This window comes from Methanobacterium spitsbergense (assembly GCF_019931065.1).
GTDB classification, from domain to species: Archaea; Methanobacteriota; Methanobacteria; order Methanobacteriales; family Methanobacteriaceae; genus Methanobacterium_B; species Methanobacterium_B spitsbergense.
Genome location: NZ_JAIOUQ010000009.1, coordinates 133,188 through 248,530, shown reverse-complemented (window position 1 = coordinate 248,530; position 115,343 = coordinate 133,188). Strand labels below are relative to the sequence as shown.

General features: G+C 32.1%; 120 protein-coding genes, 2 tRNA genes, 1 other RNA gene and 1 pseudogene (2 of these 124 cut by a window edge). 49 read left to right on the top strand and 75 right to left on the bottom strand.

The features are described 5' to 3' along the window. The 7 genes and pseudogenes from K8N75_RS09185 to K8N75_RS09155 form a co-directional block, all read right to left on the bottom strand. On the bottom strand, positions 1 to 680 hold the 5' portion of the coding sequence (locus K8N75_RS09185) for a PAS domain S-box protein (RefSeq protein WP_223791762.1). Its footprint begins 1,513 nt before the window's first position; 680 of the gene's 2,193 nt are visible here — the first part of the coding sequence; its start codon is at positions 678 to 680; the stop codon falls past the left edge of the window. A gap of 140 nt (positions 681 to 820) precedes the next feature. Then, positions 821 to 1,372: a serine O-acetyltransferase gene (locus K8N75_RS09180; RefSeq protein ID WP_223791761.1), complete on the bottom strand. Its 552-nt coding sequence runs from the start codon at positions 1,370 to 1,372 to the stop codon at positions 821 to 823. Positions 1,373 to 1,942: 570 nt separating this feature from the next. Continuing rightward, on the bottom strand, positions 1,943 to 2,689 hold the full coding sequence (locus K8N75_RS14225; RefSeq protein WP_223791760.1) for a hypothetical protein: 747 nt from the start codon (positions 2,687 to 2,689) through the stop codon (positions 1,943 to 1,945). After that, positions 2,676 to 3,050, bottom strand: a pseudogene (locus K8N75_RS09170) (PAS domain-containing protein); the annotation flags it as partial. The gene K8N75_RS14225 and the pseudogene K8N75_RS09170, both read right to left, overlap by 14 nt. Before the next feature lie 88 nt (positions 3,051 to 3,138). Continuing rightward, on the bottom strand, positions 3,139 to 4,680 hold the full coding sequence (locus K8N75_RS09165) for a PAS domain S-box protein (protein ID WP_223791759.1): 1,542 nt from the start codon (positions 4,678 to 4,680) through the stop codon (positions 3,139 to 3,141). Further along, complete coding sequence (gene ercA / locus K8N75_RS09160) at positions 4,670 to 5,815, bottom strand: alcohol dehydrogenase-like regulatory protein ErcA (RefSeq protein ID WP_223791758.1); 1,146 nt, start codon at positions 5,813 to 5,815, stop codon at positions 4,670 to 4,672. The genes K8N75_RS09165 and ercA overlap by 11 nt, the downstream gene beginning before the upstream one ends. Before the next feature lie 979 nt (positions 5,816 to 6,794). Continuing rightward, entirely contained in the window at positions 6,795 to 7,004 is a 210-nt protein-coding gene (locus tag K8N75_RS09155; protein ID WP_223791757.1) for a hypothetical protein, read from the bottom strand. Positions 7,005 to 7,157: 153 nt separating this feature from the next. On the opposite strand from K8N75_RS09155, the gene K8N75_RS09150 reads away from it, so the two are divergent. The 4 genes from K8N75_RS09150 to K8N75_RS09135 all read left to right on the top strand — a co-directional run bounded on the left by K8N75_RS09150 (position 7,158) and on the right by K8N75_RS09135 (position 12,706). Beyond that, positions 7,158 to 8,546, top strand: coding sequence for a sensor histidine kinase (locus tag K8N75_RS09150; protein WP_223791756.1), 1,389 nt, complete (start codon positions 7,158 to 7,160; stop codon positions 8,544 to 8,546). Between the two features lie 561 nt (positions 8,547 to 9,107). After that, positions 9,108 to 10,652: an MFS transporter gene (locus K8N75_RS09145; protein ID WP_223791755.1), complete on the top strand. Its 1,545-nt coding sequence runs from the start codon at positions 9,108 to 9,110 to the stop codon at positions 10,650 to 10,652. Between the two features lie 187 nt (positions 10,653 to 10,839). Then, positions 10,840 to 12,213 carry a cation diffusion facilitator family transporter gene (locus K8N75_RS09140; RefSeq protein WP_223791754.1) on the top strand — a complete coding sequence of 458 codons (1,374 nt, stop codon included), beginning with the start codon at positions 10,840 to 10,842 and terminating at the stop codon, positions 12,211 to 12,213. A gap of 421 nt (positions 12,214 to 12,634) precedes the next feature. Next, positions 12,635 to 12,706 (top strand) — tRNA-Gln (locus K8N75_RS09135). A 504-nt stretch (positions 12,707 to 13,210) separates the two neighbouring features. Here K8N75_RS09135 and K8N75_RS09130 read toward each other — a convergent pair. From K8N75_RS09130 to K8N75_RS09105, 6 genes are all read right to left on the bottom strand, one after another. Continuing rightward, positions 13,211 to 13,687, bottom strand: coding sequence for a tetratricopeptide repeat protein (locus K8N75_RS09130; protein WP_223791753.1), 477 nt, complete (start codon positions 13,685 to 13,687; stop codon positions 13,211 to 13,213). A 182-nt stretch (positions 13,688 to 13,869) separates the two neighbouring features. Further along, entirely contained in the window at positions 13,870 to 14,730 is an 861-nt protein-coding gene (locus K8N75_RS14220) for a methanogen output domain 1-containing protein (RefSeq protein ID WP_223791752.1), read from the bottom strand. 259 nt (positions 14,731 to 14,989) lie between these two features. Then, positions 14,990 to 15,805: a DUF6282 family protein gene (locus K8N75_RS09120; protein WP_223791751.1), complete on the bottom strand. Its 816-nt coding sequence runs from the start codon at positions 15,803 to 15,805 to the stop codon at positions 14,990 to 14,992. Continuing rightward, positions 15,774 to 16,319 (bottom strand): FumA C-terminus/TtdB family hydratase beta subunit, encoded by a 546-nt coding sequence (locus K8N75_RS09115; RefSeq protein WP_223791750.1) that lies wholly within the window; start codon positions 16,317 to 16,319, stop codon positions 15,774 to 15,776. The genes K8N75_RS09120 and K8N75_RS09115 overlap by 32 nt, the downstream gene beginning before the upstream one ends. Before the next feature lie 248 nt (positions 16,320 to 16,567). Beyond that, a complete protein-coding gene (locus K8N75_RS09110) occupies positions 16,568 to 16,960 on the bottom strand; it encodes a hypothetical protein (protein ID WP_223791749.1) in 393 nt (130 codons plus the stop codon). Between the two features lie 101 nt (positions 16,961 to 17,061). Then, positions 17,062 to 17,292: a hypothetical protein gene (locus K8N75_RS09105; protein WP_223791748.1), complete on the bottom strand. Its 231-nt coding sequence runs from the start codon at positions 17,290 to 17,292 to the stop codon at positions 17,062 to 17,064. A 365-nt stretch (positions 17,293 to 17,657) separates the two neighbouring features. Here K8N75_RS09105 and K8N75_RS09100 point away from each other — a divergent pair, with 365 nt between their 5' ends. Next, on the top strand, positions 17,658 to 19,481 hold the full coding sequence (locus K8N75_RS09100; RefSeq protein WP_223791747.1) for a DUF2070 family protein: 1,824 nt from the start codon (positions 17,658 to 17,660) through the stop codon (positions 19,479 to 19,481). An 83-nt stretch (positions 19,482 to 19,564) separates the two neighbouring features. On the opposite strand, the gene K8N75_RS09095 is transcribed toward K8N75_RS09100, so the two are convergent. Next, on the bottom strand, positions 19,565 to 19,867 hold the full coding sequence (locus tag K8N75_RS09095; protein ID WP_223791746.1) for a DUF5379 domain-containing protein: 303 nt from the start codon (positions 19,865 to 19,867) through the stop codon (positions 19,565 to 19,567). A gap of 66 nt (positions 19,868 to 19,933) precedes the next feature. Here K8N75_RS09095 and rqcH point away from each other — a divergent pair, with 66 nt between their 5' ends. Then, complete coding sequence (gene rqcH, locus K8N75_RS09090; protein WP_223791745.1) at positions 19,934 to 21,916, top strand: ribosome rescue protein RqcH; 1,983 nt, start codon at positions 19,934 to 19,936, stop codon at positions 21,914 to 21,916. A gap of 46 nt (positions 21,917 to 21,962) precedes the next feature. Here rqcH and K8N75_RS09085 read toward each other — a convergent pair whose 3' ends face one another. From K8N75_RS09085 to K8N75_RS09060, 6 genes are all read right to left on the bottom strand, one after another. Further along, complete coding sequence (locus tag K8N75_RS09085) at positions 21,963 to 22,268, bottom strand: Zn-ribbon domain-containing protein (protein WP_048191086.1); 306 nt, start codon at positions 22,266 to 22,268, stop codon at positions 21,963 to 21,965. Further along, positions 22,252 to 22,635: a DUF2073 domain-containing protein gene (locus tag K8N75_RS09080; RefSeq protein ID WP_223791744.1), complete on the bottom strand. Its 384-nt coding sequence runs from the start codon at positions 22,633 to 22,635 to the stop codon at positions 22,252 to 22,254. The genes K8N75_RS09085 and K8N75_RS09080 overlap by 17 nt, the downstream gene beginning before the upstream one ends. A 14-nt stretch (positions 22,636 to 22,649) precedes the next feature. Then, a complete protein-coding gene (locus tag K8N75_RS09075) occupies positions 22,650 to 23,285 on the bottom strand; it encodes an Era-like GTP-binding protein (RefSeq protein ID WP_223791743.1) in 636 nt (211 codons plus the stop codon). A 606-nt stretch (positions 23,286 to 23,891) separates the two neighbouring features. Then, positions 23,892 to 24,590 (bottom strand): metal-dependent hydrolase, encoded by a 699-nt coding sequence (locus tag K8N75_RS09070; RefSeq protein ID WP_223791742.1) that lies wholly within the window; start codon positions 24,588 to 24,590, stop codon positions 23,892 to 23,894. Beyond that, a complete protein-coding gene (locus K8N75_RS09065; protein ID WP_223791741.1) occupies positions 24,587 to 25,864 on the bottom strand; it encodes a hypothetical protein in 1,278 nt (425 codons plus the stop codon). Before K8N75_RS09065 ends, K8N75_RS09070 begins: the two co-directional genes overlap by 4 nt. 329 nt (positions 25,865 to 26,193) lie before the next feature. After that, complete coding sequence (locus K8N75_RS09060) at positions 26,194 to 27,333, bottom strand: glycosyltransferase (protein WP_223791740.1); 1,140 nt, start codon at positions 27,331 to 27,333, stop codon at positions 26,194 to 26,196. Between the two features lie 209 nt (positions 27,334 to 27,542). Between K8N75_RS09060 and K8N75_RS09055 the strand changes: the two genes are divergently transcribed. After that, complete coding sequence (locus tag K8N75_RS09055; protein WP_223791739.1) at positions 27,543 to 27,719, top strand: Flp family type IVb pilin; 177 nt, start codon at positions 27,543 to 27,545, stop codon at positions 27,717 to 27,719. A 195-nt stretch (positions 27,720 to 27,914) separates the two neighbouring features. Here the strand turns inward: K8N75_RS09055 and K8N75_RS09050 are convergent, their stop codons facing one another. Then, on the bottom strand, positions 27,915 to 28,478 hold the full coding sequence (locus K8N75_RS09050) for a hypothetical protein (protein WP_223791738.1): 564 nt from the start codon (positions 28,476 to 28,478) through the stop codon (positions 27,915 to 27,917). A gap of 284 nt (positions 28,479 to 28,762) precedes the next feature. On the opposite strand from K8N75_RS09050, the gene K8N75_RS09045 reads away from it, so the two are divergent. The 4 genes from K8N75_RS09045 (at position 28,763) to K8N75_RS09030 (ending at position 30,398) form a co-directional block, all read left to right on the top strand. Further along, positions 28,763 to 28,936, top strand: coding sequence for a class III signal peptide-containing protein (locus tag K8N75_RS09045; RefSeq protein ID WP_223791859.1), 174 nt, complete (start codon positions 28,763 to 28,765; stop codon positions 28,934 to 28,936). A 125-nt stretch (positions 28,937 to 29,061) separates the two neighbouring features. Continuing rightward, positions 29,062 to 29,235: a class III signal peptide-containing protein gene (locus tag K8N75_RS09040; RefSeq protein WP_223791737.1), complete on the top strand. Its 174-nt coding sequence runs from the start codon at positions 29,062 to 29,064 to the stop codon at positions 29,233 to 29,235. Positions 29,236 to 29,262: 27 nt separating this feature from the next. Then, positions 29,263 to 29,430, top strand: coding sequence for a class III signal peptide-containing protein (locus K8N75_RS09035; RefSeq protein ID WP_223791736.1), 168 nt, complete (start codon positions 29,263 to 29,265; stop codon positions 29,428 to 29,430). Between the two features lie 317 nt (positions 29,431 to 29,747). Continuing rightward, positions 29,748 to 30,398: an acyltransferase gene (locus K8N75_RS09030; RefSeq protein ID WP_223791735.1), complete on the top strand. Its 651-nt coding sequence runs from the start codon at positions 29,748 to 29,750 to the stop codon at positions 30,396 to 30,398. Positions 30,399 to 30,421: 23 nt separating this feature from the next. Here K8N75_RS09030 and wecB read toward each other — a convergent pair whose 3' ends face one another. After that, positions 30,422 to 31,501 carry a non-hydrolyzing UDP-N-acetylglucosamine 2-epimerase gene (gene wecB / locus K8N75_RS09025; RefSeq protein ID WP_223791734.1) on the bottom strand — a complete coding sequence of 360 codons (1,080 nt, stop codon included), beginning with the start codon at positions 31,499 to 31,501 and terminating at the stop codon, positions 30,422 to 30,424. A 56-nt stretch (positions 31,502 to 31,557) separates the two neighbouring features. On the opposite strand from wecB, the gene K8N75_RS09020 reads away from it, so the two are divergent. From K8N75_RS09020 to K8N75_RS09005, 4 genes are all read left to right on the top strand, one after another. Next, the gene (locus tag K8N75_RS09020) at positions 31,558 to 32,493 is read left to right on the top strand and encodes a glycosyltransferase family 2 protein (protein WP_223791733.1); all 936 of its coding nucleotides are present in this window, start codon (positions 31,558 to 31,560) and stop codon (positions 32,491 to 32,493) included. 43 nt (positions 32,494 to 32,536) lie between these two features. After that, positions 32,537 to 33,967, top strand: coding sequence for a flippase (locus K8N75_RS09015; protein WP_223791732.1), 1,431 nt, complete (start codon positions 32,537 to 32,539; stop codon positions 33,965 to 33,967). Between the two features lie 46 nt (positions 33,968 to 34,013). Further along, the gene (locus K8N75_RS09010) at positions 34,014 to 34,937 is read left to right on the top strand and encodes a glycosyltransferase family 2 protein (protein ID WP_223791731.1); all 924 of its coding nucleotides are present in this window, start codon (positions 34,014 to 34,016) and stop codon (positions 34,935 to 34,937) included. Between the two features lie 143 nt (positions 34,938 to 35,080). After that, the gene (locus K8N75_RS09005) at positions 35,081 to 36,112 is read left to right on the top strand and encodes a glycosyltransferase family 2 protein (RefSeq protein WP_223791730.1); all 1,032 of its coding nucleotides are present in this window, start codon (positions 35,081 to 35,083) and stop codon (positions 36,110 to 36,112) included. Here K8N75_RS09005 and K8N75_RS09000 read toward each other — a convergent pair. From K8N75_RS09000 to K8N75_RS08980, 5 genes are all read right to left on the bottom strand, one after another. Next, entirely contained in the window at positions 36,099 to 37,289 is a 1,191-nt protein-coding gene (locus K8N75_RS09000; protein WP_223791729.1) for a glycosyltransferase, read from the bottom strand. The two genes, K8N75_RS09005 and K8N75_RS09000, sit on opposite strands and share 14 nt — an antisense overlap. A 78-nt stretch (positions 37,290 to 37,367) precedes the next feature. Further along, the gene (locus K8N75_RS08995; RefSeq protein WP_223791728.1) at positions 37,368 to 39,095 is read right to left on the bottom strand and encodes a glycosyltransferase family 39 protein; all 1,728 of its coding nucleotides are present in this window, start codon (positions 39,093 to 39,095) and stop codon (positions 37,368 to 37,370) included. A 114-nt stretch (positions 39,096 to 39,209) separates the two neighbouring features. Next, positions 39,210 to 40,655 carry a glycosyltransferase family 39 protein gene (locus K8N75_RS08990; protein ID WP_420830716.1) on the bottom strand — a complete coding sequence of 482 codons (1,446 nt, stop codon included), beginning with the start codon at positions 40,653 to 40,655 and terminating at the stop codon, positions 39,210 to 39,212. Between the two features lie 370 nt (positions 40,656 to 41,025). After that, complete coding sequence (gene yjjX, locus K8N75_RS08985) at positions 41,026 to 41,562, bottom strand: inosine/xanthosine triphosphatase (protein ID WP_223791727.1); 537 nt, start codon at positions 41,560 to 41,562, stop codon at positions 41,026 to 41,028. A gap of 32 nt (positions 41,563 to 41,594) precedes the next feature. Further along, positions 41,595 to 42,065, bottom strand: coding sequence for a phosphopantetheine adenylyltransferase (locus tag K8N75_RS08980; protein ID WP_223791726.1), 471 nt, complete (start codon positions 42,063 to 42,065; stop codon positions 41,595 to 41,597). Between the two features lie 56 nt (positions 42,066 to 42,121). On the opposite strand from K8N75_RS08980, the gene K8N75_RS08975 reads away from it, so the two are divergent. Further along, on the top strand, positions 42,122 to 43,684 hold the full coding sequence (locus K8N75_RS08975) for a radical SAM protein (RefSeq protein ID WP_223791725.1): 1,563 nt from the start codon (positions 42,122 to 42,124) through the stop codon (positions 43,682 to 43,684). On the opposite strand, the gene K8N75_RS08970 is transcribed toward K8N75_RS08975, so the two are convergent. Beyond that, positions 43,677 to 45,068, bottom strand: coding sequence for an amino acid permease (locus K8N75_RS08970; RefSeq protein ID WP_223791724.1), 1,392 nt, complete (start codon positions 45,066 to 45,068; stop codon positions 43,677 to 43,679). The genes K8N75_RS08975 and K8N75_RS08970 overlap by 8 nt on opposite strands. Before the next feature lie 56 nt (positions 45,069 to 45,124). Between K8N75_RS08970 and K8N75_RS08965 the strand changes: the two genes are divergently transcribed. From K8N75_RS08965 to K8N75_RS08955, 3 genes are all read left to right on the top strand, one after another. After that, positions 45,125 to 46,255, top strand: coding sequence for a pyridoxal phosphate-dependent aminotransferase (locus K8N75_RS08965; protein ID WP_223791857.1), 1,131 nt, complete (start codon positions 45,125 to 45,127; stop codon positions 46,253 to 46,255). A 6-nt stretch (positions 46,256 to 46,261) separates the two neighbouring features. Then, the gene (locus K8N75_RS08960; protein WP_223791723.1) at positions 46,262 to 47,092 is read left to right on the top strand and encodes a 4Fe-4S binding protein; all 831 of its coding nucleotides are present in this window, start codon (positions 46,262 to 46,264) and stop codon (positions 47,090 to 47,092) included. A gap of 77 nt (positions 47,093 to 47,169) precedes the next feature. Then, positions 47,170 to 48,345: an aminotransferase-like domain-containing protein gene (locus K8N75_RS08955; protein ID WP_223791722.1), complete on the top strand. Its 1,176-nt coding sequence runs from the start codon at positions 47,170 to 47,172 to the stop codon at positions 48,343 to 48,345. A gap of 26 nt (positions 48,346 to 48,371) precedes the next feature. Here the strand turns inward: K8N75_RS08955 and K8N75_RS08950 are convergent, their stop codons facing one another. The 4 genes from K8N75_RS08950 to ffs all read right to left on the bottom strand — a co-directional run bounded on the left by K8N75_RS08950 (position 48,372) and on the right by ffs (position 49,860). Beyond that, entirely contained in the window at positions 48,372 to 48,974 is a 603-nt protein-coding gene (locus K8N75_RS08950; RefSeq protein WP_223791721.1) for a DNA-3-methyladenine glycosylase family protein, read from the bottom strand. A gap of 66 nt (positions 48,975 to 49,040) precedes the next feature. Then, positions 49,041 to 49,295 (bottom strand): hypothetical protein, encoded by a 255-nt coding sequence (locus tag K8N75_RS08945; protein ID WP_223791720.1) that lies wholly within the window; start codon positions 49,293 to 49,295, stop codon positions 49,041 to 49,043. 24 nt (positions 49,296 to 49,319) lie between these two features. Further along, positions 49,320 to 49,404, bottom strand: a tRNA-Ser gene (locus K8N75_RS08940). Positions 49,405 to 49,545: 141 nt separating this feature from the next. Beyond that, positions 49,546 to 49,860: signal recognition particle sRNA (gene ffs / locus K8N75_RS08935), an RNA gene on the bottom strand. A gap of 125 nt (positions 49,861 to 49,985) precedes the next feature. On the opposite strand from ffs, the gene K8N75_RS08930 reads away from it, so the two are divergent. Beyond that, a complete protein-coding gene (locus tag K8N75_RS08930; RefSeq protein ID WP_223791719.1) occupies positions 49,986 to 50,969 on the top strand; it encodes an inorganic phosphate transporter in 984 nt (327 codons plus the stop codon). 118 nt (positions 50,970 to 51,087) lie between these two features. Here K8N75_RS08930 and K8N75_RS08925 read toward each other — a convergent pair whose 3' ends face one another. Continuing rightward, positions 51,088 to 51,909 carry a glycosyltransferase family 2 protein gene (locus K8N75_RS08925; RefSeq protein ID WP_223791718.1) on the bottom strand — a complete coding sequence of 274 codons (822 nt, stop codon included), beginning with the start codon at positions 51,907 to 51,909 and terminating at the stop codon, positions 51,088 to 51,090. Between the two features lie 572 nt (positions 51,910 to 52,481). Between K8N75_RS08925 and K8N75_RS08920 the strand changes: the two genes are divergently transcribed. After that, on the top strand, positions 52,482 to 53,699 hold the full coding sequence (locus tag K8N75_RS08920) for an FprA family A-type flavoprotein (protein WP_223791717.1): 1,218 nt from the start codon (positions 52,482 to 52,484) through the stop codon (positions 53,697 to 53,699). A 32-nt stretch (positions 53,700 to 53,731) separates the two neighbouring features. Then, positions 53,732 to 54,145 (top strand): hypothetical protein, encoded by a 414-nt coding sequence (locus K8N75_RS08915; RefSeq protein ID WP_223791716.1) that lies wholly within the window; start codon positions 53,732 to 53,734, stop codon positions 54,143 to 54,145. An 81-nt stretch (positions 54,146 to 54,226) separates the two neighbouring features. Here K8N75_RS08915 and K8N75_RS08910 read toward each other — a convergent pair whose 3' ends face one another. From K8N75_RS08910 to hdrC, 7 genes are all read right to left on the bottom strand, one after another. After that, positions 54,227 to 54,625: a CBS domain-containing protein gene (locus tag K8N75_RS08910; protein ID WP_223791715.1), complete on the bottom strand. Its 399-nt coding sequence runs from the start codon at positions 54,623 to 54,625 to the stop codon at positions 54,227 to 54,229. Then, positions 54,603 to 55,514 carry a 2-phosphoglycerate kinase gene (locus K8N75_RS08905; protein WP_223791856.1) on the bottom strand — a complete coding sequence of 304 codons (912 nt, stop codon included), beginning with the start codon at positions 55,512 to 55,514 and terminating at the stop codon, positions 54,603 to 54,605. Before K8N75_RS08905 ends, K8N75_RS08910 begins: the two co-directional genes overlap by 23 nt. 192 nt (positions 55,515 to 55,706) lie before the next feature. After that, on the bottom strand, positions 55,707 to 56,378 hold the full coding sequence (locus K8N75_RS08900; protein ID WP_223791714.1) for a metallophosphoesterase family protein: 672 nt from the start codon (positions 56,376 to 56,378) through the stop codon (positions 55,707 to 55,709). A 120-nt stretch (positions 56,379 to 56,498) separates the two neighbouring features. Then, the gene (locus tag K8N75_RS08895; RefSeq protein ID WP_223791713.1) at positions 56,499 to 57,041 is read right to left on the bottom strand and encodes a DUF2096 domain-containing protein; all 543 of its coding nucleotides are present in this window, start codon (positions 57,039 to 57,041) and stop codon (positions 56,499 to 56,501) included. Further along, on the bottom strand, positions 57,038 to 57,304 hold the full coding sequence (locus K8N75_RS08890; protein ID WP_223791712.1) for a DUF749 domain-containing protein: 267 nt from the start codon (positions 57,302 to 57,304) through the stop codon (positions 57,038 to 57,040). The genes K8N75_RS08895 and K8N75_RS08890 overlap by 4 nt, the downstream gene beginning before the upstream one ends. Positions 57,305 to 57,473: 169 nt before the next feature. Then, positions 57,474 to 58,370, bottom strand: coding sequence for a CoB--CoM heterodisulfide reductase subunit B (gene hdrB / locus K8N75_RS08885; RefSeq protein WP_223791711.1), 897 nt, complete (start codon positions 58,368 to 58,370; stop codon positions 57,474 to 57,476). A 12-nt stretch (positions 58,371 to 58,382) separates the two neighbouring features. Continuing rightward, positions 58,383 to 59,255, bottom strand: a complete 873-nt coding sequence (hdrC, locus tag K8N75_RS08880) for a CoB--CoM heterodisulfide reductase subunit C (RefSeq protein ID WP_223791710.1) — start codon at positions 59,253 to 59,255, stop codon at positions 58,383 to 58,385. 263 nt (positions 59,256 to 59,518) lie between these two features. Between hdrC and K8N75_RS08875 the strand changes: the two genes are divergently transcribed. After that, positions 59,519 to 60,235, top strand: a complete 717-nt coding sequence (locus K8N75_RS08875; RefSeq protein ID WP_223791709.1) for an archaeosine tRNA-ribosyltransferase — start codon at positions 59,519 to 59,521, stop codon at positions 60,233 to 60,235. 99 nt (positions 60,236 to 60,334) lie between these two features. Here K8N75_RS08875 and K8N75_RS08870 read toward each other — a convergent pair whose 3' ends face one another. The 3 genes from K8N75_RS08870 to K8N75_RS08860 are packed head-to-tail and all read right to left on the bottom strand — an operon-like array spanning position 60,335 to position 63,159. Further along, complete coding sequence (locus K8N75_RS08870) at positions 60,335 to 60,913, bottom strand: class I SAM-dependent methyltransferase (RefSeq protein WP_223791708.1); 579 nt, start codon at positions 60,911 to 60,913, stop codon at positions 60,335 to 60,337. 31 nt (positions 60,914 to 60,944) lie between these two features. Further along, entirely contained in the window at positions 60,945 to 62,216 is a 1,272-nt protein-coding gene (locus K8N75_RS08865) for an ABC transporter permease (protein ID WP_223791707.1), read from the bottom strand. 1 nt (position 62,217) lies between these two features. Next, positions 62,218 to 63,159 (bottom strand): ABC transporter ATP-binding protein, encoded by a 942-nt coding sequence (locus tag K8N75_RS08860; RefSeq protein ID WP_223791855.1) that lies wholly within the window; start codon positions 63,157 to 63,159, stop codon positions 62,218 to 62,220. 232 nt (positions 63,160 to 63,391) lie between these two features. Here K8N75_RS08860 and K8N75_RS08855 point away from each other — a divergent pair, with 232 nt between their 5' ends. Beyond that, the gene (locus tag K8N75_RS08855) at positions 63,392 to 63,661 is read left to right on the top strand and encodes a hypothetical protein (RefSeq protein WP_223791706.1); all 270 of its coding nucleotides are present in this window, start codon (positions 63,392 to 63,394) and stop codon (positions 63,659 to 63,661) included. 35 nt (positions 63,662 to 63,696) lie between these two features. Here the strand turns inward: K8N75_RS08855 and K8N75_RS08850 are convergent, their stop codons facing one another. Both K8N75_RS08850 and dph5 read right to left on the bottom strand, forming a co-directional pair. Beyond that, entirely contained in the window at positions 63,697 to 64,620 is a 924-nt protein-coding gene (locus K8N75_RS08850) for a DNA adenine methylase (RefSeq protein ID WP_223791705.1), read from the bottom strand. 39 nt (positions 64,621 to 64,659) lie between these two features. Continuing rightward, positions 64,660 to 65,451, bottom strand: a complete 792-nt coding sequence (gene dph5 / locus K8N75_RS08845; RefSeq protein ID WP_223791704.1) for a diphthine synthase — start codon at positions 65,449 to 65,451, stop codon at positions 64,660 to 64,662. Between the two features lie 113 nt (positions 65,452 to 65,564). On the opposite strand from dph5, the gene K8N75_RS08840 reads away from it, so the two are divergent. Beyond that, entirely contained in the window at positions 65,565 to 66,587 is a 1,023-nt protein-coding gene (locus K8N75_RS08840) for a class I SAM-dependent methyltransferase (RefSeq protein WP_223791703.1), read from the top strand. A gap of 12 nt (positions 66,588 to 66,599) precedes the next feature. Here K8N75_RS08840 and mtnA read toward each other — a convergent pair whose 3' ends face one another. The 10 genes from mtnA to K8N75_RS08790 form a co-directional block, all read right to left on the bottom strand. Further along, positions 66,600 to 67,529 carry an S-methyl-5-thioribose-1-phosphate isomerase gene (gene mtnA, locus K8N75_RS08835; protein ID WP_048191132.1) on the bottom strand — a complete coding sequence of 310 codons (930 nt, stop codon included), beginning with the start codon at positions 67,527 to 67,529 and terminating at the stop codon, positions 66,600 to 66,602. Between the two features lie 86 nt (positions 67,530 to 67,615). Beyond that, positions 67,616 to 68,467, bottom strand: coding sequence for a radical SAM protein (locus K8N75_RS08830; protein WP_223791702.1), 852 nt, complete (start codon positions 68,465 to 68,467; stop codon positions 67,616 to 67,618). Then, entirely contained in the window at positions 68,460 to 69,017 is a 558-nt protein-coding gene (locus K8N75_RS08825; RefSeq protein ID WP_223791701.1) for a methanogenesis marker 17 protein, read from the bottom strand. The genes K8N75_RS08830 and K8N75_RS08825 overlap by 8 nt, the downstream gene beginning before the upstream one ends. Then, complete coding sequence (locus K8N75_RS08820) at positions 69,014 to 70,246, bottom strand: methanogenesis marker 15 protein (RefSeq protein WP_223791700.1); 1,233 nt, start codon at positions 70,244 to 70,246, stop codon at positions 69,014 to 69,016. Before K8N75_RS08820 ends, K8N75_RS08825 begins: the two co-directional genes overlap by 4 nt. Continuing rightward, positions 70,239 to 70,694 carry a methanogenesis marker 5 protein gene (locus K8N75_RS08815; protein ID WP_223791699.1) on the bottom strand — a complete coding sequence of 152 codons (456 nt, stop codon included), beginning with the start codon at positions 70,692 to 70,694 and terminating at the stop codon, positions 70,239 to 70,241. The genes K8N75_RS08820 and K8N75_RS08815 overlap by 8 nt, the downstream gene beginning before the upstream one ends. Beyond that, entirely contained in the window at positions 70,691 to 71,074 is a 384-nt protein-coding gene (locus tag K8N75_RS08810) for a DUF2111 domain-containing protein (RefSeq protein ID WP_223791698.1), read from the bottom strand. The genes K8N75_RS08815 and K8N75_RS08810 overlap by 4 nt, the downstream gene beginning before the upstream one ends. Then, positions 71,071 to 71,496, bottom strand: coding sequence for a methanogenesis marker 6 protein (locus tag K8N75_RS08805; RefSeq protein ID WP_223791697.1), 426 nt, complete (start codon positions 71,494 to 71,496; stop codon positions 71,071 to 71,073). The genes K8N75_RS08810 and K8N75_RS08805 overlap by 4 nt, the downstream gene beginning before the upstream one ends. Continuing rightward, positions 71,474 to 73,012, bottom strand: a complete 1,539-nt coding sequence (mmp3, locus tag K8N75_RS08800; protein WP_223791696.1) for a methyl-coenzyme M reductase-associated protein Mmp3 — start codon at positions 73,010 to 73,012, stop codon at positions 71,474 to 71,476. The genes K8N75_RS08805 and mmp3 overlap by 23 nt, the downstream gene beginning before the upstream one ends. Positions 73,013 to 73,037: 25 nt before the next feature. Continuing rightward, on the bottom strand, positions 73,038 to 74,024 hold the full coding sequence (locus tag K8N75_RS08795; protein WP_223791695.1) for a methanogenesis marker 2 protein: 987 nt from the start codon (positions 74,022 to 74,024) through the stop codon (positions 73,038 to 73,040). A 28-nt stretch (positions 74,025 to 74,052) separates the two neighbouring features. Next, positions 74,053 to 75,177, bottom strand: a complete 1,125-nt coding sequence (locus tag K8N75_RS08790) for a DUF2117 family protein (protein WP_420830723.1) — start codon at positions 75,175 to 75,177, stop codon at positions 74,053 to 74,055. A 359-nt stretch (positions 75,178 to 75,536) separates the two neighbouring features. Here K8N75_RS08790 and K8N75_RS08785 point away from each other — a divergent pair, with 359 nt between their 5' ends. Then, positions 75,537 to 76,880: an RNA-binding domain-containing protein gene (locus K8N75_RS08785; RefSeq protein WP_338038039.1), complete on the top strand. Its 1,344-nt coding sequence runs from the start codon at positions 75,537 to 75,539 to the stop codon at positions 76,878 to 76,880. Between the two features lie 179 nt (positions 76,881 to 77,059). Here K8N75_RS08785 and K8N75_RS08780 read toward each other — a convergent pair whose 3' ends face one another. Together K8N75_RS08780 and K8N75_RS08775 are read right to left on the bottom strand one after the other, a co-directional pair. Further along, the gene (locus K8N75_RS08780) at positions 77,060 to 77,431 is read right to left on the bottom strand and encodes a hypothetical protein (RefSeq protein WP_223791693.1); all 372 of its coding nucleotides are present in this window, start codon (positions 77,429 to 77,431) and stop codon (positions 77,060 to 77,062) included. Between the two features lie 825 nt (positions 77,432 to 78,256). After that, positions 78,257 to 78,760 carry a PIN domain-containing protein gene (locus K8N75_RS08775; RefSeq protein WP_223791692.1) on the bottom strand — a complete coding sequence of 168 codons (504 nt, stop codon included), beginning with the start codon at positions 78,758 to 78,760 and terminating at the stop codon, positions 78,257 to 78,259. 483 nt (positions 78,761 to 79,243) lie between these two features. Here K8N75_RS08775 and K8N75_RS08770 point away from each other — a divergent pair, with 483 nt between their 5' ends. Further along, positions 79,244 to 79,774 (top strand): MogA/MoaB family molybdenum cofactor biosynthesis protein, encoded by a 531-nt coding sequence (locus K8N75_RS08770; protein ID WP_223791691.1) that lies wholly within the window; start codon positions 79,244 to 79,246, stop codon positions 79,772 to 79,774. Positions 79,775 to 79,820: 46 nt separating this feature from the next. On the opposite strand, the gene pyrE is transcribed toward K8N75_RS08770, so the two are convergent. The 5 genes from pyrE to K8N75_RS08745 form a co-directional block, all read right to left on the bottom strand. Beyond that, positions 79,821 to 80,348 (bottom strand): orotate phosphoribosyltransferase, encoded by a 528-nt coding sequence (pyrE, locus tag K8N75_RS08765; RefSeq protein WP_223791690.1) that lies wholly within the window; start codon positions 80,346 to 80,348, stop codon positions 79,821 to 79,823. 66 nt (positions 80,349 to 80,414) lie between these two features. Then, on the bottom strand, positions 80,415 to 80,579 hold the full coding sequence (locus tag K8N75_RS08760; RefSeq protein ID WP_048191144.1) for a hypothetical protein: 165 nt from the start codon (positions 80,577 to 80,579) through the stop codon (positions 80,415 to 80,417). A gap of 94 nt (positions 80,580 to 80,673) precedes the next feature. Next, the gene (locus K8N75_RS08755) at positions 80,674 to 80,928 is read right to left on the bottom strand and encodes a PRC-barrel domain-containing protein (RefSeq protein ID WP_048191145.1); all 255 of its coding nucleotides are present in this window, start codon (positions 80,926 to 80,928) and stop codon (positions 80,674 to 80,676) included. 244 nt (positions 80,929 to 81,172) lie between these two features. Further along, positions 81,173 to 82,759 carry a sodium:solute symporter family protein gene (locus tag K8N75_RS08750; protein WP_223791689.1) on the bottom strand — a complete coding sequence of 529 codons (1,587 nt, stop codon included), beginning with the start codon at positions 82,757 to 82,759 and terminating at the stop codon, positions 81,173 to 81,175. A gap of 13 nt (positions 82,760 to 82,772) precedes the next feature. Next, entirely contained in the window at positions 82,773 to 82,979 is a 207-nt protein-coding gene (locus tag K8N75_RS08745) for a symporter small accessory protein (protein WP_223791688.1), read from the bottom strand. A 330-nt stretch (positions 82,980 to 83,309) separates the two neighbouring features. Here K8N75_RS08745 and K8N75_RS08740 point away from each other — a divergent pair, with 330 nt between their 5' ends. Then, the gene (locus K8N75_RS08740; RefSeq protein WP_223791687.1) at positions 83,310 to 84,251 is read left to right on the top strand and encodes a bifunctional enoyl-CoA hydratase/phosphate acetyltransferase; all 942 of its coding nucleotides are present in this window, start codon (positions 83,310 to 83,312) and stop codon (positions 84,249 to 84,251) included. Positions 84,252 to 84,321: 70 nt separating this feature from the next. On the opposite strand, the gene K8N75_RS08735 is transcribed toward K8N75_RS08740, so the two are convergent. After that, complete coding sequence (locus K8N75_RS08735; RefSeq protein ID WP_223791686.1) at positions 84,322 to 84,801, bottom strand: DUF308 domain-containing protein; 480 nt, start codon at positions 84,799 to 84,801, stop codon at positions 84,322 to 84,324. A 198-nt stretch (positions 84,802 to 84,999) separates the two neighbouring features. Between K8N75_RS08735 and K8N75_RS08730 the strand changes: the two genes are divergently transcribed. Continuing rightward, a complete protein-coding gene (locus K8N75_RS08730; protein ID WP_420830715.1) occupies positions 85,000 to 85,356 on the top strand; it encodes a hypothetical protein in 357 nt (118 codons plus the stop codon). A gap of 73 nt (positions 85,357 to 85,429) precedes the next feature. Further along, on the top strand, positions 85,430 to 85,837 hold the full coding sequence (locus tag K8N75_RS08725) for a DUF3788 family protein (protein WP_223791684.1): 408 nt from the start codon (positions 85,430 to 85,432) through the stop codon (positions 85,835 to 85,837). Positions 85,838 to 86,011: 174 nt separating this feature from the next. On the opposite strand, the gene K8N75_RS08720 is transcribed toward K8N75_RS08725, so the two are convergent. Beyond that, the gene (locus K8N75_RS08720) at positions 86,012 to 86,842 is read right to left on the bottom strand and encodes an MBL fold metallo-hydrolase (RefSeq protein WP_223791683.1); all 831 of its coding nucleotides are present in this window, start codon (positions 86,840 to 86,842) and stop codon (positions 86,012 to 86,014) included. 39 nt (positions 86,843 to 86,881) lie between these two features. Further along, a complete protein-coding gene (locus K8N75_RS08715) occupies positions 86,882 to 88,474 on the bottom strand; it encodes a sodium:solute symporter family protein (RefSeq protein ID WP_255590922.1) in 1,593 nt (530 codons plus the stop codon). 382 nt (positions 88,475 to 88,856) lie between these two features. On the opposite strand from K8N75_RS08715, the gene K8N75_RS08710 reads away from it, so the two are divergent. Then, complete coding sequence (locus K8N75_RS08710; RefSeq protein WP_223791681.1) at positions 88,857 to 90,155, top strand: phenylacetate--CoA ligase family protein; 1,299 nt, start codon at positions 88,857 to 88,859, stop codon at positions 90,153 to 90,155. A 51-nt stretch (positions 90,156 to 90,206) separates the two neighbouring features. Further along, positions 90,207 to 90,638 carry an ACT domain-containing protein gene (locus tag K8N75_RS08705; protein WP_048191156.1) on the top strand — a complete coding sequence of 144 codons (432 nt, stop codon included), beginning with the start codon at positions 90,207 to 90,209 and terminating at the stop codon, positions 90,636 to 90,638. Positions 90,639 to 90,978: 340 nt separating this feature from the next. Here the strand turns inward: K8N75_RS08705 and K8N75_RS08700 are convergent, their stop codons facing one another. Continuing rightward, entirely contained in the window at positions 90,979 to 91,572 is a 594-nt protein-coding gene (locus K8N75_RS08700; RefSeq protein WP_223791680.1) for an indolepyruvate oxidoreductase subunit beta, read from the bottom strand. Positions 91,573 to 91,620: 48 nt separating this feature from the next. Then, positions 91,621 to 93,471 (bottom strand): indolepyruvate ferredoxin oxidoreductase subunit alpha, encoded by a 1,851-nt coding sequence (gene iorA, locus K8N75_RS08695; RefSeq protein WP_223791679.1) that lies wholly within the window; start codon positions 93,469 to 93,471, stop codon positions 91,621 to 91,623. A gap of 261 nt (positions 93,472 to 93,732) precedes the next feature. On the opposite strand from iorA, the gene K8N75_RS08690 reads away from it, so the two are divergent. The 7 genes from K8N75_RS08690 (at position 93,733) to K8N75_RS08660 (ending at position 101,464) form a co-directional block, all read left to right on the top strand. Next, entirely contained in the window at positions 93,733 to 94,305 is a 573-nt protein-coding gene (locus tag K8N75_RS08690; protein WP_223791678.1) for a M48 family metallopeptidase, read from the top strand. A gap of 196 nt (positions 94,306 to 94,501) precedes the next feature. Beyond that, complete coding sequence (tfrB, locus tag K8N75_RS08685; protein ID WP_223791677.1) at positions 94,502 to 96,058, top strand: fumarate reductase (CoM/CoB) subunit TfrB; 1,557 nt, start codon at positions 94,502 to 94,504, stop codon at positions 96,056 to 96,058. Between the two features lie 45 nt (positions 96,059 to 96,103). Further along, positions 96,104 to 96,823, top strand: a complete 720-nt coding sequence (locus K8N75_RS08680) for an RNA methyltransferase (RefSeq protein WP_223791676.1) — start codon at positions 96,104 to 96,106, stop codon at positions 96,821 to 96,823. Further along, positions 96,823 to 97,971, top strand: coding sequence for a DUF1512 family protein (locus K8N75_RS08675; RefSeq protein ID WP_223791675.1), 1,149 nt, complete (start codon positions 96,823 to 96,825; stop codon positions 97,969 to 97,971). The genes K8N75_RS08680 and K8N75_RS08675 overlap by 1 nt, the downstream gene beginning before the upstream one ends. After that, positions 97,972 to 98,580 (top strand): dCTP deaminase, encoded by a 609-nt coding sequence (dcd, locus tag K8N75_RS08670; protein ID WP_048191163.1) that lies wholly within the window; start codon positions 97,972 to 97,974, stop codon positions 98,578 to 98,580. Positions 98,581 to 98,631: 51 nt separating this feature from the next. After that, on the top strand, positions 98,632 to 100,353 hold the full coding sequence (gene glyS / locus K8N75_RS08665) for a glycine--tRNA ligase (protein ID WP_223791674.1): 1,722 nt from the start codon (positions 98,632 to 98,634) through the stop codon (positions 100,351 to 100,353). 355 nt (positions 100,354 to 100,708) lie between these two features. Next, the gene (locus K8N75_RS08660; protein ID WP_223791673.1) at positions 100,709 to 101,464 is read left to right on the top strand and encodes a TatD family hydrolase; all 756 of its coding nucleotides are present in this window, start codon (positions 100,709 to 100,711) and stop codon (positions 101,462 to 101,464) included. A gap of 27 nt (positions 101,465 to 101,491) precedes the next feature. Here K8N75_RS08660 and K8N75_RS08655 read toward each other — a convergent pair whose 3' ends face one another. The 6 genes from K8N75_RS08655 to K8N75_RS08630 form a co-directional block, all read right to left on the bottom strand. Beyond that, positions 101,492 to 102,364 (bottom strand): carbohydrate kinase family protein, encoded by an 873-nt coding sequence (locus tag K8N75_RS08655; protein ID WP_223791672.1) that lies wholly within the window; start codon positions 102,362 to 102,364, stop codon positions 101,492 to 101,494. An 86-nt stretch (positions 102,365 to 102,450) separates the two neighbouring features. Then, positions 102,451 to 103,272, bottom strand: coding sequence for a cell division ATPase MinD (minD, locus tag K8N75_RS08650; protein WP_223791671.1), 822 nt, complete (start codon positions 103,270 to 103,272; stop codon positions 102,451 to 102,453). Positions 103,273 to 103,283: 11 nt separating this feature from the next. After that, positions 103,284 to 104,063, bottom strand: a complete 780-nt coding sequence (minD, locus tag K8N75_RS08645) for a cell division ATPase MinD (protein WP_223791670.1) — start codon at positions 104,061 to 104,063, stop codon at positions 103,284 to 103,286. Positions 104,064 to 104,074: 11 nt separating this feature from the next. After that, positions 104,075 to 105,409 carry a DUF2226 domain-containing protein gene (locus K8N75_RS08640; RefSeq protein WP_223791669.1) on the bottom strand — a complete coding sequence of 445 codons (1,335 nt, stop codon included), beginning with the start codon at positions 105,407 to 105,409 and terminating at the stop codon, positions 104,075 to 104,077. 110 nt (positions 105,410 to 105,519) lie between these two features. Then, entirely contained in the window at positions 105,520 to 105,876 is a 357-nt protein-coding gene (locus K8N75_RS08635; RefSeq protein WP_223791668.1) for a cell division protein SepF, read from the bottom strand. 2 nt (positions 105,877 to 105,878) lie between these two features. Then, positions 105,879 to 106,931: an N-acetyltransferase DgcN family protein gene (locus K8N75_RS08630; protein ID WP_223791667.1), complete on the bottom strand. Its 1,053-nt coding sequence runs from the start codon at positions 106,929 to 106,931 to the stop codon at positions 105,879 to 105,881. A gap of 163 nt (positions 106,932 to 107,094) precedes the next feature. Between K8N75_RS08630 and K8N75_RS08625 the strand changes: the two genes are divergently transcribed. The 4 genes from K8N75_RS08625 to K8N75_RS08610 all read left to right on the top strand — a co-directional run bounded on the left by K8N75_RS08625 (position 107,095) and on the right by K8N75_RS08610 (position 109,708). Then, positions 107,095 to 107,442: a roadblock/LC7 domain-containing protein gene (locus K8N75_RS08625; protein ID WP_048191171.1), complete on the top strand. Its 348-nt coding sequence runs from the start codon at positions 107,095 to 107,097 to the stop codon at positions 107,440 to 107,442. 49 nt (positions 107,443 to 107,491) lie between these two features. Continuing rightward, a complete protein-coding gene (locus tag K8N75_RS08620) occupies positions 107,492 to 108,448 on the top strand; it encodes a 3H domain-containing protein (protein ID WP_223791666.1) in 957 nt (318 codons plus the stop codon). 93 nt (positions 108,449 to 108,541) lie between these two features. Beyond that, on the top strand, positions 108,542 to 109,108 hold the full coding sequence (locus tag K8N75_RS08615; protein WP_223791665.1) for a ZPR1 zinc finger domain-containing protein: 567 nt from the start codon (positions 108,542 to 108,544) through the stop codon (positions 109,106 to 109,108). A gap of 87 nt (positions 109,109 to 109,195) precedes the next feature. Beyond that, positions 109,196 to 109,708 carry a nitroreductase family protein gene (locus K8N75_RS08610; protein WP_223791664.1) on the top strand — a complete coding sequence of 171 codons (513 nt, stop codon included), beginning with the start codon at positions 109,196 to 109,198 and terminating at the stop codon, positions 109,706 to 109,708. Positions 109,709 to 109,780: 72 nt separating this feature from the next. Here K8N75_RS08610 and K8N75_RS08605 read toward each other — a convergent pair whose 3' ends face one another. Further along, complete coding sequence (locus K8N75_RS08605; protein ID WP_420830722.1) at positions 109,781 to 110,326, bottom strand: hypothetical protein; 546 nt, start codon at positions 110,324 to 110,326, stop codon at positions 109,781 to 109,783. Between the two features lie 226 nt (positions 110,327 to 110,552). After that, complete coding sequence (gene nadC, locus K8N75_RS08600) at positions 110,553 to 111,383, bottom strand: carboxylating nicotinate-nucleotide diphosphorylase (RefSeq protein WP_223791662.1); 831 nt, start codon at positions 111,381 to 111,383, stop codon at positions 110,553 to 110,555. 240 nt (positions 111,384 to 111,623) lie between these two features. Between nadC and rnz the strand changes: the two genes are divergently transcribed. The 6 genes from rnz to K8N75_RS08570 all read left to right on the top strand — a co-directional run. Further along, positions 111,624 to 112,532 carry a ribonuclease Z gene (rnz, locus tag K8N75_RS08595; RefSeq protein WP_223791661.1) on the top strand — a complete coding sequence of 303 codons (909 nt, stop codon included), beginning with the start codon at positions 111,624 to 111,626 and terminating at the stop codon, positions 112,530 to 112,532. Further along, entirely contained in the window at positions 112,522 to 113,277 is a 756-nt protein-coding gene (locus K8N75_RS08590; RefSeq protein WP_223791660.1) for a mechanosensitive ion channel family protein, read from the top strand. Before rnz ends, K8N75_RS08590 begins: the two co-directional genes overlap by 11 nt. Continuing rightward, complete coding sequence (locus K8N75_RS08585; protein WP_223791659.1) at positions 113,270 to 113,866, top strand: class E sortase; 597 nt, start codon at positions 113,270 to 113,272, stop codon at positions 113,864 to 113,866. Before K8N75_RS08590 ends, K8N75_RS08585 begins: the two co-directional genes overlap by 8 nt. Positions 113,867 to 114,110: 244 nt before the next feature. Then, on the top strand, positions 114,111 to 114,362 hold the full coding sequence (locus K8N75_RS08580) for a 4Fe-4S dicluster domain-containing protein (RefSeq protein ID WP_048191180.1): 252 nt from the start codon (positions 114,111 to 114,113) through the stop codon (positions 114,360 to 114,362). 12 nt (positions 114,363 to 114,374) lie between these two features. Continuing rightward, positions 114,375 to 114,950, top strand: a complete 576-nt coding sequence (locus K8N75_RS08575; protein ID WP_223791658.1) for a hydrocarbon binding protein (contains V4R domain) — start codon at positions 114,375 to 114,377, stop codon at positions 114,948 to 114,950. After that, positions 114,950 to 115,343 carry the 5' portion of an NADH-quinone oxidoreductase subunit B family protein gene (locus K8N75_RS08570; protein ID WP_223791657.1) on the top strand. 518 nt of this gene lie beyond the right edge of the window, so 394 of the gene's 912 nt are visible here — the first part of the coding sequence; the start codon lies at positions 114,950 to 114,952; its stop codon lies off the right edge, out of view. The genes K8N75_RS08575 and K8N75_RS08570 overlap by 1 nt, the downstream gene beginning before the upstream one ends.

Genomic DNA, 115,343 nt, shown 5'->3' with positions numbered 1-115,343 from the left:
AGTTCAGCAGTCATTATACTTCCATCTTTTTTATAGTATCTATTATTGTAGGAATGCCAATTTTTATCCGTTAATACTTCATCAACAAATTCACGATGATTATACTGATCAACATAGACTTTTTTCATTATGTTGGTCTTGTTTACTTCTTTGATTAATTCTTCAGGAGAATCATATCCCCACATATTTGAAAGTGCCTTGTTAACTCTACATAATTTTCCATCGGGTGTTGAATGGAAAATTCCAACAGGTGCATTTTCAAACAAATTTCTGAAATGTTCCTGTTCCTCTTTCAATTTTGTTTCCATTTCATGTTTGTAAATTACAATTTCAATTGAATTTTTTAAATCATTAGAATTAAATGGTTTTATTAAATATGCATATGGTTCTGTTAATTTAGCCCTTTCAACAGTTTCTGTTTCAGAATAAGCAGTTAAATATATTATTGGTATTTTATATTGATTCTTAATTACCTCAGCAGTTTCAATACCATCCATTCCACCACTTAATATTATATCCATTAAAATAACATCCGGTCTAAATTCTGTTAATTTTTGTAGAGCTTCCTCTCCTGATGAAGCTGTTTCAGGAACACTGTATCCCATGGATTCAAGAATTCTCTTGATGTCCATTGCTTCTATAACATCATCTTCAACTACTAAAATTATGACTTTAGACATACGATCCTTAATTGGACTATATAATATATAGTTTTTACAGCAAATTGCTGAAATTTTATTAAGAAAGTTTGAGAATTGAATATATTTTTGAAGATAAATAACCTTGCATATTCATACCCTATTCAAATCAAGACTAAAAATTAAGTTTTTTTGGTTTTTTCAGTTATTTTTGCAGGGTTACCAATTACAATGGAATTAGAGGGTATATCTTTTAACACCATAGTTTTAGCACCAATAGTGACATTATTTCCAATGGTTATTCCACCTAATATTGTTGATCCCGCTCCAATGTATACATTATTTCCTATTTTTGGATATTCTTTGTGAAACGGAAGTTTTGCACCTATTGTAACTCCCTGATATACTGTACAATTTTTTCCCAATTTAATATTTCCAATTACAACGCATTGTGGATGGGGAAAATATAATCCCGTTCCAATTTCTGCCCTTGGTGAAATTTCAATGGATGTAAGTAATCTGTAAAAAAAGTATGCAATATATATTCTTAATTTTGAGTTTGGACATTGGGAATGGCATATTCTATGTAATATAATGGCTCTAAATCCTGTATCTATAAAAAATAACGATATAAATAAACCATAATTTCGTAAATGATTTTTTTTATATTTATTAGCCCTCTTGTAAGCTAATTGTCGACGAAAATCTTCTTTTATTAAATTTCGAGAGCCCATAACATTCACTTTTAAAAATAATTTAAGATTTATTCAATAGAATACCATTGACTTTAGGGAATATAAATTATAGGTTTTTTCTTGATATTTTCTTGTATTTAATCTCTAATATTGATATGCCAAAATTAATCTATCAGATTTATAATTTATATTTATCATGTATTTTACTTCGCTAAACAACTCTATAACGAAGTTCAGATTATTCATGGTATTAGAACTAATATTTATTAAAATTTCTCGATTGCAATCAATTAAAAATTAAGAAAGTGAGATTTTAGAGGAATATATTCGTAAGAAAGGATTGTGGAACGGAGTTGTTGTCATAGATAGATTAAATTTACATCAATTTGATGATGATTCTACATATTAGTCAATATCTTTTAATTTAATGATAGCTATCTTTAAAATAGTGAATGTCCCATAGTCTAATACATTAACAGCCGGATTATGTATACATCAATGATATCTTTAATGCCATCTTATACTGTTTAAATTTTACTTATATCCTGAATTAAGATTTGTTAATGTTTTGAAAATAAGAAATTTAATAGTTAGGTTCTAATTATCCATTTAGTATTCCATAAACCAGTAGGTTTTTGAAATATAATTGTTGATAGCACCACCACCATAAGCACCACCATAATCTGTTACAGTGTTATCTCTGAAAGTACAACCCTTTATATCCAAAGTACCAAAATTGATGATAGCGCCACCAGTTCCTGCAGTGTTATCAGTAAAAATACTATTATTAATAGTCAAATCTCCCTTTTCACTACCTATAGCACCACCCATATCAGCTGTGTTACCTGTGAACGTACTGCCCGTTACAATCATACTGCCCCAATTGTAGTATGCTCCACCAAAACTTGCAGTGTTATCTGTGAAAATACAACTTTTAATAGTTAAGACCGCATCTTTATTGAAAAAATTTTCTACAAAAATAGCACCACCAAAGTATTTTGCAGTATTATCACTGAAAGTACTGTCTGTTATGGTTACAGCACCATCATAATTGTAGATAGCCCCGCCCAAAGTTGCAGTATTGGAATTGAAATTACAGTTATTGACAGTCAAAGTACTATTTTTATGATTGTGGATAGTACCACCAGTATATGCAGTATTGGAATTGAAATTGCAGTTATTAACAATCAAAGTACCATTATTGTCGATAGCACCACCACCATCAGCTGTTGTTCCTTTTGTTAGTTTTAGGTTTGTGATTGTAACGTTTATTCCATTTAGGATGTGGATTATCCAGTTGGTGCCGTTTCCGTTTATTATTGTATTCTTTTCACTTTGTCCATTAATGGTCCTCACTTTCTTTCAAATTTTCTTCAGCTAACAAACGATCTGACATATCCCTAATAATCCTGATTATCATTTCGTTGCCTTTTTCATCTTTGAATATACGGGATGATATTACTGCACGGAGTTTTTCTCCATTCTTTCGTATAAATGTTAATTCGCTCTTTACTTCACCTTTAAGCCGTATTTCTTCTAAAATAATAGGTAATTTTGGGTCTTTATTATCAACAATTCCCGATCTGCCAAGTTTAACAAATTCTTCTTCTGAATATCCGAAAATTTCTGAAGCTTTTGTATTAGCTGTTAAAATCAAACCATCAGGAGTAGTTAATAGGATAGCATCTAAGCTAATTTCAACAATTGATTTAAATACTTGATCTGATTCAGAATTAACAGAATAACAACCACCATTTTAATCAAATTTCATTATATAATGATCATTTGTTGGATATCACATTATTCTATATCCTTTCTTTATATTTTAATTCTTTAAATGTAATTTTGAATTCTGTTCCATGATTCACATCCAATTCAAATTTTCCTTCTAATTGGTTAACAAGATTTTGTACTAGTTGCAGGCCAAGAGTTTTTGAATTTTCTATATCGACGTCTTCTGGTATTCCTATTCCATTATCAGTGATAACGAGTTCTATTAAATCTTTGTTTGAGACGAGTTTTAAGGTTATTTTTCCTTTACATTTGGGAAATGCATATTTGACACTATTAGTTACTAATTCGTTGATGATGAGTCCTAGTGGTATGGCAGTGTCGATGTTTAAATGAATATCTTCAATATTTAATACAGATTCAATGGCGCTTGTTGTGAGTCCATAAGAAAAGAATATATCCAAAATAAGTTTCTCTATGTATTCTTTGAAATTGATGTAGTTAAGACTTGAAGATTGATAGAGTTTTTCATGGATTATTGCCATGCTTTTCACCCGACCTTGGCTCTCTTTTAAAACTCCTACTGTCTCATCTAAGTTCTCATATTGTATTTGCAAGTTCAATAAACTAGAAATAATCTGCATATTATTTTTGACCCTATGATGGATCTCTCGAAGAAGAGTTTCTTTTTCATCTAACGATTTTTTAATTTTATCTTCTGCATTTTTACGGTCAGATATATCTCTTACAGACTCAATAGCACCATATTGTTGCCCTTTACTATCTAAAAGTGGTGATGCTGTTACCCATAGATAAGCACCTCGACCATTGTATACTGAAGGTACAAAGACTTCTGCATAAATTGTTTTGCCATCTTTTTTGACGTATTTATACTTTGAAATATACTCTGAATCATTATTTCCTATAAGATCAATTAGAACAGGGCGATGTTCATTATACCAAGGTACAGAATAGGCATAATCTCCTTTACCAATGATGTCTTTTTTTTTGGTGCCGGTCATCTCTTCAATGGCTCTGTTCCAAGCTATAACTTTTCCATCTTGATCGATTGCAAAAGTTGCATCGGGTAAAAAATCTATAATATCCGTTAAACGCTGTTCTGATTCTTCAAAAGCCTTTTCTGCCTTTTCACGTTCGGTAATGTCTCTTACTACCATAACAATATAAAGAACATCGCTGAAATTAACAACACTTGCACTTATCTCAACAGGAATTTTTTGACTGTCAACAGTATTGAAAACCGAAGAAAAGGTTTTTTTACCAGTTGATTCCTTGTTTTCAACCATTTCATTTAAAATTAGCTGAATTCTCATCATTTCATCATTATTCACCAGGTCTTTTAAGGTCATCTCAAGCATTTTTTCATTGGGGTATCCTAATTGCTCAGATGCAGATTTAGTAACATCAGTAAAACGTCCTGATGAAATTTCCAGAAGGAAAATTGGATCATTACTCTGATCTAGCAAAGAACGAAATCTTTCAAGTTCACCCAATCTCTTCTGTAACTCAGGATAATAACTCTTTTGTATGGAAGATTCACCAAGACCTATAATCTTATCACGTAACGAATCCCAATCATCAGTTTCATAAGGCATTTTTAAATATTTCCTCCACATCACTTATTTTAGGCATTACTGGATTTGTTACTATACATGGATCTTGCATTGCCCTTTGTGCGAGCTCTGGAATATCCTCCTCATCAACACCTATCTCTTTAAGTGTACGATTCACTCCAGTTTCAATTTTAAGATTTACTATACCATTTATAAGACCGTATTTATCATTTAAATCATTAATTCCAAGGGTTTTAGCAATTTTAAGGTATCTTTCTGGTTCAGAGGAGAAGTTGAAATCCACAACATGTTCTAAAAGAAGGGCATTACACTCTCCATGAGGTAAATCTTTAAGACCACCTAGGCTATGGGCCATTGCATGAACCAGGCCAAGACTCGCATTTGAAAATGCCAAACCTGCATGAAGACTTGCAAGCATTAAATTACTCCGGAATTGTATATTATCAAGATCATTGATGCAGGGTATTATATTAGATGAAAAAAGGTTTATTGCTTCAATAGAATGGATATCTGTAATAGGTGAACTTGCATTAGAAACATAAGCCTCCATAGCATGACTTAATATATCAAATGCCGTACAAACAGTCATGTACCGATTTAAGGTTGTAGTAGTAACTGGATCAATTAATGCAACATCTGGAACAAGTTTCTTACTGATAATTGCCATTTTAACTTTTCTCACTCTGTCTGATATTATCGCAAATTGGGATACATCAGCAGAACTACCTGCAGTGGTTGGTATACATATTAAGGGAGGCGATGGCATACTAACTTTATCTACACCTTCGAATTCATTTATATGTTTTTTATTTGAAGTTACGATTCCTATACCCTTTGCACAGTCCATTGGACTGCCGCCACCAAGAGCCACTATCACATCACATCTTTTACTCTCGTAAACTCGGGCCCCTTCCATAACCTCTTCTGTTCGGGGATTTGATTTAATATTGGAATATGTTTCATATTCATAATCCTCAGATTCTAAAGCTCCAATAATCTCATCAAGCCACCCTGATGAAACTATCCCCTGATCTGTTACTAAAAGAACTTTTTTTGCCTCGAAATTCTTTAAATACCTTCCCAACAAAAATCTAGCACCGGAACCAAACACAAATTCGGGTGCAACAAACTTTCTAAGTTCAAATTCATTATCCAATCAAATCAACCCCAAATGAATCAAATATAAAATTAAATAGAGATTCTTGAACATAATAACAAAAATTATTCCAAATAAAAATATAAATCCCATTGAAATAATTATCAAATAATTAATTCTATAATATTTGATAAGCTCATGATCATATAAAATAATATCATTATTAGGATTATTTTGAATAATTGGAGGGACTATAAATAGAAAAGTTTTGGATTAATATCAATGTAATAGTATTGAGAGTTTAGAGTAAAAGAGTGCCGAATATGATATATTGTACTCCCTCATTTTCAAGGAATTTCAATTGTAAAAGAAAAATAATAGTTTAATTTTAAATACTGTCCGATTAATAACCAAAAATTATAAACTATTGACTTTGAAATAGTATTTTGCCTGCATACTTAACTGCAAGAATCATCTTCTTTTTCTATAATACTCCATCAGAAAAGATTCATCGATTTGGGATCCCAAATAATACTGATATCATGTTGAGCTTTTAAAGTCCTAAATTATTAAATGAAATAAATTGGGTATATTTGTCATTGATAGACTTAATTATTTGTATTGGACAATAATTAAATAAACCTCTCACTATTATTTGATTTAATAAAATATATCTTTCAAATGTGTAAGCTCCCACTTTAGACCATTAACTGTTGAATAGTTATGCTGATGACACTGTTTAAATCTATTTTTAGTCTTTTATATTTCTGAATATCAAAATCTTGGAATAAAATCGGCCTTATGGCGAAGTAATGCTAAAGTTTAAGTAGTATAGTAGTAAGAATTATGTATAACTACTGTAATTCTTATTTTAAACTTTTTTCTACTAAAAAATAGTATAAACAGATACAATAACCCCATGATGGTGAAACATCGCTATGAAAGAAGTTCAATTATTCTAGTATACAGAACTAACTTATATATAAATAAATTCTTGAATTGAGCTTAATAAAAAGTTAAGAAAGTAGTATAATATCTCTTAGATTAGGCTATGTTTGTCTGTTTCATATTTAAAATAAGTCATTGTGTCGAATGGTATTACAATCTGGTCAAATTTAGAGGTATCTTGTGTAATTTCAATTATTCTATCTATATTATTCACGTTAATTGCTTTTACACCATCTTTTCCAGTTTCATAAACTTTTTTACAACTTAATGTCGAAACTTTCAATTTAAGAGCCCATGTCATTTATAATCACCTTATAATAATCTAATTTACATGATAAATAAATTTTTTAAAAAAAAATAGAGAGTTATGTTCTACTTAATTCATTATAAAGATTAAAAATGTAAGAAAAAAACTAATAGGAATAATAACATAAAATAATTTTGGTTATACAATATGGCAAAGAAACAGATTTTACTTGTAGAAGATGAAAGTATAGAAGCCATGGATATTAAGCGTACATTAGAATTTTTTGGTTTTGAGGTCCCATATATCGCTTCCAGTGGTGAAGATGCTGTAGAAAAAGCTTTAGAAATAATGCCAGATCTTATTTTGATAGATGTGGTTCTTAAAGGACATAGTGATGGTATTGATGTTGCTTATAAGATTAAAAAGCTTAATATACCTGTTATTTATTTAACTGCTCATTCTGAAGAGAGTATAATTGAAAGAGCCAAACTCACAGAACCCTATGGATATATGATTAAACCCTATGATCGTAATGAACTCAAACATACCATCGAACTTGCATTATACAAAAATCAAATAGAAAAAGAATTAAAAGAAAGTGAATACAATCTACGTTTAATACTTGATTCAACAGCAGAAGGAATTTTTGGAATAGACCTAGAAGGTATTTGTACATTTTGCAATGCATCTGCAGTTAAACTTTTAGGATATAACAATCCTGATGAATTAATCGGTAACAACATACATGACCTGATCCATCGCCCACATCAACAAGGAACCCCATACATGAGCTTTAAAACGGGGAAACGTGTATATATGGAAGATGAGAAGTTTATGAGGACTGATGGGACAAGTTTCAGTGCTGAATACTGGAGTTATCCCCAAATTAAAGATAATGAAATTATTGGAGCAGTAATCACATTCACAGACATCACCGAAAGAAAAAAAGCGGAAATAGAAATAAAAAACTCTTTAAATGAAAAAGAAGTTCTTCTACGAGAAATTAATCATCGAGTCAAAAACAATCTCCAAATAATCGCGAGCTTACTCCACCTCCAAGCAGATAGTATAGACGACAAAAAAATAGCAGATATTCTGAAAGAAAGCGAGACTCGAGTAAAGAGCATGGCAATAGTACACGAAAAACTATACCAATCACCCAATTTCAACGATATCAACTTCAAACAATACCTTGAAAAACTAGTATACGATATATTATACACTTACGGAATAAAAATAGGACTTATCAAAGTCCAAATGGAAATTGAAGATATACATCTCAACATTGACACAGCCATACCACTAGGACTCATCATCAACGAATTAATCACTAACACAATCAAATACGCCTTCCCTCAAAACAAAGGAACCATAACCATCCAACTCAAATCCCTAACAGAAAAAATGGAAATCACAATAGCCGATGATGGAATAGGACTACCAAAAGACATAAATCTAGAAAATCCCGAAACACTCGGACTTAAACTAGTACAAAGTCTTGTAAAACAATTAGACGGGGATTTAAAACTGAATACTGATAAAGGGACCGAATTTAAAATCACATTCAAAGAATTAAAATATAAAAAAAGATTATAGGTTTTAATAATAACCATTAACAGTCTGATAAATATTCATCAAGATTATCTTTTAGGTTCACCTATAACAGTTTAAATTTTCTGTATATCCAAATCTAGATTAATTAATCTTTGAGAGATAAGAAACCTTAAAGTTTAAGTAGTATTATTGTTAATTTCGTTTTTTAAGTTATTTAAAAATTTTTTTCAATTCATGTTTAATACTGACAATTGATAATAGTTTTCTCTAGCTAATGCAAATATCCATTCTGCACCCGGTGTATATGTATATTCACGTTTATCATCATCATGGTTATGAACAATCTGAATTTGGCTGATTCCAACATTTCTATGTTACATCCCCCATTACCAGAAGCAAAACAGGTAATCGTCCAGTTCGAGCATAGACATGTTTCGACTTTTCCGTAAATTTAAATATTCCATCATTTAGTATCTCAATTATTCTTGATTGAAAAATTTTAGCATAATGTTGTTTTATTTAAACATAAACACAAAAACTAAAATCTTTTTAGATTTAATGTCACATAAATATACTCAATTATTATAATCAGGAGAATTTTTTTTGGAAAATATTTTAAATACTTCTAAAATCGGTTGGTCAGCTGTAATAATTGTTTCTTTATCCTCATTTATAATTACACTTGATAATACATTTATGAACGTGGCCATATCAAATTTGGTTGTTGATTTAAACACCACTGTACCATTTCTACAGATAATTATTACTGTTTATGCACTTACTATGGCTTCTTTAATGCTTTTAGGAAGTAAAATGCAAGATATAGTTGGTAAAAAAAATGTTTTCATATTGGGTGCGATCATTTTTGGAATTGGTACTGCTATAGCTGCATTAAGCATTAATGCAACGATGTTATTAATAGGATGGTCTGTTTTAGAAGGTATAGGGGCTGCATTAATGACACCTGCCACTGCATCCATCATAATTGGTACATATAGTGGAGATGACAGTGCTTTTGCAATGGGAATAAGGACCTCCTTTGCAACTTTAGGAGCAGGATTCGGCCCTCTCATAGGGGGATTTTTAGCAACCTTCTTCAGTTGGAGATGGGGTTTTGGGATTGAACTAATAATTATATTGATTATATTAACATTCTCGAAGAAATTGAAATATTTCCCTCCTACTATGAAACTTTCAGATCTAGACAAACTAGGTGCACTACTCTCTTCATTAGGGATTTTTTTATTTGTTCTTGGTATTTTAAGTCTTAATTCTGTAAATAACTTAATAATATCTCCGTTTATGATAGGTTCGGGAATATTATTACTGATAATATTCTATTTCAAGGAAAAAAATGTATTAAAAAAGGATAAAATACCCATTATTGATATTAAATTGTTTAAAAATAGAAACTTCACTCTAGGAACACTTTCTAGGATGGTACTGAATTTAGCTCTTGCAGGGGCTGTTTTTGTTTTACCTATCTTTTTCCAGCAAGAAACTGGTTTCAGTGCATTTATAACAGGTCTTGCTATTTTACCATTAACTCTTGGGGTTTTGATATTCTCAATAGCCTCATCTAGGATAGCAAATCGAATAGAACCACACTATTTGATTTCAATAGGATTTTTTGTAGCGCTGGTCAGCACACTTTTCCTTAGTTATCAATTCAATTTAAATACAGAAATAAGCAACATTATCCCGGGTACATTGGTTTTAGGAATGGGTTTGGGTTTAGCACTACCATTAACAGCTAATATAATATTATCGTCTGTAAGTTCAAGTGAACATTCTGATGCATCTGGTATTATGTCAACAAGTTCTAGTCTAGGTACATCTATGGGAACTGCAATTATTGGGGTAGTTTTAATCCTCGCAACCATTAATGGACTGTATAATGCATTTGATCAGACCTATCCCAATCAATTTTCCAAAAATGAAATCAATCAAAAATTTACAATTTATGAAGAAAAAATCAATACTACCCATGATGTTTTGACAGGGAGTAAAAATTCTACATTATATACAATTGTTAATAGAACAGTTAGAAATGCAATGAAAACTGTATTTGACTTTGTTTCAATATTATTCTTAGTTAGTTTCTTAATTTCATTATTTATAAGACCAGTTAAACGAAAGTGGCGTTAAGTTAAAAGATATTTTACTGATCCTTCACACTCCCATTGTATACCACCGGACGTATATTTAAATACTTATCATTTAGACTAAATACTAATGAGTAATAAATAAGATTCCACTCATATTGACAATATTTTCAATAAATTATCGTTAGCTGATTGATCTAGATATAATATTTATTAATGGAGAAATATTAATGGAAAAAGAAAAACCTATCTTAGGGTATGATAAATTTTTGATGATGGCCATTCTAAAGGAAGGCCCACTCAGTTTGGAGGAATTATGGGAAAAATCCATGTTATTTTTATCTTTGATCTGGTACCAGCAGTTACCTGGAAAAGGCCAGCCACTTATGGAAAGATTATTTTTCAAAGCTACTCGTTTACGCTCAGAACTGGAAGAAGTTAGAAATGATAAGTCTAATCATGGTGCTGAAATTGAAATGGATAAATTAATCAAAAAAGGTTGGATTAATCTAAATAAAGATGATAAATATGAATTAACCAAGGAAGGATTGAGTCAAGCTAAAATATTTGGAGAAAAGATAAAAAAAGAGGCGGCTATGGTAGATAAGGAATTAAAACCTTCCACCACAGCCATGAATACTACATTTTTAGATGCATTCCTTGCGTTTCTTAAACTTGGTGGTGGTTTAATAAGCGGTAGTATGGGTTTAATTGCCGATGGAAGTGATGCCACCATGGATACTGTCGAAGCTATCTTGGTTTGGCTGGGAATTAAATATCATCGAGAAAAATTAAGCACACTTCTAGTTGTAGCAGGATTATTTATTGCGGCCATTACAGTATTATTTGATTCCATCACCCATTTATTAGCGACATTTGGAGGACATGCAGAACCCATAACTATGCCATATCTAGTTATAGCTGTTGAAGGAGTGGCTATATTATCTGCGTTTTTCCTTTTTTATTACCAACGTTTCGTTGGGAAAGTCACCAATAGTTTAACTTTAATATCACAATCTGTTGATAGTAAAAATCATATTTTCATTGGTTCATCGGTTATTATAGGTGCTATTTTCGCAATTTATGGTGTTTTCTTTGTTGATGCTCTAATCGGATTATTCGTAGGGGCAGGTATATTTAGAGATGCTGTAAGTTTACTTCGAGAAGCTATATTTGCTGAGAGAGGCGGAGAAGAAGATTACTCTAAAGAGTACAAACTTCCATTACAAGAATGTTGGGAAGAAAACAGATTAATAGCATTCCGAAACTGGATACTATACCTTTTATGGGAAGACCAGCAAAGAACACGCAAAGAAATAATTTCTTCACTCCATAGTACTTTCCATCCCGACAACTATATCCCTGTACTTAGTGAGCTCAAAGCTACTGGTTCAGAACCATATGATTTTGATAGTAAATTTAAAAATCTCATAAAACCATTAATAGAAGAAGAACTTTTAATTGAAGAAATTGAAGAGTACCTTCTAACCGAAAAGGGTGAGGAACATCTCAAAAATTTCATAAATAGCTTCAATAACTATGATGTGCGTCGTTCTGATGCCCTACTATTGGCTATGGCACGAGATGAGAAGGAGGATATCTAAAATAATAATTACTTGATTATTTTTTGGTATCAAACAATTGAGATAATAATTTAATATTCTTTTTTTTTGGATGATTTATTTTTTTAGATGTGATCTAAATTAGTAATAATTTCAACTTATTCGCAAGGATTTAAAAATATTCCACTAAAAGCATAAAATCAAATTAAGTTTATCCTGGTAAAATATGGAGAAAAATTTAAATCAAAAATGAAAATTTTTTCTTTCAATTAAAAAAGTGTTATTTCCTATTTTTTTTAATTATATTCTTGGGATAGTAATATAGGCCTTGCTAAATATTAATAAAACAACTATCCTTGTGTCGAGCACAAATTCTTAGCCCAAATCGTTATATACTATGAAATCAAATCTTGAAACTGTGCTTTTTATCTTGAATTTTACAAGCTGAAGCAGTATACATTTTAGTCCCTTGGGGTAGTGGCAATCCTGTGAGACTCTGGATCTTTCGACGGCGGTTCGACTCCGCCAGGGACTACTGATTACATCACTGAACACCAGTATCAGTGATCAATAATTTTAGTTTTTTTTGTTGTATTCCCTAAAAATTCATTTTATCCCTATCTTGTTCAAGACCCCTAGACCAACTTATCAATATAGGTACATTTTTAACATTTGTAAATATTTGAGATATAAAAACAATTAATAATTCTTTAATATTACAAAGTTATTATAAAATAATATCTTAATTGGATTACATTTTGATTCAAAAAAAACTAATGCAAATAGGAAATAAGAAAATGAATCAAAAAATTATTATTTTGAATCATATTGAATTTACTACTCATCAATAAAATTTGGAAAAAAATTTGAAAGTAAAAATTCAAATTTAAAAAACTAAATTAATAGAAATAATTCAACAATATTAAAAGAATGTTGTTATCAATGAAGAATGGCAATTTTGGTATAGATATGGATATCAGATACTTTTCTTTATTATTCTAAACAATATTCAAATGGCATGTGGGATTGAAAGGAACTATTAATTTCTACCAACTAAAAAATCTCGGAGCTTATCCCTATTTATTCTTGCATTAACATCTAAAGGATTAATTTTTAAAGCTTCATTAAAGCATTTCATGCCCGCTTCTAGGTCTCCAGAGTTAGCAAATGCTGCTCCTTTGTTAGTAAGAGCATTGGTATTTTCCGGATTTATGGTTAGTGCTTTGTTATAACATTCAATTGCAGAAGAATAATCTTCCATATCATAATATACCGCCCCCAAATTAACCAAGAGTTCTGTATTATTCTCATCCTTAGAAATAGCTTTATTAAATACATCTAAAGCTTCTGTATATTTTTTAAGTATTCTTAAAACATTTCCCTTGTTGTTAAGAGCTTGAACAAAATTTGGATCAATTTCCAATGTTTTATCATAGCATTTTATTGCTTCATTATACTGGCCATTCTCAAAAAAGGCAATTCCTTCGTTATTCCATTCTCCAGGATGTTTGGGCATGAAAATATTCTCCTAAACTTCAGTTTATTAATAAACCTGAGATTTATTTATAATTCATATCATTTGAATTTCTGCATTAATATTCACGGAAACTTTTTTTTTCCTAATTTAGGGTATAATAAATTTTAATTTAAATTAGTTCTTGTTAAAAATTATTTAATTATAAAATAAGAATAAAATTATTAATATTCAATTGAAAATTTACATCTAGGAGGATTAGGACCTAAAAGATAGCTATGTGCAATTTTTCCATCTATACTTGCCCATTTTAGTGCGAGTTCTGCCATTGCCTTACACATTAGGCAGTATATTTTATTATCCTTTATCTTTGGACCCCACAAGCATTCGACAACTCTAAATTCATCTGCGCTTGTTTCTACACTGTAGCCTAAGTTTGAAAACATATGAGCCATCCATGCAATATATTCAGATTGAACTTTTCTTAAATATTCAGGATCATCAATAAAATCATGTTGAACTTTAAGTTCTCTCTTAAATTTTACCTTCATATTATCCTCAAAAAACTTGGCAAATTCTTGTAAAAAACTTGCTGTATCTTCTATTCGTATCTGAGATGTGAGTGCAGGTGTAGAACTTAACATGAAGTCTTTTACAGTACTCATGCGTTCTTTTTCTTCAAATTCTTTGGTTTTGTATTGATAATCTCTTCTTAAAAGAGCTATTTCTATACTGTATTTAAGTTCTGTATCATCAAAAGGTTTTATAACATAACCTGAGGGTCTAGTCAATTTGGCCCTTTCAAAAGTATCTCCATCTGCATGTGCAGTCAGGTATATAACAGGTACATCAAAACGTTGTGAAATACGTTCCACAGCATCTATTCCATCCATATCTCCTCTTAACACGATATCTGCCAGAATAAGATCTGTACCTTTTTCATTTGATATCTGAATGGCTTCTTCTCCAGATCCTGCGAGTCCTACTACTTCGTAACCCCAGCCTTCAAGCTTAGTCTGTATTTCAAGGGCAGTAATATTCTCATCTTCAATTACTAGAATTTTTTCTTCAGGAACTAGAAACACCTCCTCTACATGTTATACTTAACTATATGTCTAACTTAAATTGTTTATATAATCTTCTGGAAAATTTCATCTCCAATTAATTATTAATAACTATTACAAAATCTAGTGATTATGTTTTACAAATTATATTAAACAAAAATTAATCAATATTTATAAGATTATATGTTTAACATTGAAATTGATTTAGAAATTGTAAATATCTATTTTATTCATTGAATTACTAAAATCTAACTTGAAACTATATTTAACCCAGTATAAGTTAGCCCAGTATAAGTTTCTTGGGATTTATACCACACATTAATTTAATCTCATTCATTGAAATATCATATTCAAACATGGTATTAATAAACATCTTCAAACCATTAACAGGAAGAGTGTTATGGATTTGACCAAAATCTGTAGCCATTAAACATCTCTTTGCACCAATTTCTTTTATTGAATCTCCAATTATCATTGGATCGAGGTTATCGTGCATCTCCATACAAGCAACAAAACAGTGTTCTAAATAAGCATAACTAGCCATTTCCACTTGTTCATCTATAGTTGCACCAACTACTCCAGTTAATGGATGATTAACAATTATTTTCCAAATTCCAAGGGTCTTAGCCATATCTATCAAACTAAATATATCTGATGGTTTCATATGTCCCGTTCCAATAACCATGTTATTTTCAGCAACTACATGCAATATCTCTTCAATCTTAACCCAATCCATTTCCATGGTTGGATATGAAACTGTTGGAAACCAAACAAATCTACCTCCAATTTCAGCGGAAGCTTTGACAGCTGCGGGATTTAATCCTCCAACACTATTATTGAGTACCACACCCCCAAAAACTGGAAAGCTAGCCACTTCAGAAGCAATTATTGCCCTACCTGATGTTGGTTCTAGATGAGATTTTAAAACTATTGAATGCATTTTCTCATTTTTAGCACTCAAAACAGCTTCAATATCTGTTTGTAATCTGGGTTTAATATCTGGACTTGTATGAATATGTGTATCTGAAAGGTTCTTCAGTGGATAGTCTTCATCAGAAAATTCCTTAATTTGATACTCGTTTTTTAACTTCGTCATAGAGGTTTCCCCCTGTTGAATCCATTGTAACAATTAATGGTCCAAATTCTTTGACTTCCAGTTCCCAAACTGCTTCAGGAACACCAAGATCAAGCCAGTGAACACTGTTAACCTTCACCACTGATTTAACATATAGTGCTGCACATCCACCAACTGCTGATAGGTAAGCTTTTTTATTTCTAACCAGAGCCTTTGAAGTCTCTTCATCCATACCACCCTTTCCAACAATAAGCCCTGCACCCATGTCTAAGATTTTATGTTCATATGGATTCATCCTAGTGCTTGTTGTAGGGCCAACAGCAATCATATCGTATTTATCATCTGTTTTTTTTATTATGGGACCTGCATGAAAAATAATAGAATCTTTAATATCAATTGGAGATCCTTTTTCAACCATTCTTTTATGAGCACTGTCTCTTGCAGTATAAATGGTTCCTGAGATGTAAACAATATCTCCAATCCTTAAATTTGCTGTTTCCTCTGATGAAATTGGGGTTTCAAGTTTCACATTCATAGATTCACCTTTTATCAATCCTAAGTATATTGTTGAATATTTTGGAAATTTCAGTTATTTACATCTTATCTTAGAAAAAACCTAAAATTCTTGAAATATATTGATAAGAACATATATGAGAACAAATAGGATATACTTGACTAATTTAAAAAAAAGAATTTGTATAAAACTTCAAGAATTATCTCTGATCTTTAAAATTTGTCCTAATGGGTACAATAGAATATATGATTATTTAAATTTGGATAAAATTACATTTGTGAACCGTTATTTTGGCTGTTAAAACGGTTTATATTCAATTTTTTTGTTTTTCTATAGTTTAAAGATTGATTTATTCTTTCATAGAATTTTTGAAACCTGTTTATATGGATTATAAATATTTCCTTGGTTTTGTCAGCATCTTTAGGCATAATTCGATTAGGAATGATTATTGTGACTTCTATTGATAATGTTTGTAGTGATTCATTATATTCTATTTCAGAAGTCATGGAGTATTCATTATCAAGATATAAGTTTTGATTGTGTAATCGGTTACTTATAAATCGATATTGTTCTCTGTTAACTCCATTATCTACAAATTTAATTACCATATCGGTTGCAAAGGGTTTATTTACTTTTATTTCATATTCATCAAATTTTAACATTTATTGGTCCACCAATAGTAATCTATATTCATAGCAGATATAATTTATGTAAATTTTAGATTTTTTGTGAAAATTATCACAAACATTTCAACATATAATAATTAAAGATTTGTTACCCCCATTGCTGTACCCTCGGGTTTTTCTGATTTATATTTAAAATAAATTAGTGTATTGAATGGAATTATTATAATATTAAAATCAGATACATCTTTTGTAATTTCAATAATTTCCTCTTCAGAATTTATGTGTATTGAAACAACCTTATTTTCTCCAATTTCATAAATTTTTTCACAATCGGAAGTTGTAACTTTCAATTTAACAGCCCAGCTCATTAAATCACCAATAATACTATGATCTTAATATCAAATAAATTTTTAAAATAAAAATTTATGATTATGTGATATTATTCACAAAATATTGGTCATAAAGTGCAAGTGTAAAACCAAATTATTTGGATAATTAAAACTTATGAATCTAGAAAATAAAAACATATACAAATTTAGATTCTCATTTTTAGTAATGTAGGGAGTAAGAATAATAATCTTTTAACAGTAAATAAATGATGTATATAACTATAGAAGTACTAACATAATGATATTCAACTTCATAATCAATAAAAAAAATTAAAGATACAAATATTATATATAAATTTAATATAACCATTAATAAATAATTTTAACTACTATCGAGGTAAATTATGGCAAGTTCTGACAGAATAATGGGTTTAAGCAAATACATTGTTACCCTTCCCGGCTCAACCTTTTCAGTTGCAAGTATGGTCTTTTTAAGTTTTGTTTTAGGTGCAATTGTCTCTGCATTGGAACCAAGTACCAATTATTCACTTTTATATAGTATTATATATGGAGGCGCTGCAGGATTTCTTATATTTGGTTTAACATCCATAATGAGTGGTGCTGTAACCCAACCTATGATCAACACCCTTGAAGGTAGACATATGAAGATGAAACAATCCATGTTTCTTTCACTTCTATCTATGTTGATAGTTGGTTTTGTTTACTTTATTGGAAGTCTAATCTCATCATTTACAATTTACAGTTATACCATCGACGCCCTTGTCTATGGATGTGTTATTATATTTGCAATAAGAATCCTAGTATTATGGGGAACATCCAATATCAACTTTTTTAAATCATTACCAGCTGCAGCAGCCCAACCTGCGCTAATATTAAGTATGGTAATTGTAATTGTATCATTAACCAGCATCACAACGAATATTGGATACTTCAGTATACTTGCATTACTGATAAAAATTGTTATCGCTTCCTTAATTCTTGTGGTTGCCATATATTCATTTGTTGTGATAATAGAATCCCCAATGAAAAGAAATCTGGGAGTTGGAGGTTTGGAACTCTTAAGCCTATTTTTAGCCCATGTTACAGAAGGTTCAAATTCTCTTGAAGGACTTTTTGAAGATATGGGAGAACCTATAGATACTATAATCGGGATAATGGCCTTCAAAGGTAAAAATGGATTGAAAGCACTCTTTTTAAGTCCAAGTGTGCATCCCGGACCAATAGGAAACATAGGCGGAGGCAACATGCCCACGCAACTAGCAAATAAATTTGAACCATTTACAATGGTATCTCACGGCCCTTCTACACACGATTTCAACCCCGTATCATCAAAGGAAATATCTAAGATAGAAAAAGTAGTCAGAGACACTTTAGAATCTTTGGAATATTCTAATAAAGCAGGTAAATTCTCAAGGGTTCAAAGCGGAAATGCAAAAATAGGTGCCCAATACTTTGATAACAATTTGGTACTACTTGCTACCATGGCTCCTGAAGGATTTGATGATATGGACTTTGGTGTTGGTCTTGCACTAATAAACCTTGCTAAAGCAAAAACAGGGGCAAAAAATGTGATATTAGTAGAATGTCATAACGCATTTAAAGGTGATGGTGGCAGGATACTACCAGGTAACAAAGAAGTTTTTGAGCTTATGGATGCTGTGGAAAAACTCCAATCACCTGAAAAGCAAAATAATATCAAAGTTGGATGTGCATATGACCCAATGGATGATGTGAGCAAAGACGAAGGTGTGGGAGAAAGTGGAGTTAAAGTAATGGTATTGGAAGTTGATAATCAGAAAACAGGTTATATCCTGCTTGATTCCAACAATATGATAATTGGATTTAGGGAAAGAATTCTGAAACATTTAAAGGATATTGGTCTTGATGAAGCTGAAATTCTCACATCTGACACACACTTTGTAAATGCTCTTTCAGGCGGTCACAATCCTGTTGGAACTAAAAAACAAGATTTGATACTTGAGCATATAATAAAATCTACAGAAGATGCAATGAAAGACCTTGAAGATGTTACAGTTGCTTGTGATGTTTCGAGGATAAAAGATTTAAAAACTCTTGGACCAACACATGCAACAGAACTTGTAACAACTATAAGTTCCATAGTAGCTGTAAGCAAAATATTTGCACCGCTCATATTTATAATCGCATTTTTATCTGCTTTTATATGGATATTTTACTGGGCGCTCTAATAATCAGTTCAGTTTATTCATATTAAAAAATGAAAGAAATTAAGAATAATTTATTTAAAAAAAACAGGAAAAAATGGGAAAATTTATATCCCAGTAATTGGCGGCACAGGGTTGATGTTAAAAAGTAGAATCCATAATACTATCCATATGAATAGAAACGGTACAATTCCACTCCAAAGCCATCCTTTAAATCCACCAACAGCTTCTTTACCAAATATTCTCTCGGAAACCTGTCCGGATATGTAAAGAATCACAAGGGCTATTAATATTGCAATGGCCTCATTGTTAATTCCACTTATTAATCCAGTTGTTAATGCAAACGATAAAAAAGCCGCTATTATTCCTCCAATTACATGTATGATCGTTACTTTAGCATCTACATCCATAATCTTTTACCTCCAAATATGTTTATTATTAGTCTCTTGTCATAAATAAAACCATAAGGTGTTCCAATGAAAGCCATGTCCAACGTTGATATTTACGCAATTTGCAAAGAATTAGGAGATCTGTTAAAGGATGCTAGGGTTCAAAAGGCATACCAACCAACCAAAGATACTGTACTTATACGGTTCCATGTGCCTTCTAAAGGCCGTGTTGATGTGATCTTTCAGGCTGGTTTAAGGGTACATACGACCCAATATCCTCCACAAAATCCCAAAGTTCCACCAAACTTCCCTATGCTTCTGAGAAAGTATATTAAAGGAGGCCGTGTAACTGGAGTGAGTCAACACAACTTTGATAGGATTATGCGGATCGATATCCAGAAGGAGCATAAATTTTCATTGGTTATAGAACTCTTTGCTAAGGGTAATATAATACTTTTGGATGAAGATGATCAGATCATTCTACCTCTGAAAAGAAAATTATGGCAGGATAGAAAGATATCTTCAAAGGAGGAATACAAATATCCGCCTGAAAGGGGTATTAATCCACTTGAAATTAAAAAAGATCAATTAAAAGAAATATTCCAGAATTCTGATAGAGATATAATTAGAACTCTTGCTGGAAATGGTCTTGGAGGATTATATGCCGAAGAGATAATATTGAGATCCAATGTTGATAAAAAGAAAATGGCTAGTGAAGTAACTGATGATGAAATTAATGCACTGCACAGCGCTTTAAATGATGTTTTCAAACCCATTAAAACATATGATTTCAAACCACAGATAGTATCTGGAAAAAAAGACGATGTTTTACCTCTTGATCTTCAGATGTATTCAGAATATGAGAAAAAAAGATACGAAACCTTCAATGAAGCTTCTGATGAATTCTACAGTAGTATAGTTGGTGAAGATATTGTACAGGTACACAATGAAGTATGGTCTGGAGAAGTTGGTAAATTTGAGAAAAGACTAGCAATACAGTTGGCAACTCTTGAAAAATTCAATAAAACTGTAAAAGATTCTAAGATAAAGGGCGAAGCAATATATTCCAATTATCAAAATATACAAAATATTATAAATATTATAAATGAGGCTAGAGAGAAACATTCATGGCTTGAAATCATTTCAATCATAAAAAAAGCTAAAAAAGCTAAAACTGAAGGATTGGAAATCATTGAATCAATAGATAAAATGGGCGTTTTAACATTAAACCTTGATGGAATCATAGTTAATATTGATACCGGGTTAGGCATTCCTGAAAATGCAGAAGTATATTATAATAAAGGTAAAAAAGCTAAAAAGAAAATTAGAGGAGTTAATATTGCTATTGCTAAGACTGAAGAGGAAATTAAAAAAGCAAAAGGTAAGCGAGAAATAGAAATGGAAAAGGTTTTAGTGCCTCAGAAACGGGTTAAAAAGGATCTTAAATGGTATGAAAAGCTAAGATGGTTTTTAACATCTGATGGTTTGATGGTTATTGGTGGCAGGGATGCAACAACCAATGAAATGGTTGTTAAGAAACATATGGAAAACCGTGATATCTATTTCCATTCAGATATACATGGTGCTGCATCCATTATTCTTAAGGCAGGTAAAGATGAAATTCCAGAATCAAGTATTAACCAAGCTGCTGCATTTGCAGCATGTTTCTCTAGTGCCTGGGCTAAAGGCTTAGGTTCTGCTGATGTTTACTGGGTTCATCCCGAACAGGTATCAAAAACACCACAATCAGGTGAATTTGTTACTAAAGGGGCCTTCATAATACGAGGATCACGAAACTATATCCGAGGACTTCCACTAACACTAGCAATTGGTAAAGTAGATTACGAAGGAGAAAGAATAATGGCCGGACCTCCGGAAGCAGTATCTAAATACACTGAAAATTTTGCATCTATTAAACCGGGTTATACTAAAAAAGAAGAAATAGCAATGCAGATAAAAAATAAGATAGATACAGATAAAATGTTCATAATAGAAGATGTTGTCCGTGTTTTACCTTCTGGAAAATGTGATTTTGTAGATAAAAAGGGTTCCAAAAGAAAAAGGAGATAGACATCTCATTGGTTAATCCTTTTAAAAATAAATATGTTGGAGAAAATTACATCTTCTCTTTATCTTTCATCTGTTTTTTTAGAAGAAAATTAATGTCTATAACATACATTCCTTCTTGATCAGAAATAATTATAGAGTCATCCTCTAATAAAGAAGGTAAATTTAGCTCATATATACCATGTTCTTTTATCATTATGGTTTCGATTGAGTCTCCCTTAATCTCTTGTATTTCTGGTTTTTTTCCCTTTTGATGGAATTCAAAGAATTTACTACCACACTCAGGACATCCTTTAAGAATTACTTCCTCTGAGTTTATTGTAAACTCTGATCCACATTTAATGCAGCGATGCACCTGAATCACCCAGGTTGGCAATCATGGACAGGAAGTTTGATCTCTTCTTGACTGCCTTCATTACATTTGCAGGACCAATAATTGTTATTCCTATAGTTTTCTTTTTTGAAAGCCCAAAAAATGAAGATTTGTCCTTTTCTAGAGTGTATATATCAATTCCCATGAAATTTTCAACATCAATTTCACGCATTGTAGTTTCAATAAGTTCTGCCTCTTCTCCAGGAGTGAGACCACCCTCTATAACTACCAGATCACCGTTTTTAACCTTATCAACGATCATGGAAATCTTTTCCATACTTGTTCGGGTTTTTAGTGCATCCGAGGATAGAAAATCCATTTTTAGAGCATTTGGTTCTGTATTATCCATTTTAAAACCCCTAATTAATTAAATTTATCAACCATTGCCTGATAAAGATCGGCTGTATTCTCTCCGTGTAATGCTGAAATAGGTACAACTGTGTGTTGTGGAAAAACAGAAGTGATTCTCTCAGAGGAAGCTTCAGGAAGGTCGATTTTATTGGCTACAATAACAAATGGTATTTTACGTGCTTCAAGATTGCCCATTATTGTAATATTTGCTTGAGTTAATGGATCTTGTGTGGCGTCTACAACCAAAAGCACACCTGTAACATCATCTAACCATTTTATAGCTTCAATAATTCCTTTAGTTGCTTCTTTTGCTCTTTCTTTTGCTTCTTCTTCTGATAAACCATATTCTAGGAAATTTTTATAGTCTATCTTAGTTGCTATTCCTGGAGTGTCAACAATATCAAAGTCTAGTTCTACTCCATCATATTCAATTTGAACACGTTCTTGTCTGTAAACACGTCTAGTTTCATGAGGAATCTCGGATACAAGGCCTAATGGTTTACCAATCCAATCATTTGTCATTGTATTTGCTAGTGTTGTTTTACCCGAATTGGGGTGTCCGTACAAACCTATTTTAAGTTTTTTATCCTTGCCAATAAGCTTGTTGAAGATGTTTTTAAAAAAGCTACGTCTGAAGAATTTCCGCATGTTTATCACTCTTATCAACTCACAATGATTAAGACATTAGACCATAAGAATATACTTAATCATCTAATGGTATTATTATTTTCCTTTATGAATCCCACTGTACCATTCTTGTTTATTAGTTAAACCTTAGGGTTTATATAAGTTCTGTTTTTGACCCTTAACATAATACCATATCCTCAATAGTATTTTGGAGACTTGATCACATTAGAGGCCATAGTTAAACTATATCACAAAAGTTGATGAATTAAAATGTTAAATTTATTCCTGTTTTAATGATAATACTAAATAATAATAAGGAATTAAATCCAATAAAATTAAAAAGATATTTTGAAATAAAATCTTGATAGCCTAGATATTCAAATTTAAAATAATAAAATAAAATTTATCTTAATGTTGGAGAATACCCCATCCATGAGGGTGGGGATGAATCCAACCACAACATATAAATAATAATTAATACCTATTACTAATATAGTATGCGATAGCCAAGTAAACTAAACTTAATCTAATCAGTACCGTAGGAACTACGGGAATTAAAGCTTCTCTGAGAAAGCACAATAGTGGATTCCATGAAGGAAGAAGCCCATTCCGAAAGGGAGGGGTAGTTCACTCCTTGTAACTATCACCAGGATTTAATATTATAACTTCAACATTTTTATTTGACTTTCTAACCATATCCGAATATTCCAGTGGGTTTTGTTCTATTGCGGGGTATGTGTTGTAGTGCATTGGAATAATTATCTCTGGATTAATCCATTCTGCAGCTATAGCTGCCTCAAATGGACCCATTGTATAACGATCTCCAATAGGCAACATTGCGATATCTGGTTGATATATATGGCTAATCACATATCGCATATCTGAAAATATTCCTGTGTCTCCTGCATGATATATTTTCCTTCCATTTTCCAGTTCCAATATAAAACCCGCTGAACTTCCACCTGCATCAACCTCCTCAATAAAATCCATATCAGAGGAGTGTAGTGAATTGACCATTGTAATTTTAATATCCTGAATTTTTGCTGATCCACCTATGTTCATTCCTAATGTTTCAAAACCCAATTTGGAGAGGTAGATAGAAAGTTCATGATTGCAGACTATAATTGCTCCTGTTCTATTGGCAATTTCCATTGTATCTCCAAAATGATCCCCATGACCATGTGATACTAATATAACATCTGCATAAAGTTCTTCGACTGTGACAGGGGATGTTGGATTGTTGCTAATAAAAGGGTCAATTAGAATTCTAAGATTTTCATCGGTTGTTATATGAAATGCTGAATGTCCCAGCCAGGTAATATTCATTTTCTGATCTCCATGTCTAAATCCTTTGAAATTTCCCATGCATCTTCAAAAAGTCTTTCAATTTCCTCAATGGACTTCTGATCCTTGTACATAACACCAACCTCAAAACTCTCATAGATCGGGTCTGTTGATATAATAAGACCATTTGTATTGTCTGATACAACTGCAACTGTGTGTATATGAGGCATTGTTCTGATCTCAACTTTATTTCCAATTAAAAGTTTAATTAATTCTACAGAAGTATCATCATCTAAGCTAGCTTCCTGAATTATCATTCTACTCTCTGTGTCCATAAATTTTTTTAATATTGAAACATCAATGTTCCTGATCCATGGATACATCATTAATATTTTGTTATCTGCCTTTGAGATTGTGTCTTTTAATGCATCCTGTACATCTCCAGCATCAAAGGACCATATGATGCTTGGCTCCTGTGATTCAGATTTCAATGTATCCAGAGTACCTTTAAATGAATCTAATCTTTCATCGATAATACTCTCAATATCCTTGGCATTTTTAATATAATTCTCCTTCAAACGATCCAGTCTGTTTTTAACAAATTCCTGTTCATCTTTTTCCTTGGATTTAGAACTTTTTAATTTAGAAACATCAATATGTTTAGGAACTGGCTTAATTTTTTCCTTTTTATCTGGTTTTTCATCTGCACTTTCCTTAAGGAGAACAGGTTTTATTGGAGGAACATCAACTTTAGGTTCTGTAGCCTGAGATATGGGAGCCTTCTTTTTTGGTTTTTCCATTGATAATTCTGGAGGAGTAGTTGTTTTAAATGTTTTTTCAGATTTAGGTAATACTTCTTTAGATGTTTGGTTAACTTTTTTAGGTACAGGTCTTGATGTGACAGGAGTAATTTTCTTCATTGGTTTTTCTTTTTCAGATTTAGATGGTATTATCGGTTTCTTATCATCCGCTGAAATGGGTTTAGTTTTCACTGGCTTAATTTTTTTGGAAGATTTAGCTGGTTTGGCTGGAGGTTTTATATTTTGTCCTAGTTTTTCTATTGCACCCTTTTTAGCTTTTCCTGTTACTGGTTTAGGTGCCTGTTTTGGAATTTTATTCTTTGGTTTAGAAGTTTTTGATCTTGACAGATCAATTTTGCTAGAAAAAAATACCATCATAATAATACCAAAAACAGAAGAACACAATCCCCCAAAGAAAAGTCCGAAATTAGGGGGAGTAGAAAAACCAAAGGACATTCCATAAAATCCTGCAATAAACAGTAGACCTCCAAAAACCGTGACGAGTAAATTGATCATCCTTTACCTCCCAATAATATTGATTACCCCAGATATGTTATCACCAATGATCAAAATGTCTAAAATATAAATGATTCACTATTCTTGATAATAACTATACTTTTTTAATGTATAATATTATCTATTAAGTATTTAAATAGTAGGTTATCTCCATAACTCTTATTATAATTCAATCTATCACAAACATAAAGATTGCAGACTAAATTGGAAAAAAATGAATGGTCTAATTTTATATACTGAACAATCAATATGAATTTCATTTGGTATGATTGTACTTCACTGCTTTTATTATATAGATATCTTCAATCCCAAAATAATTAAAATAATTCTCATTTAGCATGCTCAAATATGATCTTCAATGCATTTTCTGTTCCATTGTACCTTGAAAATTTTTCTTTAACTATTTCTGTCCTATTTTTTATCTCTTGATCATTGAGCAAACAGTTTATATCCTCTGCAATTTTATTTGGACCTAAATTTTTTATATTCTCTATTATGGATATACCATATTTTTGAAAATTAATTGTATTTTTAATCTGTTCTGAATGGTTTTCAATTGGAATTATAATATTTGGAATTCCAAGCGACATTATTTCCATGATTGTTGTATGACCTGCTAAACTTACAATCACATCAGATATTTTCATCCATTCCATCATGTTGTTTAAAAACTCTTTTTTAATAATTTTATGAGATTCTTGGATAAAATCAGCTTTTATTTGTGGTCCCGTAACAATTATTAATCTGTCGCATTCAATCATTGAAGATGCTTCACATATCAACTCCAATAATTCAATCCCAAAATTGCTTCCACCTACAGTTACAAGAACTATACGCTCTGAATTTTTAAATCCTAATTCTCTTCTTAAAGCATCCTTATTAACCATTTTTTGCTGGTTATTTTTAAGAAATGGTCCAGTATGAACAACCATATCTTTGAGCTTAGCTGGTACCTCTGTGGAACCTGGAACATCAGGAACCATCACCACCCTACAAAGTTTGCACATATATTGAAAAAATCTTATAAGACCAGATTCTAGATATTTAATTGTTCTTTCGTCAGGGTAGATTTCTGAAAAGTTGAGTGTTAATTCATTAGTTATCATGATACATGGAATACCCAACATCTTAGCTGTTATCGGAACAGAATAATGTGAATCTGCTATTATAATATCAGGTTTAATTTTCTTAATGATCTTTGACTCATTATAAATGCTTTTAAGAAATATATAAGGTGCATTAATAGATTTTTTAACTGTGTATTTAATATCAAACTCACCTTCCCCATAAAATTTGATATCCGGAAGTTTTTGAGTTGGATATTCATGTTGTGATTCTAGAATTTCATATCCCGAACCATAACTTGCAAAAAATACTTCAATACCCTCTGCTTCAAGTTCCCTGGCAATTGCTATACAACGTGACACATGACCCCAACCGATACCACAAGGCATTATAAGTACTTTCATGAAAAAAATCCTCTAATTATTTTAAATACTGAATTTTTTGGTTTCTATTAAAAACATTAATATGAACATATTATATTATTTTAGAATGTATAGCGCTACTATTAGAACTAAATATTGATTTTTAATCTAGTTCTAATCTTTTTTTTAGAAAAACTTATATAATGATAAATTAAAAGTTATTAATATTAATATTGTTGGGGAGGGCTATGATGAATTTTTTTAAAGATGAATCGGGACAAGGAGCAGCAGAATATATATTATTATTTGGTGGGATCATAGTTATTGCAATAGCTGCACTCTTTATATATAGAAGTTATTTTAAACCAGGAGTTTCACCATTTCATGCACCTGAAGACTTAAATATTGTTAGGGGTAGTGTTTCTTAATTACATTTTTTTTAATCTAACAATATAATCTTTAAAATTCATCTTATTTTTTTAGTAATTTACTGATAATTTTGTTATACGTCTCTTAAAATTTATTATTAAATAAAAACATTCTTAAAACAAATGATACTCCATTTTAAATGATATAACAATAGATTAATAAAAATTAGGAATAATATTTAAATTTTTATAAAATCAACTCTGTGCCTGCATATAATTTAATATATCTTCAAAAAGGTTCACAGACCCGTCTTCATTACTGAGACTCCATGCAAATTTATTGATTAAAATTCTCTTTTGATCATCAGATTGTGAGTAAATATAAAAGATGGTTTTATTAAAAAGTGAATCAAGATCTTCACCATCTTCAAAGGAGTTACGTGATTTGAGATCATCAATCTTGTTTCTAAAGTTCTTTTTTAGTTTTGAAGAAGCATTTCTAACCACTTCAACATCATCGCTTTCCAGAATTTTAATAAGGGTTTCTATTTCAACAAAATCAGTTTTCATCAGCCCAAAAACGATTCCTTCAGGTTTGATTGATTGTATTCTCTTTACACCATCATAAATTCCGAAATCATAGCTGGTTATATAGATCTTTTTTTCCTTTAACAAAATCATCAATGATTCATTGAGAGTTTTATCTGATGTGGAACGATTAGATTTTTTCCGAATGTCTTCTAATAGTTCTTTTTTTGACAGTTCTTTTCCCTCGAGAAGTTCAAGAATCATTTCTTTCATATTATAATTTTTTGGCATGGTTTTACACTACTTTTTTTGTTATGTGATTATATGCACATAAACATATATAAAAATTATTAATTTGTGAACAGTAACATGCCACTTAAATGTGTATGAACTTATTAAAATAGTATATTATCATATATAAGATTAATAAAAAATAAATAATTTTGGGATTTTAATCACATATTTATTACAAAATATTTATTAATATGGGAAATAATACTCAGTAATAAGAATAAACTGTTACATTATAGTTTATTCATGTCTATAATAAAAAATTTTTTTTGGGGGAGATATTAATGGAAATATTAAAAGATGAAGGTGGACAAGGAGCAGCAGAATATATCCTTTTATTCGGTGGAGTAATTGTAATAGCAGTAGCTGCACTATTGATATACAATTCATACTTTAAAGGACAACAAGGTCTGAATGCTTCCACAGACATAAGTAATGTAAGAAAAAGCGTGACATAACTTTTTCGATACCATAATATTTTTTTTTAACTCATAAACTAATTCATTAGACTTAAATCAATTAGGTATAATATTTATATACATTAAATATATAGAATATTGTTAGATTAATAGGAGGAAAAAATATGAACTTTTTAAAAGATGAAGGTGGACAAGGAGCAGCAGAATATATCCTTTTATTTGGTGGAGTAATTGTAATAGCAGTAGCTGCACTATTGATATACAATTCATACTTTAAAGGACAACAAGGTCTGAATGCTTCCACAGACATAAGTAATGTAAGAAAAAGTGTAACTTAATTAATTAAAAAGTGGATTTGCATGTTAATGGATGAAAAAGCACAAATTAGCGCTGAAATGATATTAATTATGGGTGCCCTTTTGGTTCTAGTTATAGTTGCTGGAGGATTTATATTTAATATTTCCCAGCAAATTGCTACCAGTATTAGTAATGTCGTTGACACTGCTAGGGACAGTACAATTAATAGGATGTAAACAACTGTTAACATTTTGCATTTCTACTATTTCATTTTTTTTTATATTTCCAATTTTTGAACTGTTAATACTAATTTTTATTTTAAATTAATCAGATAACTTGATGTTATTATTCATTCTAAAGTTGTTTTTTTTCTTTAGAAATATCTTATTTTTTATGAAAATTAAATTGGAAATAAAATAAATTGTTTTAATATCTAAATTTATATTATTAAAATAATAAAGTAAATTCATTAATAAGAAATAACATAGTATGTTTAAAAATTCTAAATTAACTTATCATTATAGCAAAAATTGGGTTAGAAATAAGAGGTTAAATGCCACCTTTAAAAAATATTTTAGGAACAAAAAATATGGCGAAATTTAGAAGTTTATTTTTTGGAGAATATTCACCAAATATTGAAAAATTATCTTCAAAATCTGAAAATGTTACTATAGGCTTAAAATACAAAACAGGATCAAATACGCCTATATTAGGCAAAAATTCTCTTATTCGTTCAAATTCAATAATATATAATGATGTAGAAATTGGAAACAACTTTAAAACAGGCCATGCTGTAATTATTAGAGAGAAAACAATTATAGGAGATAACGTACTTATTGGAACTAATTCTGTGATAGAAGGACACACTACTATTGGAAATAACGTCAGTATCCAATCTAATGTATACATCCCTACGAATTCTGTTATAGAAGATTATGTATTCATTGGACCATGTGCATGTTTCACAAATGATAAATATCCAATAAGAGTTGATTTTGATCTCAAAGGACCTGTTATCAAAAGGGGAGCTTCCATAGGGGCTAATTCAACATTTTTATCTGATCTAGAAATAGGAGAAGGTGCTATGGTGGCTGCCGGAGCAATAGTTACAATGGACGTTCCTGATTATTTTTTAGCAATAGGTGCTCCAGCTAGGATAAAACCTCTCCCAAAACATCTAAAAAAGATGAATAGAATAAATTAATGTAAATATATTCTTTTAAAATTTTATTGGATGTTTTTTAATATTGAAACTATAGATTCTGAAGCTCCTTGATTCAATTGTGCTTCAATCAATTTCATCTTTTCTATAATCTCAGGGTTGTCAAGCAATTTATTAACAATATCCACTATTTTTTGGTGATTAGTTCCCAAAAGAAGATTTTTACCTATTTCAACATAGATCATCCACTCTGTATTATCCCTTATAATCAAACATGGAACATTTAAAACTACAGATTCCTCCTGTATTCCGCCAGAATCAGTCATCACAAACATTGAATTGGTTAAAAGCCCCATGAAATCTTTATATCCTAATGGATCTGATAAAATCACATTATCATTGATTTCTATATTATTATCTTCTATTACTTTCTTAGTTCTTAAATGTACTGGAAAAAAGACTTTTATTCTATTAGAAATGATGTTTAAAGCCATTAAAATCTCTTTTAAAGATTCATATGTTGTATTTTCCTGTCGGTGCAGTGTAAATAATATATAGCTATCTTTTTTTAGGGAATAATCTTCAAGAGTTTCCCGATTGAAAATTTTCATAGCCCGTATACATGCATCAACAGAAGTGTTTCCAACAAGATAAACCTTTTCAGAAGGTATACATTCAGATAATGTCAAATTTTTAAATGAATTAAGATCTGGTGCAAATAAATAGTCTGATATATGATCCACCAAAACTCTATTTATTTCTTCAGGCATTCTTCTATCAAATGATCTGCATCCTGCCTCCACATGTGCTACAGGTATTTGAAGTTTAGATGCTGCAAGTGCACCTGCAAGTGTTGAATTAGTATCTCCTTGAACAATAACCAATTCTGGTTTCTCATGAAGAAGCACATTTTCAAGTTCCATAAGCATATTACCTGTCTGTTTTCCATGTGTTCCAGAACCTATATTAAGACTATAATCACAATCCCTGAGGTCTAAATCCTCAAAAAATATTTTATCCATTTTATACGAATAATGCTGTCCTGTATGAATCAAAATTTGATTGAAATCCCTATCTAAAAGAGGTATCAAAGTTGAAAGTTTGATTATTTCTGGTCTCGTTCCAAAGATTGTTGCTATTTTCATTTGTCTCTATGAATATGTGGAAAAGAATATATATTAAGCCTTTCTGAATGAGTATCATGAAAATATCTGTGATCATCCCTATGTACAACGAGGAAGATAATGTTTTGAGAACATTGGTAGAGGTTAATAGTATAATGAAAGATTATGAAGACTACGAAATACTTGTTGTGGATGATGGAAGTAAAGATGAAACTATTAGGTTGGCAAAGGAATTTTCATTAACTAATCCTTATGTTCATGTACATAGGCAATCAGTTAATATGGGAATGGGTAGAGCACTACGTACAGGATTTGAAAAATCAGATGGAAATATCATTATTACTATAGATGCCGATTTAAGTTATAATGCTTCACATATCAATTTACTTACATTTGAACTACTAAATGATGAAACAATTGATATTGTTGTTGGTTCCCCATACATGGAAGGTGGTGAAGTCAAAAATGTTCCATTTTTCAGACTTTTTATCAGTAAAGTAGCAAACAAGTTTGTTGGATATTCAATGTCTGAAAATTTAAGTACAGTTACAAGTGTTCTAAGGGCTTACAGACGTGAAGTATTAGATTCAATGGAGTTAGAATCAAATGGCACCAACATAAATCTTGAAATATTATCTAAAGCTATTGCTACAAGGTATAAAATTAAGGAAATACCAGCTCTATTGGAAGGAAGACAACTTGGGAAATCAAAACTTAAATTTAGATCAAAAACCATTTCCCATGTTCTTTTTTCTTTATACGAAAAACCTATGATCCTATTTGGAGTTATGGGATTATTTCTATGTTTAATTGGAATAGTGAGCGGAATATATCTTTTTTATGAATACACTTTGGGTACCTTAGATCCTACTCGTCCATTGATGCTATTCATGGTATTAATGATAATTTCTGGAATACAAATATTGATTTTTGGATTTGTAGCAACTCAGATTAGTCTACTTAAACGGGAAATATACATTGTACAAAAAGAAAATAAATTATCAAAAAAATAAATTAGAATAATTTTATTTAATAGATCAAATTGGGAAACTATTTATGTCTAATGTTCAGATTATAGCAAAAAACACTATAGTACTATTAATTTCTCAAATATTAAGTTATTTGTTTGCTTTTTTTTATACAATAATCACAGCTCGATATCTCGGGGCAGATGGATTTGGAATTCTATCTTTTGCAATTGCATTTACAGGTATATTTGGTATTTTAGCTGATCTTGGCTTAAATACTCTAACTGTTAAGGAAATTTCGAAGGATAAATCTTTAGCAGGAAAATTTCTTGGAAATTTTTTGTTAATAAAGATAGTTCTTTCAATTGTCACCTTACTAATAATCGCATTAATTTTAAATGCATTTAATTATCCTATACAAACTGTTACCGTTGTCTATTTAGTTGCATTATCTGTTATATTAAATTCATTTAACGGTATTTTTAATTCTATCTTTCAGGCATTTGAAAAAATGCAATTTCAATCGATAGGACAAATATTTTATAGTGCTTCAATGCTTATCGGGGTTTTATTAGCAATTATTTATGGATTCAATATTATTGGATTTGCTTTTCTATACTTTATTTTAAGTGCAATACTCTTAGTATGTAACATTATAATTTGTATAAAGAAATTTATTCCATTGAATTTTGAAATAGATCTTAAATTTAGTATATCTAAAATAAAAGAAGCATTACCCTTTGGAATTAATGGAATTTTTGTATTTGTTTATGTTTGGGTAGATACCATTATACTTTTTATATTACAGGGAAATCAGGCCGTTGGATGGTATAATGCTGCCTATAAAATTGTCACTGTCTGTATGATTGTACAATCCGTATCAAATATATCTGTATTCCCTGCAATGTCACAATTATATGTAAATTCAAAAAATTCACTACAAAACTTGGTTGAAAAATATTTTAAATTTATGCTATTAATTAGTTTTCCCTTAGGAATTGGAATTACATTACTATCACCAAATATTATATTATTAATATTTGGTAAACAATACGAAAATTCTATAATTGCCCTACAAATACTTATATGGTCGGGTATTTCCACATTTTTATATACTGCATTTGCACAACTATTTTTATCTGCAGGAAAACAAATTACATTAACAAAAATTACAGGGATTTGTATGATAGAGAATATTTTACTAAACTTATTACTAATCCCCAAATTCAGTTATGTTGGTGCAAGTATCGTAACTGTAGTAACAGAATTTACTTTGTTAGTTTTGATTTTTATTGTTGCTAAAAATATGGGATATGGTATTTCATTTAATCAATTGAAAGATGTAATAAAGGTTATTATAGCTAGTTTAGTAATGGGATCTTTTATTTTCCTTTTTTCCGAATTCACCATTTTTATAATAGTTCCAATATCAATACTGATATATATCACTATCCTATTTTCATTAAGAACATTTGATGCAGATGAGTTATTACTAATTAAAAAGGTTATTAAAAATTAACAATGGAATTTTAAATAATATAAATCTGACAAATTTTGGTGATAATGTGACCAATAAAAAGGATGAACTTTTTGTAAGTATAATTATACCTACGTATAACCGGGCTAATTTAATTACAAGAGCAATTAATAGTATTTTAGATCAAAGTTATACTAATTATGAGATTATAGTTGTTGATGATGGCTCTACCGATAACACTAAAGAAGTTATACAAAGGTTTAATGAAGATAAAATAAATTATTATGTGCATAAAAAGAATAGAGGAGCTGCTGCTGCGAGGAATACTGGAATTAAATATTCTAAAGGCGATTTTATTGCATTCCAAGATAGTGATGATAAATGGCTTCCAGAAAAGCTAGAAAAAGAAATGGATGTATTTTTAGAAGCAAGTGATAAAATAGGAGTAGTATATTCTGGATATTGGCATATAAAGGATAATAAAAAGATCTATATTCCCACTCCTAAAGTAACCAAGAAAGAAGGAAATATTCATTTTGAACTACTTAAAGGTAACTTTGTAAGTGGTTTAAGTGTAATCAGAAAGATATGTTTTAAAAAAGTAGGCTTATACGATGAAAATCTTCCTAATTTGGAAGATTGGGAATTATATATCCGAATCTCAAAATATTTCTCTTTTAAATTTATTGATGAACCATTATCAATTGCATATTGTTCATCAGACAGTGCATCAATTAATTATTCAAAAAATTTAAAATCTTCCGAAATAATTTTAAAAAAACATTTTGCAGATTTTAATGATAACAAAGAAATATTAGCAGTTAATAAAGCAAATATAGGTATTTATGCTTTCTTAAATGGAGATGAAAGTAAATCTAGGAAATATTTAATGGATGCAATTAGATATAATCCCCTAAATATCAAATATTGGTTACTTTATTTAGTATCATTCATACAAAAAAAATATTATAATATATTTCTGAATGTATTTTTTACATTAAGGAAATATTAGACATATATTTGACAAAGTGTGATAATCTATGAACTGGAATAATACAAAAATTAAACATAAAACCGAATTATATAGAATTTGCGGAAATTATAATAATTTATTAATTAGTTGTATTATTGTTTTTAACAATAATTAGTGATCATATGAATATTAAAAAAAATGTAGTAATTATAATCTTAAATTGGAATGGATGGCAAGATACAATTGAGTGCTTGGAATCCATTTATCAAAATAAGTATCATAATTATAATGTAATTATTGTGGATAATAATTCTACTGACAAATCAATAGATAATATAAAAAAATATTGTAACGGACAATTAAAAACAAAATCCACATTTTTTAGTTATAATCCAATTAATAAGCCTATAAAACTTATAGAAACTAAACCAAATGGATATATTGAAATAGAGAAGAATATTAAATCATCAACTAAAAGACTTTTTCTAATTAAAAATGAGAATAATGATGGATTTGCAGAGGGTAATAATATTGGAATTACTTATGCTCTAAATAACTTAGATCCTGATTATGTAATGCTTTTAAATAATGATACAATTGTGGATAGAGAATTTTTAGTAGAAATGTTAAAAGTTTCTGAAAGTAATAGTGAAATTGGGATTCTAGGACCAAAAATATATTATTACAATGATCCAAATCGAATTTGGTTTGCAAAAGGAAAAATATCCTGGAAGTTCAGTAGAGGTCTTAATATTGGTTATAATGAAATGGATAATGGCCAGTATGATAAAATTGCTGAAGTAGAATATGTTAGTGGATGTGCATTTCTCATTAAAAAAGAAGTGATTAATAGGATAGGATTACTTGACAAAAGATTTTTTTTATATTTTGAAGAAATAGATTGGACTCTTAGAGCTACTAAATTAGGATATAAAAATGTTTTCGTTCCAAAAGGGAAAATTTGGCATAAAATATCCAAATCTGGTGGAGGAATTAAAGAAAAGATTGGATTATATTACATTACAAGAAATAGATGGTTATTTATGAAAAGATGGTCAAAAAGATCTGATTTTCTATTTTTCATATTTTATCAGATATTGGGGGCGTTTTTAATTCCTATTTTTTTGAGTATTTATTATAAAAAACCTGAATTATTTATGGCTTATTATAGAGGATTATATTCTGGCATAGTTACTATTACTAATGATTTTTAATTTGTTCTTGGTATAAATTAATTAATTCATCAATCTTTTTTTCTTGTATCATTGAATTTTCATATATCTTTTTTAAAGAACTATTTCCAAACTTTTTCCTTAAACTTTCATCTTTTAATAGAATATTTAATTTTTTAATCATTTCATCAACATTTCCTGGAGGTATAATGAATCCATTCATGCCATCTTCTATTCCTTCAGGTATCCCTCCTATATTAGTACCAATAATAGGTAAACCACAAGCCATTGCTTCCATAATTACTAATGGAGGTCCACCAGAGTCAGTATAAGATGGGAGAACAAATATATCTGCTGATTGGTAGTAATTATGAATATCAACAGGCGGAATTTTCCCCGTGAATATTACTGAATTTTCTAAATCTTGATCGAGTACCTTCATTTTTAGTATATTTTCTTTAGGCCCATTTCCAACCATCATAAGTTTCAGATTTTTATTATATTCGTTTAATTCAAAAAATGCTTCTAATAATTCTAATATCCCCTTAAAAATATCTAAATATCCAACAAACAATATTAGTACATCTTTATCATTGATATTGTAATATTTACGTAGATTTGAATTCCTTAATGGTTTGAATCTGTTTGTATCTATAGCATTTCTTAAGATAATTAAATTTTCTTGGTTAGATCCTAATGATATCATCTTTTTCGCAATATATTCACTTACAGCTATAGTTTTAATGGAATTTATTAATGAAAAAGTTATTAATCTCTTATAAAACGGACGATTTTCAAAATTAGTTATATCCATTCCATGTACTGTGATGAAAACGGGTTTTCTAACAATTTTTGATACAATAACTCCGATAAATCCAGTGGGAATCACAGAGTGTGCATGAATAATATCTATATTATACTTTCTAACAATCCATATTAAATAAAAAAATAGTGATATGAGATATGTAGTCAATCGTAAATTATCAATAAATCCTTTAAAATGTAAAAGTGCCTTAAATTCTCCGGGTTCAAGCCATTTAAACCTATGAATATGAACTCCTCCCATATTCTCTTCGTATGGTATACCCTTGTTGTGTTGTGTAACAACATGAACTTCAAATCCTTTTTTTGCTAATTCTTTAGCATCATCAAATACAAATGAACCATAATAATCCCCTTTATATTTTGGAAACATGGTTGGTACTATACATATTTTCAATTTTTAACCTCATATATTTATGAATTTACATTTTTATAAACATATTTTATTAATGAATTTATTTAGATAAGCTGTTAGTTATATTTTTTTATAAATTATTATAAATCCAAACTCTTTAATTGGTTTGTATGAAGTTAAATTCAATCCTTTGCGAACAGATAAATAATATTCTGCGTTATTTGCCTCAAGATATTTATTATAAGCTTTGCTATCCATTTGGGTGAAGTTTTTATCTTTAACCCCGCCATAATATACTTGATTATCCTTAAAAACAGGTACAGGTTTCACATTAGTTTTAAGATACCAGCTGAAATTGGGCCATAAATCCGAATAGATATTTTTATTTTTATATTCAAGATCATAATTAACAAGCCACTGGCTAGCTAATTCCATATCATGATTTGCAACTTTATCATCATTATTTGATTCCATTATCAGAGATAATTCTGATGCTGATGATAACAGAATTATCATTGTCAAGAGTATTGTTATTAATGGAAATGTAATATTGTAATCTTTTATCATAAATTTTAATCTATTGGAAATTTCACTTAAGCCTAAAATCATGAAATAAACTACAGGAGGTACCATAAGCACGAAATATCTATAATCCTTTATCACAAATATGCTGTGGAAAATGAAAAATACCAAAAACCATAACAAAAACAATAAATGGATATCCATATTTTTGATATTCAAATTTTTTGTTAGATCATAAAATAAGTAGGCGAGAACAAAGAATAATAATTCACTAAACATATAAAAAGTCTTTGAAAAGCTTTCTAAAAAGATTGTTAAGAGAATAATCAAGAAAATTAACTCAATCTTATTTTTCCTATTTAATGAATTAAATCTCTCAACTAAATTATTCTTAAATTTGTTCTTCTGTATAATTTTGATAATTAATATTAATAATGCACCTGATAAAAGGATAAACAGGACAGTAATACCCGAGGGCCCTACAAGGCCTGTAAAGTTTTGTAAAAAGAAGAATATATTTGAATCATATGAAGCATTTTCTGCAGAAACAGAAACCATCGTGGAAGTTGATCCAAAATTTAGAAATGGATAAATTATATTACCAAATTTTTCATAGTAAAATAGGAGTAAGGGAATGATCATTAAAAATGAAGCTCCGATTCCTATACATAAATTTTTGATGTTAATTCTATCTTTATTCATTAAGATGTAAAGAAAAATGGGAAATATTAAAAGTATATTATTGTATCTAGTCAAGAATGTTAACATAGCAAAGGGAAATGCTATATAAAACCATCTAGAATCGTTTTTAATTGCTAAAATCATGAAATAAAAACTCCAAATTGTAAATGATACACTTCCAAGGTCTGAAAACCCTAACCCTAGAACAACTAAAATTATAGGAAATGTTGCATAAAGTAAGCCACCTAAAAAACTTTCAAGATCATTGAATCTGATTTTTAAAAGCATAAACATCCCAATAACACCAAAAATAAATAATCCACCATCTACAGCAAAAATAGTGTTTATTGATACGTATCCCATTCTAACAAATATTGAAGTAATGAATGAAAAGAAAGGGGGCCTTATGAGGTCAGAATATCCTATTCCCTGCCCTGCAAATACAAGGGCATTTGTGAAGTAGTCTACACTGTCAGAAATAGGTCCAAGATCAATTTGTAATAAAACTCTATTGTAAGTTATAATACTAACTATTATTACCAATAAAATTAAGAAAATACATGAAATGAATCGTTTTTTTCCTATAAAATCCATGAAGTAGTTATTTTTATTAGTTATATTACCACCTAATTTCTCGAAATTCAACTATTTACAATTTTATTTGTACAATTACCCTTTTTAATAATAATTGCAGTTTAAATTTTATATTATTCTTATAAACCTAAGAATATTGTTTAAATTGATGGAGATATATTTCAGCTAATTTTTCCTTTGGTATATGTAAATATTATCGAATTGTTTAATCAATGAGTAAGTTGTTAAATTAAGTCCGGGAATATCACTGAAAAAGTAATCTGCATTATTATTAATTAAATAATTATTGAATGCATTAATATCTGCTTGATTTACAGAATAAACTCTATTGCCATTAGGTAATGTTTTATAAGTCTGATAAATGGGCACCATTTTTACATTAGTATTAAGATACCAACTGTAATTTGGCCACAAATCAGAATATATATTTTTATTTCTATATTCGGGATCATAACCTACAAACCATTGACTTGATAATTCAATTTCATTATCCAACGTGTTTATATTACTATTTGCTTGTAATATCTGAGGGATTGTGGTTGCAGTAGATAAAAGGATAATTGTTGTCAATATTATGGTAATTAATTTAAATGTTATATTTCTATTCCTGATATTAAACTTTATCCTATTAGAGATTTCACTTAAGCCTAGTACCATAAAATAAGCTACAGAAGGAACCATAGTCAAAAAATATCTGTTGGTTTTCATCACAAAAATACTGTGGAAAATAAAAAATGCCATAACCCACACAAAAACCATTATATCGATATTCAAATTTTTTATATTCGAATTTTTGCTTAGATCATAGAATAAATACGCTAAAATAAAAAATAATAATTCACTTACAATATAGATGGTACAAACAAAACTAATCAAAAAGAGAAGTGTAACAAGACAAAAAACTATCAATCTGACTTTGTTTGCCCCAATTTTCTTAATAAATCCATATATAATTTTTTTATCATTGGTTTTTCTAAAAAATCTTTGAGATAATAATACGAAAATACCTAAAACCACTATTAAAAGTATAATACATCCTTGAATCCCTATAAATTCATAGAACCTTTGTATAAAATAAAACTGGTTAGTATTATATGCAATATTTATTGTTTCACTATTTACTCCTGTAGAGGTTGCCCCAAAATTTATAAATGGATATAATATGTTTCCAAATTTTTCATAGAAGAATATTAATACAGGAAGAATTGTCAAAACCGATACAATTATTCCGATTAAAATATCCCTAAATTTTATTCTATCCTTATTTATTAGGATATAAAGGAAAATTGGCATTATTAAAAGTCCTGAATTGTATCTTGATAAGAAAGCAAACATAGCAAATGGAAATGCTAAATATAAGAATTTTCTATTGTTTTCAACTCCTAAAACTAGGAAAAATAATGCCCATATTGAAAAAGATACACTAACCAAATCCGAAAACCCAAATCCTAATGATATTAAAACAACTGGAAATGTTGAATATAGCAATCCCCCTAAGAAACTTTCAATACTACTAAATCTTAGCTTTAGAAATAAAAACATCCCAATAACACCAAATATGAATATCCCACCATCCACAGCAAAAATGGTACTAGAATAAACATAACCCAATCTAAAAAAAATTGATATTATGAATGGAAAAAGTGGGGGCCTTAACAGATCCGAGTATCCGTTACCATGTCCTGCAAATAAAAGGGCATTAGATAGAAAATCAAAACTATCTGAAACTGGTCCTAATTCAATTTGAACCAGTACCCTATAATAGGTAATTATACATATTAATACAGTTAATAAAACCAGCAAAATAATGGAATTATTATGATCTTTAAGGAAATTCATTAATCTTTGATATTTATTATTTGATTCAGCCAAATGATTCACCCAAAATTCTATTAAATATCCTTATCTAACTTTTATTAATATAATGAAAGATTCTTTTTTTATATATTAATTTGATTTATGAAAAATCTTATCGAAAATTCTATTTATCGTGAATCAAATATACATCTTCATTCATTCTAGGTATCATTGCAGTTAAAACGCATTGCTCAGTATTTTCTGTTCTGTTCAATAGATCGTGTGACAGATGACTCACTGCCCCCTTCTTTTTTCCAAGATCTTCAACACCAGTGATTCTATCCATGACATCACCTACTTCAACACCACCCAGAACCTCTTTTACAACTTCTGGAGGATATTCAAATCCCGAACTCACCCCTATGGTTACTTTGTTCCCATCAAATATCGCACACCACTGAAGATCAATATAGCCTGTTAAAGAATTGGGCGTCTTCATTAAACCTGATTCGATACCAACGCTCAAATTAAATTCAACTGAAAAAGCATTTTTTGCCCTGTTAATAGCGCCGTTAATAGTCTCATCAAGCCCAAATGGTTGGTCCGGTACACCTGAATCAACATCAACAGAATAAACCACAATATCACTGTATATTTTTTCTAAAATATTTTTAGTGGCTTTAATTTTAACAGGATTTTTTGATCCTACAACAACTTTCATAATGAATATATCCTCCAATCAATAAAATAATTCTATTTAGTTACCCTAATTATGGTTCCCCTTTTATCTATTTCCCCTTTTCTTATTCTTGTCGAAGAAATTGGTATACCATCAGCTGCAAGAACCATTCCAATTGTAACAATATCCAGAGGTTTCATTCCTCTCTCTTTTCTTATTTTATTTATTTTAAAGGCTGTTGGTTCTGTTTCTTCACTTACAACTATGGCATCAATAGATTCATCTGAGATGGTTGTTCCATATGGATCGTTTAATTTTTGTATATCATAATTCTGGTGTTTCTTTTCAAGCAGACCTCTGAGATTAGACATACGAACATTACATGGTTCAATTTTACCTTTAACTCCACCAAATGTGTTTGATGTGACCCCTATTACCACATAATCCCCAATTTCGAATGCAATATCCATAAGCCGTCTGTGCCCATAGTGGAACTTGTCAAATGTTCCCCCTACCGCCACCTTTTTGTATGAGTTTTCCTTCATTTCACTACCTTTAACATTTAGATATCTTGATTATGTAAAGGTCAGATAATATAATTATGCTGCTTGAACACAATGCAATCATCAAGGACATTAGAAAGGTTGACCTGAGATTTGCATCATGCTATCCCAATCTTTACAGAAGCGCCATGTCATCTTTAGGATTTCATATAATATACGATTTTCTAAATTCTAGAGAAGATATTTATTGCGAGAGAGTGGTTTATCCCCATTCAAAAAGTCTTGAAACAGGTACAGTACTTAAAGACTTTGATATTGTAAGTTTTTCACTGCAATATGAGCAAGACTATATCAATGTACTGAAAATGTTGAAACAAGGAGGAATACCCCTTCAAAAAGAGGATAGAAACTCAAAACATCCACTTATTATTGCCGGTGGCCCATGTGCAAGTTCAAATCCTCTCCCTATGTCCAGATTCATTGATCTCTTTGTTGTTGGTGAGGCCGAAGTAATTTTAGATAATTTACTTGACGTTTACCTCGATTTAGATAATCCAAAAGCTAATTTAGATGCTTTTCTTGAAATAGAAGGAGTTTATCTTCCGGATCATCCTGTAAAAATGGTAACCGTACCAGATCTAATGGATGCTTGTCACCCTATCAGACAAGTAGTACCAGAAACAGATGAAAAAGAATATATCCCTGCTTTTGGACGTGCATTTCTTTTGGAAGTATCGCGAGGTTGTACAAGGGGCTGTAGATTCTGCATGGCAGGATGTATCTACAGACCCCGTAGAGAAATGCCAATTAAAGAGCTATTAAAAATAGCTGAAAGGGGAGGAAATGCAACAGGACTTAACAAAATTGCATTGATAGGTGCTGCAGTTTCAGATCATTCTAAAATGGAAGAACTGTGTCAAGGATTGCATGAAAGAGGTTTTCAAGTAACAACACCTTCTTTAAGGATTGAATCTGTAACAGATAATTTACTTGAAATATTAAAGTTAAGTGGCCTTAAAACCATTACAATTGCGCCTGAATCTATATGGAAAGTCAGGAAAGCAGCAAATAAATCAATAACCGATGAACTGATTAAGGATACTATCAATACCGCATTTAAACATAATCTTAATGTAAAACTCTACTTCATGCTTGGTCTTCCAACAGAAAATCAAACTGATATAGAATGCCTTGGCAAATATATTAAAGAATTGATCAAGATGGGAAAAAGAAAAAACCAGGTAAGGATCAGTGTAAATCCTTTTATCCCCAAACCACATACACCTTTCCAATGGGAAGGCTTCAATTTAGATGAACTTAAATTTAAAATAAAATATATCGATTCACATATTAATTTACGGTCATTTAAGATTGAAAACCCAAAAACTGCTTTTATTCAATATATTTTATCTATGGGTGGTCGAGAGCTAGGTGATTTACTCGAAAGATCTTTGACCGAAAAAGTTTCAATTAGGGAGTGGTCAAAATTCGCCCATAAATGGGATATGAACGAAGAACTTCCATGGAAAAATATCGATGTAGGAATCAAAGATGAATTCTTAAAAAAAGAGTATAAAAAAGCTATAAATGGTAATTTAACACCTTGGTGCGAAGAATTTGGATGTTACAACTGTGGTGCATGTAATAAACAATCTAACTGAATCTGTTTCTTGTTCTCTTTATCAATTCATTAACTTGATTAATGAATTTTGCAAGGAATATTTCATCCCTCTCAATGGTCTGTGACACATAATCCTCACCTAATCTTAAATCTCTTCTTGCCGTTTTAATTTCTGTTCTTGGTGCAAATATAACATATACAGGAATTCCTAGAATAATTAATGCACTTCCAATAATTATCTGACTGGGCGCACACTGGGTCATTATGTAGATACTGATAATAACACCCAGTACAGGAATTATCCAGGGAAGCTTAATGCCCTCTGTGAATTTTTTTCTGAGTGGAAATACGGATATACATGTTAAAAGATAGCAGAATAATAGAGTAAACACTGAGAGAATAATTAGTTTATCAATAGTGCCAAATATTGCTGCAATTAATGTTACTATGCTCTGTGCAATCAAAGCAACATAGGGCGTACCATATTTTGGATGAACCTTGGCTAAAACCCGTGGAAGCAATCCATCAGCAGCCATTGCATAAGGTATCCTTGCAGAAGATAATATTCCCGCCTCATCTGAACCAGATATTGATAAAAGAGCACCTAAAGTTAAGAAACCTGCACCTATTGCCCCAACAAGAGCATAACCTGCTAAAGCCAATGGTGCTGTTGATGTTGAAAGTTCAAACCATGGAACTAAACCTAAAATAACAAAATTTGTAAGAATATAGAAGAGCGCAATCACTCCCATTCCAATACCTATAGCAAGAGGAATTGTTCTTTTTGAATTAATTATCTCATCAGAAGGAACTGTAACCAATTCAAATCCAACATATGCCCAGAATATAAGTACAATTGCACTTCCAAGACCACTGAACCCTAAAGGAGCTATGGGCGTGAAATTGGCCACAAGTAACGATGGTTTAATTATGAAATATGCAATACCCGCAAATGTTAAAATAAGTATAGGAGCTATTTTAAGAATCGTTAAAATATCATTAGCTCTACCTGCCTGTCTAACACCAAAGTAGTTTACAATTGTTAGAAATAAAACGAAAAGAAATTTAATAATAATTTGCAGAGTCTGCGACATGTGAGGAATGAAGAAATCCAAGTATGCTACAAATGCTAGTGGAAATACTGCAATTGCACTCCATGATGCTATTAAAAGGGACCATCCTGTTAAAAATCCTGTAAAATCACCAAATGCTCTTTTTGCATATGCATAGGGCCCTCCTACTTGAGGTACTCTTGATGAACATTCGGCAAAGCATAAAGCTATTATTATGGCCATAACTCCTGCTATTACCCAAGCAACTACCGAAAATGGGCCAAGTAAACCTGCTCCAAATGAGGCTGCAATATATATGTCTGCACCAACAATTGTACCAATTACAAGACTGACAACATCATATAGACCCAAGGATCTATTTAACTCTGGCATAGATTCGATATATATAAGTGCAAATAAAAATAGGTATGGTAATTGTTATGGAACCCTCAAAACGTGTACAATCAATAAACCTTTCAGAAATAAGAAAGATGTTCGAAATGGCCGGTGAAGATTCAATAAACCTTGGACTTGGAGAACCGGACTTCAATACCCCAAAACATATAATAGAAGCAGCTTCAAATGCCATGAGAGAAGGATTCACCCATTACACATCAAATATGGGGATATTAGAATTAAGAGAAGCAATAACCCACAAATTTAAAGTTGATAATGGGATTAACACTTCTCCCGAATCTGTGCTAGTTACTGTAGGTGCTAGTGAAGCCATTTACATGTGCATGCAGGCATTAGTAAACCCTGGAGATGAAGTTCTAATACCTGATCCTGGATTTCTGTCATACAATGCATGTGTAAGTCTTGCTGGAGGCATACCTCGAGGAATTCCACTCAATATGGAAAATGATCTTCGAATGATTGCAGAGGATGTTAATGAAAGAATCACAAAGAAAACCAAGGCCATTATGTTGAATTCTCCTTCAAATCCAACTGGAAGTGTAATGAAAAAAGAGGACATTAAGGCAATTTCAGAAATTGCCGATGATAATGGCATTTATCTAATTTCTGATGAAGTTTATGAAAAGATTGTCTACAACAATGTTCACCATAGTCCAGGCAAATTTTGTGAAAACGCTATAACAATTAATGGATTTTCAAAATCATATGCAATGACAGGTTTTAGAATAGGTTATGTTACAGCCAATTTAGAAATAACAGAAGAACTTTTAAAGATTCATCAGTATACAACTGCTTGTGCAAGTTCAATGGTACAGAAAGCAGCATTAGCTGCTCTTGAAGGCCCCCAAAATAATATTTCAGAAATGGTATCTGAGTTCAAAAGAAGAAGGGACCTGGTTGTTAATAGATTAAATGGAATGGGAATTGAATGTTCATCACCCCATGGTGCTTTTTATATTTTTCCAAAAATTAACAATCCAGAAGCATTTGTTAAAGCTGGCCTGAAAAAAGGTGTTGTAATGGTTCAGGGCAAAGCATTTGGAGCTCATGGAAAAGATCATGTAAGGCTATCCTATGCAACATCATACAACCAATTAGAAGATGCAATGGACAGGTTAGAATCAATAAATTATAAATTTTAGATTTTCATGAAGGTTAAATCCATTAAAGAAAAAGTTATTGATAAGTGTACAGAACTTGATATTCCACTTGTTGGATTTGCACCTGTTACATGTTGGTCTAATCCACCCAAAGAACTTCCAAACACTTTTAAAGAATGGATACCCAAAGAATTCTGGCCAGAATCTATATATCCTGATGCAAAAACTGTAATTGTAATAGGACTTCCTATTCAACTCCCCATAGTTGAAACAGCACCTTCTATTTATTATCATGAGCTCTACAAAACAGTGAACATATTATTAGATATTAAAGCATATGAAATTTCAAACTTCCTAACACAAATGGGTTATCCATCAATATACCTGCCAAGGGATGCTTATGGTGATATTGAGGTACTTCTTAAAAAACCCATAGCCTTTTTCTCACACAAACATGCAGCTTTCCTTGCGGGTATGGGTTCATTTGGTGAAAACAATGTTATCCTTACAGAAGAGTATGGTCCACGGGTCAGGTTCACATCAATATTTACAACAGCCCAAATAAAAGGGGATAAGATCAAAGGGATAGATCTATGTAAACACTGCCAAAGATGTGTAACTCAGTGCCCAGTAAATGCAATTCCTGAAAGGAAAGGATCTAAAGAATTTCCATTGCCAATGGATAAATTAGGCTGTGCAACAAGGAGTAAAAAACTTAGAGAAAAATTCATATCACCATGCGGAATATGCATTAAAGTTTGTCCAGTTGGAAATGATAGAAAAAAATTCAACAGGAAAGACATGTCAATTTATTCTGATAAAAATGAAACAAAATACAATAAGGCATGGGATCATGTTAAGAAATATGGAAGCAACTAATTAACTTTGAAATAATTCCAATAATTATAAATTTACATTATAAGTTTAAAAAAATAATTAAAGCAGGAGATAAATAAATGAAAAATTTATTTGCAGATAGAATGTCTAAGGTTCCTAGATCATTTGTAAGAGAAATTCTGAAGGTTACTGAGAACCCTGATATCATTTCGTTTGCAGGAGGCCTTCCAAACCCTCTATCATTCCCACATAATGAACTTGCAGAGGCAGCAGCATTAGTTCTTTCTAATTCTAGTAAAGCTCTTCAATATAGTTCTACTGAAGGATATGAACCATTAAGAGATTATATTGCAAATAGATACCATCTTTCTGGTTTGGATGTTTCATCAGATAATATCCTTATAACCAATGGTTCTCAACAGGGTTTGGATCTTGTTGGAAAAATATTTTTGAATCGTGGCGATGCTGTGCTAATTGAAAGACCAACATATTTAGCAGCAATACAGGCATTTGGATTGTATGAACCAAAATTTGTTTCGGTACCACTATTAGATGATGGTGTAGATTTGAATATACTTAAAAATATGGTTGAAACTTTTAATCCAAAAATTTTCTATTCTGTTCCAAACTTCCAGAATCCTACTGGAATAACTTATTCACTGGAAAAAAGGAAAGAAATTGGAAAAATATTCAACAAAAACCATACCATCTTTGTTGAAGACAATCCATACGGCGAGATAAGGTTCATGGGAGATGATCTACCTCCAGTTAAGAAATACCTTAAAAAATCAATTCTTCTAGGTTCATTTTCTAAAATTGTTTCCCCGGGTATGAGACTTGGATGGATTGTTGCTGATAATGAAATTATGAATAATTTAGTAACTGCAAAACAGGCATCTGATCTTCACTCTAATTTTTTGTCCCAGATGATTGTTCATCAATACCTATCTGATTATGATGTGGAAACACATCTTAATAAGATAAGAAAGATGTACAAAATACAAAGAGATTGTATGACAACTATGATAAAAAAGTACTTCCCCTCTGATGTGAAGTACACTAGACCCGAGGGTGGAATGTTTTTATGGGTTACCCTACCTGAAGGAATGTCTTCAATGGAATTATTTGAAATTGCTTTAGATGATAATGTTGCATTTGTTCCAGGCGAAGCATTTTATTCGGATGATCCTGAGTTAAACACTTTTAGACTCAATTTCTCTAATTCAGATGTTAAAAAAATTGAAGAAGGAATTAAGAGGCTAGGAAATTCTATCAAACAGTTAGAACTAAAATGAAAAAAAATTTAATTTATTGGAAATATTTATTTTTGACCTCTCCATTTATTTGAACAATCACTGCGAAGATAATAAGCCCAATAACCTTTATAATCCTTGTAACCCTCTGCAATTTCATTTAAATTCTCATTAATAACATCAGATCCATAATAATTCTTTGCACATTTTATTAGCATCATATCTTTTTGAGAAATATCATCCATTCTTCCTAAGCCCCTTATGAGTTCAAGATGAGCAGAATATTCCCCAATACCCTTTATATTAAGCAACCAATTTTTAACTTCTTCTAATGGTGCATAACGTAAAAAATCTTCTTCAATATTTGCGAATGATTCAGAAACATTCATTAAATACTCTGATTTTCTATGGTTGTTCAATATTGTAGTTAATTTTTCTTCACCCAAATTTTTTATCTGATTAGCAGAGGGAAATGTCCAGTATTCAACATCATCAATGGTTATTTTATCTCCCACAACATGAGTAATCCTTTCTTTCATATTGTGGGCTACTTTCATTGATATTCTTTGACTCAAAACTGCCCAACAAGCTGCTTCAAAGGGAGTTAAAAATTTCACTTGATGAAGTCCGTAAAGATTTTTTATAACGGGTTTAAATGCCTTGTCATTCATGCCATAATCATAAAAAGGTTTTAAATCATCTTCTAAACTTAAAAAGAATTTTATTCTATCTAGAAGTTAAGTTTTTACAGATTCACTTATGTTTTTATTTGCAAAAATAGTATAATTCAAAATCGGTTTTTCAACTGTTCCTTCATCCTCAATTCGGAAGGCTAAGGTTTGATCTTCCATATAAACAGCTTTGGTAAAAGAAAGATCATTAATTGATTGTTCACCCCCAGTAGGAGCAAACATATTAATAAAATTCAGTGATTTAGAAAAGTCAAATGGATTAGTTGGAAATATTTTTCCATTAATGGTTTTAATCTTCAATATCCCCACCTAGGTTATATGAAGCGCCGGGGCCGGGATTTGAACCCGGGTGATCCAAAGGATCAGTGGATTAGCAGTCCACCGCCGTACCAGGCTGGGCCACCCCGACAAAATTTGATTTTAATTCAATGAGAAACATTGATCAATTATTTGAGATAGTGCTCTAAATCAATAAAACACGTATTGGAAACATTTATCAATCATGGTTTAAAAGCTTTTGGAATTTTTCCATGATCTAACCATAAATATAAGGTGGGCACGTTCAAGAGTGGACAAACCTCGCGAGCATTGGTGATCCAAAAACCTGACTCCACCCCGTTGCTCCACAAGCATCAGCTGTCCACAGTAGAGATGCTTCTTTCCAGACCTGACCCGTTCCCATGGTTAAAACAGTTAATTCAGGCCCTACAGCCCAAATCCTGCTACCACTGATCCTGCAGGACGAAGTTTCGACATCAAATTCAAGGGCCAAAACCCGTTTGATATGCCGCCTCTTGAACTTCGACCGCGCCATAAGGGGATATGCGCTAACAAAGGACCCCTAACCCTCCGGTCTAGCCCACCTTAACTTTATATTTATTAGTATTTGAACCTTGCGATCATTTATAAAAAATTCTAAATTACTTATGTACTTATTTTAAACTGATTATTTGAGAATATTTTTATTCCCGTATCTACAAAAATATAATCATGGAATGGCTGTTGATTATTGGTGTAATAACTGCTATGTACATGGCATTCAACATAGCTGCCAACGATATTGGAAATTCTATGGGTACCGTAGTAGGTAGTGGAGCTCTTACCATGCGTAAAGCTCTATTAATAGGCGCCCTGTTTGAATTTTTAGGTGCAATATTCCTTGGAAGTAGTGTTATTAAAACAGTTGGAAGTGGAATAGTACCACTTGAATTTATGACTGGTTTGGGTGCATTTATTATAACCATGTCAGCGGGTATATGGATTACAATTACCCTCATTAAAAAAATACCAATATCGGGTTCAGATGCTATTGTGAGTTCTGTCTTAGGATATGGTATTGTATATGCTGGCGTAAATCATCTTGAATGGACCACAGTCGGATATATTATGGCAAGTTGGGTTATTTCTCCGTTGATTGGACTGGCATCAGGATTTCTGGTTTATTATTTCTTGAAATTGGGATTCCTCAATAAAGTCAAAAATAATATAGGTGCTAAAGACCGTTCAGAGAAAATATTTTCTTATTTCCAAATTGGGAGCTCATCTTTTGCTGCTTTAGGAGTAGGTGCAATAGATATAGCTGCAGCAACAGGAGTTTTATACGTAACTGTTGGTTCAACAATTGGTTTCTCAATTAAGTTATTAGGTGCCTTTGCACTTGTTTTAGGAATATTAATAGCAGGTAATAGAATAACAGACACAATTGGAAGAAGAATAACCGAATTAGTTCCTACAAGAGGTTTTTCAGCTCAAATTTCAGCAGGTTCAATTACAATACTCTTTGCATCGCTTGGAATTCCCATATCCCCTACTCAAACTCTTGTTGGTTCAGTAATAGGTGTTGGTATGGCAAGAGGTACGTCAACAGTAAAATTAGATGTTATAAAACATATTGCATCAACTTGGATAATTACAATTCCTGCATGTATTGGAATATCTGCATCGCTATACTTAATAATAAATGCAATTATCTAGGTAAATACTTAAAAATTGAGTTAATAAACGGTTTTTTTTGATAGGATTTAGTTAAATTACAGTTATTAAATTTGAAATTAACTTTATTCCAATGAGAAATTATTAATCAAAAAATAATTCATTCAATAGTTATTCCCCATATTTCCTCCCAATCAATATCAGGAGAGAGAAAGTTTTTTTCCAAATGAGTAGCAATTGTTGGTGTTGGAGCCCATAACTTCCAACTTTTACCTAGCAAGGTTTGATTTCTTGTAAATAAAAGTATTTTGTAAAAAATTTCTAGAGTAAAAATTTTTATGGATTTTATTAAAATTATAGGTTTCAAACTGGATTTTGTTAAACTTAACCATAAAACAAAATCAGAATTACCTTTTTGGTATGTTGAAAAAATTTTCTCAGTTTCTTTAAGGGTATTTTTGGTTGTGAGAAATGTTAAACAAGTAGAACTTACAGTTTTCCATTGTCTATTTTTCGAAACTTTTATAGATTTTTTATTTTTATGTATATTTTGAGTGTAATAATCCAAATGATCATATGGTGTGACAAAATCAACATCAGAATTTTCTTTTAGAAATTCAACCATCTCTGTAAACTGATTTGGAAAGTAGAAATAATCGTCTTCAGCAAAATAAACCATTTCTGAATAATTTTGGTTTAAAAGTATTTCTATCTGGAGCCCAAAAGTTTGAAGGTTTCCAATGCCATCTAATCTAATAAAATCAATGTTTTCAACATCAAAATATTTTAGAAAGAGTTCTTCATATGTTGGTGGACAACCATCTAATAATACAATCATTTTTACATTAAGATCTCCTAAAGATTCTTTGAAGGATTTTAAACAAAATTCAGATAATTTGTACTTATCACTGCTAAAAACTGCGGGTGAACGGGATATTTCGGGATATATTCTATATGCTACTGTTAAATCATATTTTTCCATGAGTTACCTCTATTTGTTTTTGGGTTATTCAAAAATATGAGAAATTGGTCTATAAATGTTATGAGTTGTATTTAAATATCTATTTAATTAATCTAATTAATTGTTTTCACTACTAATTCCTATTTTTCTTTAAAATTTTGAGAATTACATATATTAAAATGCTTATGAAATTATTAATAAAGTAAAAATGGGCTTGAGGCCCTTCAAAATCGGTTAATTTTGTATAAAGTAGAATATATCATTATTGTAAGTAAAATTATCTGATGATTGTAAAACATATTGCATAAACGGGGATATTTACAATTTCAGGTATTGGAATATCTGCATAGTTATACTTAATAATAAATGTAATTATCTAGTTTAATTCTTAAAAAATTGAGTTTATAAATAATTTCATAACTTTAAATAAATTAGCCAAAAGATAGTTAATTATTAATATTCAATCTTTTTTATTGAATTTAAATGATATAAATCCTTCATTACAAATTCAAAGAATTTTTTTCCAAAAAAATATATAGAATCAAATCTTAAATAATAATAGAGTTAGTCTTCTATTTTGGAGGAAAAAAATTATGAAAGCAGATGCAATAAAAATAACAGATGGTGTTTACTGGGTTGGAGTTTTAGACTGGGATCTACGAGATTATCATGGTTATACGCTTAATGGAACTACTTACAATGCGTATCTAGTTTTTGGGGATAAAGTAGCACTTATTGATAATACATATCCCGGAAGTTCAGCTCAGTTATGGGGCAGAATTAATGATGCTTTTGAAAAGGAAAATAGGGAATTCAAACTGGATTTCATAATACAAAATCATATTGAGATGGATCACAGCGGTGCGTTAACAGAAATACACAAGAAATTCCCTGAAGCACCTGTTTATTGTACTGCAGCGGCTGTTACCGGGTTGAAGATTCATTATCCCTCCCTTGAAAGTGTGGATTTCAGGGTAGTTAAAACAGGGGAAAGCTTGGATCTGGGAGGTAAACAATTTGTATTCCTTGAGGCACAGATGCTTCACTGGCCTGACAGTATGTTTAGTCTTCTTTTAGAGGATGGAATACTATTTTCAAATGATGCATTTGGTCAGCACCTCTGCTTCAATGATCGTTATGACACTGATATTTCGGAAAATGTGCTAATGGATGCTGCAGCCAAGTTTTATGCCAACTTACTAACACCATTGTCTGGACTTATACTAAATAAATTCAAACAAGTCACGAGCTTAGAATTGTTGAATAAAATAAACATGATTGCACCATCACATGGCCAGATCTGGACAGACCCAATGAAGATAATAAATGCATATACCGGATGGGCCACAGGAAAATGTGAGGATAAGGTAACAATTGTTTACGATACAATGCATGGTTCAACACAATTAATGGCACAGGCATTAGCAGAAGGGATTATTAGTCAGGATGTTGATGTTGCAATGCACTTCCTACATACAGATGAACGTAGCAGCATTGTAACGGATATATTGGAAAGTAAAGCAGTTTCATTTGGTGCACCAACCATGTTCAACCAAGTGTTCCCAAGTATGGGGGATCTAATCTTTTATTTAAGAGGTTTAAACTTCGCTAAAACAGGTATCAAACGAAAAGCAATAACATTTGGATCTATGGGTTGGAGTGGGGAAGCACCAAAGATACTTGCAGAAGAACTTGAAAAATGTGGATTTGAAATATTTGAACAGATTAAGGTTAAATATGTGCCAACAGAGGAAGAATTAGAGAAGTGTTATGAATTGGGTGTTAAATTAGGTTCAGAAATTAAACAATAAATAATTTGCCTTGGATTATAGGAGGTATAAAAATGAAAAATTTAGAATTTGACAGTGCATTGGACTCCAGAAAAAAACTTATGACAATATTGTTTTGGACTAATAGAAAAACTGCGAGAACAGAAGGATGTGCGCCATTTTTATTAAAGAAAATAGTAACAGATAAAGACACCTATACTCCAGAAGATCCTAAACTCCTTAAATTAACAAATGCAATTATTGATGATATTCTAGAATCAATGGATGAAAATAAACCTGTAAAATTTGAAATAGCGATGGGAAATGAATATATAACCACAGAAATTGAAGGGAATATTTTATCTGTAAACACTGAAAACAACTTAGAAATTGAAGATGAAATCATTGAAAAACTCGATCAAGAACTAAATAAAAAATACCCCAGTGTCTGCGAATCGTTTAAACCTCGTGTTACACCTAACGAATAATAAAATACTTTACCTTGGATGTGAATCATCCAACTATTTTTATTTTCTTTGAAATAATTGGATTTAAAGGAATTAATTTTTTTAAATTTTAATTGCCCTTATAATATCACCATCGGATATTATTCCAACAATATTATGATTGTTGTCGATAACAATTAGTTGGTTTATAATATCCCCTTCTGATCCAAATTCATTCATCTTTCTTACAGTTGTTAAAAGATCATCATCTGGATTCACACATACAACATCTTTTACCATAACCTTTTCAACAACTGTACCAATTTCATATTTATCTAATATTAGGTTGTGTCCAAGATCAGTAGCTGTTACAATACCAACAAGTTCATCTCCATTAATAACAGGGAGAGAACTAATTTTATGTTTCATTAACTTTTCAAAGGCAAATACAACATCTTCACTTGGGGGAACACTAATAACTTTAGTGCTCATTACGTCTTTAACTTTTAATTTTTCTAACATCTTCTTCACTTCCATATGTCTTAGTAATGGTCTCTATTATGGAGTCTATAGTAGTTGTAACATCGATGTTCTCAATAACGGGAATATGATGCTTATTTGCCTGGCTTTCAAAATATTTATGTGTTCGCCGTATAGCTCCAAAAGAGTCCATATAACGTTTAAGAGGCCTTCTAGCCCACTGCTGTCGGCATCTAGAATAAAATCTTCCTTTATGAACCTCTTCATCCTGAAGAGTCAGTACAAACATGTTTACATTGTGTTTACTAACAAGATCTTCACTAATAAACCCTGGAACAATATGTACTCCTTCAATAACTATGCTAATACCTTCCTTTAGAGCCCTTTCTATAACAGCTTCAACTCCAATACTCACTGTATCAACATGGTCACGGAATCCAATCAAAACTTCATCAAATTCTGGTGGTGGAGGTATTCTTAGTGAACGGTAAGCTGTATAACTAGACTCGTATATAGTTGGAAGAAGCTCTTTAGAAACGATTTTACGCATTACCTCACGGATCATATCAGTACTGATCATATTTCTTATGCCCAGCCTGTTGGCCACTTCAAATGCAATAGAAGAAGTTCCAACACCAGATGCACCTCCAATCAGTACAATAAGAGGTTCATCACATTTTCTGATCCTCTTCCAAAGTCCATATTTCTCTGCAATCTCGCCCTCTTCTTCTCTTAGTTTTTCATGGACAATCATGATCAGATCATCCAGATTTATGACCTTCACTCCTTCGTCCATTAGATGAGCTTCAATCTGGGATGCGAAGGTGTAAGCTTTATCAGGATCCATCTCTGCCCTAGTTAATGACCTGGAAAGAACTCCCTTTGAAAAGGGTTCCCTATATTTTTTTCCACCTACTTCACCTTCTACCATTACCTTTTTCAATTTCTCACCTCAACTTAAAGGGGCAAAAATAGAACATCTAATCTATTTTAACTCAATAAATTTATGTATGCATAGCTTAAATTATTTTCTATTATTTAAAATACAAATTAAAACATATGCCAATTGATATTATAGTTATTTATATTCTTAATTAGTTTATTTCAATAAAAAAATTTGTTATTAAATACTAATAATTTCTGGAATTGCCTTTATATTATCCTCATCAGAATCATCTATATTAATTATGCATGCATGCCCTTCTTTAAGCATACCGGGATTAATAATAGTAGTCTTTCCTATTTTATCAATCGCTATAGACTCGTGGATATGACCACAAATATTTATTGAAGGTTGAAATTCTTCAATAATTTTCCTTAGACTCTCACTTCCTACATGTTTTCCTGATGGAAGTAGATCTGTTTTTGTTCCCAATGGGGGTGCGTGTGTAACAAATAGAGTTACTTCATGATTTTTTATTTCTTCCATTACCCTTCGGGCATTATCATAGATTTCAATTTCATCAAATTCTAATGGAGTGTTAAAAGGTGTTGGATTAGAACCTCCAAAACCACATATTCCTATATTTTTGATAGTAACACTTTTACCATGAATATTAACGGCTTTAGAGTTATCTATACTCCCATAAAGATTTATTGGATCACAGTTTCCTGGAATTGCTAACACTGGAATATTAAAAGAACTTATTTCATTAAGTATTTCTTCAGCTAGTTCATTTGGGCCAAAATCTGTAATATCCCCAGTTAGTATAATAAGGTCAACAGTATTTTTCTTGAGGTAATCAATGATCTTAATATATTTACCATGAATATCGCTTACTGCAAGGATTTTCATTGATGACATCCTCCAAAAAAGGGTATAAATTTCTATTTATATATTTTTTAATTCAAGTATTGTAATTGTTTTTTATTTATAAAAATAATTAAATATTAAATTGAAATTGAAATTGAATTATCAATCATTTTCTATCTGCTCTGTGAAAAACGATGATATTTCCTTTAAACTATCCTGAATGTTTTGTTTATCGCCATATATTGCAATTATTGTGTCTGTTAAGAATTCTATAATCACATTATGGTATTCTGCTATATCCTGGATCCTTTCCTCATCCAATGGTATCTTGAAGGTAACTCTTACCATGGAAAATCCTGGCGGTGCACCAACAACAAATTCAGACTTTTTATCGGGTAGATCATAGATTTTTTCCCCCCGAGAGGCTTTTGTGAGTTTTTTTATCCACTGATCAACATATTCTTTACCTTCTTCTTCAGCTAAATCCAATAACTTGCTTTGAGCCGTATTTAAAAAGTCATTTATCCTTTTAACTTCATTTAACCTCTCTGGATCAGCAGGATTAACCTTATAGAAGTTGATGGTGGTTTTAGCCAGTCTTATGTCTTTGGGAATATCAGGATCTATTTCCACATTCCTTTTTCGAAGGTCGCTTAAAAGTTCAACCAAAACCATCCATGTCTGTTCAACAGGTAAATCGCTCATAAATGTCCTTCCAATATTTTTTTGCTGTTGTAATTTAATTCAGCATCAACCAACTTTAATTCTTCCATTATTTCCTTAACATTCTTATATGAATCTAAGAAGAGTACATGATTACTTTCTGTACCTGCTATATTCACTATAGCTATTTGATCTTCATCATCAATGGTTTTTTTCTCAAGTAAAGCTTTATGCTGTACAAATGGCCCGTATTTTTCTGGTAGATCTTTAAAACGGAATACTCCAACTAAACTTGCAACGAACAAAAAAACACCTCTCATTTTTTTAATTCAATATTAATTCTAAACCTTTAAAAACAGATTAATCTTTGGTTTTTGAATTTAATATTTTTTACTATGATATCCCAATTATAAAAAAATCGATACAAAAATAATTTATTAAAAATAAAAAAATAATTTAAAGGAGAATAGTAATTTATTCTCCTCCAGTGATCTCATCGAGTTTTTTAATAGCTGGGTCTGTGCTTGTTATATGAGCATCGACAGTTAGATCTTCTCGTTTTAATCCCATTGCAAGCCCGTAGAGCTGAGCAAGGTGGAACACTGGAATTTTGTAGTCTGTTCCGTACTTCTTGTTAACTTCTGTTTGACCTACATCGAATTGTAGATGGCAGAATGGGCACACATTTACAATTGCATCTACTCCTGCATCTGTCATGTTGTCGAGTTTTTCCTTGGTGTAGTCTAGGGTGACATCTATATCACGTGATCTTAGACCTCCACCTGCACCGCAGCACATCATTTTGTCTTTGTAGTCAACTGATTTTGCACCTGTTACCTCAACGAGTTCGTCAAGGATTGTTGGTTTATGTGGGTTGTCAATGTTAATTTCTGCACTTGGTTTAAGGAAATGGCAACCATAGTGAACTGCTACGTTTAGATTTAATGGTGTTGTAACAGCTTCATTAAGTTTATCAAGTCCAACATCGTTGTAGAGAATTTCTGCGAAGTGTCTAACACTTACTTCTCCCTTGAATTCCCTTCCAGCTTCAGCTAAAACTCCGTTTATTTTACCTTTCATCTCTTCGTCTTCCTTGAGGAGATGGTTGGTTTCAAAGAGTGAACCGAAACATCCATTACATTCTGTCATGATATCTGAGTTCATGTCTTCTGCTATGGTTATGTTTCTTGCAGCTATTGCAGCCCATGTTGTTTTATCGAATGATCCGAAAACACCTGGTGCAGGGCAGCAGGATGCTCCTTCCATATCGTTGAGCTCAATATCTAGTTTGTCAAACATTACCCTAGTTGCTTTTTCAATTCCAGGGTATCTGTTGTTCATTATACATCCTAAGAAATATGCAAATGCCATTGTGATTCCTCCTTATTCTAGCTCCCCTTTTTCCCAATTCCAGCCAATAAGATTGTCGAATCCTGTGGCTTTAAATATTTTCTGAACTTCTTCAAGTGCTTCAGGGAACTGGTGGGTTGTTGGTGGTAATTCATCGAGTCCAACGCTTTTTCTAAGTGCCATTGTGGCATCGTTAATAGGGACTCCGTGTCCTGTTTTTATAACAAATGAACCAGTCATTTTGTGTGCAGGTGCCATGTATCCTGCCTGTGCAGCGAAGTTCCTCACTGTTTTAACAACGTCCACAATTTTAATTCCTCTTGGACATCTTTCCTGGCATTCGTAACATGTTGCACACATCCAAATGGTATCATCGGATATTACTTCTTCTTTAAGTCCCATAACAGACTTTCTTACAACATTCCTAATCCTGTAAGGTGTTCTCCTTCCAGAAGGACATGCACCGGTACATGTACCACACTGGAAACATAAAGCTACTGATTCAGCACCAGCATCCATAATTTCCTGTTTGAAATCTTCATCAATATTTTTACGGGTTATCACTTCTTCTTCTCTTCCTTCGAGTAAAGTCATCTTACCACTCCTATCTGTTTTGGATTTTTCAGGTTTTAAATCTTTTTTTTCAGTTTTTGAAACTTTAGAGTTTACATTTTTTGCAACATCTTTGGCTTTGGATTTTACACCCTTTGCCTTGGATTTCACATTTTCTGCAATATCTTTAGCTTCTGATTTAATTGTTTTATCGTTATCTTTTGTTGTTTCTTCTTTTTTATCTGTTGAAGTTTTTGCTTCAGTTACTGTTTCTCCTTCAGGAGTCTCTGTTTTCTCTTCTTCTTTATTCTCTTCTCCACTTAATATATTTTTTAAGCGTTTTAATGTTTTCATTCTGTTTCACGCCCTGATCAAATGATCGTATTCGGCCCTATGTGAAAACTTGTGATTTTCATATCGTAGGTTTAATTTAAGCATATATAAGATTGTGTAAAAATCATCAACTGTAACCTTTTAGGTTACATTCTTGTTTTTAAAAACAGAAAATAACATTACATTAAACAATCTACTATTAGTTAGATGATAATTTCCTTATTAAACTGTAATTTATAATTACGATGTAAATTTTACCTGTGATCAATATGATGGAAATAAAAATGCACGATGGACCAGCTAGACTTGGTAAATACTCTGGAATAGAAACACCAGCAATAATTGATGTAGAAAAATCATTGAAAATATTAAAAGATGAACCAATGCCATATAATGTTCCAAAAAAACTTGCATCATGGTCTGTAAATTGTACTGTGGAAAATGCTAGATTAAGCGATGAAACTGGTGTGGGTGTTGTACATGGCTCAAAATATCCTGATTTGAGGGTTCACTGTGCCAAAGAATTGGAAGATCTTGGCAATACTGTTTTAATGATTGCAAATCCCGAAGAATTAATGAAAAGATCCAGAGATCTTGTAGAGATATTGGTTATGATACGTGAGAACATTAATCCAAATACAATGATTTATTTTCCGCTAGCAGAACCATCTTTCATACCATTTCTGGCGTATGTGGGGGTTGATCTCTTTGATAATACTTCAGGAATGTTTTATGCTAGTTTAAATACAATGTTAACTCCTTCAATGAAATATGACCTTGAAAAATATAAGATATTTGACATGAACCAAGATGAACTTATAGATTATAATACAAAAACAATGGAATTCTCAATCAAGGAAGTACAGGAACATATCAAAAATGGTACCCTAAGAAATTTAGTTGAAGAAAGGAGCTGCTCCTCACCAGAAGCAATGACTGCTTTAAGGCTACTCGACAGAGACCATTCAGATTTCCTTGATAAATACACACAGCTTTACTAAACCCCTTAAAGATATAATTTCCAAAATAATTTTTTTATCCAATTATTAAAATAAATAAAAAAAAGTGATATCCAAAAATTAGATATCCAATTTCTTAAATCACTTCTTCAATACACCCTTAACCATATAATGATATTCTCCTATCTCCTGTGAGTCAACAACTTCAAATTCGTATTTTTTGAGTATGTTACCTACTTCTTCCGGAGATATTCTTACATGGAATGGAGGTCCTCTACTACTTTCAATTTTACGGAATTCTACCACCGCAAAAATACCTCCAGGTTTTAAAACATTTACAATATTGGACATTACTTGGTCTACTTCGCCACCATCTACAAAGCCATGTAGTACATTGGACATCAAAGCAAGGTCTATTGAATTTTCATTCAATGGTAACTTTTTGGTAATATCTTCTATTATTGCTTCAATGTTTTTTAAGTTCCTTTTTTTAATTTCATTTTTTACAATATCAATTGAATCGGGATAAACATCAACAGCAAAAACTTTACCATCACTTCCCACATTATCAGATGCTTCAATTGATACATAACCATCACCACATCCTGCATCAAGGAATTTATCTCCTTTTTTGATATCTGCTGCTTTTAAAATTACATCAGCACTCAGTATGTCCCTAGATGATTTCCCATGATGTTGATGTCCATGTTTCTCAGTCATTTTTTGTTCCCCCCCCTAAAATTCATAGTTTTTAACTTTCTGCCTTTAATCGAGTCTTTGAAAATAAAAGTACTCCAATTAAAAAAAGGATCACCGCTAAAACTGCACTGATTTCAATTTGATAAGCAACTTCATTTAATCCTGATCCAAATACTAATACTGATCTCAGAGCATTTAATGTGTGAGTCCAAGGCAATATATCGTATATTTGGAATGTATGGCCCAATACTGTAACAAATTCTTGAGGAAGCTGGAAAAATGCCCCTGTAAGAAAACTCGTAGGCACTACTATTAAAGTTCCTAGATTTGCAGCCTGTCTATCGTTTTTAGCAAATGATGCTATGATCATTGCTAATGCAATTGAGGCTATACCACCTATAATTCCTATAAATATTGCAAGAATAATCGAATTAAAACTTCCTTGCCAGTGGAGTCCTAAAATTATAGCCACTATAAGAAGGATAACTACCTGTGCACCTGCAATAAGTGACCAGGGTATTAATCCGCCGAACAGAAGGTCAAATGAACTCATTTTAGACATTTTTAATCTTTCCAATGTTCCGCTTTCAACTTCTCTTGTTAAAATTGCTGCAATTGTTGTTGCAAGAAGGAGAATTGCGAATACTATCATACCCGGTGCAAGGTAATCAAATTGAGTGAACGTTGATGTTCCAGGTATGGATTCTACCTTTGTGTCTATAAACTTGGTAGGTTCAGCTCCAGGAGTTCCAGCAATCTGGTTTGTGATGTTAGTTACCACATTTTGCTGATACTTTCCGAATACTCCTGCAAGTACTCCCTGTGCTACTCCAAATCCCATGAATCCCGGGTCACCGGTTATTATAACTGTTGAAGTGATATTGGTGGAAGCTGTGTTAATCACAGATGTTTGTCCTGTGCTTGACAGAACTGTGTTATTAATAAGACCTTGAACTGAATTAGAAAATCCATCTGGAATTATTACTTCAGCGTCTACAGTTCGCTGCTTTAGAAGATCTTTTGCATTTTTATCTGTGGTAGTTGTTATGTTAAATAACTTAACATCACTGCTTTCATAATTAGTATCCTGGAGTTCTGTTATAAGATTGTTACTGTAGCTGATGTTTCCTCCCGTTGAATTGATTGTTCCCTGATCATTGTTTACAATTGCTATGTTTATTGGAGTAGTATTTTGTCCCATACCCCCAAATGCAAATCCAAATATCATCATAAAGAATATTGGGAATAATAAGATAAAAAATAGTCCCCGTCTATCTCTAATAAGTTCTTTAAAGTCTTTAACAGCAATACTTGTAAATTTCATTTTATTCCCTCAATCCTGTTCCTGTAAGTTCTATGAAGACATCTTCAAGTGTGTTCTGTCGTACTGATATATCTTCAACAACAACACCCAACTTTTCAACTCTTTGCATCATTTTCGGTAGCTTTCCAATTGCATTCAATGCTCTGATGTTGATCCTTCCCTTTACTTCCACTACAGAAATAATATCTTCTTGAGGAGTAAGTTCTTGTATTAAATCCTGATTTTTTAATGGATCTGATAATTTCATATCAACAACATCTCCCTCACCTATTTCTTTTTTTAGGTTTGCAGGAGTATCAAGGCGAATCAACTTTCCATGGTCTATGATTGCTATCCTATCACTAAGCTGGTCAGCTTCATCCATTATATGTGTTGTTAAAATAACAGTTTTTCCTTCCACATCTCTCATTGCACGTATGTAATTCCATAAAACACGACGTGATTGTGGATCTAGACCCTCTGATGGTTCATCTAGTACAACTATCTCAGGTTCATGGATAACTGCAAGTGCAAGGTTAAGACGTCTTTTCATACCCCCTGAAAGTTTAGAAACCACAGTATCTGCTTTTTCAGAAAGGAATAGATCATCCAAAAGTTTCTGAACCCTTGGATCCCTTATATTTTTCGGGACTTCATACATGTCTGCCATAAGATTAAGACTTTCTTTACAGGTTAAATTTTCCCATAGCATAAGTTCCTGAGGACACATACCAATGGTTCCCTTTTCAATGTTTTTAATATCTTTTCCATTAACAATTACCTTACCACTTGTTGGACGTAAAAGCCCCACCATCATCTTAATGGAAGTTGTCTTACCTGCACCATTGGGTCCTAAAAATCCAAAAACTTCTCCCTTTTTTATACCTATACTAAGATTATCAACAGCTGTTAAGCCCTCATATTTTTTTGTTAGATCTTGAGCTTCTATCATATAATCCATAATTCAATCCACTCCTCAATTAATGAATATTAATTAATGTTAAACTTGGTTTAACTATTTTAAATAGTATTATTTAGTTACCATAGGTAATTTCTGTTACCTCCGGTAACATTTTAATCTTGGTATCTATTCATATAAAAAGATTTCTAAAAAAAAACATGTAATTCTAAAACTGAAGATATTTGCAACATGAAAAATATATTAAATAATATGATTAATCCAAGGGTGATTTAATATGATAGAAAAAATCGAAGTCGGTATGGCCAGCGGTGATGTGCATAACTTCAAAAGGGGAGAATTTGGAGTTGAAAGTATGGAAATAGATGAATTAAGAGGTTTAATCCAAATAAGTTATGGAAAAAAGGAAGGAGGACAAAAATACGTGTTAATACCTTTACAAAATGTTGAAAAATGTGAATATTTAGATAAAGAAGTTATTAACACTTCCCCAACAACTACCGGAACAAAAATTGAAAGTGGAACACAACTTTTAGACAAGGTTTAACAACATAAACGGAACCATTTATGAGTATAAAAGTATTAAAAATTCCTTACAATTAACTCATTGATAGTTCCCCTACCAGAGGAATCTCGATTAATATTTCTTTTTGCATAAACAATATCAATATTAAATTCGCTGTATAAATTATCGAAAAATTTATCTGTTAAATCTTCATTTTTTGGGTCAGAATTACTTAACATTAAATATGCACCCTTCTGATCCATTTTTTTAAAAAATGTAGCGAGCTTTAACTGATCAAAATCTGTAAATCCTTCTTTAGAATACGATGTAAAATTGGATGTTTTGCTTAGGGGCCTATATGGAGGATCAAGGTAAACAAATGCATCTTCCACAATGTATTTATCAGAATTTATAAAATCAGAGCATATTATTTCGGTATCACTGAGAGCTTGGTGAACCAAATTTATATTGGTTTTATCACATATTTTTGGATTTTTATATAGTCCAAATGGCACATTGAATTTTCCATTCTTATTTTGGCGGAATAACCCATTGAAACAAGTTTTATTCATAAATATAAAGTAGCTGGTTCTTTCAATCCATGGATAATTGTAATTTTCATAATCAAAATCCTCTACTTCTGAGTTATAAATATCCCTGATTCGGTAATAATTCTCTTTACGTGCAATTTCATCTTTTTTTAAATGGTTTTCTTCAATATCATTCAATATATCTATCAATATTTTATGATCATTTTTCATTACTTGATAAGCCATTACAAGTTCTCTGTTAATGTCTAAAAGAATAGATTCCTTGACTTTGTAATGTTTTTTAAGGTTAAAGAACATTGCACCTCCACCAACGAATGGTTCCACATATCTTTCTATGGTCCTTGTATCCTTTAAATACGGAGGTAATCTATTATTAAGTTCGTTTAGGAGTTGATTCTTCCCACCTGCCCATTTTAAGAATGGTTTTGCACTAGAGATATTTTTATTCATTCAATTCTCCAAATAATATTATAAATTTATATTTAAATACTAAATTAAATCTTCAAAAAGTTCTTTAGGTGCATCTGCAAGTTCAACAAGAGCTTCAGCTTCCATAAAATGAAGGTCACCTGGAATCATCAGACAGTGTAATGGACCGCCAAAATCAGAGTTAATAAGGTTTTTAATTCTATCAGCACGTACTAAAGGATTACCTGACCCTGCACGTGCAACTACAACAACCACAGTTTCTTCTGTTGCAATTTTTAGTTTTTTATCTGTTTCTGCTAGCAACAAATATTCCATTCCCTGGTTTGCCGTCATATACCTATTTTCATGAGCCATTATATCTAAAAGAACTAGTGTATGTAATTTTGAATCCATATTGGCTTTAATTGCGAGATAGGGTGAATGGGGAAAGTAGTTCTCTTCTGTAAATGGTATTGTTGTTACTTTACCAAATTTATATGCCTGAAGACCAGCTATTCCTGGTGCAGCAGAAAGAATTGAAGAAGAATGAATAACTGTAGTTTTTATTCCTGCTTTTTTCGCTTCTATTAACATTTCAGAGTGAGTTGTTGCAATTAAAGGATCTCCTGCACTTAAAAATGCAACATCTTTTATTTTTGCCTCTTTCAAAGGGAGATTCTCCTCTTCAACTTCTTCTCGGGTTAATATTTTTATTTCATTCCCAATAATTTCCTCAAGTGAGCTGATACTTCCCCCAAATAGTTTTGCTGTGTAAAATTCTGCGTAAACTGCTTCAACCTTTTTAAGTGCTTCTACGCCCTTGACTGATATATCCTTTTCATCGTAAAGTCCTAGACCAATAAAATAAAACATTGGGTTCACCTTCAATCCTTTTTATATTTAATATTCTATTTGAATTATTGATAAAATTTATAATCATTGGTATTAATATTAAATTACTGATGTAAAAATGTATGAGGAATCTAATGATCGGTTTAAAAGTTCTAAAAAACAATGCAGATAGAATTCGTAGATTTCTATTGAAACAATCACTTATAAATCTTGACATGAAAATAAAGCGTGTTGATGACTTTGTTTACATTCCATTAATTAAAATGCCTGATAATGAGTTAATGGAAGAAATAAAAGTTGATAATGTTGAAATTGTTGATACTAATTTTGAAATCCATAAAAAAGGACCTAAAAGCCTTAAAGATTATTTAAAAAATAAAGTAGACAACGGTAAAATTGAAGACATAAAAAAATCCTTTGACATAATTGGCAATATTGTAATACTTGAAATTCCAGAAGACTTTGACGACCACAAATATATAATTGGAGAAGCCGCCCTAAAATTCACCAAACGCAACTCGGTATACCGGAAAATCAGTGAAATAAAAGGAATTGTAAGAACAAGGGAACTTGAATATCTATCTGGCGAAGATGTGTCAGAAACCGTGCATAAAGAATTTGGCTCCAGATTCCTGCTTGATGTTAAAAAGGTATATTTCAGTCCGCGTCTTGCTACTGAACGAAAAAGAATCACAGACCATGTCAAAAATAATGAAATAATAGTTGATATGTTTACAGGTATAGGTCCATTTTCAATTTCAATTGCAAGAAAACATAAAGTGAAAATTTACGCTATTGATATTAATCCCTATGCATACAAATATCTAAAAAAGAATATTAATTTAAATAAATTGGAAGGAAACATTATTCCAATTCTAGGCGATGTTGAAGAAGTATTAAATGGTTTAAATTTAAAAGCAGATCGAATTATCATGAACTTACCCGGAACTGCTTGGAATTTTCTTGATACAGCAATTAAATCTCTTAAACCCGGAGGAATTCTTCACTACTATGAATTTGCATCTGATTATCAGCAACCAATTGAAAGGATAATTGAGACTGCCTACCCACGTAAGGTAGAAATTCTAAATTCAAGGAAGGTTAAATCAAAAAGTCCTGGTGTTTGGCATATGGGTATCGATGCCAGGATATATTAACTAAATATTTTGTTAAATAGGTTTGATAATTCCGTCTTCAGTTATTATACCTGTAATAAGATCTGATGGTACTATATCAAAGGCAGGATTTTCAATTTCTGTTCCTTCAGGTGCCACTCTACATTTACCAAAGTATAACACTTCATCAGCATCTCTTTCTTCTATTTCAACATCGTAAATAGAGTTTTCACTGTCAAATGTACTTTTAGGCGCTGCAACATAGAAGGGAATATTAAATCTTTTTGCAGCAAGTGCAACCAGTAACGAGCCTATTTTATTTGCTACTCCTCCCTTGGCTACCCTATCTGCACCAATAACAACTTTATTAACCATACCTTTTTGCATTAAATGTCCTGCAGCGCTGTCCACAGCCAATTTCACAGGGATTTTTTCTTGTTGCATTTCAAATACACTCAATCGAGCTCCTTGGCAAAGAGGGCGTGTTTCATCACAGATAACCTTAATTCTCTTTCCTTCCTCATTTGCAGCACGTAAAACTCCAAGAGCAGTTCCATAATCAACACAAGCAAGTGCACCAGCATTACAATGGGTTAATATCGTGTCTCCATCATCTATCACTGCTGCCCCATTTTTGCCAATAGCCTTGTTGGTCTGGATATCCTCATTATACATAAGCATTGCTTCATCAATGAATGATTCAGAATTTAAAACCCGATCAACTGCCCAAGAGAGATTTACGGCTGTAGGTCTTGCGTTTTTAATTTTATCTGCAGCTTTTTCTATATTTTCTCCAGCAATTTCTGCAAGTACCATCCCAAATGCTGCTGCAACTCCAATTGCAGGAGCACCACGAACCTTCATAGTTTTTATTGCAGTTATAACATCTTCATAAGTTTTACATTCGTGATAAACAATTTCATCGGGCAAGAGGGTCTGATCTATTAAAAATAGTTTATTATCCTTCCAGTACATTGTTTTCATTTGATAACACGTTCCATTATATAATACAAAAGTTGTTAATTAAAAAAATAAAAAAAAATTGGAATTAAATTTCATTCATAATTTTTTTAGTAATGGCTCGAAGGTGTCATGTCAAGATGTTTGTCTTCTTTTCCTGGAACACCATAAGCATCTGCCCTACATTGCGTGCAAGCCCTGAAAACAGGTATTATCTCTTCAACAGCATCTCTTACCTCACTTAATTCTGCACAACCGGGTTTTGGAGTGTCTTTGAATTTGTGCATAGGAATTAAAGGTATAACATTCATTAGTGAAGCTCCCTGTTCTTTAACCTTCTTTGCGATATCTAGTATATGTTTATCGTTAACACCAGGAATTAATACTGCATTAACCTTTACAACAACTCCCCTTTCAGCTAGCATTTTTATACCTTCAAGCTGGTTTTTGGATAATATATTGAAAGCCTCTTCTCCAGTATAAAGTTCACCGTTGTAAAATACATTCGAATATATTTTGCTACCAATCTTAGGGTCAATTGCATTAACAGTAACAGTAACAGTATTTATATGAAGATCTGCTATTTCATCTGCCTTTTCTGGAAGTAAAAGTCCATTGGTACTCATACATTTGATGAGATCTGGAAATTCTTCATCCATACGTTTAAAAAATTCAAATGTTTCATTGTTAAAAAGAGCATCTCCTGGTCCAGCAACTCCCACAACTGCTATGTTCATTTCTGAAGTCACTTTTTTGACATGTTCCACTGCCTGATCCACTGTCATTACACGAGATGCAACACCTGGACGTTGTTCACATTTATTTATCTCCCTCGTACAGAAGTCACAGTGAATATTACATTTTGGTGCGATAGGAACATGTATTCTCCCTACTTTGTCGTGCATTTTCTCGTTGAAACATGGATGCACCTTGGTTATATGGGCAAATTTTGATTCATTCATTTTTAACCTCCTCAATGATTTCGTCGGTTTTTCTAAGCCATTCATCCTTCATAATTTCATCTGTACATGTTAAAGCAATAATATTTCCTACGGATTTATGATCTATAACCCTGAAACCCTCAGGAATAATTCTAAATATAGCATCGTAAACTTTATTTCTAAGGTCATCCTGCGGGTCACGTACAACCATTCCTTTTAATTCTGTTTGAGGATCGTCTATGATAACTTCAAAACGATTAGGCTGGTGTATTTTGTTTCTTCCTTCAGTTTTCCAAAGTTTTTCTAATAAGTCAGGCAGGTATGTTTCATCATTGATCTTTATAAACATTTCATTTCCTTCTTTGTTGAATTTATATTCTGCAAAATCATCAATAACAATTGGTTGAGAAGCCTTTTCTAATTTAACAACAATTATAAAAATGGGTTCTCTGGGATCAACGTAAACCCGAAGATCACCTATTGATCTAGACACTTGAACTTCTTGTAATATATGTCTAATTATCATGTCATAGACTTCTGCCCCATTTTCATCGTAGCATTCTACCTTCATTTCTTAACTCCTAATCCGGATACTAAAAGTGCTGAACCAACAGCTCCTATGTACTGCGAGTTTTCGGGTACTATGACTTCAATTCCACCTAATACTGTGCTTACCGCTTCAACAAGACCGCCTATAAGTGATGTACCTCCAACTTGGATAAGAGGTTCCCTTAGATCAATCTCTTGAAGTTGTTGTTCGTAAACCTGTTCTGCAACCGAATAACAAGCTGCGGCTGCTACATCTTCCTTGGATCCTCCTGCTGCCAATGATGTTACAAGGTCTTGAATTCCAAATACTATACAGTAACTGTTTAATGCTGCATTTTTGTAGTTTCCTTTTAGTGCTAATGGGCCAAGTTCGCTTATATCTATGCCTAATCTTCTGGCGGTCATTTCAAGGAATCTTCCAGATGCACCTGCACATATTCCTCCCATTGTGAAGTTGTCAGGTATTCCATCATTTACTGTTATGACCTTGTTATCCATTCCTCCAATATCAAGAACTGTTGCTTCACCTTTCTGCCTGTTTGCAAGGTAAACTGCACCTTTTGAGTTAACGCTGAGCTCTTCTTGGATAAGTTGAGCATTCATATGGTGTCCTATTCTCAGTCTTCCATATCCTGTAACACCCACACCATCAACATCCTCAAGTTTGTAATCTGTTTCCTTGAAAGCCTGTTCCATTCCAATGTTAGCTGTTTCTATAACATCTGCTGTGGGTAACCAACCAGTACCTATTACCTTGTTATCCTCCATAAGAACTACTTTTGTTGTTGAAGAACCTGAATCTATACCTAATGTAAGGCCTTCCTGCTTTTCTCTTGCAAGTAGGCTTTTTCTAGCAACTATAGTTGAAAGTGCTTCCATTCTTATGAATAGTTCATCTGCCTTGGTTCGTTCTGTAAATGAATATGTTACAACGGGTAGATTGGTGTTCTTTTGTATGAATCTCCTTATCTCATTCCTTACAAGTGCACCTTCTGCACATCTAAAACAAGTAGCTATAAAAACTGCATCTGCATCTGTTTTTCCTTCGACTATGGATGTGGCTCTAGCTATCATCAGTCTTATACCAGTACTTGCTGCATTAAATCCAAACTTTTTATAAGCTTCATCTATGTAGTCCAGATCTGCTTCAGGTATGATTATTTGGGCCCCAAATGTTTCTGCGGCCTTTTCTATCTCTTTTTGAATACCACTGTAATCTGTTCCGCATGATATTTGAGCTATTTTAACCATTTGATTCCTCCGACTTCTCTAACTGGTCTAAGAATGTATTGATCTTGTTGACAACTTCCATTGTTTCTTCTTTGGTTGTTGGATAATGTAGTTCTAAAAGAGGTATTCCACGTTTTCTGAGGCAGAACATTGAAAGTTCATTGGTTCTAGCACACCCAATACATCCAAAACCAAAAGGTGCATCTTCCATTATTATTGCTGCTTCAGCAGCATCTATTAAAGGACCAAATATTGCCATTCTTCCTCTAACACCTGAAGGTACTTCAATTGCAGCATATTTAAGCCCTTTAATAGGTTCTTCTGCTGTAATATTTAATGGTGGTGAATCTATCTCAACATCAGTAACCCTCTTTCTGATCTCTTTTTGCAAAACAAGAGGTTCATGGCCCCTTCTTTCAATGAGATCTGCAAGTATAAGTGAGTTGGGTGGGAAAATTGCTATTTTCAATAAAATTCCCCCCTCGAGTTATCTTTATCAAACTGTTCTGGTCGTTTAGTTATTTGCATTATATCACTGTAAATTCCTTTTGTTGTATCTACAACACCTATTGAAGCTATTACTTCATCATTTTCTAATAAAGGAACCACTAGAACTGGTACGCCTTTGTAAGGACCATGATTCGGAGTTTCACTGGATATTTTTCCATTTTCAAGTACTTTTTCAAGAATTGGGCCTGAATAATCATTGTCAATTACTTTACCCTCTTCGATTCTAACTCCTCTTGTGTTTTTTGTTCGCATGGTTATGGGAAGTCTGTTCACGAGTTCGTGTATTGCAAGTGCCAGGGGTGTAATTTCATCCCCAGTTGATGATTTTGTAAGGTTCATTTTTCACTCTCCTCCGCAATTTTTTTAAATGTATCAACCGATATCTTCCCTGGTTTTTTAAGACTAACTTTTTTAGGATGTTCAAGGGCTTCACTTACATAGCCCAGTAGTTCAAACTCCTTTTCAAGCTGGTGAAATCCTTCCCTTGCACCGCCCCTTTTTGCCCTGCATCTTCTTGGATCTCCCGGTGGAAATCCTCTGTCTTTGGTGAATATATTACAATAGTCAAGTTTCCGAATTTCCTCAACAGCCTTGTTAACATTAGATTCATCACCATTAATAATTGCACCATAACATGTTGATTTAATTGTGAGTGGAATTTCCATCATATGAAGCTTTCTTACAAGTTCTGTTTGACTTATATTTGCAGCAGGTCCTAAAATAATCATACGGGTAACTTTAGAGCTTTCTTCTTGCGACATAAACTGTGTCTCCTTCCTTGAATTTTTCAAGATTCTCTATTCCCTTAACAATTTTTCCAATTATATTGGTTCCTAAAAATGGTTCTCCTGTGGGTCCAAATTCATCGTTGTCTTCAAATCTCACTCCAACAACACCTATTTGTCTTCTTGACATATTAGTTATTCCTATCTCCCCAGCTTTTACACAGCCTTTAGGTGGGTTTTCTGGTATAAGTCCTTTGGATTCCATTGGATTACCCTTGAACATCATTACTTTCATTCCTGGAAAAGCAAACATTACATCCAATGAACCAACAGGTGAATCTAGAAGTCCTGTGATTTTCTGGAAGTACCATGATGATTTAGGTGCTTTATCGGTAATATCAATATATACTATCTTATCTTCAGGAACACCTACTGTTTTAACCTGATTTTTCTCTATTATTTCCATTGTAAATTGTGGTTGCTGTTCAACAATCACTGCATCATCATCATCTGATCCTTCCCTTATCTGTTCAATGCCCCGAGAGTCTAAAAATTCTTTTGCTTCCTTTTGAGTCATAGAAAGAGTCGTAACCCTCTCTGGAACCGTTTTAATAGTTATTTTATCATCTTTATTTGCAATATCTATGAGCTGTATTCCCTTGGTTATCTTACCCACAATCGTATGGTTTGGTGTTGAAACCCTATCTTCTCTGTACGCATATATACGACCTATACCTTTTCCTTTATTTCTTAAGGTAACGGTTCCTCTTTTTCTTTGATCTATATATTCTGCATCCTTACCAAGTCCTTGTAATCCATAAAATCCAATAAATGAATCAGATTCATAATCCACATGGAGTTCACCCTTTTCTGAAAGTGCAAAGAAGTGTTCAACTGAACTTGGAGATTTTTTTGTTGGCTCAATCAGAACATAGGTAAATATTTCATTTCCATGAGTAATTTTAGTTTCAAGTTTAGTTATTGCAGCGCTTTGAACAATACTTTTTCTTTCAACAACTGGTGTAACACTTTTAATATAATCTTCATCTGTAAGTTTCATTATTGTTCTTTTTCCACCTACAACCCTTGCAAAAACACCTCTATTCTCTTTAGGAGCACCGTAAACTCCTTTGTGTTTTTCCTTACTGAATATTATATGTGTTGCTTCAGCTGTAAATCCTGAAAGACTTAATATTACATCCCAATTCTGATACTCGTATTCTTCCCTTGATGGTGTGAGATTAGTTGTGATTGGTCCTATTGCTACTTCGTTAGAAGTTGTCCATCGTATCCTTAGCTTTTCTAATTCACTGTAATGATGTTTCCATGTATCAAGCAGTATGTCAGGACAGTCTTTTAAAAGTTCGATTATTATGCTGCCCCTTGTTGTTTTAAACCTATACTTATTAACATGTCTTTCAATCTCTTCTTGGCCTTTGATTACTCCTAAAACACAACCCTCTTTATATGGTGCGCCAGAAGCATTCACCGCATCCTTTATTGTAGAACCATCTGGGAGTTCGATTTCCTCCCCATTAACCTTCACAAGCATAAGATCTCCTCTTTTAGGATTTTAATTAAGATCTCTCTTCTTTAATACCCATAATTATATCATGGTTAAAATCAAAAACAACTTTTTCTTGATTATCATGTCTCAAGTTAAGCTTTTTATCTTCTGTTATTATACCTGCAACTTGAGAGGTGATGTTAACTTCCTGTAACATTTCAATGCATTCTTTAACATTTTCTTCCTTTGAAGTTAGCACAAACCCAGATCCCGGATAAACTTTTAACCATTCATCCCAGCTTACTTTTTTGTTTCTAGGGATTTTTTCGAGTTCAACTATTGCTCCAACTCCAGAGGCTTCTAAAAGCATTCCAAGGGTTCCAAGTATTCCAGGATTACTAATATCCTTACCTGCTGTTAAAAGATGTTTTTTTGCAATACTGTTCATAACTGTGATCTGTGACTGGACCAGTTCGGGTGTCTTGTGTGATGTAGTATCCCAATTCAATGGAAATTTAGGATGCTGTCGACCATCTAGATCCATTCCAATAATAACACTGTCACCTATCTTTGCCCCACAACTGGTAATTACATCATCTTTACCTACTATTCCAGTTATTGAAACATCAAGAGCTGTGTATGGTGTGTCTGGATGAATATGTCCACCTACCATTGGAATTCCAAATTTTTCAACACCCTCTTTAATTCCCAACATTATTTCATTGCAAATATCTTCTTTGTTTACTGAAATCACATTGGTCATTCCCATTGGTACACCACCCATCGCTGCAATGTCATTGACATTGACTAAAACAGAACAGTATCCTGCCCAACGTGGATCACCCTCTATAAGCCTTCCCCACATTCCATCAGCAGCCATGAGTAATAAAGTATCATTTCCAATATCTAATGCTGAAGCATCATCACCAAATCCTAGAGCGGTTCTACCTCCAATATTGTATGTTTCATCAAGTATCTGAGTAGCTCCTCTTATAAAATTTTTCCGGGTAATTCCATCATAATTTCTTAAAGAATTAATAAGAATGTCTAAATCCAAATTTCCACCTCATTTTAGGTTAATAATTCTAGTTGTATTTTAAATTATATCTGTTGGTGGTGTTGCTAATAATCTGTATTATTTTACTTTTAAAATTTTCTAAATTTTCGATTTCCATGGTCTGTTTACCATTAAATAGTTCTAAAAATATCTTATTGCCTATTATATCATCCAAACCACTTTCAAGCTCCACTATCATCGATCCAACTGTTTTAAATCCTTCTTCTACAACTTTGTCCAGATCTCCATCAGTTATCCCTATTATCGGTACTTTGAATCTATAAAGTATATCTCCTGCAACCAGTGTTGTGTCATCTCCAACAGTTACAACAAGATCAGAATCTTTTAATTGGTAAATGTCCTCAGCAGCATGGCTTAAATAGGATATATTCAATTTGGAATTATGTTTATTGTATTCCTTTCTTTCTAATATCCTTGGATGGATTCGAGATCTTCTTAACAATCCTGTTTTAACCACTGCACTGTTTAGATCTATGATTCCAAGTTTTTCAACACCATGATCCTTAATTTCTCCGCCAATAATATTTTTTAATATCCCTCTTTCTGCTACAAGTATGACTTCTGAAGAAGTTGACTTCCCAACTACTATGCCATTTAGGAAAATGTTTTCATTCTTTGATACACCTGCAATTTTTCTGTAAACAGTTGTTTCATTTTCTATTGTATTGTATAATGTATCATTTTCCATTTTTTTAATTACAGTTGAAGGTCTCAAAACTTTTAGATCTAATTTTCTAGCTAATTTTTCTGCTAGATCAATCTGATTTTCATTCCACGGTATTACTGTTCCATCGGGTTCTCCGGGCCTTTCAATTTGAATAAGTTCTGGAACACCTTTGCACCTTCTAAAAACCTTGTATCCAAATGCATGTCCAGTAATATTGGATTTACCATAATTAATTAAAATAACTACATCTGAATTTTCTGAAATTTTGTCAATTGACTGGCTTGGAAGCAGCTTTTGGTTGATATCTATTACTTTTTCCATTTCCGCATCAATAACGGCTGTTCGACCCATTGTACCCCCTAGCCTAGCTGTTACATTGCCATAATTTTCTAGAAGTCCCAATATCTTCTTGGCAAAACCAGTGTCAACTATTTGAGGTCCATGAACAACAACACCTATTTTAATCATCTTTGGTTCATTTTGTTTACTGATTAATTTTTTATTCATAACAAATCTTGTTTTTATTTGTTTCATAGATGTATTAATTTTTTGCATTAATTAATTTAGAAGTTCAAATGTAAGTTTTGATGAATCATAATTAAACAAATAAAATAGTTTCTCCAGATATTCTGCTACACATTATATTAATATGTGGCTGATTGTGTTCCATCTTTATGTCTGCCTAGTTTACTTCTTCATACGAAAGTATGATGAAATACGTTCTTATATCTTGAATATTTAAATTGTTAATAATATAAATAATGCATCAAATAATAATTTATAATTATTATTAAGAGGTTTTATTTGTGATTGAATTGTAAAAAATCATTGAAAATGGAGAATCTGAAAAAATAGAGTTTAAAAACTCTTTATCATTGTCTAATGCCCTTTATACGGCTATTTCTGCTTTTTCTAATAAAAATGGAGGTTCAATATTTGTAGGAATAAATAATAACAATCAAGCAGTTGGGATAAGTTTAGGTAAGAATACTTTGGAAAATTTAGCCAATAATATTCAGAGAAATACTGATCCTTCGATATTTCCTACAATTAAAGTCGTACAAGAGAAGGGTAAAAATATTATTATCATTAAAATCGAAGAAAATGAAGAAAAACCCGTATTTTTTAGGGATAAATCATTTATTAGAGTTGGAAAAACTAATCAAAGACTTTCTTCATCAGAAATTAGAAGAATGGTTCCAGATGGTCATAGTGGAGTATATTGGGATGAAAAAATTTGTGAAAATGCCCTAATAGAAGATATTGATATAGAAAAACTCAAATGGTTTTTAAAGGAAAGCAATAACGAAAGAAATCGAGATTTAGATCCTGAATTACCTATTAAAGAAGTTTTAAACAAATTAGATTTAATTAAAGATAATAAACTTACTAATGCTGCTATTTTACTTTTTGGTAAAGATCCTCAAAGATTTTTTAGACAAGCCGAAGTACAATGTGCTAGATTTAAAGGTACAAATCCCATTGATTTTGCGGATAGAAAAGTTTTTAGTGGAAATATTATTGATCAAAGAGATAAAGCCACGGATTTTGTGAAGGATCATATAAAACTCGAAACGACTATAATTGGAACTGAAAGGATTGATAAATGGGAATATCCAATTGAAGCTATTAGGGAAGCTATTACTAATTGCATATGCCACAGGGACTATAAATTAAATTCCAATATTCAAGTTAGGATTTTCAATGATCGAATAGGAATTTGGGGATGTGGACCACTTCCAGATCATCTGACAATTAAAGAAATAGAAAAACCTCACAATTCCCATCCTAGAAATCCTTTAATTGCAAAACGATTTTTTGATATAAAATTCATAGAACATTGGGGAACAGGAATAGAACGAATAATACAAAGTTGTTTAGACGCAGGACTTCCAAAACCTCTTTTTGAGATTAAATCCGGAGATTTTGTCGTAACACTTAAAAAATACAAAATAACAGACGAAATATTAAAAGAATTAAACAGAAGACAAAAAAAAGCTATAGATTATTTACTCGAAAAAGGTAGCATAACGAACAAAGAATATAGAACCATAAACCCTGAAATTAGTCGACGTACAGCATTGAATGACTTAAGAAAAATGGTTGACAAAAAACTTATTAGTTTAGAAGGATCCGGATCCTCCTCATATTATATTTTGGTTTATTAAATACAACCACTGCGCAACCACTCTCAAAAATGATTGGTATTTATTATCAAATATGATAAGTTTATTACTAATTTCGACATACTAATTATAAAATATATAATACAGAATAATTATAGGTTTGATACTATTTAATTTTTGACTTTTAAATCAATTAGAATTAATAAATGTCCAATTACCATTTATTTTAGCTTTGGGCAGCTAATAATATCGCTAAAAAACCTTTCAGTAGTCTCTGCAGCTTCAATAGCATCATCACTTGTAGTTACATTTCCAAGTGTTAGAACTCTCTGACTATGAGGTTCATGGTGGACTATGTCATGTCTATGTCTGATGAGTTCATTAACTTCAGGAAAATCTACTTTTAATTCAGATTTCATTAACTTTCTGTATTTTCTAGAAATATTACCCTTCCTAAAGCTATTTGTATAAGTAGAAGGTTTTGTGAATCGACTATATTCTAAAAGGAAAGCTTCAATAGCATTTGTACTCATAGATATGGCTGCCATTGCCAAACAACTAATTTCTATATCATCACTGGAATGCATGGCCATTAGCTAATCTCTTAATACAACATGACAAATTTGGGCTCAAACTTACTAAATATTCGACCTATCTGTAATCATCAACATTGTTAAATTTCCTACACATCTAATAATTTGAATATTATAGAATTAAATATGTTTTATATTCATTTAAGATTTCTTTTTGAGATTAAATCCGGAGATTTTGTTGTAAACACTTAAAAAATACAAAATAACAGACGAAATATTAAATGAATTAAATCTAAGGCAACGAAAAGCAATGGATTTTTATTCAAATAACAAAGAATGATTATAGGAGTATCAATCCAGGTATCAGTAGATCTACAGCATTAAGCGACTTAAAAGAGTTAGTTGATAAAGGACTTATAGCTTTAGAAGGTTCTGGACCGGGCGCACATTATATTTTAGTTTCCTAAAATCAATAACTAATCATCTTGGTATGTTAAATCGAATACTTTTAAGTTAGAGTAGTTTTATTTTAATGCAGTCCTTTTATAATCTGCATTTTTTACATTCCTCTCTTGATACTTAGTTTTCGTATGTATTGCAGTTCTTATCTGATAAGATTTATCTACATCAGATTGTTATTATCACTCATTTAAAATGGAATGAAAGAAGATTACTAACGGGATAACTAGATATTTCCACTGAATTACTATCATATTTTACTTTGATTATCTGATTTTCTTCATCAATACCAAATCATTTTCGAGTTTAAGTGTTTTTATAATTATCTATAAAAAAAATTCATAATATTTTAACATAATCTGATAAAAACATGAATATTTGATGATTCAAAAAATGAGCTTATTCTAATTCAATATTTATATTAAACTACTTTTTTAACCTTTTTTTTATAATACGAGTTCCACATATTTCACATTCATCATACATATATTCTGGAGGGTATTTTTTTTTACATCCCTTGCACACTTTTACCCACCCATATATCCCCTTAATTCCCTCGGTTAAAACACTCCTGTAGGGCATTTCAACTATTTTAAGAACATTTTGCATCGAATAATCATCTGTAACAACTACAGGATTCATAGATTCTCTTTTAAGTCTAAATGCAAGTGCTATAAGATTTTTATCGGCTTCAGAAAGTCTTAGTACATCCCCTGATTTTATTATAATCTTAGAAACATTTTTAATATCTATTAATTCAGGTTCCAAAATCCGTATAGATCTTTGCTCAATTGCAGATTCTAGAATCAATTTAGATTTCAAATCTTTTATCTCTGAAATAACTGATGCTGTAATAAAATTCTGGTACTTTTTTGAGGAAAAACCACCTATAATTGCAGATGCATCAAGAACATATACTTTATGGTACATATAATCATTTATTTCTTCTTTAAATAATATAAATTGATTAGTTTTAATGAAAAGTAAAAAATAACATAAATAATTAAATCAAAAAACCTCCTGTTTACTCTTTTATTTTAATTATTGGAGCTTAAAGATCGCTTTTTATAATTTTAAGGGCCGATGTGGAAAAGTTTTTATGTTATAAAAAACATACACTACCGATGAGGGAGGGTATAATTAGACTCCTCTTAATTTTTTTCGCAAAAAATTAACCGCCTCCGATTTGGACCTAATGCCCTCCCTCACCCCATAAGGAATAAATTAACATCATTTAACTAGTTTTTTTAATAATAAACCCTTTTTTTGTATATTCTATTTCGATTAATATTAAATACCAAATTTAAATTGCAAAATAATTTTAATTCCAATAAACAAAATATATTTAAAAACTTTATAATGAATTTAGATTGAAAATAATTAACCATATTATATCAATCAATTGGTGATCTTATGAAAAGTAAAAGCATGGAAGAACACAAGAAGAATGTGCCTAAATCAGTAAAATTTGGAATTATTACATTAAGTGACAGTAAACATAAAGATTTTTTAGAAAATAAAACCACAGACATATCTGGTAACTTAATAATAGATTCACTGAAAAAAGAACACAAATTAGTATTCTATTCAGTAATTCCTGATGATTCAGAACTACTACTTTTGACTGTTGAGGACATTATAAAAGAGCGCGGTGTAGATGTGATAATCACAACTGGTGGCACTGGTATTGGGGTTAGAGATATAACAATTGAGACTTTAAAACCACTTTTAGAAAAGGAAATCACTGGTTTTGGTGAAATATTCAGATATGAATCATACAAAGAACTGGGTACAGGAGCCATATTAAGCCGTGCAACTGCAGGTGTTTATAAAGATACACTAATTATTTCATTACCCGGGTCTCCAAATGCTGTAAATACTGGTTTAAAGATCATCACCCCCGAATTAAAACATCTTGTAAAACATGTGCATGAGGGATTATAGGATCTTGTATATTGAAAAAAAAAATAATATAAAAAAAATTTGTCATCTAAAAGAAATCATTTACTGAAACTAAAGGTTCTAATTCAATTCCTTCCTTTTTTAAATTATCAATGGCACCTTCATCTCTATCAACAATTACAAATGCTTTTTTAACCAATCCTCCGTTTTCTGATACTGCCTTAACAGCTTTAATAAGGGAACCCCCTGTAGTTGTAACATCTTCAAGAACAATAACTTTATCACCCTCTTGAAGGTCTCCTTCTATTAGTTCTGAAGTCCCATAACCTTTTTTTTCCTTTCTTATCATCAGCATGGGTATTGAAGACAAAATAGAAACAGCAGTAACTATTGGAATAGCCCCAAGTGCAGGCCCTGCTATTTTATCCACATCGTTGGTATCTAATTTTTCAGATATTATTTCAGCTACCTTTGTAAGGATTATAGGGTCTGTTATGGCTCTTTTCATGTCAACATAATAGTTGCTTTCTTTACCGGAAGATAGGGTGAACTTTCCATATTTCACTACATGGTTATCTTTCAGAAGTTTTATGAGTTGATTTTTAGTGTTTTCCATTGGGATCACTTGAAAATATAGATTTTTATTACTTATATTTGAATTTATATAATTGTTAAATTGTGATCATTTGAATGATTTATTGCTATCTCCAGTTTTGAAACTTTCACAAGATTTACAAACTGCCTTTTGAATATTGTAACATTTTCCACAGATTATGCTGCCACAAAGAGTGCATGTGTACATTTTACCTGGTCTGCCACATATACTACAGATACCACTAACTTCCAAATTATTCACCTACTAAAAAAAATCAGTATTATATGAAACATAATTTTAATTTGTAATATCTTTTTTATAAGATAAAAAATTAGTTTAATTTAATTTACTGTTCAGTTCCTTCCCCTTCTTTGATGGTGTCTTTTAATAGTATTTTATCGCCAATCTTCTTTACCATGTCATAAGGTACTATTGTTTCACCCTTAGATATTCCAAGACCCTCTGAAATTCCGCCCTTTCCAAGTATGAATGCTTCTAATGTTTTGGTTTCAAAATCTACCTCTACATCCTTCACCTTACCAATTACAATTGCAGAACTATCAAGAACTTCTTTTCCAATAATTTCTTCTATTATCCTCATGGTTTCACCTTTATATAACTATGATTAGCTTACAAAATTACAATCTTATTTAAGTTTAATATTATACTTAAAGTTTTATTTTAAAAAAGAAAGGGAATCTGCATGTTTTATTATTATAAATAACTAAAATTGAAACTAGACTATATTGGGAATAATTTATTGTTAGAAATTAGTTCTTTTTATTTGAAGTATTTTAATATTTCAAAAATAAAATAAAAAAAAATAATAGAAGAAATGGGTCTGTTTATCCCACATCTTTAAATGCTTTGTCTAGTATTTCCTTACTTGGCGGTTTAGTGAGTAAACTAACAACTATTGTTAATATAAATGCTAGAGGAACACCAATAACCAAAGGATCTACTGTTGGCCAAGGCATAGTTGTTATTAGAATCACTTTACCTGTCAAAGCTTTGCTTACTCCAAGGGCTGCTGCTGCTTTCTGGTTTATAAACAGATATGAGATAGCTGTGTATAGTGTTCCAACAACAAGTCCCGCAATTGCACCTTCCTTGGTTGTACGTTTCCAGAATAATGCACAAACGTACATGGCAAGGAAAGCAACCGCTGTCAAACTGAACCACATAGCAGTACCTACGGCAATGATGTTTGCTGGGAGTATAAAACCGAGTATAACTGCTATGAAAACAGCAACAACAATACCTGCTCTAGCAACCATCACAGAGGATCCACCTACTTTATTTGACAACGTTTCATATATGTCTCTTCCAAGAGCTGTTCCCTGAACATGGAACTGTGCGCTTAATGTTGACATTGCTGCTGACAGTAGTGTTATCATGAACAGATATGCAAACCACAGAGGCATAGCAGTTGATATAAAGAGAGGTATTATTTTATCAGCGTTACCTCCTGCTGCTTGAACAGCTAGCTGTCCAGAATGTTGCATAAAGTAAACATTTGATAAAGCACCCACAATGAATGCTGTTCCAGTCATCAGGGCTATGAAAACTCCACCAATTAAAACAGCTCTGTTAAGTTCTTTGTTGGATTTTACTGTCATGAATCTTACAACAAGTTGTGGTTGAGATAAAACTCCTATTCCCACTCCCAATATCAGCGTACTAACAAGCGTCCACCAGAAGGGACTGCCAAGTGTTGGCATCGTTGTCCATCCTGTAGACCCTGTACTTGATGCTGCGGCTGGTACCATTGCAGACATTCCAGAAAGTAATTCATTGGCATGAACAACCCCACCAAGAAGCCAGTAAGTTGATACTAAAAGGAATGCCATTCCAAAGAACATTATGGTTCCTTGAAGGGCGTCAGTATACATAACACCCCTTATTCCTCCGAAAACAACATAAACAGCAACTATCACTGCCATTGTAATCAGTGCTATATTGTAGTTAAGACCCAATGTTGTTTCAACAAATCTGGCCATACCTATTAAAACCACCCCTGCATAAAGGGGCATTGCAAGGAATATAACCAACCCACTGAAATATTGTATAAAACGACTATTAAATCTCTTAGATAAAAATTCCGGGAATGTTAATGCACTTAAATTGTGCCCCATTTTTCGGGTTCTTTTCCCAAAGAATACAAATGCAATAAAAATTCCAACTAGAATGTTCAAAAATGTGAGCCATAAAAGACCCATACCATAAACACCTGCTGTTCCCCCAAAACCAACAATTGCAGCGGTACTTATGAAAGTAGCACCATAACTTAATGCCATAATATAAGGATGAGTATTCCTACCTGCAACCATGTAATCCTCAGAACTTTTGGTTCGTTTCCATGCAACAAAACCAACATAGAAGATCATGAGGAGATAAATTAAAACTACTATACTGAGTATGAACAAATCCATTTAAATCAAACTCCTAACCCTCTTCATCCCATAATCCGAGTTCTTTTTCTTCCATATCCTTTTCTTTATCATACCATGCTATTTCTTCCGAAATTTGCCCATTTTCATCATCTCCGCCCTTATTCCAGTTTATAACACCATAAACTACACATAAAAGCGTTACTAGGATACAACCAATATATGCAGCTGAAATCCAAGGATCGCTTATTCCTAAAACCACTGTCGCACCTCCATAAAGATTTAAATTTTATAAACTATATACATTAATAATGTTAAATCTAAAAACCTTTTAAATCTTTCTATTAGTTCTTAGGTTTAGTTAAAATAGTTCAACTTTTTCATAAGACTTCTGAATAAATTTTAATATATCTTCAATTGTTAAATATTATTAACAACATAATTAATCCAGAAAATAATGGATTATTAATTGGATAATAGTTTCAATTGTAAATTAGTATCATTTATTTAAGTGATTTAAATCCCAATATATGTTTATAACCTGCAATTACATTTATTAAGGACATTTTGAGTTTATTTAGGAGGTTAAAATTTGATCACCAAGTTTGAAGAGGTCTTTGATAAAATAAAATCACATCCAAAAAAACAGATTGCTGTAGCGGTAGCACATGATTCAACGGTTCTTGAAGCAGTTACAATGGCAGAAGAGCTAAATATCACAGATTATATACTCGTAGGTGATGAACAAAAAATATTAGACATATCAAAGAATGCAGGATTTGAAATTAATGAAAATAAAATTTACAACGAACCTAATAATATAAAAGCTGTTAAAAAGGCTGTACAACTTGTTAAAAGTAATAGAGCAGATATATTGATGAAGGGTTTTGTGAATACAGACGATTTTTTGCGTGGAGTATTAGACAGGGATAATGGTTTAAGAACTGGTAAAGTAATGAGCCATGTGTATGTACTTGAAAGCTCAGCACTTAAGCGATTGCTCTTTATTACAGACGGTTCTATGAACATATATCCAGATCTAGAAACTAAATGTAGTATTATATTAAATTCAATATACCTTGCAAATATCTTTGAAATAGAAGAACCTAAAGTAGCCATTACTACTGCAATAGAACTTGCTAACCCTAAAATGCCATCTACAATTGATGCAGCAGTACTTGCTAAAATGAGCCAACGTGGACAGTTCAGTGGTAAAATTATAGACGGACCTCTTGCACTTGATAATGCAATCAGTCCATGGGCAGCCGAACATAAAGGAATAGGTGGGCCAGTAGCAGGCAAAGCAGACATTATAGTAGTTCCCTCAATTGAGGCAGGTAATATATTATGTAAAGCCCATGTTTACCTTACAGGCGGTAACCTTGCAGGTGTGGTTATAGGGGCTGCAGCTCCAATAGTATTAACTTCCCGTGCAGATACTTCGCAGTCTAAACTTAATTCTATTGCAACTGCGGTTTTGACAGCAAATATGGAGAGAACTCTCAGTATCAAATTTGGAAATGTACATTACTAAACAAAAATTATAGAAATTAATTTTTATAAATTAGTTTAAAAATGAAAAAAATTATTGGAATGTAGTTGGCTTAATCATTTTGGAATAACATTATTATTCCCATGATTAACAGCCACAGACCAATTAATATTCCTAAATAGATTGGGTTGGTTACTATTGATCCTACGATTATGTACAATAAACCAATAATAATTGATACTACACCATTCCATCTACTATTTCCCGCCTTTGTGATTACACCGATTATACCAGCTATCACAAAGAATATACCTACAATGTATATAATTAATCCTGCTAAGAAAGCAAAAAGAGCAGGGTTGAAGATAAAGCCTATTCCAAGAATCAATGCTATTATACCCAGAAGTATCTCTAGAATTCCTAGAATTATACTCTCACTAATTTCAAATAATCCTCCAAATAGCATCCCTAGACCAAAAAGAAGGACTAAAAATCCTGTGATTACAGCTGCAGGTACAACTCCTAAAACAGGAAATGCCAAAACAATTAGACCAAGAATAATAAGAATTATTGCAATGCCCATTTTTTGCATATTTTAACCTCCATGTTTATCCAACAAACCTCTAATTCTGTTGTATTATATATAATTAGTTAAATATAAATTTTATTGTTGGAAATGCATGATATTATCCGGTTCCAGACATCAATAAATAGAAAAATCATATTATTGTTAAAATTTAATTATGTTAAAAAACAAAGATTATAGTAATTAACAACACACAATTATGAGGTGATATTTTTGGCATACATATCTGAACCAATTACTTTCAGTAAAGAAATTGAAGGTTTAACAAATGATTTAATAGTACCAGAAGGTTTTGTAAAGGATTTCCATTTTTCTACAGAGAAACATCTTATGGTTATTATGCGAGTTGTTGGACCAGACACAAATAAAGTTGTAGATTTTTTTGAAAATGGTGAAGACAATGTTTATAACATACAAACCGTTTCAGCTCTTGATGGTAGGGAAATAAATGATGATTTCATATTAACAGACCTCTATCTTGATGAAGGGCCTAACTTATCGGTAGATATTGATATAGAACCTCCTATGGTCAGAGTAATTTTAGACTTTTTAATGAAATAAATTCAATATATAGTTTGAGAAAGTCCAACAATATCAAATATGTAATTTCTGACAGAAATTTTTAGGAGATAATATGGAAGAAAGGGTTTTTATTGAAGAACAACCTAAGCCAGCTGAAGAATCTTTGCAAAATGCATTTGGAGAAAGTTACAGATATTTCAAAGGACTGATGGATATTTCAGATTCCTATACTAAAGATTGGAATTTCTCTAAAACAAGCGGGTGGATGTTAAAAGTTCATGATAATAAAAAAGCACTTTTCTATATTACACCATTAAAGAATGAGTTCAAAATAAGTATGGCAATCAGGAAAAGTGAATTAAATACCTTCCTAAAGGATATTGATTTGAAAAAAATTCATAAAAAGTTATTAGATACAAAAGAATATAGAGAAGGATTTGTTATCAGATTTAAAACTAATGATGATGATTACAAAAACTTTGAACTTCTTATAATGAAATTAATATCCATTAGAAATTAAAATCATAAAATTGATATATTAATTGAATAATTTGAATTAGTGAAAATTTCTATTACTATTTTTTTTTAATATGTATTTTTAATTTTAGAACTCAATAAACTCCCATAATTTAGTGATATGTAAAATAAAAACTTAGCAGAGATATGAATTACATCGATTATTTCTTGATGCTTATTATAAAAGCTCGTGGCCAGATAATACTTTGACTTCAGGATATTCTAATAAAAATTCACATATCTGTTCTAAAGTCTTTTGTGCCAGAGTTATATCTTCAGTATAATCACATGGAGCTATTTTAAGTCTTAAATTGTCACTTATAAAACTTGCATCCATTGTAAGTAAAATTGGCCCATCTAGACCGTTTATTAAATATGAAATATGTCCTTTTGTGTGTCCTGGAGTTGAAATTGCCCATAGTGATCCATCTCCAAGAAGATCTGCACATGGACCCCATGGTGGTATCTCATTTAATATGGAGAAGTCTATTTCATATAACGTATCAATATCCTTTAAAAAATCTCCATATATTTCTGGCTGATATTGTTCTATTTCTCCCTTTCCAACAATGTAAGGAATTTCTTTAGGCAGTTCTCTTACACCAGCTATGTGATCCGGGTGTAAATGACTTAGAAAAATACCTTCAAGCTTTATTCTATTATTTTTCAGGTGGAATCCAATATTTTCATTTTTCTCTTGGAAGAATTCATCTGCAAATTTTCCTTTCACTCCTCCATACGGATCATATGTGTACATTGCATCCAATCCTGCATCAATAAGGTAATTTCCAAATACATTGTGCTTAATTAAATGTGAAATAATAGGTACATTGAGTATTTGATCCTTAATGTAGCCAGCGTGGGGATGTTTAATGTTGATGGTTCCTCTTCTATTAATTTTTACAGAACCTGTTTTGAAACTTTCGAGGATTATATCACGTGGATTTTGAAAGATTTCACTCCAGCTTTTCTGTGCACTTTTTTTAATTTTAAACTCTTTTATCTTCATTTTAAAACCAGGAAAGAAAAATAAATATTTGGAATGGAATTATTTTCTTTCCACTCCATTAAATATCTTATCAATGAATTCCTTTTCAGGAGGTTTAGTTAAGTATGTTACAACTATTGTTGCAATTATTGCAATGGGTAATGCAATAATAATAGGGTCTACAGTAGGCCATGGTAAAGTGGTTATAATAACTGTCTTTCCAGTTAATACTTTTGATATCCCAACTGCCTCTGCTGATTTCTTGAAACCAAATAATAACCAGAAAAGGCTTGTAAGTGATCCTGAAACAAGCCCTGCAATTGCCCCAGCTTTAGTAACTCTTTTCCAATATAATGCTGCAACATACATTGAAAGAAATGCTGCAGCAGTTATTCCAAACCATATGGAGGTTCCAACTGCTATTACACTTGCTGGCAAAATAAATCCTAATATCACAGCAATTATAACAGCTACAACAATCCCCGCTCTTGCAACAAGAACGGAAGATCCTCCTGTTTTACCAGATAATGTCTCATAAATATCCCTACCCAGGGCTGTTCCCTGAACATGGAACTGAGCACTTAATGTTGACATTGCAGCAGATAGTAAAGTGATCATGAAAAAATATGCAAACCATAACGGCATTGCAGCAGCAATAAAAGTTGGTATTACAGTATCTAAGTTTCCACCCGAAGCTTGAACCGCTGTTAAACCAGTATGTTGGTAGAAATACAGGTTAGATAATGCACCCACAACGTATGCACCAAATGTCATAACAAATATGAAAACACCTCCAATTAAAACTGCCCTATTAAGCTCTCTATTGGATTTAACAGTCATAAATCGTACAACTAGCTGTGGTTGAGAAAGTACACCAATACCCACTCCCAGTATAAGACTTGAAACAAGAGTCCACCAGAAGGGACTACCAAAAGATGGCATGGATGTCCAGCCGGTAAATCCTGTTGCCACAGCTTTGGCAGTTGCATTTTGAGGAACAATATTTACAAGATTACTTAGAGCCTGATTTGCATCAATAACTCCACCCAACATCCAGTATACAGCACCTAAAAGAATAATCATTCCAAAGAACATTATGGTTCCCTGCAGTGCATCTGTATACATTACGCCCCTTATTCCCCCAAATACAACATAAACTGCAACTATTATTGCCATTGCAACAAGTGCAAAACTGTAATTTATTTGAAGTGTGGTTTCAACAAACCTCGCCATTCCAATAAGAACAACAGAGGCATAGAGAGGCATTCCTAAAAATATCACTGCCCCTGAGAAATACTGTATGAATTTACTGTTAAAACGACGTGAAACAAACTCTGGAAATGTCAAAGCATTTAAATTATGCCCCATCTTCCTTGTTCGTTTACCAAAGAAAACAAATGCAATAAATATTCCAACGATAATATTTAAAAAAACAAGCCATAAAATTCCCAAACCATAATTTGCGGCTACTCCTCCAAAACCCACAATTGCGGCGGTACTTATAAATGTAGCACCATAACTTAGGGCCATTATGTAGGGATGAGTGTTCCTTCCAGCCACCATGTAGTCCTCAGAACTCTTAGTTCGTCTCCATGCTACATAACCTACATAACCTACCATTAGGAGGTAAAACAATACAATTATACTCAACATAAAAATGTTCACAATACCCCTCCGTTTAACATAATAATATCTATTGTTACTTATTACTCACAATACCAGAAACAACTCAATGACCACCTAAGATCCATTTGATGTATCTAATCTTTGTAATTCTTAGTTAATATTAATCTAATTTATAACGAGTGTATAAAACTTTTTCTTAAATGCATTGAACACTTTTAGTAACCAGCATGTAAATGACATGGATTAATGAAATATTTTAATAAAATATTAATATTAAAATTTAAATGCCAAACTTTTATTAATCCATCAGTTAAATTCAAACATGGAAATTTCAAGTGAGTTAATTGTGATCATCATTTTAATCATGAATAACTGGTTATAATTCATTTGGATAGTTATGGGGGATAAAATGATCTGGAATAAAGAAGCAGAATGTATGTCTGATGATACTAAAGAAAATTTACAACTTAAAAGGTTAAAGGAAGCAGTTGAAAATGCATATAATAATGTTCCATATTATAAAAAGCGTTTAGATGAAATGAACATTAACCCCGAAGATATAAAAACTCTTAAAGACATTGAAAAACTTCCTTTTACAACGAAAGATGATTTAAGGGAAGCCTACCCTTTTGAAATGTTTGCAGTTCCTAGAAAAGAAATAGTAGAAGTTCACACATCATCAGGTACAACTGGCAAACCTACTGTATCAGGCTACACAAGGGGAGATATAGAAATATGGAGTGAAGTCATGGCCAGGGGTTTATCAATGGCAGGGGTCACTGATGATGACATAATCCAAAATACACATGGTTATGGTTTATTTACAGGTGGTTTTGGTGTTCATTATGGTGCTCAAAAAATAGGAGCCACAGTAATTCCAATTTCAACAGGTCAAACCAAAAGACAAATTGAAATCATGCAAGACTTTGGAACTACTGTCATGATATTTACTCCATCATATGGACTTTACCTAGCTGAAGAAATCGAAGAAGAAGGAGTAAAAACAGAAGATCTCGATTTTAAAGCCATTGGATTCGGAGCAGAAATGTGGACAGAAGAAATGCGTCAAAAAATTGAAAAACGATTCAATGCACCCGCCTATAACATTTATGGACTCACCGAAATAATGGGGCCTGGTGTCGGGCTTGAATGCAGTGAACAAGAAGGTCTACATATTTTCGAAGATCATTTCTATCCTGAAATAATTGATCCTGAAACCCTTCAAACATTGCCTGATGGAGAGACAGGAGAACTTGTTTTAACTACTTTAACTCGTGAAGGTACCCCATTAATACGTTTTAGAACCAAAGACGTTACACGGCTTAAAAGAGGTAAGTGTGGGTGTGGAAGAAATCTTGTTAAAATGGATCGAATTACAGGCCGTACAGATGACATGATGAAGATTAGAGGCGTTTCAGTATTCCCATCACAAATTGAGAAGGCTCTTCTAAGAATTGACGGAGTGGAACCCCATTATCAAATAATTGTTACAAGACCACATTTAATGGATGAACTCGAAGTAAGGGTTGAAGCATCTGAAGGACTTTTCTCAGACGAAATTAAGGAACTTGTGGGAATAAGACAAAAAATTGAAAATTATATACATAACGAAATAGGTTTAAGAGTCAAAGTAACGCTTGTCGAGCCTAAAACACTTCCTAGAAGTGAAGGAAAAGCTGTGAGAGTAATTGATAAAAGGGAACTATAATCTGAGTAATATTACACTGATTATCAAAATCAAAATCATAAGGGGATTAAAATGAAAATAAAACAGTTGTCTATATTTTTGGAAAACAGAAAAGGTAGAATGAAAAATGCATTAGATGTACTTGAAAAAGGTGGAGTAAACATTAGAGCCTTATCAATAGCAGACACTTCAGATTTTGGAATTTTAAGGTTAATTGTTCCAGATCCTGAAGAAACCAAAAAATTACTCGAAGACAACAATTTCATTGTGAAAATTGGGGAGGTTATAGCCGTAAGAATGGCAGATCATCCTGGAGGATTGGGTGTAATCCTTGGAATTCTGGATGATAATAATATCAATCTTGAATATTTATATGCATTTGTAGAAGAAAAAGAAGAAATGGCAATTGTACTTTTGCACCCAGAAAATATTGACGCAGGAATTAAAGCACTGCAAAATGGAGGAGCAAAAGTAATTTCAGCAAAGGAAATATATGGGTTGTGAACTACCCCTTCCTTTCGGAAGGAGCTTCTTCCTTCATTAAATCCACTAATGTGGTTTTTTTCAGAGAAGCTTTAATTTCCGTAGTTCCTACGGTACTGATTAGATTAAGTGTAGTATGCTTGGTTATCGCATACGATAATATTAATTATTGTTAAACTATTATTTATATGTAGTGGTTGGATTCATCCCCACCCTCACACATGGGGTATTCTCCAACATTAAGATAAATTAACCTAGCCATTTAATTATCTTCTTTATTTCCATTTTATTTTCAAAAAAGATGATGAAAAATTGTAAATTATTAAAATTCAGGGAATAAATAAATGAAGGAATTATTTAGTTAGGATGATTTAATAGAATCAAATCCACGTTCAAATGCATTCAGATTGATATCCAAACTCTTTTCAGGCAAATTTGCCTTCATAGAATCAATGACAATTTCTTTTTTGAGAGGAAATCCATTTACAGCAGCTGCTCCTCCAAGCATGACCATGTTCATTGATAGCAAATGCCCAGATTCCTTTGCAATTTGATCGGCATTAAATGCATAAACTTTCATTGATTTATTGTTAAGTTCGCATAGTATATCTTCAATTTTAGGATAGGAAAATTCACCTGCATTTAGGTTAAAAGGATATATTGTGGATGTATTAACTATCACAGATGTTTTACGACTTAACTTTGGAATAGCACGTAATGCTTCTATAGGTTCAAAGGATATTAACAAATCTGCTGAACCATATTCTATTATGGGACTGTATGCATCACCAATCTTAAGTTCGGTTGACACGCCTCCACCTCGCTGAGCCATACCATGTACCTCGCTCATAACAACAGGCATACTACTTTTCATAGCTGCTTCTCCAAGAACAGTTGAAGTCTTTATGATTCCCTGCCCTCCAACCCCTGAAATATAAATATTGTAAGGTTTCATTATTCATCGCTCCAATAAATAAATTTAGAATTTGATTATTTGTTAAAACTATTTTTTTATCCCTATTGCTTTTTCAGGGCAAATTTGTACACATACATTGCATTTATTGCAGATCTGAGGGTCAATATGAATTGAACCATCTTCATCAGTATATATAGCTGTACATGCAAATTCTGTGACACATTTAGCACATGAATCACATTTATTCTGTTTCACTTCAAGGCTGAGGTCACTTTTTCTTCCTCTCTTAATGAGCATGCAGGGATATCTGGATATTACAACTGCAACTCCATTGAATTCCAGTGCCTCTTTAAACGTTTCCTGAGACTTTTTAACGTTTAATGGATTTATTAATCTTAAAAATTTAACACCTGTAGCTTTTACTATTTCTTCAATTGAAATTTCAGGAGCTTCCCATCCCATACCATCCACAGGCAGTCCCGGATGTGGTTGGCCTCCTGTCATTGCAGTTGTTCTGTTATCCAAAATAACCAGAACAAATCTGTTTTTATTATGAACTGCATTTATGAGCGGAGGTATTCCTGCATGGAAAAAAGTTGAATCACCAATAAAACTCACAACATTTTGATCTGTTGCCTTTGAAAATCCACAACTAGTTCCAATAGAAGAACCCATGGAAAGCAAATAATCAGCTGAATTATATGGTGAAGCCACTCCAAGCGTATAACAACCAATATCAGTCGGATAAATCACATTTTCTAGACTAAGTTCTGCAACTGCTTTTTTAACAGAATAATATGCTGCCCTATGGGGACATCCAGGACACAGAGTAGGTTGACGTTCGGGAATGGCAATTTTACTCACATTTGCATTGCATATATTCAAATTAGAATCAATAACTTTGTTCAAAGCATTAAGAACAATGTTTGGGCTGTACTCATATATCATTGGCAATGTACCATCCAGTTTGCCATGAATATTTTTTTTAAGCCCATTTTGCCCTATAATTGACAGTACTTCCTTTTCCATTATGGGATCAACCTCTTCAACAATAATCACAGTTTCAAGGTCTTTAATGAAATCCAGTACAAGTTGATCTGGAAATGGGTAAGATAATGTTATCTTCAAAACATTAATTTCAAGCTGGTTCTCCTCAACAGCATCCATAACATAATTAAATGCACTTCCACTTGAAATTACACCTATTTTTCCATTTTTATTAACAATTGTGTTCAATGGAGAGTTGTTGGTAATATTCTTTAGTTTTTCCATTTTTTCCACAAGAATTTTATGCATCTGCATTGCTGTGGAAGGTACAGGAACAAATCTTTTGGGATCCCATTTGAAAAACCCCTTTTTGGGTTTATCTACATTAGTACCTGTTTTAACTACTCCCCTCATATGAGAAACCCGTGTTGTAGTCCTCATAAGTATTGGCAATTTAAATTCTTCAGATAACTCATAGCTGTATTTCATAAGATCCTTTATTTCCTGCGGATTTGAAGGTTCAACCATGGGGATATTTGCAAGTCTTGCATAGTGCCGGTTATCTTGTTCATTCTGTGATGAAAACATTGATGGATCATCTGCAGATAAAATAACCATACCTCCCTCAACACTTGTATATGCCACACTCATAAAGGAATCTGATGCAACATTTAAACCAACATGTTTCATGAAGGTAAAGGATCTTACACCTGAAGCTGCTGAAGCTGCAGCAACTTCTAGAGCTACCTTTTCATTAGTCGAAAATTCAAAATATATTCCTGCATCGGTTGCAATCTTAGAAAATACATCTCCAATCTCTGATGAAGGAGTACCAGGATAAGTGGATGCTAATCCAACCCCTGCTTCTATTGCACCTCTTACAGTTGCTTCATTTCCGAGCAAGAATAAATTTTCATTTTCGCTTGCTGTTAAAATTTCTTTTATATCCATGATGATCACTTAAAATTAAAATCATTATATTTCTGATATAGCTTTTATTATTTAAATGAATAAACAAATTATGTAAATTATTAATTTCTAATTATTTAATTAACAATAGTTCCATTTCACATTATTGATATGTAACACAAGAATATATTTGTTTATCAATCCTATGCAGATTTTAAAATTAAATATTTCTTGATCAATTAATTAATTTAAAATCATAGTTCTAAGTAATAATACACATTAAAAATAGTTATGGACATATAAATGATTAAAAAAGCCAAGATCCAAGATATGGAAGTTGAATATGAAGTTATCCATAGAAAAGTTAAATACGCTAGATTAGAAATTAAAACTGATAAATTGCGGATTATAATGCCTTTAAATTATAATAAAGAAGAAGAAATTATAAAAAAACATGAAAATTGGATATATAAAAAGTTAAGCAGAATAAAAGCATCCCAAGAAGAGGCAAATAATAAAGAACTAAACTTTCTCATGACCGAACCAGAATTCAGAGCGATTGTTTTGTTATTTGTTGAAAATTTATCCAATGATTTGAATGTAAAAGTGAATAAAGTTTATTTCAAGAAGATGAAAACTCGATGGGGAAGCTGTAGCTCAAAAAAGAATATTAACATAAACATTTACTTAATGCATCTCCCCATTTATCTTATAGAATATGTAATATTCCATGAATTAACCCATCTAGTTGAAATGGGACATAACAAAAGATTTTGGAGCATAATATCCACAAAATATCCTGATTACAAAAAACAAGAACACGAACTATTAATTTATTGGCTTCTAGTAAGAAAACTCATTGATACAGAACATTGAATCAATAAACATTTTGGAGAATATATTTCACTACTTATAAATTATTTATAATATATGAACCAATATCTAACCATCTAAATTAAATGGAATTTATTCATTCAGAAAGGTTAAATGATTTAATAATAAGAATTAATGAGCTTTTAATTTAAATAAATCTTTTTTAATTAGATTTTTAGTAAAAAAATTGGAGATAGAAATGTTAAAGGTTAATGTTCTGAGGCAAGACCCAGACATGGGTGAAAAACCTCATTTAGAAAGTTATAGTGTTCCTGAAAATGATAAGATGAAAATTCTGGATGCGCTGAATTATATCAACACAAAGTACAATGCAAATATAGCCTACAGATGCTCTTGCAGAGCAGGTCAATGTGGATCATGTGCTTTGAAAATGAATGGGAACGTGGTTTTAGCTTGCAAAGCCGAAATAACAAATAATGCAATTATTGAACCACTTGACTTTGATGTGATCAAAGATTTGGTAGTTGACAGGTCCAAATTTGATAAAAAAGTTGGAAAATTGGATCTTTATTTAGAAGGTGAATGTACAAATCAGGAATGTCCTGCTGTAATAAATCCTGAAGAATATGCAGACACAAAAAAGATTAGAAGCTGTATTGAATGTTTATCCTGTATATCCGCATGTCCGGTAGTAAACGAAACATCGGAATTTGCAGGTCCATACTTCATGCGGTACATTTCCAAATTTGCAATGGATCCAAGAGACTGCGCAGATCGTGCTAGTGAAGGGTTTGACGAAGGACTTTATTGCTGTACATCTTGTGGAAAATGTGCAGAAGTCTGTCCAAAGGAAATAAACACCTTTGGATCCGCCATTGAAAAATTGAGAGCAATTGCATGCCAAGAAGATGTAGGTCCTCTACCTATTCACAAAGAAGTTATGGAGCTCATAAAAAAAACAGGCCGCTCAGTTGAACCACTTGGCAAAGGAACCATGGGAAAAGGGTTTATAAAAGCAGTTTCAGAGGGAAAAATAGATATCGCGAACAGTAAACAATCAGGAATAAATAGTGAAGCCAATTCAGAATCTAAAACAAAAAAACCAAAAGTAGCATTTTTCACAGGTTGTATGGTTGATTACAAGATTCCAGAGATAGGAGTTGCATTTCTGAAAGTGTTGGAAGACAATGATATAGATGTTATTGTTCCAGAAGATCAAGTGTGTTGTGGTTCACCATTACTTAGAACTGGACAGACAGATCTGGTTTCTGATCTTGTTAAGAAAAATGAAGAAGTCTTCAAAGACTACGATACCATAGTTACAGTATGTGCTGGATGCGGTTCAACCCTTAAAAATGACTATCCAAAATATGGAGTTAATCTGAATGTGGTGGATATAAGTGAATTTTTAGCTGAAAGATTAAACACAGCAGATATGAAACCAGTTAACATGCGAGTAACATACCATGACCCATGCCATCTTGTTAGAGGGCAAGGAATAAGTAAAGAACCTCGAGAAATACTTAAAAAAATTAAAGGGCTCGAATTTGTAGAAATGGAATTTCCTGACCAGTGCTGTGGTGCAGGTGGAGGTGTAAGGGCAGGAAAACCTGAAATAGCAGCGGGGCTTGGTAAAAAAAAGGTTGATATGGTTAAAGATTTGGGTGTAGATGCAGTTATAACCATATGTCCATTCTGTGAATACAATATCAGAGATAGTTTAGAGAAAGCAGGAATAGAAAATGTAAAGGTTATGAATATTCTGAAGCTTCTTGAAATGGCCTATGATTGTTAAATTAATGAATTAAAGTATTTTAACCTAAAAATTTAAGTGAAAAATATGATTTACGTTGTTTTTGTAGAACCTGAATCCCCTGGAAATATTGGTTTCCTTGCAAGGACCATGAAAAATTTTGGATTAACAAATTTAGTCCTTATAAATCCATGTGAATTAAAAAATGAAAGTTACTTTCAAGCAATGCATGCAAGAGATGTTGTAAGCAACTCTGTAACGTATGATTCGCTTGAAAATTTTTTAATTGATGCTAAAATTGACTCAGCAGTTGGGACTACAGGTACTGCAGGTGGAAGTTATAATGTAGCCAGAATAGCTGTAAGTCCAGAACAACTTGCAGATTCAATTAACTACCAAGGTAATGTGGCTTTAATCTTCGGTAGAGAAGGTAATGGGCTTTCAAATCAAGAAATTAAGTTATGTGATGTGATTGTAAGTATTCCCACCCATGATTATTACCCCATACTTAACATAACCCATGCCGCAGCCATCATATTCTATGAAATGTTTAAGAGAGAAAAGTCTTATCCTGTTGATGGGCTTGAAGCTGCAACAAAAGCTGAAAAAGAGAGCTTGATGATATACATGGAGGATATAATCCAAAAATTAGGTTATCCCACTCATAAAAGCAAAAATGCATCCCTGGTATTTAAACGAATTATTGAAAGGGCATTTATATCTGGAAGAGAAGCTCATACCTTGAAAGGAACTTTAAGGAGAATAAACGCACGCATAAAAGAAAAAGGAAATGAAGGTGAAAAATAATGTTCCTTGGAATTACCCCCTTCGATATAATCACGATAGTGGTCATAATACTACTGATAATAATGCTTCCAATTCTTCTTAAAATGAGAATAAATTCTTCAATCTCACGTTACACATTTGAACTTGAAGCAATGGTCAAAGAATCCAAAAAAACATTGGTAAAAATATGTGTGGAAAAGGGAAATCCAGTAAATGATCCAAGTGATGCCGTTGATAATTTCATGGAATTTTTTATTGTCCCTCCTGTTGCACTTGATCCTGCAGGTATAATGGATAAATTTGAATCAATTATGGATTTAGGCGAAGAACGATTTAAACAAATGACCAAAACAATTGCACCTCAAGCAGACGATGAATGGAGATCAAATATAATCATGACGCTCAAAGCAACACTGGGTATAAATGGCGTTGCAAAGATGGTTAGACACAATCTGGAGCTTTCAAAAAAAACGGGTAATCTTCAAATACTTCTAATGCTTCAGATGAGCCTTCCACTCATCATGAGATTGGTTAAAGCTCAGTATGAAGGTGCAAATGCATTTTCAGAAGGAAAACCTGTTGGAGATGGTATAGGTCCATTGGTAACAGGAATGCTCTTAAAAGATCTTCCAGAAAATGAACTTAATTATATTGAAGACGATCTTATTGTTGGTGAACTAAACATAAACAATAGGAATATTGTTGTAATGCGCGCCAAAGGTCCTGGTGCAAGAGTTGGTAAAATTGGGAAAAATGTTACTTCAATTATGGAAAAGAGGAATATTAAAAGATTAATTACTGTTGATGCTGCTCAAAAACTTGAAGGAGAAGAAACTGGATCTGTTGCAGAAGGAATTGGTGTTGTGATAGGTGGGTTTGGAGTTGACAAGTGGCTTATAGAGGAGCAAATGGTGAAAAAGGATCTTCAAGTAGATGCAATTATTGTTAAGATGAGTCCTGAAGAAGCCATGTACCAGATGTCAAAGAAAATTCTTGAATCATCTGAAAAAGCTCTTGAAGTTCTTAAAAATTCAATTTTAGAATCTGAAACTGGTACCAAAATTATGGTACTGGGTGTTGGAAACAGCTGTGGAATACCCAATACAGTCAAAGATATATCTAAGATAAACGTAAAAGAAGATATCAAAAAAGATAAAAGAGGGCAATAAATGGCCATTCTAAGTGATAAAGATATAAAAAAACATATTAAATCTGGAAAAATAGTTATAGAACCATTAAATGAGCCAGAAAGACAAATTCAACCATCTTCAGTTGATTTAAGGATCGGAAATGAATTTAAAAGCTTCAGAATAATAAGGAAGCCTTGTATCGATCCAATGGACAAATCAGACATTGAAGGTTACATGGAATCATTTTATATAGAAGAAGGAGAACCATTTATTATTCATCCTGGTGAATTTGCTCTGGCAACGACCTATGAAACTGTTGAACTTCCTGATAACCTTGTTGCGAGGGTTGAAGGCAGATCATCAATGGGTAGGCTAGGAATAACCATGCATGTTACAGCAGGGTACATAGATCCAGGTTTCTGTGGAAAAATTACTCTAGAAATATCCAACATAGGGAAAATGCCTGTTGCGCTATATACCGGTCAGAGAGTTTGTCAAATAGTCTTTGAGACGATGACATCACCAGCAGATAGGCCATACGGACACCCTGAGCGAGACAGCAAATATATGAACCAGAGTCGTCCTGTTACAAGTAAAATTAAACACGATTATGAACTTATAAGAGGATCCACCCTAAAAAAGAGTTAGATTCAAGAAATTATTATATTTTTGAAATAAATTTTATTGAGAGGATTTATCATGACAGACAGCAAGGTAATGAACATAGCCAAGAAAAGAGGATTTCTTTGGTCTTCATTTGAAATATATTCAGGATCAGCAGGTTTCTTTGATTACGGCCCATTAGGTGCAATACTCAAAAACAACATCATTGAAAAATGGAGAAACTACTATATAATACACGAAGGTTTCTATGAAATAGAATCACCAACCATAATGCCTGAGGAAGCACTTAAAGCTTCAGGACATGTTGACCATTTTACTGACCCCATGACAGAATGTAAAGAATGCATGGAAGTTTACAGGGCAGATCATATAATTGAAGCAGCCATAAATGAAGATGTAGAGGGACTAGAAGATCAGATATTGACTGAAATGTTATCAGATAACGAAATTAGATGTCCTAAGTGCGGTGGGCCGCTAACACATGTATGGAGCTATAACTTAATGTTTCAAACATTAATAGGTGCAAAGGGCAAAAAAACAGGTTATATGCGTCCTGAAACTGCACAGGGAATTTTCATTCCATTTAAAAGATTATTAAGATTTTTCAGGGGAAAACTTCCATTTGGAGTAGTTCAAATTGGTAAAGCTTACCGTAATGAAATCTCTCCCCGTCAAGGAGTTATTAGATTAAGGGAATTTACCCAAGCAGAAGCAGAAATATTTGTTGATCCTTCAAACAAATCCCATCCTCAATTCAATGCCATAGCAGATGATATTCTAACTCTTTTCTCAGCAGAAAATCAGATAAAAAAACAAAATTCAGAAAGAGTGAATGCTAGAAAGGCTGTTAAAGAAGGATTGATATCCAGTGAAATTTTAACTTATCAATTATGCCTAGCAGCAAGATTTTTATCAGATATAGGAATTCCATCAGAGGTTATAAGATTCAGACAGCATCTTCCAACCGAAATGGCCCATTATGCAATTGACTGTTGGGATGTGGAAGTGAAAACAGACAGGTTTGGATGGATCGAAATAATAGGAATAGCCGATCGAACAGATTTTGATCTAAAATCTCATAGCAAACACAGCAACGAAGATCTTAGTGTTTTCATTGAATACAATGAACCCAAAACAGTTACTAAACTGGTTGTGAAGCCAAATATGAAGAAATTTGGTCCACTCTTCAAGGCTGATGCACCAAGAATACTCAGTGCATTAGAAGATTTAAAAGCATCAGATATACAAAAAGCCTTTAAAAATGAGGGCATATTCAAAATAGAAATTGATGATAAATCTTATGAATTATCTCCAGAAATTATATCTTTCGAAGAGATTGAAGATATTATTCGGGGTGAAAAGGTTATTCCCCATGTAATTGAACCTTCATATGGAATTGACCGAATAATCTACTCTGTACTCCTTCATTCCTATGCTGAAGATGATGAAAGATCATTTTTAAAGTTAGCAAAAGGAATAGCTCCTATTGGAGTTAGTGTTTTTCCACTTTTAAACAATAAAGATCTGGTTAAAATAGCACATTCTATAAGGGATGAATTTAGAAATCAAAACATAATTTCAGAATATGATGGATCAGGAACAATAGGACGTAGATATGCTCGTTCTGATGAGATAGGCATACCATTCGCAGTCACTGTTGATCATGAAACTCTTGAGAATAATACAGTGACCATACGAAACAGAGACAACTTGAAACAGACAAGAATCCCTATAAAAAATATCTACAATATTTTAAAGGATCTTCTTGAGGGAAGACTTGATTTTGAAGATATTTAATTTATTTTTTTTATTTATTTTTAAAATAACAATTAATTTAATTTATTATCCGAGTTACAAATAAGAGCCTCTGACTCTCTTTTTTGGATTTAATTTAGCAATTTTAATCTTGATTCGGTCATCATCCCAGTCTTATCATTTTTAATGCAATTTATTTAATAGGTATTAGGTGATATATTCTTACAATTCTTTACAACCCCCTTCTCTTCGATTAAAATTAGGAAAACCATATAACCAAGTTATTTTGTCTAACAAAAATATTTATATCCTTCTTAAATTGAATACATGATTTATTAATTAAAAAAAGCATACAAAATAAATAAAATTCAGAATTGCTCTTAAAAGGTGATAATATATGATAGATGCACATATACATGCAGATACAAGACCATATGAAGATTTTGAAAAAATGGCAGTGGCAGGTATTAAAAAAGCAGTTAGCTGTGCACACGATCCCATGAAAATGAGTACATCCGCAGTTGTTTTGGATCATATACACAGAATTATGGAAAATGACACCCAAAGAGCAGGAAAGAATGGATTAAAATTGTATGCTGCTGTTGGTCTTCACCCTAGGAGCATATCTTCCGATTACATAAGAGTTATAGAAAAGCTTCCAGAACTGCTTGCTAATAAAAATGTTGTGGCACTTGGAGAAATAGGGCTTGAAACTGCATCTGAAATGGAGATAAAAGTGTTTAAACAACAACTGAAAATTGCACAAGATATGGGTATAAAAGTTGTTGTTCACACACCCAGAACCAATAAAAAGGATATAACTAATATAACAGCATCAATAATTGAAGATAATATCGAAACATCCCTTATTCTACTTGACCATGTAGACAATTCAATAATAGATAGAGTTAGGAATTTTGAAGGAGTACTTGGAATTACTGTTCAACCTCAAAAAATGACACCTGAAGAAGCTGTTATCTTGATGGATGAATATGGCTATGATAGATTTGTACTGGATAGTGATATGAGTTCATCACCATCAGATCCTTTATCAGTTCCAAAAACAGTTCATAAACTTAGACTTGCTGGTGTAAATGAAAAGGATATAAAAAGAGTATCATATAACAATGCATCGGAATTTTTTGATATATAATTTATAAAATTTATTAAAATACAGAATTTATTTAAATTCTGAACTATTAAAAGCCCCAAGTTTTGTTATACAACTTGAAGCAGATTGATTTCCAAGTTTAAGGCAATCTTTAAGTTCATTTTTTTTAAAAAATGCTGTTATGAATCCTGCTGCAAAAGAATCCCCAGCTCCTGTTGTATCTATAGCATTTAGTTCCTTTGTAGGATAATGAATTTGATTATTTTCAGTATATACTTTCGAACCTTCCTTTCCCATTGTTACTACAACCAAAGGAACACCATTATCAACTATGAGTTTAGCTCCTTCTTCATAATTTCTACCTGTTAAAAGTGTGACTTCCTTCTTGTTTAAAAACAATATATGAGTTCTTTTAAGGATTTTATCTAGGGATTCCAACCCGTATGATGATAACAAATTGCCAGGATTGAATGAAAGTAATTTTGCATGTTTCGAAGCTTCTTCAACAACTTCAATGTACATGCCAGTTATGTGAAGTATTTCAGAATGTTTAATAAGGGTTATATCTTCCCTTTCAAGATTGAACTTTGAATTTGAACCCATAAACGTATAAATAGATCTTTCACCATCTGGTTCAATTGCAATAAATGCCATTCCTGTTTTTTCATCTATCGAAATCAGCCTTTTGGTGTTAATTCCTTCTTTTTCTAATTCAGAGCGAATATGCTTACCAAAAATATCATTACCAATTCTTGCCATTATACCAGTTTTCAAGCCATATCTTGATACACCAACAGCAAAATTGGCAGCTGAACCACCGATTAATGTACTAAGATTTCTAATATCCACTTCATCATCATCACCGGAAAAACGTTCCACATTCATTAAAAAATCAGTATTACATGTTCCAAGTCCTAAAACATCTAATTTGAGATCTTTCATGTTTTCGCCAAATAGATCTAGTTAAATTATTTCTTATTATATGATTATTAAATTTCTGTTATTTAATTTATAAAAAAATATTTTATTTATTCATCGGGTAGTAATCCAACAAATTTCTTGATCCTACCAACAATTCCTTCTTTATTAGGTTCAATTGGTTTATATTCTTTTCCGAGAAGATCAGCTGCAAGTTGCATAACTGCATTGCTTGTTGGGGAAGATGGGTTCACTTCAACCACAGATCTTCCAAGAGCCATAGATCTTTCCACTTCCCTATCGTAGGGAATTAAACCAATCATTGGAACTTCCAGTATAGATTCTATTTCATTTTCGGATAATAAAAATTTATCATCGTACCACATATTAAGAACAAAACCACTTATCTTAATGTTTAATTCATTGAAAAGTATTCTTATTTTCAGGGCATCTGCAACAGAGGGCATGGTGGATTGTGTCACTAATATTGCCTCTGTGTTTTCAGGAAGCCCCTCAAATACATTGGCGTTTATTCCAGCAGGAAGATCCATTAAAAAAATATCGCCATAATCAGATATCTCGTTCATTATCTTGTTCCATGAGATATAGTTGGGATTTATATGTTTCAAAGTTTCAAAATGGATTCCCGTAGGAACCACGCGAATTCCTTGGTTAACTTCATAAACACATTCATCTATGGATTTATCCCTCACTAAAACATCATGTAATGTTACATCAGGATTTAAAAGACCTGTAATAACGTCCAAATTAGCCATTACCAGATCTAAGTCCAGCATGACAACTTCCTCACCAAAAAGTGAAAGTGCAACCCCAAGGTTAAATGTTATGGATGTTCTTCCTACTCCACCTTTTCCTGAAGCAAATGCTATGAATCTTGACATTTTATACCATTTTCCAGCCTGTAATTCCAATCAATATTAATTTATCTCCTTCCAAGAAGTCCTTCAACGAGTTTAGCAATAACTCCCTTCTTATCTGGTTCAATTGGCTGGTATTCTTCACCTATAAGATCAGCACCTAATTGCATTATGGCATTGCTTGTTGGTGATTTAGGATTTTTAATAATTAAAGGCTCACCAAAAGCTGCTGCCCTGCTAACCTCAGGATCATCTGGTATGACTGCTATAACAGGTACTTCGAGAATAGTTTCTATTTCAGTAATTGTTAAAAAGGTTTTATCGTGTTGCTCCCTGTTTATTACAACACCTATAATATCGACTCCAAGTTTGTTTGCTATGATCTTAGTTTTTAGAGCATCACTTATGGAAGGAACTTCCGGAGTTGTAACTAGTATCATCTCCTGAGCCGCAGCTATAGCCGCCAAAGCGTCTTTTTCAAGTCCTGCAGGCGCATCTATAAGCAATATATCCGCATTTTCAACTAATATCTCCAATGCACTCTCCAATCTATCCATTTTAATTTTACGAAGGCCTTCAAGTGAAATTCCTGCCGGAACAACTTTTACTCCTCCAGGTCCCTCGTATATAGCATCTTCAATAGATGCAGATCCAGAAAGAACATCATGCAATGTTACAGATTTTCCTTCCATGCCCAGAATGAGTTCGAGGTTGGCCATTGCAACATCTGCATCAAGCACTATAGTCTCTTCTCCATAAGTTGATAATGCAACACCTAAATTGGCTGTGATAGTTGTCTTCCCTACACCGCCCTTTCCTGAAGCAACTGTTATAACTCTTGTCATCTGATAACCTCCTAACTAATCTCTACATTAACATCAAATTTATCTACAATTTCAGGATATTTCCTGAAACTTTTTCTTATTTCTATTTGAGATATATTTATTATCTGTCTTTCCAGATTAATATCCTTTGAATCACCCATAATACGAGATAAGAATCCTTTAGATTCTAATTCGATCATAATATTGACCTTACCACTCAATCCATCCGTGTTTTCAAGAAAAACCATTACCTCGGCTCCTTTAATTTTAGGTATTGGTAATATTGATTTTTTGATCTTATTCATTAACGTCAATTCAATCTTTTCAATATCTTCATCTCTTACTGAACCACCTTTATATGATTCAAGTATATTATCAACATCTTCCTCTTGAATGTCTTTGATACCATATTTTTTCATCAATTCGGACCTGTCAACCAAAGGCATTTCTGCATTTTCCTTTTCTTCCTTTAAATTGGTTTCAAGATCGTCTTCTAAAGTAGAATCTATATCTTGAACAGATTCCTCTGTAGAGGGGATATTAGATTCATCTGTTACAGATTCTATTTTCAATTCATCAGAAGGTTTTTCCTGTTCCGATTCTATTACAGATTCACTATTCATTTCAGTAACAGGATCAGGAATTTGCTGATTAGTTTGCTTCTCCTTTGTGTCATTCTCACCTAATTGTTCTGCATTAGTTTTTGGTTTGATAATTTCAGGAACAACATCTTTAACAGAATTACTTTCTAATTCAGATTTTTCAATTGGTTCATTTGGAGCTTCTTTTGTTTCAGATAGAATTTCTGGATCATTTGAAGACACTTCTTTGCTAACTATCTCATCATCATTTTGGGGAACTTGTTTTGGTTCAATTGTTTCAATTGTTTCAGTTTTTGTAGGCTTTATAGATTCAGGATTATTTTCAGATTCTTTTATAGCTTCTGAAACAGGTTTCGCTGTAGGAACTGCCTTCGGCTCTGGAGTTTTTTCTGTTTCTATGTTTGTTAAGTCCTTGGATTTTTTAATCTCATCTATAAGCTCATATGCATCTGAACCAATAATATATGGCTTGTTAATATCCATAAAGAAATCAATTTGGGTTGGACGTACATCAAAAATTTCAATTAGAGTTCCTTTATTATTCATTGCATCACTAATTTTTTCGATAGCATCAACCCTAGAATGTCTATCATAAGATGCTGCAATTTCTTTACCTTGTTTAAAAAGAATAAATCCTTCTTCGGAACCTGATGTAATCCTAATGAATCCATTATGTCTTTTTAAAGAAAGATCCTTCAATAACTCTGCGAATTCAATTTCATCCGCATAGCAGATCATGGAAGGTCTAGTTATTGGTAACTCCATTGATATCCCCCAATCCCCACACAAAACTAATTTTAATTATTTTTTAGTGAGGAATAGTTTATTATAAATTATCTTTATTATTAAATCTTTAAGTATCTAAATATTATTTTTCACTTTCGTATAAGCTTGATCTCGGGGGGAGTGATGATAATAATATTTTTACCATTTTTACATAGTAATATTGCTTCTCCTCCAGTTTTATCCCTGAATGCCTTTAATTTTTCTCCAGCTAACTTAAATTCTTCGGGCCTATCCCTTTCAAGGTAGCTCATGTCCATTATAATAGGATTTTTCTCTTCGGTGATCTGACTCAATGCAAAGTCAAAATCATCTAAGTTCTTGGCTTTCATTAGGATTATCTCATAGAAAGAATGTTCAGGAACAATTATGGTTTCCTGTTCTTCTTTTTCATCATTTTCATCATCTATACCAATATTTTTCTTTATAATATCCAGTACATCCTTCATTTCTACAAGTCCCCTATATAATCAATAATTACATCTAGCAATCTTGATGCTCCGCCATTTTTAACATCAACAGCGGGCAACCCATATTTACTTTCATAATTATTTAATTCATTTTTGTCACTAACATTTCTTAGATTCAAAGATAATCCAACTACTTTTGTGGGTTCTAATGCTTCAATAGCCTTAACTTCAAATTCTATACCTCTAGGTTCTCTGTATGGGTGGTTGGGTCTGTGACACACAATAGTTGCATTGGGCGTTGCACCTATAAGAATAGAAGCTGAAAGTCCTCTTGGATGAGGGTTACCTCTTTCTGTTAGGCTTGATTGACCTTCAATGAATATAATATCAGGATTCTTCTGTTCCTCCATATATTTAATAGATCCAATAACTGCAGAAGCAACATCCATCACAGAGAGGCTTCCTGCCCGGAAATTCATATCAACAGGTTGTTCAAATCCCATCTCATCAGTTGAGATTACAACTGCATTTAAACCCCTTTCTAAAGCTGCTTTACCCAATAATCTTGTTGTGGTTCTTTTTCCACACTCTTGTGAAGTACCTCCAACGAATACTATAGGAGTTTTGGGTTTGTAATCGAGTTTTGGTAAAATTTCTGTACACATTGGGGGTGCGGTACCAAATATTTTCCTTATAACATCCAGTCGAGGGCTGATTTCCTTTAAAATTACGCCTTTAGCATCTGCAAACTTAATAATAGATTCATTCTGTGAAATCGGTAATGATCTAAATGAAGTAACAACATTTTTACCATTATCAATTGCTTCAACAGCATATTTGAGTGCTGTTCCTTCAGCACCTATTGGCAGCATAATGGCTACGCTCTTGGCATTTGTCTTTTGAAGGACTTCTGTTAGATCTCGAGATATAACATTATTGCAAAATTCTTGGCCTTGCTTTTCAATATCATCATCAATGAAACCAACAGCTTCCACACCCTCAAAATTAGAGAATTTTTCTCCGCCACCTCCACATCCTATTATAACAAATGGGTTGAGGTCTTGAATTTCCTTAAGAGAAGTTATAAAATACAAAGGATCACTCCTATAAATTTTGGTGAATTTACTGTTAAACTTAACAATATTAGTAATTTTAGTGAATAACTGTGAAACTTTACATTACCTATTTATTTAATAAATGTTAAACCAAGATATATACTTTGGGTAGATTACTCAATTCTATTGTGGAGGCATAGGTATGATAGAAAGAATACTTAAGGATTTAGGAAGGATCAACGGTGTAAGTGGATCACTGGTAGTTGGAAAAGATGGTTTAATCATCGAAAGTGAAGTACCAGGAGACATAGATTCGGAACTTGTTGCTGCCATGGCTTCTGCTGTTTTCGGTACAGCTGAAAGATCTGCAGAAGAAATGAAACATGAGCCACTTCAACAAGTTATGATAGAGGGGGAAAAGGGAAAAACTTTAATGATAGATGCAGGGGAAGGAATTTTAGTAGTCATAACCGACATAGCAATTAATCTCGGTTTAATAAGAATTGAGATGAGAAGAAGTGCTGAACGTGTAGTTGACATGTTAACATAAGTTTTAAATCGGCAAATACCTAAATTTAAGACAATTGGGGAGGGAAAAATTGAGAAAACCCTACGTTATACTAATTGGAAGTGCATCAGGCATTGGAAAATCAACTATAGCCTCTGAACTGGCAAAAGAATTGGGAATAAAACATTTAATTGAAACTGACTTTATAAGAGCCATAGTCCGTGGAATAATAGGTCCGGACTATGCACCATCACTTCATAAATCCTCATTTGATGCTTACACAACACTTAGAGACAAAGAACGGTTTGAAGATAATGATTCACTGATCGAAGCTGGTTTTGAGGATCATGCTTCATTTGTTATTCCTGCTATTGAGAGGGTGATTAGAAGAGCAGTGGATGATTATGATGATGTTGTAATAGAAGGTGTACATTTAGTTCCGGGTTTCATTGACATTGAAAAATTCAAAAAAGATGCTTCGATTCATTTTTTTATATTAACCGCTGATAAAGAAGTTCACAAAGAAAGATTTGTTAAAAGAGCCATGAAAATAAAACGTGGCGGCAAACACTTGGAATATTTCAAGGAAAACAGGATCATAAACGACTACCTTGTGAAAAGTGCAGTGGAACATGGAGTACCAGTCATTAATAATATAAAAATTGAAAGTTCGCTCAAACGAATGCTAACTTTAATAAGAGAAATATGTAAAGTTATGCTTTTTAAACATTCTGTTGACCAATTAGAAGATGAAACATCCATAATACTAGATAAATATGGTGGTAGAATGGTGGATGTATCATATTTTCTTCCAGGTTTTGGAGAACCTTTAAACAGGAAGGTGAATGTATTTGATCCGGTGGAAGCTAGACGTTTCATAGACAGGTTGGAAAAAAATCCTAAGAGGAAAAAAGATTTGGAAAATCTGTACAGTCTATCAGATAATATTCATAGTCATAAGATTTGTGCGCCTGATAGAGAAAGTCTAGAAAATATGATAAAAGATCTTGATGATAAAGGTTTTATTTACAAAAATAAAAAAAAATAAAAACGAAACCTATTCTAGAACAGGACCTCAAACATCTTAAGTAGATTAAAAATAAGTAAATTGCCTAAATTTTAAATATGTGGGGAACTACTATTGAATAATATTACAACAGATTGTCCAGTATGTAGGGGTAAGAATACCCTAAATATGACCAGTAAAACAGAGAAAATACCCTATTTTGGGGAAATTATGGAATCAACTCTGCTTTGTTCAGATTGTGGATATAAACATTCTGATACCATCTGTTTGGAGCAGAAAGAACCAGTGAAATACACACTCAAAATCAGTAAAGATAAACTAAATACAAGAATTGTTAAATCCCAATCTGCAACTCTTAGCATACCCGAATTAGGTCTTAAGGTTGAACCAGGTCCCAAATCACAGGGTTACGTTTCTAATGTAGAAGGAGTCATTAATAGATTTGAATCTGCTGTTGCCACAGCAATGGAATGGGCAGAAGAAAAACAAATACAGGAAAATGCCCTTAAAATACTTGAAAAAATTGAAGAATTGAAAACTGGAAATGAAATAGCAACTTTAGTTTTGGAAGATCCATTTGGACACAGCATAATAGTGGACAATGATGCAAAACACAGAAAATTAACTGAAGAAGAAATAAATGAACTTAATACTGGTTTTATGACCATTGAAAATGAATGATAAATTATATTTTATCATTGGATTATTAATTTTTTTTTATTTTATTTGTACAATTTTATAACTTGTTGATTTATTAGGAGGAGTTATATGGAATTTTTAAACCTGGTTAAAAACAGATTCAGTGTAAGAAGTTACAAACCTGACGATGTAGAGGAAGAAAAATTAGATGTTATATTTGAAGCAGCCCGTCTTGCACCTACAGCTGTGAATTATCAGCCATTTCAATTGATTGTAATAAAAACACAAGGAGTTGAAAATAAATTAAACCGTATTTATCCTGCAAAATGGTTCAGTGAAGCTCCTTTAGTGATCTGTTTGTGTGTAATCCCTTCTAAAGCTTGGAATCGTAAAGATGGAAAAAATTATGCAGATGTAGATGGATCAATTGTAATGGATCATATTATTTTAGCTGCAACCAGTTTGGGACTTGGTACTTGTTGGGTTGGTGCTTTTGATCCGGATGCGGCTCGTGAAATTTTAGATTTGCCTGAAAATGTTGAACCACTTGTATTTACTCCATTAGGATATCCTGCAGAAGAACCAAAAGTTAAACAACGCAAAAAACTGTCTGAAATAGTTAAATTCAAGGATTTAAAATAAATTCATAAATATTTAATTTATTTTGAATAAAATCGGGGTTATCAGAATCATAATTCAAGAAATGAAGAGATATCAGAATATCTCATCACTCTCATCATCAACATCTTTAAGTTTGAGAGATTTTTTGACATCCATTGTTAATGCATCACAATCTGCTTTTATAGCTTCTAGATGTTTTAATATCCTGAATTTCTCCTCATTAATCCTCTTAATATTGGTGTAAGGATATATTGATTCTTTGAGCATTTCATATTCAATGGTTGTGTAAGGATAATCATTAAGTTGTTCACAGACCCGTTCTAGTACTTCGCCAAGGAACTTGTTCATCTCAACTTTAACCCTTTCCCTTATCATCTTGTCCTTATCAAGATTTCGTTTCATGAGCCTTACAACTTCAGCCTTTGCAAAGGGTAAATCTTCACCTTCGTCTTCTTCTCCCTCTTCATCAAACTCTTCTTCTAAATCTGCATCTAATTCTTCTTCATTTTCTTCAGTAGAATCAGTATTTAATTCTTCAGTTGAATCTTGATTTGAATCAGTATTTAATTCTTCAGTTGAATCTTGATTTGAATCAGTATTTAATTCTTCAGTTGAATTTTCGGTATTATCTTCATCCAATTCTTTGTATTCTTCATCATTGTGATCTAGCATAAAATGCCTCCAATATTCTTTATAAATGATCTGTAAAAAAACCTATATAAACTTATTGCATTATATTGTAGTTTCCCCTAATAATTTAGATAAGACAAAGGAAAATCCTAATAATTATCAACCAAGGAATGAAAAATATGAAAAGGTTGATATTTAAATAAAATATTAATTAAATAAACAATTTACTCTTCCTTTATATTATTTCAAGACTCATATCAAGCGATTTTGCAGAATGAGTTATATAACCAGTTGAAATTACATCAACTCCCGTTTTTACATAATCAACAATATTATCCGGATTAATCCCGCCTGAAACTTCTATTAAAATTTTATTTCTAAGTCCTTTATTTTCAAGAGCATTTAAAACATTTCGTATTTCATCGGGATTCATATTGTCCAGCATGATTATATCTACCCCAGCCATGGCAGCTTCAAGTGCATCCTTTGTGCTTTCAACTTCTACTTCAACCTTTTTTGTAAAACTAACATAGCCTTTAGCCATCTCAACTGCTTCTTTCACACTGCCCACTATTGCAATGTGGTTATCTTTTATAAGGATGCAGTCATCTAGCCTGAATCGATGAGTATCGCCACCGCCCACCCTTATGGCTTCTTTTTCTAAAAATTGAAGTCCCGGTGTAGTTTTACGTGTCCCTGCTATGATCACATTGTTGTTAACCTTTTCAATCAGCATTGCAGTTATAGTAGAAATCCCACTCATCCTCATGAGTATATTAAGAACTGTTCTCTCAACACTGAGTATTGTACTTGCATCACCATCAATCTCCATAATAATATCATCTTCAGCAAGTTTCTCCCCATCATGTTTTTTTATAGTGGTATTAATTGAGAACTCCTGAAAAATATTATCAACTAGATCAATACCGGATAAAATTCCCTTTTCTCTGCTGATGATCTTGGCCTTTATCAATTTATCTGGAGGTATTAGGGCTTTAGTGGTTATATCTTCAAAACCAATGTCTTGGTACACCATTTTAATTATTTCCCTTACATCATACTTCATTTATATCACTTTACCTTAAAAAATTAGATAAATGGTTTCTTTTACATATATTTTAATAACTTCTATGGGTATTTCTATATAAAATAAAAGATATAAATGTTCATTAAGTTAAGGGGTCATAGGAACCCATTTAACAATAACAAAATGAATTAATGAATATAATTTAATTTAGGATTATCTAAAATTAAATAAAATTTTCTTTACAAAAATTATTAAATAATATTTATAGGATTGGAACAAATGGAACTAATATTTCTAGGGACATCATCAGCAATACCAACCAACCACAGAAACCACTCTGCAATAGCATTAAAAAGTTTTGGAGAGATTATATTATTTGACTGTGGAGAAGGAACTCAACGACAAATGACAAGGGCCAGATTAAGTCCCATGAAAATAAGTAAAATATTCATAACACATTTTCATGGTGACCATATCCTTGGTGTTCCAGGGATTATACAATCAATGGCTTTCCGTGGCAGAACCGAACCACTTAACATATATGGACCTCCAGGTCTTTCAGAATTTGTTAAACATATCAAAAATTTCGGTTACTTTGCACTTTCATTCGATATAATAGAAAACACTATTTCGGATGGAATTGTATTAGATGAAGAAGAATATACTGTTATGTGCTGTAAAACGGAACATTCAGTAACAAATTTTGCCTACAGTATAAATGAGAAGAGATCACCTAAATTCCTTAAAGAAAATGCTTTAAAGTTTGGTGTGAAACCTGGACCCGATTTTGGCAAGCTTCAAAGTGGAATTGCTGTTAAAGTTGGTGAAAAAATAATTAAACCCGAACAGGTACTTGGTGAAAATAGAAAGGGACGGAAAATAGTATATTCTGGTGATACCCGACCATGCGAACAGATGATAGAATTTTCTAGTGATGCAGACATTTTGATACATGAATCAACATTTAACGACAGTCATATGGATAAATCTTACGAAACAGGGCATTCAACAGCTTCAATGGCAGCGGAAATAGCTAAAAAAGCTAATGTAAACAAACTAGTTCTCACCCATATCAGTACAAGATATAAAGATAATAAAACAATTGAAAAGGAAGCATTAGAAGTATTTGAAAATTCTATTGTTGCAGAGGATATGATGATTCTTGAGGTGAAACGGAATGAACCTTGAAACAATACTCAACAACCCCACTTTAAGAGACATTATTGTTACTATTCTTATTCTAGGTGTATCAACATTAATAATTAAATGGTCATCAATTTTCATAATTAGAACTGGTAAAAGATTTGAGTCAGATGATACCCTAATCCAAGTTGTAAATGAAATTATCAAATATACTATCTATGCACTTGCTGTAACAATAATACTCAATGAACTTGGAATAAATATAACAGCTATAGCCGTGAGTTTAGGTATTGTAGGTATAGCTGTGGGTTTTGCAGCAAGAGACACCATATCAAACTTTATTTCAGGGCTTTTTGTTCTGGGAGATAAAAGTTTCAAAGTAGGGGATATTATTGAAATATCTGATCAAAAAGGTAAAGTTTTGATCATGGGTTTCAGAGTCACCAAACTTGTGACTCCTGACAATAATATTATAACAATTCCAAATTCAAATTTTTCAAGAAATTTACTTGTAAATCACACACCTCTAGAGGAGAAGAGGGTTGATCTAGATATTACAATACCTTACTCTGTAAATGTGGAAGAAATAGCTGAGAGATTCAAAAATTTAACATTAAGATTTAAATGGGCTCTGGATTTACCAAAACCAGATTTAATTATAAATGAACTTGCAGATACTGGTATCAAAGCCATGTTAAGTGTCTGGGTAGATGATCCATGGAAGGTTGCTGAGTACAGATCTATTATAGCAAAGGAAATAGGACCATTATTGGTTGATAAATATGAATAGAAACAGAATATTCTCGGTTGCAATACTATTAGGATGCGTATTTTTATCCTTAACAATAGTCATGGCAGGTTTTGAACAGTCAAAAGAACTTGGTAAAGCACAAAAGAGTTTAAAAGATTATAATGAAAAGATGAGTAATCCTGTTGATGCCTTAGATCCACTCAGTTCAAGTGGAGGTGCTTCAATCGGAGAACTTGTGATACCAAAACTTGGAGTGGATTGCACAATACGTTCTGATACTGTTAATGCTTACAACGCTGTTTTTCACTATTCTGAAAGTGTATACCCAGGGCAACCTGGAGAATGTGGTATTTTAGGCCATAGAACAACATATTCAGGATTATTCCGAAACTTAGGTTCGCTACAAATCGGTGACAAAGTAATAATCATAGATGCTGTAATGAAGAAAAAATACACTTATTCAGTTACTTCAAACGGTGATGACATACGTTGGGATTATAAAACTAATCCTGTTAGATTTGCACAGGAAGGGGATGCAAGATTAATGTTAATGACGTGTTATCCTCCTGGAAAAAAAGAAGCAGCATACATAACCCATTGTAAGCTTGTTTCAACTGAGGATATTTAATTTTTTTTCAGAAAATCTGATATTATGCCTTATTTAACTGTTTATGACCTTTTCGATAGTGGTAATTATCAATAAATATTTTTTGAAAAATTCTTTTTTTATTTGGGGTGAACCTTATTAATAATGAGTAATCTATATATTAAGATTAATAATGCATTGTCAAAAATCATATATAGGTCAAATGGAATGATTTTGTAACTGTTGAAATCTTCCATTACCAAAAAAAATATTAAGAGGCGTACAGATGGTAAAAATAGAAATAGACGAAAATGCTTGTGTTGGTTGCGGTTCTTGTGTGGACGATTGCCCCAACGATGTCTATGAAATGGATGAAACAAAAAACAAGAGCAAAGTTGTTAAGGAAGATGACTGCATGGCTTGTTTGTCATGTCATGAAATCTGTCCATCAGAAGCAATGGAACATAAAAATATACACGTAGCCAAAAGGCTTTACATAGATAGAAGAGTAAGTGGAATACTCAAAAAAATAATATAGGGAGATTCTTATATGGCTCATATGGAATATCAGATAGAAAGGGAAGAAAAAGAAATATTGGGGGATTTCAAACCCGAACTTATTCCGGATGAATGTGGGGGAGGCATAGATGATTATGAAGAAGCCCTTCATGTACTCATGAAATTCGTTGGTTCGATGTCTAGTGCACTTGAACAAGTTTCAGGCCGTGGTGCAAATGCAATTGTATACCAGGCAGGAAAAAGAATGGGGCATGAAGCAGGTAAAATGGTTGAAAAAACCGATGACCTAGAAAAGGCAATGCAAGAGTTAAGTGAAATATTAGGTATTGAATTCTTCTTCGATATGTGGAAACCCGCAGACCAAGCAGAATACACCGTTGAAAAAGGTAATGAAACAGTTGTCAAACTCATATTTAGGGACTGTGTGGTAAGACAAACCCTTAGAAGAGAAGGACTACCTCAAAAAGGACCTCTTTGTTATTTACTCTACGGATACACTGTTGGGGCTGTTGAAGAAGTTATGGGAATAAAGGGAAAATTAGATATTGATCATGTCGGACCAAATGCCTGTCTTAAAACATTAACAATCAAATGGGGAGGCAAATAATGGTTAAATTAGCCCTCGAACTTTTAGCAAGTTGTGCTGGATGCGAAGTATCCATACTCGATCTCCATGAAGATCTTATTGATGTGCTTGAACAGGCAGAACTGGTTTATGCACCTATTCTTATGGATGTTAAGGAAATACCCGAAGACATAGACATAGCCATTGTTTCAGGTTCTGTTAGAAATGAAGAAAATAAGGAAAGACTTGAAGAAATCCGTGAAAAGGCAAAAACAGTTATTGCTTATGGAACATGTGCATGTTACGGAGGAATAACTTGTATGGCGGATCTTTACAGTCCAGAAGATGTTTCAGCCAGGAGTTTTTCTGACAATCCAAGTACAGAATCTTCTGAACAACCCTCTGAAGTTGTTCCAAAGTTATTGCCAATAGTTC

Bases quoted from the DNA above. Each gene is read 5' to 3' on its own strand.
- K8N75_RS09180 (WP_223791761.1), bottom strand. From the start codon at position 1,372: ATGGGCTCTCGAAATTTAATAAAAGAAGATTTTCGTCGACAATTAGCT.
- K8N75_RS09165 (WP_223791759.1), bottom strand. From the start codon at position 4,680: ATGCCTTATGAAACTGATGATTGGGATTCGTTACGTGATAAGATTATA.
- K8N75_RS09155 (WP_223791757.1), bottom strand. From the start codon at position 7,004: ATGACATGGGCTCTTAAATTGAAAGTTTCGACATTAAGTTGTAAAAAA.
- K8N75_RS09150 (WP_223791756.1), top strand. From the start codon at position 7,158: ATGGCAAAGAAACAGATTTTACTTGTAGAAGATGAAAGTATAGAAGCC.
- K8N75_RS09140 (WP_223791754.1), top strand. From the start codon at position 10,840: ATGGAAAAAGAAAAACCTATCTTAGGGTATGATAAATTTTTGATGATG.
- K8N75_RS09130 (WP_223791753.1), bottom strand. From the start codon at position 13,687: ATGCCCAAACATCCTGGAGAATGGAATAACGAAGGAATTGCCTTTTTT.
- K8N75_RS09120 (WP_223791751.1), bottom strand. From the start codon at position 15,805: ATGACGAAGTTAAAAAACGAGTATCAAATTAAGGAATTTTCTGATGAA.
- K8N75_RS09115 (WP_223791750.1), bottom strand. From the start codon at position 16,319: ATGAATGTGAAACTTGAAACCCCAATTTCATCAGAGGAAACAGCAAAT.
- K8N75_RS09110 (WP_223791749.1), bottom strand. From the start codon at position 16,960: ATGTTAAAATTTGATGAATATGAAATAAAAGTAAATAAACCCTTTGCA.
- K8N75_RS09105 (WP_223791748.1), bottom strand. From the start codon at position 17,292: ATGAGCTGGGCTGTTAAATTGAAAGTTACAACTTCCGATTGTGAAAAA.
- K8N75_RS09100 (WP_223791747.1), top strand. From the start codon at position 17,658: ATGGCAAGTTCTGACAGAATAATGGGTTTAAGCAAATACATTGTTACC.
- K8N75_RS09095 (WP_223791746.1), bottom strand. From the start codon at position 19,867: ATGGATGTAGATGCTAAAGTAACGATCATACATGTAATTGGAGGAATA.
- rqcH (WP_223791745.1), top strand. From the start codon at position 19,934: ATGAAAGCCATGTCCAACGTTGATATTTACGCAATTTGCAAAGAATTA.
- K8N75_RS09080 (WP_223791744.1), bottom strand. From the start codon at position 22,635: ATGGATAATACAGAACCAAATGCTCTAAAAATGGATTTTCTATCCTCG.
- K8N75_RS09075 (WP_223791743.1), bottom strand. From the start codon at position 23,285: ATGCGGAAATTCTTCAGACGTAGCTTTTTTAAAAACATCTTCAACAAG.
- K8N75_RS09070 (WP_223791742.1), bottom strand. From the start codon at position 24,590: ATGAATATTACCTGGCTGGGACATTCAGCATTTCATATAACAACCGAT.
- K8N75_RS09065 (WP_223791741.1), bottom strand. From the start codon at position 25,864: ATGATCAATTTACTCGTCACGGTTTTTGGAGGTCTACTGTTTATTGCA.
- K8N75_RS09060 (WP_223791740.1), bottom strand. From the start codon at position 27,333: ATGAAAGTACTTATAATGCCTTGTGGTATCGGTTGGGGTCATGTGTCA.
- K8N75_RS09055 (WP_223791739.1), top strand. From the start codon at position 27,543: ATGAATTTTTTTAAAGATGAATCGGGACAAGGAGCAGCAGAATATATA.
- K8N75_RS09050 (WP_223791738.1), bottom strand. From the start codon at position 28,478: ATGCCAAAAAATTATAATATGAAAGAAATGATTCTTGAACTTCTCGAG.
- K8N75_RS09045 (WP_223791859.1), top strand. From the start codon at position 28,763: ATGGAAATATTAAAAGATGAAGGTGGACAAGGAGCAGCAGAATATATC.
- K8N75_RS09040 (WP_223791737.1), top strand. From the start codon at position 29,062: ATGAACTTTTTAAAAGATGAAGGTGGACAAGGAGCAGCAGAATATATC.
- K8N75_RS09035 (WP_223791736.1), top strand. From the start codon at position 29,263: ATGGATGAAAAAGCACAAATTAGCGCTGAAATGATATTAATTATGGGT.
- K8N75_RS09030 (WP_223791735.1), top strand. From the start codon at position 29,748: ATGCCACCTTTAAAAAATATTTTAGGAACAAAAAATATGGCGAAATTT.
- wecB (WP_223791734.1), bottom strand. From the start codon at position 31,501: ATGAAAATAGCAACAATCTTTGGAACGAGACCAGAAATAATCAAACTT.
- K8N75_RS09020 (WP_223791733.1), top strand. From the start codon at position 31,558: ATGAAAATATCTGTGATCATCCCTATGTACAACGAGGAAGATAATGTT.
- K8N75_RS09015 (WP_223791732.1), top strand. From the start codon at position 32,537: ATGTCTAATGTTCAGATTATAGCAAAAAACACTATAGTACTATTAATT.
- K8N75_RS09005 (WP_223791730.1), top strand. From the start codon at position 35,081: ATGAATATTAAAAAAAATGTAGTAATTATAATCTTAAATTGGAATGGA.
- yjjX (WP_223791727.1), bottom strand. From the start codon at position 41,562: ATGAAAGTTGTTGTAGGATCAAAAAATCCTGTTAAAATTAAAGCCACT.
- K8N75_RS08980 (WP_223791726.1), bottom strand. From the start codon at position 42,065: ATGAAGGAAAACTCATACAAAAAGGTGGCGGTAGGGGGAACATTTGAC.
- K8N75_RS08975 (WP_223791725.1), top strand. From the start codon at position 42,122: ATGCTGCTTGAACACAATGCAATCATCAAGGACATTAGAAAGGTTGAC.
- K8N75_RS08965 (WP_223791857.1), top strand. From the start codon at position 45,125: ATGGTAATTGTTATGGAACCCTCAAAACGTGTACAATCAATAAACCTT.
- K8N75_RS08960 (WP_223791723.1), top strand. From the start codon at position 46,262: ATGAAGGTTAAATCCATTAAAGAAAAAGTTATTGATAAGTGTACAGAA.
- K8N75_RS08955 (WP_223791722.1), top strand. From the start codon at position 47,170: ATGAAAAATTTATTTGCAGATAGAATGTCTAAGGTTCCTAGATCATTT.
- K8N75_RS08950 (WP_223791721.1), bottom strand. From the start codon at position 48,974: ATGAATGACAAGGCATTTAAACCCGTTATAAAAAATCTTTACGGACTT.
- K8N75_RS08930 (WP_223791719.1), top strand. From the start codon at position 49,986: ATGGAATGGCTGTTGATTATTGGTGTAATAACTGCTATGTACATGGCA.
- K8N75_RS08925 (WP_223791718.1), bottom strand. From the start codon at position 51,909: ATGGAAAAATATGATTTAACAGTAGCATATAGAATATATCCCGAAATA.
- K8N75_RS08920 (WP_223791717.1), top strand. From the start codon at position 52,482: ATGAAAGCAGATGCAATAAAAATAACAGATGGTGTTTACTGGGTTGGA.
- K8N75_RS08915 (WP_223791716.1), top strand. From the start codon at position 53,732: ATGAAAAATTTAGAATTTGACAGTGCATTGGACTCCAGAAAAAAACTT.
- K8N75_RS08910 (WP_223791715.1), bottom strand. From the start codon at position 54,625: ATGTTAGAAAAATTAAAAGTTAAAGACGTAATGAGCACTAAAGTTATT.
- K8N75_RS08905 (WP_223791856.1), bottom strand. From the start codon at position 55,514: ATGGTAGAAGGTGAAGTAGGTGGAAAAAAATATAGGGAACCCTTTTCA.
- K8N75_RS08900 (WP_223791714.1), bottom strand. From the start codon at position 56,378: ATGAAAATCCTTGCAGTAAGCGATATTCATGGTAAATATATTAAGATC.
- K8N75_RS08895 (WP_223791713.1), bottom strand. From the start codon at position 57,041: ATGAGCGATTTACCTGTTGAACAGACATGGATGGTTTTGGTTGAACTT.
- hdrB (WP_223791711.1), bottom strand. From the start codon at position 58,370: ATGGCATTTGCATATTTCTTAGGATGTATAATGAACAACAGATACCCT.
- hdrC (WP_223791710.1), bottom strand. From the start codon at position 59,255: ATGAAAACATTAAAACGCTTAAAAAATATATTAAGTGGAGAAGAGAAT.
- K8N75_RS08875 (WP_223791709.1), top strand. From the start codon at position 59,519: ATGCACGATGGACCAGCTAGACTTGGTAAATACTCTGGAATAGAAACA.
- K8N75_RS08870 (WP_223791708.1), bottom strand. From the start codon at position 60,913: ATGACTGAGAAACATGGACATCAACATCATGGGAAATCATCTAGGGAC.
- K8N75_RS08865 (WP_223791707.1), bottom strand. From the start codon at position 62,216: ATGAAATTTACAAGTATTGCTGTTAAAGACTTTAAAGAACTTATTAGA.
- K8N75_RS08855 (WP_223791706.1), top strand. From the start codon at position 63,392: ATGATAGAAAAAATCGAAGTCGGTATGGCCAGCGGTGATGTGCATAAC.
- K8N75_RS08850 (WP_223791705.1), bottom strand. From the start codon at position 64,620: ATGAATAAAAATATCTCTAGTGCAAAACCATTCTTAAAATGGGCAGGT.
- dph5 (WP_223791704.1), bottom strand. From the start codon at position 65,451: ATGTTTTATTTTATTGGTCTAGGACTTTACGATGAAAAGGATATATCA.
- K8N75_RS08840 (WP_223791703.1), top strand. From the start codon at position 65,565: ATGATCGGTTTAAAAGTTCTAAAAAACAATGCAGATAGAATTCGTAGA.
- mtnA (WP_048191132.1), bottom strand. From the start codon at position 67,529: ATGAAAACAATGTACTGGAAGGATAATAAACTATTTTTAATAGATCAG.
- K8N75_RS08830 (WP_223791702.1), bottom strand. From the start codon at position 68,467: ATGAATGAATCAAAATTTGCCCATATAACCAAGGTGCATCCATGTTTC.
- K8N75_RS08825 (WP_223791701.1), bottom strand. From the start codon at position 69,017: ATGAAGGTAGAATGCTACGATGAAAATGGGGCAGAAGTCTATGACATG.
- K8N75_RS08820 (WP_223791700.1), bottom strand. From the start codon at position 70,246: ATGGTTAAAATAGCTCAAATATCATGCGGAACAGATTACAGTGGTATT.
- K8N75_RS08810 (WP_223791698.1), bottom strand. From the start codon at position 71,074: ATGAACCTTACAAAATCATCAACTGGGGATGAAATTACACCCCTGGCA.
- K8N75_RS08805 (WP_223791697.1), bottom strand. From the start codon at position 71,496: ATGTCGCAAGAAGAAAGCTCTAAAGTTACCCGTATGATTATTTTAGGA.
- mmp3 (WP_223791696.1), bottom strand. From the start codon at position 73,012: ATGCTTGTGAAGGTTAATGGGGAGGAAATCGAACTCCCAGATGGTTCT.
- K8N75_RS08780 (WP_223791693.1), bottom strand. From the start codon at position 77,431: ATGGCCATGCATTCCAGTGATGATATAGAAATTAGTTGTTTGGCAATG.
- K8N75_RS08775 (WP_223791692.1), bottom strand. From the start codon at position 78,760: ATGTACCATAAAGTATATGTTCTTGATGCATCTGCAATTATAGGTGGT.
- K8N75_RS08770 (WP_223791691.1), top strand. From the start codon at position 79,244: ATGAAAAGTAAAAGCATGGAAGAACACAAGAAGAATGTGCCTAAATCA.
- pyrE (WP_223791690.1), bottom strand. From the start codon at position 80,348: ATGGAAAACACTAAAAATCAACTCATAAAACTTCTGAAAGATAACCAT.
- K8N75_RS08755 (WP_048191145.1), bottom strand. From the start codon at position 80,928: ATGAGGATAATAGAAGAAATTATTGGAAAAGAAGTTCTTGATAGTTCT.
- K8N75_RS08750 (WP_223791689.1), bottom strand. From the start codon at position 82,759: ATGGATTTGTTCATACTCAGTATAGTAGTTTTAATTTATCTCCTCATG.
- K8N75_RS08735 (WP_223791686.1), bottom strand. From the start codon at position 84,801: ATGCAAAAAATGGGCATTGCAATAATTCTTATTATTCTTGGTCTAATT.
- K8N75_RS08725 (WP_223791684.1), top strand. From the start codon at position 85,430: ATGGAAGAAAGGGTTTTTATTGAAGAACAACCTAAGCCAGCTGAAGAA.
- K8N75_RS08720 (WP_223791683.1), bottom strand. From the start codon at position 86,842: ATGAAGATAAAAGAGTTTAAAATTAAAAAAAGTGCACAGAAAAGCTGG.
- K8N75_RS08715 (WP_255590922.1), bottom strand. From the start codon at position 88,474: ATGTTGAGTATAATTGTATTGTTTTACCTCCTAATGGTAGGTTATGTA.
- K8N75_RS08710 (WP_223791681.1), top strand. From the start codon at position 88,857: ATGATCTGGAATAAAGAAGCAGAATGTATGTCTGATGATACTAAAGAA.
- K8N75_RS08705 (WP_048191156.1), top strand. From the start codon at position 90,207: ATGAAAATAAAACAGTTGTCTATATTTTTGGAAAACAGAAAAGGTAGA.
- K8N75_RS08700 (WP_223791680.1), bottom strand. From the start codon at position 91,572: ATGAAACCTTACAATATTTATATTTCAGGGGTTGGAGGGCAGGGAATC.
- iorA (WP_223791679.1), bottom strand. From the start codon at position 93,471: ATGGATATAAAAGAAATTTTAACAGCAAGCGAAAATGAAAATTTATTC.
- K8N75_RS08690 (WP_223791678.1), top strand. From the start codon at position 93,733: ATGATTAAAAAAGCCAAGATCCAAGATATGGAAGTTGAATATGAAGTT.
- tfrB (WP_223791677.1), top strand. From the start codon at position 94,502: ATGTTAAAGGTTAATGTTCTGAGGCAAGACCCAGACATGGGTGAAAAA.
- K8N75_RS08680 (WP_223791676.1), top strand. From the start codon at position 96,104: ATGATTTACGTTGTTTTTGTAGAACCTGAATCCCCTGGAAATATTGGT.
- K8N75_RS08675 (WP_223791675.1), top strand. From the start codon at position 96,823: ATGTTCCTTGGAATTACCCCCTTCGATATAATCACGATAGTGGTCATA.
- dcd (WP_048191163.1), top strand. From the start codon at position 97,972: ATGGCCATTCTAAGTGATAAAGATATAAAAAAACATATTAAATCTGGA.
- glyS (WP_223791674.1), top strand. From the start codon at position 98,632: ATGACAGACAGCAAGGTAATGAACATAGCCAAGAAAAGAGGATTTCTT.
- K8N75_RS08660 (WP_223791673.1), top strand. From the start codon at position 100,709: ATGATAGATGCACATATACATGCAGATACAAGACCATATGAAGATTTT.
- K8N75_RS08655 (WP_223791672.1), bottom strand. From the start codon at position 102,364: ATGAAAGATCTCAAATTAGATGTTTTAGGACTTGGAACATGTAATACT.
- minD (WP_223791670.1), bottom strand. From the start codon at position 104,063: ATGACAAGAGTTATAACAGTTGCTTCAGGAAAGGGCGGTGTAGGGAAG.
- K8N75_RS08640 (WP_223791669.1), bottom strand. From the start codon at position 105,409: ATGGAGTTACCAATAACTAGACCTTCCATGATCTGCTATGCGGATGAA.
- K8N75_RS08635 (WP_223791668.1), bottom strand. From the start codon at position 105,876: ATGAAGGATGTACTGGATATTATAAAGAAAAATATTGGTATAGATGAT.
- K8N75_RS08625 (WP_048191171.1), top strand. From the start codon at position 107,095: ATGATAGAAAGAATACTTAAGGATTTAGGAAGGATCAACGGTGTAAGT.
- K8N75_RS08610 (WP_223791664.1), top strand. From the start codon at position 109,196: ATGGAATTTTTAAACCTGGTTAAAAACAGATTCAGTGTAAGAAGTTAC.
- nadC (WP_223791662.1), bottom strand. From the start codon at position 111,383: ATGAAGTATGATGTAAGGGAAATAATTAAAATGGTGTACCAAGACATT.
- rnz (WP_223791661.1), top strand. From the start codon at position 111,624: ATGGAACTAATATTTCTAGGGACATCATCAGCAATACCAACCAACCAC.
- K8N75_RS08590 (WP_223791660.1), top strand. From the start codon at position 112,522: ATGAACCTTGAAACAATACTCAACAACCCCACTTTAAGAGACATTATT.
- K8N75_RS08585 (WP_223791659.1), top strand. From the start codon at position 113,270: ATGAATAGAAACAGAATATTCTCGGTTGCAATACTATTAGGATGCGTA.
- K8N75_RS08580 (WP_048191180.1), top strand. From the start codon at position 114,111: ATGGTAAAAATAGAAATAGACGAAAATGCTTGTGTTGGTTGCGGTTCT.
- K8N75_RS08575 (WP_223791658.1), top strand. From the start codon at position 114,375: ATGGCTCATATGGAATATCAGATAGAAAGGGAAGAAAAAGAAATATTG.